Below are 114,373 nucleotides of genomic sequence, written 5' to 3'. Positions count from 1 at the left end.
AGGATCTCATTGTTCGACATCGCCCCCGCGATGCTGGTCGGAATGGTGTGTGACAGGAACGCTTTCAGCGTCATGCCGCCCACGGCCAGGCCGGTATCCACCGCTTCTGTCGGAACCGTCAGGTTCAGACCGCTTCCCGGATGCTCCAGCGTGACGATGAACAGGCCAACCAGGATAGAGAGCACGGATGAGCTGATAAACCACACCATCGCTTTGCCGCCAACGCGGCCAATGGTGGAGGTTTCCCCCAGCTTCATAATGCCGACGGTGAGCGTGCTGAAGACCAAGGGTGCAATGACCATTTTGATCAGACGGAGGAAAATATCGGTCAGAAGGGTAATATTATCCGACCAGGCTTTGATGGCATCCGCAGATGCGTACTCATGAATTGCTGCCCCTGAAAGAATACCCGCCAGCATGAATATCACGATGAAGAGTGTGAGTTTGTTTGCACTTGCCACGAAAAAAGACCCTCTATGCGCTTCAGATGTAGCCCGCGTCGATACATATAAATTTTTTATTACGATGCGGGAAATTATTCGGCACATAAATTGACGCAAAGTGTAGGGGGATACAACTCCTTTTTAATTTTTATTAATTTTGTTGCTAATGCGCTGACGATATATTGTGATCGTCGTCACACTTTAATGGATATATTCTCCCCGAATAGAATAAAATCGCTGCCTGAATTAATTTAACTTTCTGTTATTTATAAGAAAATTGAGTCAATAAGACATATGCCTTATGCGTTAACGGGCTGGTGGTCGAAGCGATATCCATAAACTAGATTCTCAATAACCCCCTCAGAGGAACGTTAAGCGGGGCTAACATCTTGAACGACAAAAATAAAATGTGGCAAGGGAACGGAGACGTCTTCTGGAGGGTGGTAAATGAAAAGAAAACTTCTTTTGATCTGCGCAGGCACCTTACTGGCTGCGACAACGGCCCATCAGGCGCTGGCCGTCACCAGCAGCGGCACCATCGGTGCAACGCTGACGCTGACAAACGGGTGTCTGATAAACGGCTCGCCCGCGCAGAGTGGTATTAACTTCGGTACGCTCGATTTCGGTACCCATCCGGCAACCTTTTCCACGCTTACGACGCAGCTGAGCGGCGCCAGCGGCGGAAACACCTTCACCATTCAATGTACGACCGCCAGCTATACGGTCGCGATCACCGGTAATACCCACTCCACCGCGCCCGGCTCGGTTGTCGGTTCGCCGGGCACGCCTGAACGCTATCTGGTGAATACGGCCAACGCGGCACAGGGCGTGGCTTACAGCCTGTACAGCGACAGCGGGTTTAACACCGTGATTGCCAATAACGCCGCGCTGCCGATCGCGTCTACGGCCGGAGGGGTGGACAGTTACACCCTCTACGGACGGATTACCGGCGGCGGTAACAGCGTGACGGTCGTTCCGGGAACCTACACCGACACGATTAACGTCAGCGTCACCTACTAGTCCCGAACCGCCATGAAGGCATCTCTCACAGGTCTGCGCAAACGCGCAGAGGGACGCGTGCAGCCTTTTTTCGCGCTGATCGTCGGATTGCTCACGATGCCCACGGCGGATGCGGTGACATCCCAGTCGTTTAAGGTCAGCGCGACGATTGTCCCGGGATGCGCGGTGGCCACCGGTAGCGGAGGGCTTCTCGGTACGCTGGATTTTGGCAGCCATAACGGCGTCGAGAGCGCGCCGGTGAGCACCAGCTTTGTGCCAAACGGGGCGTTGTCTATTGCCTGTACGCCAGGCGTGGCGCTGAGCATGAGCATTAATGGCGGTCAAAATTATTCATCCGTTCGCCGCATGAAGCGCGCGAACGGCGTCGATATGGTGCCATACCGGCTCTACAGCAGCAGCTCGCTGGCCGCAAACAGCGAAATTGGCGTCAACCAGGCGATAGCGGTGACCTATACCAACAGCAATAACATCGCGCTGCCGCTTTTTGGCGTGGCGCTACTGACCGGGTTTAGCCCGGCGGGAACCTATTCCGATCAGCTCACCGTGACCTTGTCATGGTAATAAAGGGAGAGTGTTGATGAAGCCATTTTTCAGACCGGTTTGTCTGGCGGGCGCGTTGGGAATGGCGGTTGCTGGCCAGGCGCAGGCGGCGGCCACCATCCTGCTCTGGCCTATCGATCCCTGGCTTGCTGCGGACGCCAACGCCACGGAACTGTGGATCCAGAACCAGGGAAACAGCGCCACGACGATGCAGGTTCGCATCGTGCGCTGGAAGCAGGAGGACGGACACGAGCGCTATACCGCGCAGCAGGACGTGGTCGCCAGCCCGCCCATCGTCACGATTGGCACAGGCAACAAGCAGCTTATTCGCCTTATCAAACAGGCTTCGGTTCCCGCTGGGGTCGAACAGGCCTATCGCATTATCGTCGATGAAATTCCCCAGCCAGATGCCAAAGCCGAACCCGCCATCGGCCTGAAATTGCAGATGCGTTACTCCATCCCTCTGTTCGTATATGGACTGGGGATCCCGACCATCAAAGAGGGCGCGCATCACGCGCTGGCGGAGACCCAAAACCTGAGCTGGCGGGTGACGCAGGCGGAGGGGAAGCCTGCGCTGGAGGTCAAAAATCGGGGTGATGTTCACGTCAGGCTGAGCCAGGTGGCGCTGGAGCAGGGCGGTCAGAAACGCACGGTGGCGGAGGGATTGCTGGGTTACGTCCTGCCGGGCAGCACCCGCAGCTGGCCTATACCCGCTGGCGTTCGTCAGCCAGAGCGGATGAGCGCGCAGATTAATGCCAGGGACGAACAATGGCAGTCGACGCCCGTCAACTGAAGCCGGCGATGATGATACTGCTATGCGTCAGTTCAGCGACTCTGGCCGGGCCCGGCGACGACAGTTTACCGCCGCCTCCCCGGGCACAGGCGATAAATGATGAAGCGGTTTTCCAGCTGGCCATCGTGGTCAATCACTACGATACCGGCCTGGTCGTGCCCGTGACGCAGCGTAAAGGCGCTTTCTTTATCTCCAGCGCCGATTTGCTGCGCGCGGGTCTGCCCCCGGCGCATGTTCCCACCGGCGAGGTAAATCTCTCCTCGCTTGCTCAGGTTCGGGTGGAGTACGACAGCGCCGCGCAGCGCCTGCTGCTGACAGTTCCCCGCGACTGGGTGACGGCCCGCTTGACGCCTTTCAGCGCGCAAGCGGCGCAGGCCAAACCGCACTACGGGCGCGGGGCGCTGCTGAATTACGATCTCTACACCAACCACACGGAACATATCGGCGGACAGGCGTCGATCTGGCATGAGTTCCGCTACTTCAACGAAAACGGCTCGTTTTCCTCGACCGGTTACGCGCGGGAAAATTTCACCGGTAACGACGGCCAGCAGGAAGGGTATGTCCGCTATGACACGACCCTGCTGTTCACCAACGAAGATGACGCGATGAGCTGGAGCGCCGGGGACGTGATCAGCGATGCCCTGAGCTGGAGCTCCAGCGTGCGGATGGGGGGGATAAGCGTCGGGCGGGATTTCTCCCTGCGTCCTGACCTGGTGACATGGCCGCTGCCCGAGTTCGCGGGGGAAGCCGCGGTACCCACTTCGGTCGATCTTTTTATCAACGGCTATCGCTCCGGCTCAACCCAGCTTCAGCCGGGCCCCTTCACCCTGACTAATCTGCCCTATATCAACGGCGCCGGGGATGCGGTGCTGGTCACAACGGATGCGCTGGGGCGCCAGGTAAGCACCACGCTACCGTTTTACGTCACCAGCGACCTGCTCAAACAAGGGCTGAGCGACGGCGCCGTGACGCTCGGCAGCCTGCGGCGTAATTACGGTATCAAGAATTTTGACTACGGTCCGGCAGCCGGCAGCGGCTCGTATCGCTACGGAATGACGGACTGGCTAACCCTCGAGGGCCACGCGGAAGGGGCGCAGGAGCTGGCGCTGGGCGGTGCGGGGACGGTGATAAAACTCGGCCAGTTTGGCGTGGTGAATACCTCTTACTCGCAAAGCCGCATGCGCGGTGATGCGGGCGGGCAAATCAACTGGGGTTACCAGTACAGTACCAGCGAGTTTAGCGTCGCCACCCAGCACACGCGTCGCGACCGAGGCTTTGGCAATTTGGCCCTTTACGATCAGCCGACGGTGTATGACGAAAACGATAAGCCCATCGCCAGCTTTAGCCGTAATACGGACCAGTATTCGCTGACCTTCAATCTGGGACGGTACGGCAATATCGGTGCGGCCTGGATAGGCGTGGAGAGTTTTGACAGCCAAAAAACCGAGCTGCTCAATCTCTCCTGGAGCCGAAACCTGTGGGGAGCGAGCAGTATTTACCTGGCCGGCAGCCGGGATCGGCAGCGGGGAGACTGGACGGTCGCGCTGTCGCTGCAGGTGCCGCTGGGGGCGCGCGACAGCGCTGCCGTCACCGTTGAAAACACCCCGGATGCAGGCAGTACCCAGCGCATTAACTACAACCACTCCATGCCTTCTGACGGTGGGTTCAGCTGGAACATGGCCTGGGCCAACCAGTCAAGATCCAGTGATTATCAACAGGGTACGCTGGGCTGGCGCAATAACAACATCGAGCTGCAGGGCGGCGGCTATGGCGAAAGGGATACCATGACCTGGTGGGGCGAGGCGATGGGCGCCGTTGTGCTGATGGACGGCGAGCTGTTCGCGGCGAATAAGATCAACGATGCGTTTGTGGTCATCAGTACCGATGGCCACCCGGACGTGCCCGTCAGCTATGAGAACCAGCCCGTCGGTAAAACCAATAACAACGGCTACCTGCTGGTCAGCGGGGTGTCGGCGTATTACCCGGCAAGCTACCGGATTGATACTTTGAATCTGCCGGCGGATACCCGTCTGAAAGAGACCGAGCGGCGGATCGCGATTCGGCGCCACAGCGGCTATCTGGTCGATTTCCCGATGGAGCAGGAACGGGTGGCCAGCGTTATTCTGCATGACGCGCGCGGGAAGGCGTTGCCGGTGGGAAGCCAGGTTCGACGCGCCTCGCGCAGCAATGCGGTGGTGGGGTATGACGGCATCGCCTGGCTGGAAAATCTCAGCGATGTGAACCCGCTGGAGGTGATCGCACCTGACGGGAGGCGCTGTAAGACTACCCTGACCGTGGGGGCCAATCCGGAGCACAAGCTGAAAACCTACGGGCCGCTGGTTTGCCGGGAGGAGCCATGACGCGCCTGCTGCTATTCATCCTGCTGCTGTTCTCCGGCGGCGGCTGGGCGGCGTGTACCGTCAGTACGGTTAATGCGTCGTTTGGCAGCGTCACCTCGTTCGCGCTTAGCGGAACCGGAGAAGTTCAAACCACCGGCACGCTGGTAGTGGCCTGCGATGCCGTACTGAATCTGCTGACCAGCGACTCGGTAACGCTGACCTACACCGCGGCATCGGTTTCGGGCAGCAGCCGGGCCACGATGAAACGCACGGATAATGCGGCCATCACCGACGTGATCCCCACCCGGCTGTGCGGGTTATCGGGATGCGCGAGCAGCAGCGAGGTACAGATAAGTAAATCATATACCTGGAGCGGGAGTACCCTGCTGGGGTTGCTGGGGTCAAAGCAGTACAACATTCCGCTCTATTTCCGCACCGTCGCCGGGCAAAACGTCACTGCCGGGCCATATCAGGTGCAGTTAACCTTCAGCATTAACTACAGCGTCTGCTCCGTGGGCGCGCTTGGCATTTGCACAATCAATCAGACGGGAACCGCGACAACCACCATCCTGCTGGATATGACCGTTACCAACGACTGCAGCGCCATGACCACGCCAGATGTGAACTTCAACAGCGCGCCGCTGGTGCAAAGTTTCCCCACCGTCTCGCAGGCGATTGCCGTCACCTGTACCAAAGGAAGTTCGTATACCATCGGCATTAATAACGGTGCCAACGCGCTGAACAACGTGCGGCGGATGGTGAGCGGCAGCAACGCCATGAGCTACGACATCTATAAGGAAGCCACCGGTAACCGCTGGGGCGGCAGCGGCAGCGAGCGCTGGTCCAGCGCGGTATCGTCCCAGGTCAGTACCGACGGTTTACTGCGCACCTACAACTACACCGCGAAAGTCCTGACCAATCAGGCCACGCCGCCCGCCGGAACCTACACCGACACGCTGATTGTCGACGTGGCGTTTTAACCCCGCGCTTTTCCCTTTCGCAAATGTAAAGTTCCTGTGGGCTGTGCCGATAACACCGTTAATAAATCTATGAGAAGGTGTTGTATGTTGAACCGTATCCGCGTTGTCACAATGCTCATGATGGTGCTGGTCATTTTCGCACTTCTTCAGCTCATCTCCGGCGGGCTTTTTTTCTCGTCATTAAAACAGAACCAGGACAGCTTCGCGGCCTCGAACGATCTCCGCCTGCAGCAGAGTGAACTCACCTCAACGTGGGATCTGATGCTGCAAACGCGTATCAACCTGAGCCGCTCGTCCGCGCGCATGATGATGGACCCCAACAATCAGCAGAGCAGCGCGAAAACCGATCTGTTGAAAAATGCCCGTGCCACCCTCGCTGACGCCGCGAAACACTACGACGCCTTCAAAAAGATCGCCCCGCAGCCTGCTATGGAGCAGGTGAGCCAGAATATTGATGAAAAATACAATGCCTACCATACCGGCCTGACAGAGCTGATTCAGTTCCTGGAGAGCGGCAATATGGACGCCTATTTCGCGCAGCCAACGCAGGGGATGCAAAACGCACTCGGCGCGGCGCTGGGGGAATACGCGAAGGTCAGTGGCGATCTCTATCACTCGGCCTTTACGGCAAGCCAGAATGACTACCGCTTTGCAAAATGGCAGATGGCCGTGATGGCGCTGGCGCTGGTCATTGTGCTGGTCGCGGTCTGGTACGGCATTCGCCATATCCTGCTGAACCCTCTCGGCCGCGTCATTGCCCACATTCGTGAAATTGCCGGCGGTGACCTGACCAAAACGCTGACCGTTTCCGGGCGCAATGAGATCACCGAGCTGGCAAACAGCGTTGACCATATGCAGCGTTCGTTAATCGAAACCGTTGCCAACGTACGTAACGGGTCGGAGGCTATCTACACCGGCACCAGCGAAATTGCGATGGGGAATAACGACCTCTCTTCTCGTACCGAGCAGCAGGCGTCCGCCCTGGAAGAGACGGCCGCCAGCATGGAGCAGCTCACCGCGACCGTGAAGCAGAACGCCGATAACGCCCGCCAGGCGTCTCAGCTGGCGGAAAGCGCCTCCGAGACGGCACAGCGCGGCGGCCGCGTGGTGGATGGCGTGGTGAAAACCATGCACGAAATCGCCGACAGCTCGAAGAAAATCGCCGACATCATCAGCGTTATCGACGGCATTGCCTTCCAGACCAACATTCTGGCGCTGAACGCCGCCGTGGAAGCGGCGCGCGCGGGTGAACAGGGGCGCGGGTTTGCCGTGGTGGCCGGGGAAGTACGCAACCTGGCCAGCCGCAGCGCCAACGCGGCCAAAGAGATCAAGTCTCTGATTGAAGATTCCGTCTCCCGCGTGGATACCGGCTCCGTGCTGGTGGAAAGCGCCGGGGAGACCATGAATGACATCGTGAATGCCGTCACCCGCGTGACGGACATCATGGGTGAAATCGCCTCTGCGTCCGATGAGCAGAGTCGTGGTATCGACCAGGTTGCCCTGGCGGTATCGGAAATGGATCGCGTGACACAGCAAAACGCCGCGCTGGTGCAGGAGTCCGCTGCGGCGGCCGCTGCTCTGGAAGACCAGGCGAGCCGTCTGAAGATGGCCGTCTCGGCGTTTCGTCTCGCTTCACTCGCTGGAAACACGGTCACCCCGCAGGCGACGTATCGCGCGCCAGCCGTTGAATCGGCTGTAAACCGTACGCGCACCGCGACGACCGGACAAGATGAAAACTGGGAAACATTTTGACTGACAATTAAACCGCGGCTGCTTGCCGCTTGATGGGAGCGTGGATGTTAAATCGTATTCGTATCTCGACCACACTGTTTTTGATTCTGATCCTTTGCGGTGTGTTGCAGGTTGGCAGTAACGGGTTGTCTTTTTGGGCGTTTCGCGATGGCTATCAGAATTTGCAGGAAGTTGAGGCGAGTAATCAGCAGCGCTCCGCACTGGCACAAACGCGTGCCGTGCTGTTGCAGGCAAGCACTGCGCTGAACAAGGCGGGAACCTTAACCGCGCTGAGTTATCCGCCGGATGACATTAAAGCGCTGATGGCGACCGCGCGCGACAGCCTGAAGCAGGCTGACGCACAGTTTAAAGCCTTTACGGCGCAGGCCGCCGACAGTGAGAAAGAGAAAGCGCTGAAGGCCGCCATGAAGACGAACTTTGAGCAGTGGTACAGCGATCTGGACCACCAGGCGACGTGGCTTGAGAACAACCAGCTTTCGGACTTTATGACTGCACCGGTTCAGGCGTCTCAGGCGGCGTTTGACGGCAGCTTTAACGCGTGGCAGCAGGATATTAACCAGTCTGTTCAGCGTGCCGGTGACCAGAGCCGTCAAAGCTATCACATGTCGGGCGTCATCTTTGCCGTGGTGGTGATCCTGGCAGGGCTGCTGACCGGCGGGGCGCTGCTCTGGTCGCGCAGAATGATCGTGCAGCCGCTGGCGATTATCAGCAGCCACTTCGACAGTATTGCGAGAGGGGACCTGGCGCGTCCGGTGGCGGTGTTCGGCAAGAACGAAATTTCGGCGATCTTTGCCAGCCTGAAGGCGATGCAGGGATCCCTGCGGGAAACGGTGAGCGATGTGCGGCAGGGCAGCTATGCCATGCACACCGGGATCTCTGAGATTGCGGCGGGGAACAACGATCTCTCGTCCCGCACCGAGCAGCAGGCGGCCTCGCTGGCGCAGACGGCGGCCAGCATGGAGCAGTTAACCGCGACGGTAGGCCAGAACGCCGATAACGCGCGTCAGGCGTCTGACCTGTCAAAACAGGCGGCGATGACGGCGAAGAAAGGCGGCGACCAGGCGTCCCATGTCGCCAGCACCATGCAGGAGATTGCCACCAGCTCGCAGAAAATTGGTGACATCATCAGCGTGATTGACGGTATCGCGTTCCAGACCAACATTCTGGCGCTGAATGCCGCCGTGGAAGCGGCGCGCGCCGGTGAGCAAGGGCGCGGGTTTGCGGTGGTGGCGGGGGAAGTACGTAACCTGGCGAGCCGCAGCGCCAACGCGGCGAAAGAGATTAAGGTGCTGATCGAAGAGTCGGTTTCGCGTGTTCAGCAGGGCTCAACGCTGGTGGATACGGCGGCGAAAACCATGCACGAGATCGTCACCTCCGTGACGAGGGTGAACGACATCATGGGCGAGATTGCCTCTGCGTCGGATGAACAGCGTCGCGGGATTGAGCAGGTTGCCCAGGCCGTCAGCCAGATGGATCAGGTGACGCAACAGAACGCCTCGTTAGTTGAGGAAGCGGCAGCGGCAACCGATCAGCTGGCCAGCCAGGCGGATCGTCTGACCGGACTGGTCGCGGTATTTAATGTGAAAGAGCACGTTGAAGCAGTAACAGAAGTCGGGCGGTCGCAGGCCGTGCCAGTTGTATCCTGAATGTAATTAAGAAGGCGCTATGACATCACCAATGCCCCCTGGGCAAACGTCATTATTGTTGCAGATGACACAGCGCCTCGCGCTGTCCGACGCGCATTTTCGTCGGATATGTCAGTTAATCTACCAGCGTGCGGGGATCGTGCTTGCGGATCATAAGCGGGACATGGTCTACAACCGTCTGGTGCGGCGCTTGCGTACGCTGGGGCTGGATGATTTTGGCCGCTATCTGAGCATGCTCGAGGCGAACCAGAACAGCGCAGAGTGGCAGGCTTTTATTAACTCGTTAACCACCAACCTGACGGCGTTTTTCCGTGAAGCTCACCACTTCCCGGTCCTGGCCGAGCACGCCCGCCGTCGCACCGGGGAGTATCGCGTATGGAGCGCGGCCGCCTCGACGGGTGAAGAGCCGTACTCGCTGGCGATCACCCTTGCTGACACCCTGGGCATGACGCCCGGACGCTGGAAAGTCTACGCCAGCGATATCGATACCGAGGTGCTGGAGAAGGCGCGTAACGGCGTGTATCGCCAGGATGAACTGAAAACGCTGTCGCCGCAGCAGCTGCAGCGTTATTTCATGCGCGGCACGGGCCCGCATGAAGGCCTAGTGCGCGTACGCCAGGAGCTGGCGAACTGCGTCGAATTCGCGCCCGTTAACCTGCTGGATAAGCAGTACAACGTGCCGGGGCCGTTCGACGCCATTTTTTGCCGTAACGTCATGATCTATTTTGATAAAACGACGCAACAGGACATTTTGCGTCGGTTTGTTCCGTTGCTCAAGCCTGACGGTTTACTGTTTGCCGGGCACTCGGAAAACTTCAGCAACCTCGCGCGTGAGTTTAGCCTGCGTGGGCAAACGGTATATGCGCTGAGTAAGGAAAAAGCATGAGTAAAATCAGGGTGTTGTCTGTCGATGATTCAGCGCTGATGCGTCAGATCATGACTGAAATTATCAATAGCCACAGCGACATGGAGATGGTGGCGACTGCGCCCGATCCTCTGGTAGCGCGGGATTTAATTAAAAAATATAACCCCGACGTGCTAACGCTGGATGTCGAGATGCCGCGCATGGATGGCATAGATTTCCTCGAAAAATTGATGCGGCTTCGGCCCATGCCGGTGGTGATGGTCTCCTCCCTGACCGGAAAAGGATCGGAAATCACCCTGCGCGCGCTGGAGCTGGGGGCGGTGGATTTTGTCACCAAACCGCAGCTCGGCATTCGCGAAGGGATGCTGGCCTACAGCGAAATGATCGCGGAGAAGATCCGCACCGCGTCGCGAGCGAAGCTTGCTGCCCATACGCCATTGGCCGCGCCTGCGACCCTGAAGGCCGGTCCCTTACTCAGCTCGGAAAAACTGCTGGTTATTGGGGCGTCAACCGGAGGAACAGAGGCAATTCGTCATGTACTCCAGCCATTGCCGCTTTCAAGTCCGGGTATTCTGATCACTCAGCATATGCCGCCAGGCTTTACCCGTTCATTCGCCGAACGCCTGAACAAGCTGTGCCAGATCAGCGTGAAGGAGGCGGAAGACGGCGAGCGCGTGCTCCCGGGACATGCCTATATCGCCCCGGGCGACAAGCATATGGAGCTGTCGCGCAGCGGCGCTAACTATCAAATCAAAATTCATGACGGACCGCCGGTCAACCGGCACCGCCCGTCGGTGGATGTGCTGTTTCATTCGGTGGCGAAACATGCGGGGCGCAACGCCGTTGGGGTGATCCTGACGGGGATGGGCAACGATGGTGCCGCCGGAATGCTTGCAATGCACCAGGCTGGCGCCTGGACGATTGCGCAGAATGAAGCAAGTTGTGTGGTGTTCGGCATGCCGCGCGAGGCCATCAATATGGGTGGCGTGAGCGAAGTGGTCGATCTTAGCCAGGTAAGCCAGCAGATGCTGGCGAAAATCAGTGCCGGACAGGCAATACGTATTTGACTCAGGAGTATTATTTTATGGCGGATAAAGAGCTTAAGTTTTTGGTTGTGGATGACTTTTCCACCATGCGTCGCATCGTGCGCAACCTGCTGAAAGAGCTGGGCTTCAACAACGTTGAAGAAGCAGAAGACGGCGTTGATGCGCTGAACAAACTGCAGGCTGGCGGGTTTGGTTTTGTTATCTCCGACTGGAACATGCCTAACATGGACGGTCTGGAACTGCTGAAAACCATTCGTGCCGATGCCGGAATGGCGTCTATGCCGGTTCTGATGGTCACTGCAGAAGCGAAAAAAGAGAACATCATTGCCGCTGCACAGGCGGGCGCAAGCGGCTATGTGGTGAAGCCATTCACCGCGGCAACCCTGGAAGAGAAGCTCGGTAAGATCTTCGAGAAACTCGGCATGTGAGGTGATGGAAATGTTGCAACCTGCTATGAAACCCGTTGAAGAACACTCGCCGAGCGATATTATCGTCCGCATCGGCAGCCTGACGCGCATGCTGCGTGACAGCCTGCGTGAGCTGGGTCTGGATCAGGCGATTGCCGAAGCGGCGGAAGCCATTCCTGATGCCCGCGATCGTCTGGACTATGTTGTACAGATGACCGCTCAGGCCGCGGAACGTGCGCTGAACAGCGTTGAAGCGTCACAGCCGCACCAGGATGCGATGGAAAAGGGGGCGAAAGCGCTGAGCAAACGCTGGGACGAGTGGTTTGAGAACCCTATCGAGCTGGCGGATGCCCGTGAGCTGGTGACGGATACCCGTCAGTACCTGGGTGATGTGCCGGGGCACACCAGCTTCACCAACGCCCAGCTGCTGGACATCATGATGGCGCAGGATTTCCAGGACCTGACCGGTCAGGTGATCAAGCGCATGATGGATGTTATCCAGGAGATTGAGCGTCAGCTGCTGATGGTTCTGCTGGAGAACATCCCGGAACCGGCGGCCCGTCCAAAACGCGAGAACGAAAGCCTGCTCAATGGTCCACAGCTCGACGCCAGCAAGGCGGGCGTTGTGGCAAGCCAGGATCAGGTAGACGATCTGCTCGACAGCCTCGGCTTCTGATTGTTCTGATTACCCTCAGGCTGCGGCGTCAGCCTGAGGGTAGTTCGGTTAGCGAAGATCCATCTTCACCGTCACGTTACCTTCAAAGCGGCCGGGGGCCGGGGAGGCATTCGTCGTGCTGACCGGTACAGCCTGAATTTTGACCACACCGTTTCCTTGCGCGTCCATCGTCACCGGAAACTCATAGGTCCCGTCCAGCGCGACGTTCTGACTGTTTTCATCATATACACGCACCCCGAGATCGTCCCTGTCCAGAAGTTTTGCAATGTACGGCGTACTGTTGTCTGCCACGCCCTGATCTGCGGTCAGCGTGAGCTTTATCCGGTCCGTGTTTCCCACTGCGTTATCATCGCAGTGGTAGGCAATATCAACGTTTTTGATGGCATAACGTTTTGGCGGTTGCCCCTTGATGACGAATTGCTTGCTGACGATGCTGCCGAACTCAACCTCAATGGTGCTGCCTTCGTTGATAACGCAGCTTAGCGGCGCAGATAGGGTGCCGCCAAACCAGATATCAGAGACCTGATCTGCCTGTCCAGGATCGCAGCTTCCCCCCGAGCCGAAATAAAGACAGGCATAGTTTTGCGCGACGATCGTCGAAGGGATCACCTCTTGACCCAGGATGGGTTTTTTAACGTGAAGCAGGATCGCAACGACGTTCCAGCGGAAATTACGCTTTACTGTAGCGGCGTTGCTCGGCTGGGTGCCACTACTGCAAACGTTGGCATCTCCCTCCGTTTTGGCGAGTGCATTCTCAGTAGTGTTACGCATATTACTTCTGGACGTCGGGTATTCATTGACAGCTATCGGGGTCAAAGAAGTGCCGTCCGGAGAGTTAATTGCATCAGCGTAGGCGGTGATATCGGCATCGATCTTTTCTGTCAAATAGCCGTATCCGCTTGTTCCAGGTTTCAGCGGGCTTCCGGCGAAGGTTTTTTCATAAACCATGCTCGAAGAAAATATATTTCCGGGACAGCTGCAGTTGGCCACTATCACCGGGCCATTGCCGACCAGATGATTTGGCACATCATAATCATGATTGGCGATATTTTCGCTGGACGAAAATTCATGATCGAACGTCGTGGTGTAGGCTTGCGGCGCACCGAAGCAGTCATGAAGCAAAGTCGCGGCTCCCCTGCACGGGCTGGTTGCGGTCAGGCTCAATACCGTGGCCAATGAAGCCCTGGCGACCTGTTTCTTGAGTATAGTTATCATGTGCTTATTCCTGCTGACAAAGCTCGCTAACCGAGCGAATACCGTTAGGGCTTTCGGTTTGGTTGGCTGACAGTTGCGTAATGCTGGCGCGGCACTGTTGGCCCGTGCCGTTACCCCATTTCACGGTGATCTGCGCGGTCTCTCCAATGCCTGCCAGATAGACGGTGCCGGTTTCATCGACAATGCCGCTCATCACCGGGTCGCTACTGGTCGCGATGGCGCCGAACGGAACGGGGAGACCGTTTGGACGCTTCAGGGTGACCAGCATCCGGTAGCCTGTGTGGGCGTCAAATCTGGCCAGAACTGCCGCGTTGCGCGATGGAATGACGGTGATGGCGGTATCGCTGCTGTCGATATTTTCCGGCAGGCTCGAGGTATCAATACGAATATTGTTCTCCTGGTAGGGAGTGAGCGATGGAATGACTGCGTTACCCTGCCAGTCGGTCCGAATACCCCGCTGGTTCAGGAAACGGATGCCGGAAGCGTCGTTGGCGTTCACGATAGCAAACTGGCTTCCTAAAGGTTGAGCAAGCGTGATGCCCTGAGGATGGGCAACAATAGCGCCGCCAATGCCGTAGTTAAGCTGCTGAGAGTGATCGGTGGAAGCGTAATATCCGGCGGTCAGATTGGCGTACTGCGAGCGGTAGCTGCCATAGACGCTGCTGATATCTTCCCCGTCGTGGTTGGAGTGGCTCTGCTGCAACGAGTAGCTCAGACGCTCATCCTCCAGAAGCGTGCCGCTGAGGCCCACGTTTTGCCGCGTATAGCCATTTTTAGTGTTGCTGATGTTGTAGCTACTCCAGGCGCGTGGCAGCCATCTGGCGAGAGGAATGCTAAATCCCAAAGAGACCATCCTGTCAGACTCGTCGCCGTTGGTTTTGCTGTACGTATAGGCAATGTGATAGCTCGTGCCGGCAACAACGGTATTGAATCCCAGAGACAGGCTGCGCTCTTTTTTAGAGGTGCCCCAGTAATCCTGCTGATAACCGTTAAGATACAAACTCACCCCAGCAACGGTTTGGCTAACGCTGGCCTGAATGCGGTTGCGTTTATTGTAACGAAACTGCAGATCGTCTTCGTGAGCGTCAAGTTTTTGGTTGGCGTCGGCAAAGCTGTAATACCCGCGGCTGGAGTATCGGTAGCTGCCGAGGCTGAAGTTGGTATCGGTCGAATCCAGTTTACCGGTATAAAGCAAACGCCATGACTGGCCGGTATGCTGGCTGTTATCGTCTAGCCGGGTATCGGCCATGGTAACGTCAGCGGACAGCGAGCCCAGCGGACCGAGCGCCAGACCGGCACCGGTATTGGCTGCGTTATAGTTTTTCGAGAGCGTCAGCCCTCCAAACCAGGTGAGAAGGTTATTTAAACCGTAAATCATGCTTCCCTGGAAAAAGTCGGGTTCCTTTTGGTCGCTCCCGCTTTCAGCACGATAATGGCCTGCTGTCATTTCGTACTTCATATGCCCAGGCCGCAGCATAACCGCGATACTGGAGTAGGGCTGCGTAAAGTGATGCTCGGTGCCGTCAGCCTCTTTCACCGTAACGTCCAGATCGCCGCTGTTGGTCGTGGAGTAGAGATCGTCGATTTCGAACGCGCCCGGCGCGACATTTTGCTGATAGATGAGGTAGCCATTCTGGCGCACCGAGACTTCCGCATTTGAACTGGCGATGCCGCGTATGACAGGGGCATAGCCGCGTTGGCTGTAGGGAAGCATCTCTTCATCCGACGCAAGGTTAACGCCCCGGTACTGTAAGCTATCAAATACCTCGCCCCGCGTGTTGCTTTCTCCGGCCGTGAACTGTGCCTTGATGGCGTCAACGTCATGCTGGAGGAAGGTATTGATGTTTTCCCACAGGTTTTCATTCTCTGAATTGCTCCACGTCGAATAATTGCGCACTCGCCAGCCACCCAGGTTGGCGCCGGTGCGCAAATTCAGATACTGACTGGTGGTGCTGTTGTCGCCGCTCTCCTGATTTTTTGATCCTGAGAAAGCGTAGTCACTGAACAACACGGGAACACCGTCGTCCCACCGCGAAGGATCGATGTAATCGCGACCGGTACCCCTTAACGCGGCCTGAGGAATACTCAACGCTAATGTCATGTTTGAAAAATTAAGCCGCGCGGAGGCCTGGGGGATATAGTTGCTGATATCTTTAGGCAAAGCCTTATTGGCGGGTAACGCAAGCAAGGCGGGATACTGGTCGATAGCAACCCCCCATGCCCGCAGCATATCCGGTGTGAGCTGCGGTATCAGTGACCCTTCCGGGGAGCTGACGTAAGCGATACTGGTGGTGCTCAGGCGGTGTTCGTTCACCTGCACTCGTGAAGAATAGGTGCCGGGTAGCTGAGCATTCGACTTTGAAAAGAGTGAAAGGTCGATATCCTGCTGGGCCAGCATGTCCCCTTCAAGCGATGAGGGAGAGAAACGATACTCACGGGCCAGCGTCGAGAAGCTCGCGATGAGCAAGACACCGCCAAGGCAGCGAAGAAGCGGATTCGGTCTAAAGAGCCGCTCGTATGATATATCATTACGTCCTGTCATCATCGCGGTCTTTTAATCCTGCGCTAGGGTGGCGGTGTATTTTTCGGAAGCATTGCCGTAATCGGTTATGCAGCGCCAGGTGACGCTCGTACCCTGAGCATTGGCAGGGAGAGGAATGTCAGCGCGGGATTTAGGGGCAACCATGTCGGCTTTCTCCACTTTGTGCGCTCCCAGCGCAAGTGAATCAAAGACGCTGTAGAACGCCCCCTCGTTGATTACAGTGAGCTGCTGACCATGACGAGCGAAGCGCAGGTTTTTGCAAGATTCAGAGGGCGTACCGCTCAGTCCAACAGGGCGCCAGAACAGTTTCAGACGCGTTTTATAGATTAACCGCAGGACGTTTTTGTCTCCCTCATCCGTAGCCGTGGCAGGAACGGTTCGTACGTTCATATAGAACAGAGACTCTTTATCGCCTGCTAAGGTTGTCCCGTTCCAGGTAATACGCAGGCTTTGCTCTTTTTGCGGATCGAGCCGAAAGAGAGGCGGTGTCACGATAAACGGTCCGTGTGTTTTACCATCGCCTGTATCCGTCCATGACTGTATTAACCATGGAAGCTCTTTATCATTATTTTGTAAGGGCAGGGCAACTTCCTTTTTCGCAGCATCGTAGATTATGCGTGTGCGACCGATCTGAATACCTGCTGCGTGACAAAAGGTGCTCGCAATAACAGGAGTCCATAATAAGACCTGGAGTAAAATGCGCATGGTGAAACCTTTAATAAAGGAGGTTAAGGGGAAATGATAATAGTCCGAGTCCGGACTATTATCAGATCATGACTCCTTAAGCGTCATGACGCCTAAATATATATATTATGAATATCAGTAATACGTTTATTAACGGTAAAGAATATTTACCGTCATATCAGCATCTGCCGGACCGGCGGTAACCGCATCTGCAAATGATTTATAGCGGGCATTAAAATCAGCTTTAATCGTATCTTCGGATTTTGTCGCCAGTTCGATATAGATCTGCCCTTCAGCGCCATCCATCGTGATGAGCTTATCATCTTTACCCGCCGGGCTGACGGCAATGCCGATACCGGTGGCCGCGGTTTCGCCCGTGGTGGTAATTTTACTGACGTCCAGCAGCGTCTTGGTCTTGGTCAGGGTCGTTGGGCCGTTAAAGGTCAGCTGAACAGCCGGAAGCCCAGCGCTTGTTAACGGGCAGTTCGCCAGCGTAATGGAGAACTCCGTAAGTGCGGTCTCCTTCCCAACGGTATTAAACAATGATGTAGGATAGGTACCCAATGGGATAGTACTGTCTGTACCGTCGTCACCCTGAATGGTGCAGCTTGATTCGATAATTTCACCCGTGAAGTGAATAGTGCCGGCATTCATTTCTGCGGCGAAACCATTCATCGACAGTGTTGCAAGGGCTACGCCCGCAATAATATTCTTTTTGAAATCCATGTTAAATGTCCCTTTAAGTAAAAAGAAATATCTGGCATACATTTTGCTTTCTTTTGAAAGTAAATTATGTCGGTTGAATTATAACATTTAATTTTCTTCAGGTAAGGGAGTCTCAGGATTAATGTTATAAAGATTAATCCATTTTTGGATTTTGTGTGGTAATGGTTTATATGGTTTCAATTGCTCTGAATTATTGAATTTACATAATTACATCATTCCTGCAATACCAGGTAGTTAAAATCGACGGTTATGTTAATTTTCTTTCAGAATATTTTTAGAGTAGATGTTCTTTAAAACTGCGCTTAATTCATTTTGTAATATGAAACACATCACAAAAGCTGGAGAATGTTCGTTCGAACATTCCTTGCCCTTTTTTCCCTAACCCGAATTGCGGAGGGGGGCTTAAACAGGATAAAAAGACCCGGTTATAGGGTTTTTTCTGCCCATTGATGAAAGGCGGTGCTGGCATGATACCCGTGACGTAATGGGCTGAGCATGCACTGTGGCAGAAGAGAACGACGACAAAACGGAAGCCCCCACACCCCACCGACTAGAAAAAGCGCGTGAGGAAGGGCAGATCCCCCGATCCCGAGAATTGACCTCCCTGCTGATCCTTATCGTAGGGGTGTGCATTATCTGGTGGGGCGGGGAGTCGCTCGCCCGCAAGCTGGCGGGAATGTTGTCCACCGGCTTACGTTTTGACCACAGCATGGTCAACGATCCGAATCTGATCCTCAGCCAGATTATTCAGCTTATTAAAGGGGCCATGGTCGCGCTGCTGCCCCTGATAACCGGGGTCGTGCTGGTCGCGCTGGTCTCTCCGGTGATGCTCGGCGGCCTGGTTTTTAGTGCCAAATCGCTGCAACCGAAATTTTCCAAACTGAACCCGCTGCCGGGTATCGCGAAAATGTTCTCTGCGCAGACCGGGGCTGAGCTGCTCAAAGCCGTTCTCAAATCGGTGCTGATGGGCAGTTCCGCGGGATTTTACCTCTGGTACCACTGGCCGGAAATGATGCGTCTTATCAGCGAATCGCCGCTCACCGCGATGAGCAACGCGCTGAATCTGGTCGGGCTCTGCGCGCTGCTGGTGGTGCTCAGCATTATCCCGATGGTGGGTTTTGACGTGATCTTCCAGCTTTATACCCACTTCAAAAAGCTGCGCATGTCGCGTCAGGATATCCGTGACGAATATAAGCAGATGGAAGGTGACCCGCACGTGAAAGGGCGCATCCGCCAGATGCAGCGTGCCGCCGCCCGTCGCCGGATGATGGACGATGTGCCGAAGGCCGACGTCATCGTCACCAACCCGACACACTATTCCGTTGCGCTGCGCTATGACGAAAACAAAATGAGCGCGCCGAAAGTCGTTGCGAAAGGGGCGGGGCTGATCGCACTGCGTATCCGGGAAATTGGCACGGAAAACCGCGTGCCGATCCTGGAAGCCCCTCCGCTGGCGCGTGCCCTGTACCGCCATGCGGATATCGGACAACAGATCCCGGGACAACTCTACGCCGCCGTGGCGGAAGTGCTGGCCTGGGTGTGGCAGTTGAAGCGCTGGCGTCTGGCTGGCGGTCAGCGGCCTGTGAAACCTGAAAACCTTCCGGTGCCTGCCGCGCTGGATTTTATGAACGAGAAGGACACTGATGGCTAATCTGGTGGCAATGTTGCGCCTGCCCGGCAACCTGAAATCGACCCAATGGCAAATCCTTGCCGGGCCGATTCTGATCCTGCTAATTCTGTCGATGATGGTACTGCCGCTCCCGGCATTCATCCTCGATCTGCTTTTCACTTTCAATATTGCGCTGTCCATTATGGTGCTGCTGGTGGCGATGTTCACCCAGCGTACCCTGGAGTTTGCCGCGTTCCCGACCATTCTGCTGTTTACCACCTTGCTCCGACTGGCGCTGAACGTGGCGTCCACGCGTATCATCCTGATGGAAGGTCATACCGGTGCGGCAGCGGCAGGTAAAGTGGTTGAAGCGTTCGGCCACTTCCTGGTAGGCGGCAATTTCGCTATCGGTATCGTGGTGTTCGTTATCCTCGTTATCATCAACTTTATGGTTATCACCAAAGGTGCAGGGCGTATCGCGGAAGTGGGCGCGCGTTTTGTGCTGGACGGGATGCCGGGCAAACAGATGGCGATCGACGCCGACCTGAACGCCGGCCTTATTGCCGAAGATGAAGCCAAAAAACGCCGTTCGGAAGTGACGCAGGAGGCGGACTTCTACGGCTCCATGGACGGTGCGAGCAAGTTTGTGCGCGGTGACGCCATCGCGGGCATTCTGATCATGGTGATTAACGTGGTCGGCGGCCTGCTGGTGGGCGTATTGCAGCACGGGATGGACATGGGCCACGCGGCGGAAAGCTATACGCTGCTGACCATTGGTGACGGTCTGGTCGCGCAGATCCCGGCGCTGGTTATCTCCACGGCGGCGGGCGTGATTGTGACCCGCGTGAGTACCGATCAGGACGTTGGCGAGCAGATGGTGGGCCAGCTCTTCAGCAACCCGCGCGTTATGCTGCTGGCCGCTGCCGTTCTGGGTTTGCTCGGCCTGGTGCCGGGGATGCCAAACCTCGTCTTCCTGCTGTTTACTGCGGGTCTGCTGGGGCTTGCCTGGTGGATGCGTGGCCGTGAAATCAAACCGGCAGCGGAACCGGTTCAGGTAAAAATGCCGGAGAATACCCAGGCCGTCGAAGCGACCTGGAACGATGTTCAGCTGGAAGATTCCCTGGGAATGGAAGTGGGCTATCGCCTGATTCCGATGGTCGATTTCCAGCAGGATGGCGAGCTGCTTGGCCGTATCCGCAGTATCCGTAAAAAATTCGCCCAGGATATGGGCTTCCTGCCGCCGGTTGTACACATCCGCGACAATATGGACCTGCCGCCCGCGCGCTACCGCATTCTGATGAAAGGGGTCGAAATTGGCAGCGGTGATGCCTATCCGGGCCGCTGGCTGGCGATTAACCCGGGCACCGCCGCAGGCACGCTGCCGGGCGAGCAAACCATCGATCCGGCCTTTGGCTTGGCCGCTATCTGGATTGAAAGTGCCCTTAAAGAGCAGGCGCAAATCCAGGGATATACGGTTGTTGAAGCCAGTACCGTGGTGGCGACCCATCTTAATCACCTGATCGGGCAATTCTCGGCAGAGCTGTTTGGCCGTCAGGAAGCGCAGCAGCTGCTTGACCGCGTCACGCAGGAGATGCCGAAGCTGACGGAAGATCTGGTCCCGGGCGTGGTGACTTTAACCACGCTGCACAAGGTGCTGCAAAACCTGCTCGAAGAGAAAGTGCCGATCCGCGATATGCGCACCATTCTCGAAACCCTTGCCGAGCATGCGCCGATACAAAGCGATCCGCACGAGCTGACGGCGGTGGTACGCGTGGCGCTGGGTCGTGCGATCACCCAGCAGTGGTTCCCGGGAACCGGAGAAGTGCAGGTCATTGGCCTCGATACGCCGCTTGAACGCCTGCTGCTGCAGGCCCTGCAGGGCGGGGGCGGCCTGGAGCCGGGCCTGGCGGACCGTCTGCTGGCGCAAACGCAGGAGGCGCTGGCGCGCCAGGAGATGCTGGGCGCGCCGCCGGTGCTGCTGGTGAACCATGCGCTGCGTCCGCTGCTGTCGCGCTTCCTGCGTCGTAGCCTGAACCAGCTGGTCGTGCTGTCGAATATGGAGCTGTCGGATAACCGTCACATCCGCATGACCGCGACGATCGGAGGAAAATAATGCGTAAATGGCTCTGGATTTTGTTCTTCCCGCTGGCGGCGCACGCTGCCGGGGAAGGCACCTGGCAGGCAAGCAGCATGGGAGTGACCCTCAGCAACCGGGGCGTTGCTATGTCATCTAACCCGCTGTCGCCTTCTGAAGGCGTGTCCGGTCAGATGGGCCTTGTGGTCTGGAATTACCGGCTGATTGGCCCAACGCCCGCAGGGCTGCGGGTGCGCCTCTGTTCTCAGACGCGCTGCACGGAAATCGATGGCGAAAATGGCACGACACAGGCGTTCAACGGCGTACCGGCCATTGAACCTTTGCGTTTCATCTGGGAAGTGCCGGGCGGGGGACGTTTAATCCCGGCGTTGAAAGTACAGAGTAATTCTGTCATCGTGAACTACCGCTAACACCCTGCCTTTCACCAGCCATCAGCAATTTTGATGGCTGGCTCTCAAAACTGACCTCACCTTTTGATCAAATAGAAACGCTGTTTTATAAATCAGTGACGCGCGTGACGGTACTCTTTGCATTATTGCCATTGACCCTCTTAGGGATGGCAGAAACAGAAAGGTATCAACCGGTCGATGCATTTACTGTAGCCGTCTAAAAGCTCCCGGAAGATGCTTGCTTGCAGGGAGTCTCCCAAAACTGATTAGGGGTGACGGCAATGAGAACACGTAAAATTGGGCTCGCAAATTATCTCGCTTACGGGTCAGGCGATTTCCTCGGGGCGGGTACCACCGCCCTGACGGCGGCCTGGCTTTTATATTTTTATACCACCTTCTGCGGGCTCTCACCGATCGAAGCAACGTTTATCTTTGCCGCTGCAAGGGTGCTGGATGCCGTCGTTAGCCCGTTAATGGGCTTTTTAACCGATAACTTTGGGACAACCCGGCTCGGTAAGCGCTTCGGCCGTCGTAAGTTTTTTATCCTGCTGGGGATTCCGTGCGTGTTCAGCTACTCGCTGATGTGGGTTGGGGACATGAGCTTCTGGTACTACCTGCTGACCTATCTGGTATTTGATATTGTCTACACCATGATTCTGGTGCCGTACGAAACGCTGGTACCGGAAATGACCGATGACTTTAAACAGAAAACCAAGTTCTCCGGGGCGCGTATCTCAATGGCGCAGATGTCCGCCATTCTGGCCTCCTTCCTGCCGGGGATCCTGTTAACCCACTTCGGGAAAGAAAACGCCATCTCCTTCTTCTACGCAAGCCTGGTCTTCTCCTTGCTCTGCGCCCTGATGCTAACCTTCGTCTGGTTCTTTACCTGGGAACGCCCGCGCGAAGAGTGGTCAGAAGCGGCGCTGCGTGCTGAAGAAGAGAAGAAGAAGCTGACGCTGGGGCAGAGCCTCAACCGCCTGATCGTTGAGTTAAGCTCCACGCTGCGCATCAAGATTTTCCGTCAGCATCTGGGCATGTACCTTGGCGGCTATATCGCGCAGGACGTGTTTAATGCGGTATTCACCTACTACGTGGTGTTCGTGCTGATGCAGGAAGCGTCAATGGCGTCCAATCTGCTGGGCACGATGGCTATTTTCCAGTTCTTTGCGGTTATCGCCATGATCCCGCTGTGCATCCGTTTCGGGCCTGCACCGTCCTACCGCATGGTCGTGGTGCTGTTTGGTCTGGCGTCTCTCTCTTACGCCATGCTCTATTACGCGGGCCTGAGCGACGTCTACGCTCTGCTGTTGCTGATCTCAGCGGTTGCCGGTCTCGGTCGCGGCGGTATCAACTACGTGCCGTGGAACACCTATACCTACATTGCTGACGTGGATGAAGCGATCACCGGCCAGCGCCGCGAAGGGATCTTCGCGGGCATCATGACCCTGACCCGTAAGGCGTCACAGGCCGGTGCGGTGATGCTGGTGGGCATCGTGATGCAGATGTCCGGCTTTGTCAGCGGCCAGAAAGTGCAGCCTGCGGAAGTGAGCCACACCATTTTGACGATCCTGAGCGTGGGCACGATCCTGGTGCTGTTCTGCGGCTTCCTCGTTTCCCTGCGCTTCAGGCTCAATTTGCAGACCCACAGCACGCTGCGCGAGGAGACCGCGAAAATGCGTGAGTGTGGTCATGCGATGCCTGAGTCAGCGACGCCACTCGCCCGCGCCACCGTCGAGATGCTGGCCGGTATGCCTTATGAGTCACTCTGGGGCAATAACAACATTGGTTATCTGAATCGCAATAAGCCAGCGGCACCCTCGCTGAAGGATCGCGCGGTACTGAATTCGACATACAACAGAGGTTAAGATGATGAAAGTTTGGCCTGTCAAACATAGCCCGTTATTACGTCAGCCCGAGCGCTTTATCGCCCGGGACGAACTGAAATCGCTGATTCAAAAGGTGACGCATAGCCTGGTCAATATCCACGACAAAACGGGTGAGTTTTTGCTGCGGCTGGACGACGGGCGCGTGATCGACACTAAAGGCTGGGCCGGATGGGAGTGGACGCACGGCGTTGGCCTGTACGGTATCTGGCAATATTACTGCCAGACCGGCGACGAAGGTATGCGAGACATCATCGACAGCTGGTTTGCCGACCGCTTTGCGCAAGGCGCGACCACCAAAAACGTGAATACCATGTCGCCGTTCATGACGCTGGCTTATCGCTACGAAGAGACCAAAAATCTGGCCTGGCGGCCGTGGCTGGAAAGCTGGGCGGAATGGGCGATGGCCGAGATGCCGCGCACGGAACACGGCGGAATGCAGCACATCACCCTGGCGGAAGAAAACCATCAACAGATGTGGGATGACACGCTGATGATGACGGTGCTGCCGCTGGCGAAAATCGGCAAGCTGCTCAACAAACCGGAATACGTGGAAGAGGCGGTGTATCAGTTCCTCCTGCACGTGCAGAACCTGATGGACCGGGAGACCGGGCTGTGGTTCCACGGCTGGAGCTACGATGGCAACCATAACTTTGCCCGTGCCCGCTGGGCGCGCGGCAACAGCTGGCTCACCATCGCGATCCCGGACTTCCTTGAGCTTGTGGATCTGCCGGAAAACAGCGCCGTGCGCCGCTACCTTGTGCAGGTACTGAATGCGCAGATTGCCGCGCTGGCGAAATATCAGGACGACAGCGGGCTATGGCATACGCTGCTCGACGATCCACATTCTTATCTTGAGGCGTCCGCCACGGCAGGGTTTGCCTACGGCATTCTGAAAGCCGTGCGCAAGCGCTACGTTGGCACGGAGTATGCCGAAGTGGCAGAAAAAGCGATTCGCGGTATCGTCAAAAATATTTCGCCGGAAGGCGAGCTGTTGCAAACGTCGTTCGGCACGGGCATGGGCAGCGATCTTGAGTTTTATCGCCAGATCCCGCTGACGTCGATGCCGTACGGACAGGCGATGGCGATTCTCTGTTTAACGGAATATTTGCGGAAGTATTTCTGATAAGAAAAAACCCGGCGCTTGCCGGGTTTTTTGTATTACATGCGTTCTACGGTTTCGATACCCAGGGTATCCAGACCCAGCTTCAGGGTCTTCGCCGTGAGCTGCGCCAGCTTCAGGCGGCTGTTGCGGACCGATTCGTTTTCCGCAGACAGAATAGGGCAGTGTTCGTAGAAGCCGGAGAACAGACCCGCCAGATCGTACAGGTAAGCACACATCACGTGCGGCGTGCCGTCACGCGCGACAACCGTCAGCGTCTCTTCAAACTGCAGCAGGCGCGCTGCCAGCTGCGCTTCACGATCTTCCGTGATGGTCACTGTCGCATTCGCCAGTACGTTTTCATCAATGTTCGCCTTACGGAACACCGAGAGCACGCGGGTGTAGGCATACTGCATGTAAGGCGCCGTGTTGCCTTCAAACGCCAGCATGTTATCCCAGTCGAAGATATAGTCGGTGGTACGGTTCTTGGAGAGATCCGCGTATTTCACCGCACCGATACCCACGGCGTTGGCCAGTTTTTCCAGCTCATCGGCAGACATGTCCGGGTTCTTTTCGGCCACCAGACGGCGAGCGCGTTCCAGCGCTTCGTCCAGCAGGTCGGACAGCTTCACGGTACCGCCCGCACGGGTTTTGAACGGCTTGCCGTCTTTACCCAGCATCATGCCGAACATGTGGTGTTCCAGCGGCACGCAATCCGGCACGTAACCGGCTTTACGCACGATGGTCCACGCCTGCATCAGGTGCTGGTGCTGACGGGAGTCGATGTAGTACAGCACGCGGTCAGCATGCAGCGTCTCGTAACGGTATTTCGCGCAGGCGATGTCTGTGGTGGTGTAGAGGTAGCCGCCATCCTTTTTCTGGATGATCACGCCCATCGGTTCACCTTCCTTGTTTTTATACTCATCAAGGAACACCACCGTTGCGCCTTCGCTCTCTACCGCCAGGTTTTTGGCTTTCAGGTCAGCCACAATGCCGGGCAGCATTGGGTTATAGAGGCTTTCACCCATCACGTCGTCACGGGTCAGGGTGACGTTCAGACGGTTATAGGTCAGCTGGTTCTGCGACATGGTGATGTCGACAAGCTTGCGCCACATCTCGAGGAAGTATTGGTCGCCACCCTGCAGTTTAACCACGTAGCTGCGCGCGCGCTCGGCAAAGGCTTCGTCTTCGTCGTAGTGTTTTTTGGCTTCGCGGTAGAACCCTTCCAGGTCCGCCAACGCCATTTCACCCGCGTTTTCCTGCTGCTGTTTTTCCAGGTAAGCAATCAGCATGCCGAACTGGGTACCCCAGTCGCCCACGTGGTTCGCGCGGATCACCTTGTGACCGAGGAACTCGAGCGTGCGCACCGCGGCGTCACCGATGATAGTGGAGCGCAGGTGGCCAACGTGCATCTCTTTCGCCACGTTCGGCGCAGAGTAGTCGATCACGACGGTCTGCGCCTCCGGCTGGGAAACGCCCAGACGGTCAGATTTCAGGGCCGCGTCAACGTGGCTTGCCAGGAATGCAGGCTCAAGGAAGATGTTGATAAAGCCCGGACCGGCGATTTCGGTTTTGCTGGCAATGCCGGAAAGATCCAGATGCGTCAGTACCTGCTCAGCGAGCTGTCGCGGCGGCATACCCAGTTTTTTAGCCACTGCCATCACGCCATTAGCCTGATAGTCGCCAAACTGTACTTTTGCTGACTGACGAACCTGCGGTTCGCAATCCGCAGGCGCGCCTGCGGCAATCAGTGCCTGACTGACTTTTTCGGAGAGAAGAGCCTGAATATTCACCTGGATACCTTACGTTTTTGATGCGGGCTTACAACCGCCCGCGCCAGTTAAAGAATTTAGGGCGGGAGTATACTGCAAATGCCTTCTGGCGTCAGCATTGCGGGGCCTGAAGATTGCTCAGAATCCAGGCGGTGAAGGTATGCATAATCATGCAGTCATAAAAAGCCGGATTCTGCGGTTGGTCAAAACAGGGCAACAGAGTAAATTAGCGGCTTTGCGACACGAAAAGAGAGTGAATTATGGCGAACTGGCAATCCATTGACGAACTGCATGATATTTCCGCAGATTTACCGCGCTTCACCCAGGCGTTCACAGAACTTGCCACCCGTCTTGGTCTGGATATCGCGCCGCTTGAGGCCGATCACATCTCTTTGCGCTGTCATCAGAACGCCACCGCCGAGCGCTGGCGTCGCGGGTTCGAACGTTGCGGCGAGTTGCTCTCCGAGAACATCATCAATGGTCGCCCCATTTGCCTGTTCAAACTGTATGAACCGGTGAACGTGGCGCACTGGCAGTTCACCGTGGTTGAACTGCCGTGGCCGGGAGAGAAGCGCTATCCGCACGAAGGCTGGGAACATATCGAAATTGTCCTGCCGGGCGAGCCGGAAACGTTGAACGCGCGCGCGCTGTCCCTCCTTTCTGACGAAGGCTTAAGCAAGCCGGGAATTTTTGTGAAGACAAGTTCACCCAAAGGCGAGCGCGAGCGGTTACCTAACCCGACGCTGGCCGTCACTGACGGACAGGTCACGGTGAAGTTTCATCCGTGGACCATTGAGCAGATCGTTGCCAGCGAAGCGTAAGAGATGTGAGTTCACGCCGGGACTGAAAACGGACGGCGTGGCATGATGTTTCGTTTAGTGGAATTTCAGGAGGATTAAATGGCGCTGCTGGAGATTTGTTGTTACAGCGTGGAGTGTGCCGTGACCGCGCAAAAGCACGGGGCTGACCGCATTGAACTGTGTGCGGCACCCAAAGAGGGCGGGCTGACGCCGTCTTACGGCGTGTTGAAGTCTGCCCGTCAGGCCGTCACCATTCCCGTTCACCCGATTATTCGTCCGCGCGGCGGTGATTTTTGTTACACGACGGGTGAGTTCAGTGCCATGCTTGATGATATCGCACTCGTTCGGGACCTCGGGTTTCCGGGGCTGGTAACCGGCCTGCTGAATGAAGACGGCAATATCGATATACCGCGCATGCGTCAGATTATGAGCGCCGCGCAGGGGCTGGCCGTCACTTTTCATCGCGCATTTGATATGTGTAAAAATCCGCTTCAGGCCTTTGAAACGCTTGGAGAACTTGGCGTGGCGCGCATCCTGACATCGGGTCAGCAGGCGTCAGCTGAAAAAGGACTGCAATTAATTACGGAACTAAAAGCACATTCCGGTGTTCCAATAATAATGGCGGGTGCGGGAGTCCGCGCCAGCAATCTGGAACGGTTTTTAAACGCCGGGGTAGAAGAGCTGCACAGCTCCGCGGGTAAATGGATACCTTCGCCCATGCGTTATCGCAATACAGGATTGTCAATGTCGACGGATGCTGAAGCGGATGAGTATTCACGCTATGGCGTAGAGGGAGAGTCGGTTGCGGAAATGAAGTCGCTGATTGAGCGCCATCACGTGTAGCAACGTACCGATTTTTACCGCGCATCATGTCGCCCAATATGATGCTTGCTTGTACCAGGCCCCTGCAATTTCAACAGGGGCCTTTTTTTATCCCCTCACCCTAACCCTCTCCCCATAGGGGAGAGGGGACTGCTCGGTGCGGTTTTTCTCCCTCGCCCCTATGGGGAGAGGGCCGGGTGAGGGGAAAACTACGGCTTGGTCGCAATCAACACCGCACGCATCGGGGCTGGATAGCCTTCGATGGTTTTGCTGTGGTCGGCCGGGTCGAGGAACTGCTCCAGCGATTCGGTGATCATCCAGTCGGTGCGGCGCTGTTCCTCAATTGAGGTCACGCTGACGTCGGCAATCCGCACATCCACAAACCCGCACTTCTCCAGCCAGTTCTTCAGCGCCAGCGCGGAAGGGATGAAGTAAACGTTGCGCATCTGCGCGTAGCGATCGCCCGGCACCAGAACGGCATGTTCATCGCCTTCAATCACCAGCGTTTCCAGCACCAGCTCGCCGCCGCTGACCAGCTGATCCTTCAGCTGCCACAGGTGTTCAAGCGGGGAACGACGGTGGTACAGCACGCCCATGGAGAAGACGGTATCAAAGGCTTTCAGGGCAGGGAGTTGTTCAATGCCCAGCGGCAGCAGGTGCGCGCGCTGGTCGTTACCCAGCAGCTTACGCACCGCTTCAAACTGGCACAGGAACAGCTGCATCGGGTCAATACCTACCGCCAGATGCGCCCCCGCACCAATCATGCGCCACATGTGGTAACCGCTGCCGCAGCCTACGTCCAGAATGGTACGTCCGGTCAGGTCGGAAAGGTGGGGCAGCACGCGATCCCATTTCCAGTCCGAGCGCCATTCGGTATTGATGTTCACGCCGTAAAGTGAAAACGGCCCTTTGCGCCACGGCATCAGGTTACGCATCAGCGTTTCGATGCGGTTGATCTGCCCGGCCGGGAGCGGCTCTTCGCTCTCGGCGGTTACGCTGTGCAGAAGGTCCAGACGATGCGGGGTCAGTTCGGGCAGATACTCCACCGCGTTTGACCACTGCTTTAACAGGCCGTGCTGCTGATCGCGCTGCCAGGCGGCAATCTGCGCGGGCAAGGTTTCCAGCCAGTGGGAAAGCTGGTTTTTGGCAATCAGCTGATAGAAGTTGCTGAATTCGATCATGCGGATTCTCCCGCTTTCAGCGCCACCAGAGAGCCAAAGTTAAAGCACTGGAACCACAGTTCGCTGTGCTCAAACCCGGCTTTGCTCAGACGCGCTTTGTGGGTTTCTACGGAATCCGTCAGCATCACGTTTTCGAGCATGCTGCGCTTCTGGCTGATCTCCAGCTCGCTGTAGCCGTTCGCCCGTTTGAAATCGTGGTGCATATTGAACAGCAGTTCGCCAACCTCGGCATCTTCGAAGCTGAATTTCTCCGAGAGCACCAGCGCGCCGCCGGGATTCAGCCCCTGATAAATTTTGTCCAGCAGCAGCTGACGGTCTTCAGGCACCAGGAACTGCAGGGTGAAATTCAGCACCACCATCGACGCGTTATGGATCTCAATCTCGCGGATATCGCCTTCCACCACGTCGACCGGAACAGGGGCTTTATACGCGTCAATGTGGCGACGGCAGCGCTCAACCATGGCCGGGGAGTTATCGACGGCAATGATTCGGCAGCCTTCGTGGTGAACGTTACGACGAACCGACAGCGTTGCCGCGCCGAGCGAGCAGCCCAGGTCATAGACCTGCGTGCCGGGTTGAACGAAGCGCTCAGCCAGCATGCCGATCATAGAGATAATATTGGAATAACCGGGAACAGAGCGCTGGATCATATCCGGGAAGACTTCGGCTACCCGTTCATCGAAGGTCCAGTCGCCCAGGCTGGCGATAGGCGCGGAAAAAAGCGTGTCGCGATCTGACATAACGTAAAAATCCGGGAAAAATAAAGTGGCGTATTGTGCGCTAATGGAGGGAGAAAACCAACTCCCACGGCATATACCACAGGTTAGCCAGCACCATCAGCAAAAGCGAACACCAGGTCGCGCTCATGCCGGAACGACGCCAGCGGATTAAGCGGTGGTGAAAACCGTAATAGTGCATCAGGCGGCCAGCAATAAGAAGCAGGCCACAGATGTGCACCATCCAGGTTTCTGCGCCATTCATCTCCATAAAAAGCAGCAGGATTAAGGCTGCGGGGATGTATTCGACCGCATTGCCGTGAATGCGGATAGCGCTTTGTAGCTCGGAAAACCCGCCGTCACCGTAAGAGACGCGGTACAGCGTTCTGAGGCGCATAACATCAAATGAAAACTTAATCAGCAGTAATGCACCTAACACCGCATACAGCGCGCTGACCATACAAACTCCCTGTTTTTGGCAGATGGCACTTCACTATGATAGGGGGTGATATCAGAAAAGAGAAGATTGTTGTGGGATGGAAGGGGCGCTGCCCACGGACGGCACCGCAGCCTGCAAGGCCTGCCACAGAGCATCGACCAGTTCGGGCGCCTGGGCGATATCCGGCGTGTGCAAAAAGAGATACGGCGTGGTGGTGTGTTCCCACTTCGCTAACGTTTGCAGCCAGACGGCGAACATCGCCTGATTTTGCTGCATGTTATCGCTGCCGATATACCTGACCATTGGGTTATGCGCGGTCACGATGGCATGGACCGGCACTTTCGGTTTTTTACGCTGAGCTTCAACGATGGCTTCGCTATGGGGGACAGCGCTGTGCACCGGCCGGCTATCGAGGATCACCCGGTTAACGGAACGCTCAAGCAGGCCGCGATTGAGCGCTTTTTCTGCTTCGCCCTTAGCAAAAAATTCAGGATGCCTGACTTCAACGCCGTAGGCGAATTCACGGGGCAGGGCATCCAGGAACTGCCAGAGCGCAGGTAAATCGCGCGGGCCAAACGTGGCGGGCAGCTGGATCCAGTACTGACCGATGCGGTTCGCCAGCGGCGACATGCGCGTAAAAAACTCTTCGGTCAAATCCCCGCAGTTGCGCAGCGCGGCCTGGTGGGAAATGGTGGCCGGAAACTTAAAGCAGAAGCGGAAGTCGTCGGTCGTTTGTTCCCGCCAGCGCGCAACAATCTCGGCTTTAGGGAGCGCATACAGGGTGGTGTTACCCTCGACACAGTTGAAGTGCCGGGCATACTCCTCAAGGCTGGTGATGCCAAGGCGCACCCATTTCGGGTGCGACCACTGGGGCAGGCCCACGTACATCATAGCGCGCTGACAATCTCATCCGTGCTGCGCACGCGGCCGATGCGCGGGAAGATATGGGTCATGCTGCCCTGGTGCTGTTCCGCGGAGGCCGCGCTGCAGGCATCTTCGGCGATCACCAGGTTAAAGCCCAGCTCCCACGCGTTGCGGGCGGTAGACTCCACGCCGATGTTGGTGGAAATGCCGCACAGGATGATGGTGTCGATGCCGCGACGGCGGAGCTGCAGCTCGAGATCGGTACCGTAAAATGCCCCCCACTGGCGTTTGGTCACTTCGATGTCGCTGTCGCGTTTGCCGAGTGCGGCCGGGTACGTCCACCAGTTTTCAGGCAGGGCGCGTGCTGGAACCTGGGCATCAACGGGCTGTTTTAATGCTTCAGCGTAATCAGCGGACCAGCCGACGCGCACCATGACAACAGGCGCACCGCTGGCACGACATGTTTCCGCCAGGCGAGCTGCGCGGCTGACCACATCATCCGCGGTATGCGGGCCGCCGGCGAAGGGCAGAATGCCTTCCTGTAAATCAATCACGACAAGTGCGGTTTTACTGGCATCAAGTGTTAACATCGTTACTCCCGTTAAATGAATCACTTCCAGACACCATACGATGTGATGGCCTGTTCCTGGGCGGATAATTTTGTTAATTTTTGTGAGAATGCGCAATAAGAGTGCAGCAAACGACCGCCAGGCCGTGGTTCGCTCTTATCGTCCGGCGGAATTTCCAGTATAATAGCCGCCTTTTTTCATCCAGTTGTGACATACAGAAAGCTGCGACATAGTAGCCTGCATACCAGGCGACATTTAGCCTGCGGCTAATTAAGGGATATCTCATGCGTACAGAATATTGCGGGCAGCTGCGTCAGTCCCACGTCGGACAGCAGGTAACCCTGTGTGGTTGGGTCAATCGTCGTCGTGATCTTGGTAGCCTTATCTTCATCGATATGCGCGACCGCGAAGGTATCGTCCAGGTGTTCTTCGACCCTGATCGCGCAGATGCGTTGAAGCTGGCCTCTGAGCTGCGTAATGAGTTCTGCATTCAGGTCACCGGCACCGTGCGTGCGCGTGACGAGAAAAACGTCAACGCCGACATGGCGACGGGCGCCATCGAAGTGCTGGCGTCCGATCTGGTGATTATCAACCGTGCAGAAGCGCTGCCGCTGGACTCCAACCACGTCAACACTGAAGAAGCGCGTCTGAAATACCGCTACCTGGATCTGCGTCGTCCGGAAATGGCTCAGCGCCTGAAAACCCGTGCGAAAATCACCAGCCTGGTGCGTCGCTTTATGGATGACCACGGTTTCCTCGACATCGAAACCCCGATGCTGACCAAAGCCACGCCGGAAGGCGCGCGCGATTACCTGGTCCCATCCCGCGTTCATAAAGGCAAATTCTACGCGCTGCCGCAGTCTCCGCAGCTGTTCAAACAGCTGCTGATGATGTCCGGCTTCGATCGCTACTATCAGATCGTGAAATGCTTCCGCGACGAAGACCTGCGCGCTGACCGCCAGCCAGAATTTACCCAGATCGACGTGGAAACCTCCTTCATGACTGCCGAGCAGGTGCGTGAAGTGATGGAAGCTCTGGTGCGTAGCCTGTGGAACGACGTGAAAGGCGTTGAGCTGGGCGATTTCCCTATTATGACCTTCGCTGAAGCCGAGCGTCGTTACGGCTCCGACAAACCCGACCTGCGTAACCCTATGGAGCTGGTGGACGTAGCAGACCTGGTGAAAGGCGTTGAGTTTGCCGTCTTCGCTGGCCCGGCTAACGATCCTAAAGGCCGCGTAGCAGCGCTGCGTGTACCGGGCGGTGCGGCACTGAGCCGCAAGCAGATCGACGACTACGGCAACTTCATCAAGATCTACGGCGCAAAAGGTCTGGCCTATATTAAAGTGACCGAGCGTGCGAAAGGTCTGGAAGGCATCACCAGCCCGGTAGCGAAATTCCTGAACGCGGACATCGTGGAAGCGATCCTTGAGCGCACCGGCGCGCAGGACGGCGACATGATCTTCTTCGGCGCAGACAACAAGAAAGTCGTGGCGGATGCGATGGGCGCGTTGCGTCTGAAGCTTGGCAAAGACCTGAGCCTGACCGACGAAAACAAATGGGCGCCGCTGTGGGTTATCGACTTCCCAATGTTTGAAGACGACGGTGAAGGCGGCCTGACCGCAATGCACCACCCGTTCACCTCGCCAAAAGACATGACGGCGGCAGAGCTGAAAGCGGCACCGGAAGATGCGGTCGCCAACGCTTATGACATGGTCATCAACGGCTACGAAGTGGGCGGCGGTTCCGTGCGTATTCACAGCGGTGAAATGCAGCAGACCGTGTTCGGCATTCTGGGCATCAACGAGCAGGAGCAGCGCGAGAAGTTTGGCTTCCTGCTGGACGCCCTGAAATACGGTACGCCGCCGCACGCGGGCCTGGCCTTCGGTCTTGACCGACTGACCATGCTGCTGACCGGCACCGATAACATTCGTGATGTTATTGCCTTCCCGAAAACCACTGCCGCAGCGTGTCTGATGACCGAAGCGCCAAGCTTTGCCAACCCGGCCTCTCTGGCCGAACTGGGCATTGAAGTGGTGAAGAAGGAAGAGAAAAACTGATATGGCATATAAGCTTCCCGTTTCGGTCCTGGTGGTCATTTATGCAGAAGACACGAAGCGGGTGCTGATGTTGCAGCGGCGCGATGACCCTGATTTCTGGCAGTCGGTTACCGGCAGTCTGGAAGAGGGGGAAACCGCGTCGCAGGCCGCCGCGCGCGAAGTAAAGGAAGAGGTCACCATTGACGTTGCCCGCGAGCAACTGACCCTGAAGGACTGCCAGCGCACGGTGGAGTTTGAAATTTTTAGCCATTTACGTCATCGCTACGCGCCGGGTACCGAGCGCAATACGGAGTCGTGGTTCTGTCTCGCGCTCCCCCATGAACGGGAGATCGTGTTTACCGAACACCTGACCTACCGCTGGGTGAATGCGGCGGATGCCGCCGCACTGACCAAGTCGTGGAGCAACCGGCAGGCGATTGAAGAATTTGTAATTAACGCAGCCTGAGAAGGCGCGATTTTTGGAGAACTTTTTATGGCAGGTCATAGTAAGTGGGCCAACACCAAACACCGCAAAGCGGCACAGGATGCCAAGCGCGGTAAGATCTTTACCAAAATCATTCGCGAGCTGGTGACAGCAGCGCGTCTGGGCGGCGGCGACCCGGCATCTAACCCGCGTCTGCGCGCGGCGGTAGATAAAGCGCTGTCTAACAACATGACGCGCGACACCCTGAACCGTGCAATCGCACGTGGCGTGGGCGGTGATGAAGACGCGAACATGGAAACCATCATTTATGAAGGTTACGGCCCTGGCGGTACTGCGGTGATGGTTGAGTGTCTGTCCGACAACCGTAACCGTACCGTTGCGGAAGTGCGCCACGCGTTCACCAAAACCGGTGGCAACCTGGGCACTGACGGTTCCGTTGCTTACCTGTTCAGCAAAAAAGGCGTCATCTCCTTCGAGAAAGGCGACGAAGATGCGATCATGGAAGCGGCGCTGGAAGCCGGTGCGGAAGACGTGGTGACCTTCGATGACGGTGCTATCGACGTTTATACCGCGTGGGAAGAGATGGGTGCCGTGCGCGACGCGCTGGAAGCGGCTGGCCTGAAAGCGGACAACGCTGAAGTGTCCATGATCCCGTCCACCAAAGCGGACATGGATGCGGAAACGGCACCGAAACTGCTGCGTCTGATCGACATGCTCGAAGACTGCGACGACGTGCAGGAAGTGTACCACAACGGTGAAATCTCTGATGAGGTTGCAGCGACTCTCTGATGAGAGCCTGTAAACCGTTTACGGGAGACGCGTGATGTCGATTATTCTCGGGATTGACCCAGGCTCACGCGTCACCGGTTATGGCGTTATTCGTCAGGTGGGACGCCAGTTAACCTACCTGGGCAGCGGCTGTATTCGCACCAAAGTGGACGATCTTCCTTCGCGCCTGAAGCTCATTTATGCGGGCGTGTCGGAGATCATCACCCAGTTTCAGCCGGACTATTTCGCCATCGAGCAGGTCTTTATGGCGAAAAACGCCGATTCGGCGCTAAAGCTCGGTCAGGCGCGCGGTGTTGCCATCGTCGCTGCCGTGAACCAGGATTTGCCGGTATTCGAATATGCGGCGCGTCAGGTCAAGCAGACGGTGGTGGGCATTGGGAGCGCGGAGAAAAGCCAGGTGCAGCATATGGTGCGTACCCTGCTGAAGCTTCCCGCGAACCCGCAGGCCGACGCCGCGGATGCGCTGGCGATTGCGATTACCCACTGTCACGTCAGCCAGAACGCGATGCAAATGAGCGAGTCGCGGCTCAATCTGGCGCGAGGCAGGTTACGATAATCAGAAATCAGGCTGGATAAACATCCAGCCTTTTTTTATTATGTCGGCAGTTAATTTCTCCCAGAACGCAGGAGCGTCACGTGATAGGCAGACTCAGAGGCATCATCATTGAAAAACAACCCCCGTTAGTGCTGCTGGAAGTAGGTGGCGTGGGCTATGAAGTCCATATGCCTATGACCTGCTTCTACGAGCTGCCGGACGCGGGCAAAGAGGCGATTGTCTTTACCCAGTTTGTGGTGCGTGAAGATGCCCAACTGCTGTACGGATTCAATAACAAGCAGGAACGCACCCTGTTCCGCGAGCTGATTAAAACCAACGGCGTCGGTCCGAAGCTGGCGCTGGCGATTTTGTCCGGCATGTCGGCACCACAGTTCGTGAATGCCGTTGAGCGCGAAGATCCTGCGGCGCTGATTAAGCTTCCGGGCATTGGTAAGAAAACCGCCGAGCGCCTGATTGTCGAGATGAAAGACCGCTTTAAAGGTCTGCATGGCGATCTGTTCACTCCGGCTGCCGATTTGGTACTGACCTCTCCTGGCGGCCCTGCAACGGATGATGATGCCGAGCAGGAAGCGGTTGCCGCGCTGGTGGCGCTGGGCTATAAACCTCAGGAGGCCAGCCGAATGGTGAGCAAAATTGCCAAACCGGACGCCAGCAGTGAAACCCTGATTCGTGAAGCGCTGCGCGCTGCATTGTGAGGTAAAGGATGATTGAAGCAGACCGCCTGGTGTCGGCAGGCACTATTCAGGCAGATGACGTGGTGGATCGCGCGATCCGCCCAAAACTGCTTGATGAGTATATCGGCCAGCCGCAGGTTCGTTCCCAGATGGAGATTTTCATCCAGGCGGCAAAGCTGCGCGGCGATGCGCTCGATCACCTGCTGATTTTTGGCCCTCCGGGTTTAGGCAAAACCACGCTGGCGAATATCGTCGCCAATGAAATGGGCGTCAACCTGCGCACCACCTCCGGCCCTGTGCTGGAGAAGGCGGGCGATCTCGCGGCGATGCTAACCAACCTCGAACCGCATGACGTGCTGTTTATCGATGAGATCCACCGCCTGTCGCCGGTGGTGGAGGAAGTGCTCTATCCGGCGATGGAAGATTACCAGCTGGATATCATGATCGGTGAAGGCCCGGCCGCGCGCTCCATCAAAATCGATCTGCCGCCGTTTACCCTGATTGGCGCCACCACCCGCGCCGGGTCGTTGACCTCTCCGCTGCGCGATCGTTTCGGCATCGTGCAGCGTCTCGAGTTTTACCAGGTGGCGGATCTCCAGCACATCGTTGGCCGTAGCGCCCGCTATATGGGGCTCGAAATGAGCGAAGAGGGCGCGTTTGAAGTGGCGAAACGTTCCCGCGGTACGCCGCGTATCGCCAACCGCCTGCTACGCCGGGTGCGTGACTTTGCCGAGGTGAAGCACGATGGCTCGATTTCCGCGGAGATCGCTGCCCAGGCGCTGGATATGCTGAACGTCGATGCCGAAGGCTTTGACTATATGGACCGTAAACTGCTGCTGGCGGTGCTGGACAAGTTCTTTGGCGGCCCTGTCGGGCTGGATAACCTGGCGGCGGCAATCGGTGAAGAGCGTGAGACAATTGAAGATGTGCTGGAGCCGTATCTGATCCAGCAGGGCTTCCTGCAACGCACCCCGCGTGGACGTATGGCAACGGTGCGGGCGTGGAATCATTTCGGCATTACGCCACCGGCAATGCCGTAATGTTTTGTTCCCTCTCCCCGAGGGAGAGGGCCAGGTGAGGGCTTCAGCGCCCTCCATGTTAATTCGCGGTCTTTTTCATCATACTGAAGATAAACATCACCGCCGCACTTAGCACCACTGACGGCCCCGCAGGCGTGTCATAGAACGCCGAGAACGTTAACCCACCCGTTACCGCAATCATTCCGATAATCACGGCTACGCCGGCCATCTGCTCCGGCGTACGGGCAAAACGACGCGCCGTGGCGGCCGGGATGATCAGCAGCGACGTAATAATCAGCGCGCCGACAAACTTCATTGCGACACCAATCGTTAACGCTGTCACCAGCATCAGCAGCAGCTTCACGCGCTGCAGCTTCACGCCGTCGACAAATGCCAGATCCGGACTGACGGTCATGGCCAGTAAATTCCGCCACTGCCAGAGCAGAATAGCGAGCACCACCACCACGCCAACGGCGATAGCGATGAGATCTTCCGGCGTCACGGCCAGCAGGTCGCCGAAGAGGTAGGCCATCAGATCCACGCGGATGTTCGACATCAGGCTGACAACCACCAGGCCCAGAGACAGGGCACTGTGCGCCATAATGCCAAGCAGCGTATCAATGGCGAGGTGAGGGCGTTTTTCCAGCCAGACCAGACCGGCGGCCAGCAGCAGCGTGACCACAATCACCGCGTAGAAGGGGTTCACATCCAGCAGCAGACCAAAGGCAACGCCCAGCAGAGACGCATGCGCCAGGGTATCGCCAAAATAGGACATTCTGCGCCAGACAACAAACGAGCCGAGCGGGCCCGCGGCGCAGGCAAGCATAATCCCGGCCAGCCAGCCGGGCAGTAACAGTTCAATCATGAGTGTCCATTTCCCCGACGCAGTACGATTCGTCCCTGTAAATCATGGCGATGATTATGATGATGACGGTAAATACCCAGCTGTTCAGCGCCGCGTGGGCCGAACATGGAGATAAACTCCGGGTGCATTGACACCACTTCAGGCGTACCGGAGCAGCAGATATGGTGGTTGAGGCACAGCACTTCGTCGGTTTTTGCCATCACCAGATGCAGGTCGTGAGACACCATCAGCACGGCGCAATCAAGCTCCCGACGGAGCTGGTCGATCAAATCATAAAGCGCAACCTGACCATTCACATCCACACCCTGAGTTGGTTCATCCAGTACCAGCAGCTGCGGGCTGCTCAGCAGCGCGCGGGCAAGTAAAACACGCTGAGTTTCACCGCCGGACAGTTTTTGCAGCGGCGCATCGACAAGATGGCCCGCCTGCACGCGTTTTAGCGCCGGGAGAATATCGGCTTTACGAGTGCCGGGGCGCAGGCGCAGGAAACGGCTGACCGTTAGCGGCAGCGTGGCGTCGAGATGAAGTTTTTGCGGCACATAGCCAATACGCAATTTTTCCTCGCGCTTAATCACGCCTTCATCGGGTGCGACCAGACCCAGCACCACGCGCACCAGGGTGGATTTGCCTGCGCCATTGGGGCCGAGCAGCGTCAGAATTTTGCCGGGCTTCAGATCGAGCGACACGTCAGAGAGGACGCGGCGCTGCCCGAATGAGACCGAAATATTTTCAAGAGAAACCAATGTCGTCATGTCATTTTAAGCTTGAAGAAGTCAACGAATGTTATAATATCACATTCCACGCATTCACTACGATGATTAGTCGCATTATGTTACATAAAAATACGCTTCTTTTCGCAGCATTATCCGCTGCCCTTTGGGGTACAACCGCACAAGATGTTAACGCTGCGGTTGTCGCTTCGCTTAAACCACTCGGATTCATCGCGTCGGCCATTGCCGATGGGGTAACGGAAACCCAGGTTCTGCTCCCTGATGGTGCATCTGAGCATGACTATTCCCTGCGCCCGTCAGATGTAAAACGCTTACAAAACGCGGACTTAGTAGTCTGGATTGGTCCTGAAATGGAAGCGTTTATGCAAAAGTCAGCAAAACAGGTTGCTGGCGAAAAACAGGTCGCGATTGCCGAACTCTCCGGCGTGAAACCGTTGCTCATGAAAGGGGCGGATGACGACGGCGACGAACATGACCATCATGCCGCAGACGGCGAAAAAGGTGATGGAGATCACCATCACGGCGAGTACAACATGCATCTTTGGTTATCCCCAGAGATAGCGCGGCTTTCAGCGGTTGCAATCCACGACAAATTAGTGGAACTTATGCCGCAAAGTCGAGCCAAACTAGACGCCAACCTGAAGGATTTTGAGGCACAATTAGCCGCAACCGATAAGCAGGTTGGTAATGAGCTCGCACCGTTGAAAGGTAAAGGGTATTTCGTTTTTCATGACGCCTACGGCTATTACGAAAAACACTACGGTTTGACCCCACTGGGCCACTTCACCGTCAACCCTGAAATTCAGCCTGGTGCGCAGCGTTTACATGAAATCAGAACACAGTTGGTTGAGCAAAAAGCGACATGCGTTTTTGCTGAGCCACAGTTCAGGCCAGCGGTCGTAGAAGCCGTGGCCAGGGGAACATCCGTGCGCATGGGAACCCTTGACCCGCTAGGTACGAATATCCAGTTGAGCAAAGCGAGCTATTCGCAGTTCCTCAGCCAACTGGCGAACCAGTATGCGAGCTGCCTGAAAGGAGATTAACGAGGAAGTGAATACGTGCAACAGATAGCCCGCTCTGTCGCCCTGGCATTTAACAATCTGCCACGACCCCATCGCGTTATGCTGGGGTCGCTTACAGTACTCACCTTAGCGGTCGCCGTCTGGCGGCCCTATGTTTACCACCCGAGTTCTGCCCCTATCATTAAAACCATTGAGCTTGAAAAGAGCGAAATCCGTTCTTTGCTGCCTGAAGCCAGTGAGCCTATCGACCAGGCGGCTCAGGAAGATGAAGCCATCCCGCAGGATGAGCTGGACGATAAAACCGAGAACGAGGCGGGTATCCACGAATATGTTGTCTCTACCGGGGATACGCTGAGCAGCGTGCTGAACCAGTACGGCATCGACATGGGCAATATCAGCCAGCTGGCGGCTGCGGATAAAGATCTTCGTAACCTGAAAATCGGACAACAGCTCTCCTGGACTTTAACTGCGGATGGCGATCTCCAGCGTCTGACCTGGGAAATGTCCCGCCGCGAAACCCGCACCTACGATCGCACTGCAAACGGTTTCAAAATGACCAGCGAAATGCAGAAGGGCGACTGGGTTAACAGCGTTCTGAAAGGCACCGTGGGCGCGAGCTTTGTCTCCAGCGCGCGCGATGCAGGCCTGACCAGCGCTGAAATCAGTTCGGTGATTAAAGCCATGCAGTGGCAGATGGATTTCCGCAAGCTGAAGAAGGGCGATGAGTTCTCCGTCCTGATGTCCCGCGAAATGCTGGACGGCAAGCGCGAGCAAAGCCAACTGCTGGGCGTACGTCTGCGCTCCGAAGGCAAAGATTACTACGCGATTCGTGCCGAAGACGGTAAGTTCTATGACCGCAGCGGTACGGGCCTTGCGAAAGGTTTCCTGCGTTTCCCGACGGCAAAACAGTTCCGCGTCTCCTCTAACTTTAACCCGCGTCGTCTGAACCCTGTAACCGGGCGCGTCGCGCCGCACCGTGGCGTTGACTTTGCCATGCCGCAGGGCACGCCGGTACTGGCGGTTGGCGATGGTGAAGTGGTGGTGGCCAAGCGTAGCGGTGCCGCCGGATATTATGTCGCGGTACGTCATGGTCGTACTTATACGACCCGCTATATGCACCTGCGTAAGCTGCTGGTGAAGCCGGGCCAGAAGGTGAAGCGTGGTGACCGTATCGCGATCTCCGGCAATACCGGACGCTCTACCGGCCCGCACCTGCACTATGAAGTGTGGATCAACCAGCAGGCCGTGAACCCGCTGACGGCGAAACTGCCGCGCACCGAAGGCCTGACAGGTAAAGATCGTACTGATTATCTGGCGCAGGTGAAAGAGGTGATGCCGCAGCTGAGCTTAAACTAAGCCCTCTGTTTTTGTTAAAAAAGCCGGCGCACACTGACGCCGGCTTTTTCTTTTGTGCGTGGACGACTGCCTCGCTACACTATCTGAATAAAATTTTGCGTCATCAGACCCTGGATCCAGCATGGAAACCAAAAAAAACAATATTGAATACATTCCTGAGTTTGAAAAATCCTTCCGCCATCCGCGCAACTGGGGCGCCTGGCTTGGTGTCTACGCCTTTGCGGGGATGGCGATGCTGCCTGCCTCTGTTCGCGATCCTGTTCTGGGTAAAATTGGCCGTCTGGCCGGGCGTTTAGGCAAGAGCGCCCGCCGCCGCGCGCAGATCAACCTCTATTACTGTTTTCCTGAGAAAAGCGACGCCGAGCGCGAGGCAATCATTGATGAGATGTATACCACCGCGCCGCAGGCAATGGCGATGATGGCGGAACTGGCGCTGAAAGGGCCGGATAAAATCGTCGATCGCGTTGACTGGAAAGGGCTGGACATCATCGAGGAGATGCGCCGCAATGACGAGAAAGTCATTTTCCTTGTTCCCCACGGCTGGGGCGTTGATATTCCGGCGATGCTGATGGCGTCTCAGGGCCAGAAAATGGCGGCGATGTTCCATAACCAGGGAAATAAAATCTACGATTTTGTCTGGAATACGGTGCGTCGTCGTTTTGGCGGACGTTTGCATGCGCGTAACGATGGCATTAAGCCCTTCATTCAGTCGGTGCGTCAGGGGTACTGGGGCTACTATCTGCCGGATCAGGACCACGGCCCAGAGCACAGCGAGTTTGTCGATTTCTTTGCGACCTATAAAGCGACGCTCCCCGCGATTGGTCGCCTGATGAAAGTCTGTCGTGCCCGCGTGATCCCGCTGTTCCCGGTCTATGACGGCAAAACGCATCGCCTGAGTATTGAGGTCCGTCCGCCGATGGATGATCTGCTGACCGCGGACGACCACACCATTGCGCGTCGAATGAACGAAGAGGTGGAAATCCTGGTGGGGCCGCATGCCGAACAGTACACGTGGATCCTGAAGCTGCTTAAAACGCGTAAGCCGGGTGAAACTGAGCCCTATAAACGCAAAGAGCTTTATCCGCGGAAATAAAAAAAGCCCTCTCCATCTGGAGAGGGCTTTTTAACACAGACATTATTACTCGACGGTCATAACGCGCGTGGTGTTGGTTGAGCCGATGGTGCTCATCACGTCGCCCTGGGTCACAATGACGATATCACCGGACACCAGATAGCCTTTGTCGCGCAGCAGGTTTACGGCATCGTGCGCCGCAGCTACGCCGTCACTGGTGCTGTCGAAGTGAACTGGCGTCACGCCGCGGTACAGCGCCGTCAGGTTCAGGGTACGTTCGTGACGGGACATGGCGAAGATCGGCAGACCAGAGCTGATACGAGAGGTCATCAGCGCGGTGCGGCCAGATTCGGTCATGGTGATGATCGCGGTAACGCCCTTCAGATGGTTTGCCGCGTACATCGCAGACATCGCAATCGCTTCTTCCACGTTGTCGAACTGCACGTCCAGACGGTGTTTAGAAACGTTGATGCTTGGGATCTTTTCAGCGCCCAGGCAGACGCGCGCCATAGCGGCCACGGTTTCTGCCGGATACTGGCCCGCAGCGGTTTCCGCAGAGAGCATCACCGCATCGGTACCGTCCAGCACGGCGTTCGCCACGTCCATGACTTCTGCACGGGTTGGCATTGGGTTGGTGATCATCGATTCCATCATCTGAGTGGCGGTGATCACCGCGCGGTTCAGCTGACGTGCGCGACGAATCAGCGCTTTCTGGATCCCTACCAGCTCAGGGTCGCCAATTTCCACGCCCAGGTCACCACGCGCAACCATTACCACGTCGGACGCGAGGATCACATCGTCCATGGCATCCTGATCGCAAACGGCTTCCGCGCGTTCAACTTTCGCGACGATTTTAGCATCGCAGCCTGCATCACGCGCCAGACGACGCGCATAGTTTAGATCTTCGCCGCAGCGTGGGAAGGAGACCGCCAGGTAGTCAACGCCGATCAGCGCAGCCGTCACGATGTCCGCTTTGTCTTTATCGGTAAGCGCTTCTGCAGAGAGGCCGCCGCCCAGTTTGTTGATGCCTTTATTGTTGGAGAGCGGGCCGCCGACGGTGACTTCGGTGAACACTTTCATGCCCTGAACTTCCAGCACCTTCAGCTGTACGCGACCGTCGTCGAGCAGCAGGATATCGCCTGGCACCACGTCAGCCGGCAGGCCTTTATAGTCGATACCGACTTTCTCTTTATCGCCTTCGCCTTTGCCCAGGTTGGCATCAAGCAGGAATTTGTCGCCGATATTGAGGAAAACCTTACCCTCTTTAAAGGTCGATACACGAATTTTTGGACCCTGCAAATCGCCGAGGATAGCAACGTGGCGGCCCAGTTTGGCTGCGATTTCACGCACTTTATCGGCACGTAATTTATGGTCTTCTGGCGTACCGTGAGAGAAGTTCATACGCACCACGTTGGCGCCGGCGGCGATAATTTTCTCAAGATTATTATCGCGATCGGTGGCCGGGCCTAAGGTGGTTACGATCTTGGTTCTGCGAAGCCTTCTGGACATGTAATACTCCGTTGACTGAAACAACTTTGGTGTTGCGTGAACATTGAATCGGCCTTCATCTGCTGCAAGGCAGCGGAGAGTGGACCGAATGCCGTAAATCGTTACATCGTAATTATTGGTTACGTCTTCGTTATCAACTATCAGGGAACATCGCTCTTTATAAGCAATTCTTTATCAAAACGCGATTCCTTCAGCGCTTCCTTGACCCGCTTCAAGTTATCCCGGAATTTTGCGCCCCGACGTAAGGTAAAACCGGTTGCCAGCACGTCAATCACGGTGAGCTGCGCCAGTCGGGAAACCATCGGCATATAAATGTCGGTGTCTTCCGGCACGTCGAGGGTGATCGCCAGCGTCGCTTCACGCGCCAGCGGCGTGCCTGCCGTGGTGAGGGCAATCACCATGGCATCGTTTTCACGGGCCAGCTGCGCCAGCTCTACCTGACTCTTGGTGCGGCCGGTGTGCGAAATCAGTACCACGACGTCATCTTCACTGCAATTCATACAGCTCATGCGTTGCAGCACAATGTCATCGGAATAAATAACCGGGACGTTAAAGCGGAAAAATTTATTCATGGCGTCATGCGCCACGGCTGCCGATGACCCGAGACCAAAGAACGCAATCCGCTTGGCCTGGGTGAGTAAATCCACCGCGCGATTCACGGAACTCATGTCCAGAGACTGGCGCACGTGGTCAAGCGAAGCCATGGCCGATTCAAAAATTTTCGCGGTATAGGCATCAACGCTGTCGTCTTCATCCACATTACGATTAACATATGGGGTGCCGTTAGCCAGACTTTGTGCCAGATGCAGTTTAAAATCAGGAAAGCCGCGCGTTTCGAGGCTGCGGCAAAAGCGATTGACCGTCGGTTCGCTAACACCCGCTTCCTGTGCCAGAGCGGCGATGCTTGAATGAATCGCCTGAGCGGGGGAGGCGAGAATGACCTCGGCCACTTTTCGCTCGGATTTGCTAAGGTGTTCCAGTTGAAACTGGATTTTTTCCAGCATGTTCATGTTAACAGGACGCTCATGGGTGTAAACGATTTCATAAATTGATGAAATCGTGATTCGATTTAACCGATATTACCCTTGTGGCTTCCATTAAGGGTAACAATCGACAAGATAATGTTGTTGTTTTTTTTCATTACTTGATCGGTGTCGGGTTTTGCTGTGACCCCGTTGCGCAAAGAAACGACGGTTGTTGCGTCATTGCGCCGTCGTAATCCTCCAAAGGAGGAAAAATCGCGTTATCGCACGCGACGATAAGCGCTAATGGTTTCGGGAATGACGTAAAAGCAGTACAGTGCATTGTAATAAAATTACAACGATACCTGGCAGAAGTACCAGGTGATCCAACTGAGGAGAATGACATGGCGGTAACGCAAACAGCCCAGGCATGTGACCTGGTCATTTTCGGCGCGAAAGGCGATCTTGCACGCCGAAAATTGCTGCCTTCCCTGTATCAACTGGAGAAAGCGGGCCAAATTCATCCGGATACCCGTATCCTGGGTGTCGGGCGCGCCGACTGGGATAAGGACGCTTATACCAAAGTCGTCCGCGAGGCGCTCGAAACTTTCATGAAAGAAAAAATTGATGAAAGTTTGTGGGATACCCTGAGTGGACGCCTCGATTTCTGCAACCTGGACGTTAATGACGTCAGCGCGTTTACCCGCTTAGGCGCGATGCTGGATCAGAAAAACCGTGTCACCATTAACTATTTCGCCATGCCGCCAAGCACCTTCGGCGCCATCTGCAAAGGTCTGGGCGAAGCCAAACTGAACGCCAAACCGGCTCGCGTCGTGATGGAAAAGCCGCTGGGGACGTCGCTGGCAACCTCGCGTGAAATCAACGACCAGGTGGGCGAGTTCTTTGAAGAGTGCCAGGTCTACCGTATCGACCACTATCTCGGTAAAGAGACGGTACTGAACCTGCTGGCGCTGCGTTTCGCTAACTCCCTGTTTGTGAATAACTGGGACAACCGCACTATCGACCACGTTGAAATCACCGTGGCGGAAGAGGTGGGGATTGAAGGTCGCTGGGGCTACTTTGACCAGGCCGGTCAGATGCGCGACATGATCCAGAACCACCTGCTGCAAATTCTGTGCATGATTGCCATGTCTCCACCGTCTGACCTGACGGCTGACAGCATCCGTGATGCAAAAGTGAAAGTGCTGAAGTCACTGCGCCGCATCGATCGCTCCAACGTGCGTGAGAAGACCGTCCGCGGCCAGTACACCGCCGGGTTTGCGCAAGGCAAAAAAGTGCCGGGCTACCTGGAAGAAGAGGGCGCGAACAAGTCCAGCAACACCGAGACGTTCGTGGCGATCCGCGTGGATATCGACGACTGGCGTTGGGCGGGCGTTCCGTTCTACCTGCGCACCGGTAAACGTCTGCCAGCCAAATGTTCCGAAGTGGTGGTTTACTTCAAAAACCCGGAACTGAACCTGTTCAAAGAGTCCTGGCAGGAACTGCCGCAGAACAAGCTGACTATTCGTCTGCAGCCGGACGAGGGCGTGGATATCCAGATCCTGAACAAAGTGCCGGGGCTGGATCATAAACACAACCTGCAGACCACCAAGCTGGATCTGAGCTACTCCGAAACCTTCAACCAGACGCACCTGGCCGATGCTTACGAGCGTCTGCTGCTGGAAACCATGCGCGGTATCCAGGCGCTGTTCGTGCGCCGCGATGAAGTGGAAGAGGCGTGGAAATGGGTCGACTCCATCACCGAAGCCTGGGCGGCCGATCAGGATGCGCCAAAACCGTATCAGGCGGGTACATGGGGACCTGTCGCGTCGGTGGCGATGATCACCCGCGATGGCCGCTCCTGGAACGAGTTTGAGTAAGATAATCCTCTAGCTCGAAAGTGTTATTTTACCGGTAACATGATCTAACACAGCTAGTGGCACAATTTTCAACTTTTAAGCTCCGCGTGGATTCACCCGCGGAGCTTTTTTTATTACACTGCCGGAAGTGATTTTGCCCCTGAGCTCCGGACAGCAAGCGTTTCAGCGTTGTTAACAACTGCCAGCGACTTTGTAAACTCCCGAGCCGGACAGATAATTTAGAGGAGCTTTTATGAATCCGACATTGTTACGCGTAACACAACGCATTATCGAGCGCTCGAAAGAGACCCGTTCGGCCTACCTCGCCCGGATTGAACAGGCAAAGAGCAGCACCGTCCACCGATCTCAGCTGGCCTGCGGGAACCTGGCGCACGGCTTCGCCGCCTGCCAGCCTGATGATAAAGCGTCGCTGAAAAGCATGTTGCGTAACAATATCGCCATCATTACCTCCTATAACGATATGCTTTCCGCGCACCAGCCGTATGAGGTCTATCCCACTATCATCCGCAACGCGCTGCACAGCGTAAATGCGGTGGGCCAGGTGGCGGGCGGTGTACCTGCCATGTGCGACGGCGTGACGCAGGGGCAGGACGGCATGGAGTTGTCCCTGCTGAGCCGCGAAGTGATTGCGATGTCTGCCGCGGTGGGCCTGTCACACAACATGTTTGATGGCGCGCTGTACCTCGGCGTGTGCGACAAGATTGTCCCGGGCCTGGTGATGGCGGCGCTGTCGTTTGGGCATCTGCCTGCGATCTTCGTCCCGTCCGGCCCAATGGCGAGCGGTCTGCCGAACAAAGAAAAAGTGCGTATCCGCCAGCTGTACGCGGAAGGGAAAGCAGACCGTCAGGCGCTGCTGGAGGCGGAAGCCGCGTCCTATCATGCGCCGGGGACCTGTACGTTCTACGGTACGGCTAACACTAACCAGATGGTCGTGGAATTTATGGGGATGCAGCTTCCGGGCTCGTCCTTTATCCAGCCGGATGCGCCGCTGCGCAAGGCGCTGACCGAGGCCGCGGCCCGTCAGGTCACGCGTCTGACCGGCAACGGCAACGAATGGATGCCGATGGGCAAAATGGTTGACGAAAAAGTCATCGTCAACGGGATTGTCGCGCTGCTGGCAACCGGGGGCTCAACCAACCACACCATGCACCTGGTGGCCATGGCGCGTGCGGCGGGCATTCTGATTAACTGGGATGACTTCTCCGAGATCTCTTCCGTGGTGCCGCTGATGGCACGGCTGTACCCGAACGGTCCGGCGGATATTAACCACTTCCAGGCCGCAGGCGGCGTACCGCTGCTGATGCGCGAGCTGCTGAAAGGCGGACTGCTGCATGAAGACGTGAATACCGTGGCGGGCTTTGGCCTTCAGCGCTACACCCAGGAGCCGTGGCTGAACAACGGCGAGCTGGACTGGCGTGAAGGGGCGAGCGCGTCTCTTGATGCGCAGGTGATTGCCACTATCGACAAACCGTTCTCTCCTCACGGCGGCACCAAAGTGCTGAGCGGCAACCTCGGCCGCGCGGTAATGAAGACCTCTGCCGTACCGGAAGAGAACCAGGTGATCGAAGCGCCGGCGGTGGTATTTGAAAGCCAGCACGACGTGTTACCGGCCTTTGACGCCGGTCTTCTTGATAAAGACTGCGTGGTCGTGGTGCGTCACCAGGGGCCTAAAGCCAACGGGATGCCAGAATTACATAAACTTATGCCACCACTTGGTGTATTATTGGACCGCCGTTTCAAAATTGCGCTAGTCACCGATGGACGCCTCTCCGGGGCATCCGGTAAAGTGCCTTCAGCCATCCACGTGACGCCGGAAGCCTACGACGGCGGTCTGCTGGCGAAAGTGCGCGACGGTGACATGATCCGCGTGAACGGCCAGACGGGCGAGTTAACCCTGCTGGTGGATGAAGCCGAGCTGGCGGCACGTCAGCCCCATATTCCTGACCTGAGCGCATCGCGCGTGGGGACCGGACGCGAAATGTTCAGCGCGCTGCGTGAGAAACTCTCCGGTGCGGAGCAGGGCGCAACCTGTATTACGTTTTAAGACGACTTGATTTTAACGATCTGGCGAGAGAAAACTCTGATGAAAAACTGGAAAACAAGTGCAGAAGCAATCCTGACCACTGGCCCTGTCGTGCCGGTTATCGTGGTAAACAAGCTGGAGCACGCTGTACCGATGGCGAAAGCGCTGGTTGCGGGTGGCGTTCGTGTTCTGGAAGTGACCCTGCGCACCGCCTGCGCGATGGATGCTATCCGCGCTATCGCGAAAGAAGTGCCGGACGCCATCATCGGTGCGGGCACCGTTCTCAACGCGCAGCAGCTGGCAGAAGTGACCGAAGCGGGCGCGCAGTTCGCCATCAGCCCTGGCCTGACCGAGCCGCTGCTGAAAGCCGCCACGGAAGGTACTATTCCGCTGATCCCTGGCATCAGCACCGTCTCTGAACTGATGCTGGGCATGGACTACGGTCTGAAAGAGTTCAAATTCTTCCCGGCTGAAGCGAACGGCGGCACCAAAGCGCTGCAGGCGATTGCGGGTCCATTCTCTCAGGTACGCTTCTGCCCGACGGGCGGCATCTCTCCTGCCAACTACCGTGACTACCTGGCGCTGAAAAGCGTACTGTGTATCGGCGGTTCATGGCTGGTTCCGGCGGATGCGCTGGAAGCGGGCGACTGGGATCGCATCACCAAACTGGCTCGTGAAGCGGTTGAAGGCGCGAAGCAGTAAGCCACTCGCCGCATGAAAAACGGGCCTTCTGGCCCGTTTTTTTATCCTGCAACCTTGACGCTCGCAGCAGCCGCTTTCGCTCTCGCCACGGCGTCGTCAACGTTATCTCCGGTGGCTAATGCCACGCCAAGACGGCGAGTTCCGTCGATCTCCGGCTTGCCGAACAGGCGTACCTGCAATCCTGCGCCCACCGCCCCGTCGACGTTATCAAACGTGACGTTCTGGCTGGTTAACTGCGGCAGGATAACCGCCGAGGCGGCAGGGCCATACTGACGAACACCGCCGACGGGCAGGCCGAGGAAGGCGCGCACGTGCAGGGCGAACTCGGAGAGATCCTGCGAAATCAGCGTGACCATGCCGGTGTCATGCGGGCGAGGGGAGACTTCGCTGAAAATCACCTCATCACCGCATACAAACAGCTCCACGCCGAACAGGCCATACCCGCCCAGCGCCAGGACGGTTTTACGGGCGATCTCCTGAGCACGCTCCAGCGCCAGGGCGCTCATCTGCTGCGGCTGCCAGGATTCGCGGTAATCGCCATCTTCCTGACGGTGACCAATCGGGTCGCAGAAATGGACGCCGTCAACGGCGCTGACGGTCAGCAGGGTGATTTCGAAATCAAACTTCACGACGCCTTCGACGATTACGCGACCGGCTCCGGCACGACCGCCCTGCTGGGCATAATCCCACGCGTTATCCAGGGTACCGCTGTCGCGAATAAAGCTCTGTCCTTTTCCGGAGGAGCTCATCACCGGCTTAACGATGCACGGGTAGCCAATTTCCTCGACGGCCTGCAGAAACGCGGCCTTATCGCCAGCAAAACGGTAGCTCGAGGTGGGCAATCCCAGCTCTTCCGCCGCCAGGCGACGAATGCCTTCGCGGTTCATGGTCAGCTTTGCGGCTTTCGCACAGGGCACCACGCGCTGGCCTTCCTGCTCCAGGGCGATCAGCGTATCGGTGGCGATGGCCTCAATTTCCGGCACGACAAAATCGGGTTTTTCGCGCGTAATCAGTTCGCGAAGGGCATTGCCATCCAGCATGTTAATCACATAAGAACGATGGGCGACGTGCATGGCGGGTGCGTCGGCGTAACGGTCTACGGCAATGACTTCCACACCTAAACGCTGGCACTCAATGGCGACCTCTTTCCCCAGCTCGCCCGATCCCAACAGCATCACTCGTGTCGCCGCAGGCCGCAGCGCAGTTCCTAAACGAATCATAACAATCCCCCTGAAAAAGTTGCGCGCAGTATAAACGAAAACGTTTGCGTCTGTCTCGTGCACGGCTAAGCAAGGGGACAGAAATTTGCGCTTCTTTAGCCCGACCAGACATTTCCTGACGCCTGCTCGCTTACGCTGTGAAACATGTTCACCGTTAAGTGAGGGAAACCATGTCTGGCTGGTTAAATCAATTGCAATCCCTGTTAGGGCAGAAAACATCGTCTGGCGAACGGGACCTCAGCAAACTGCTGGTACCCGGGGCGCTCGGCGGGCTGGCAGGCCTACTGGTCGCGAATAAATCCTCACGCAAGCTGCTGGCAAAGTATGGTACAGGCGCGCTGCTGGCCGGCGGCGGCGCCATCGCGGGCACCGTGCTGTGGAATAAATACAAGGACAGGGTACGGACCGCGCACAGCGATGAACCGCATTACGGCGAGCACACCTCGCCGCTGGATCTGCGTACCGAACGGCTCATTCTTGCGCTGGTTTTTGCCGCGAAAAGCGACGGGCATATTGACGATAAGGAACGAGCGGCGATCGAGCAGCAGCTGCGCGAAGCCGGCGTTGAAGAGAAGGGAAGAGTGCTGGTGGCGCAGGCGATAGAACAGCCGCTCGAGCCGCAGCGTCTTGCGCAAAGTGTGAAAAATGAGGAAGAGGCGCTGGAGCTCTATTTCCTCAGCTGCGCAGCCATCGATATCGATCATTTTATGGAGCGGAGCTACCTTAACGCCCTGGGCGATGCGTTAAAGATCCCTCAGGACGTGCGCGAGGGCATTGAGCGGGATATCCGGGAGCAAAAACAGGCGTTACAGGGATAGTCGTCGCCGTCGCGACGCTGTTTCGCTTGCATCATGCGTGGGTTTTGCCAACCTTATAGGGTGTAAAACTTAAAAGAATGATGACATGCCACCGAAAGCCCGACGTACTCCTTATGCGATCACCACGCATGGCGATACGCGTATAGACAACTATTACTGGCTGCGGGACGATTCTCGCTCCCGGCCAGAGGTACTCGACTACCTGCACGAGGAAAACGACTATGGCCGCAAGGTCATGTCCAGCCAGCAGACGCTTCAGGACCAGTTGCTGAATGAAATGGTGCAGCGTATTCCCCAGCGCGATATCTCCGCGCCCTGGACCAAAAATGGCTATCGCTATCGCCATATTTACGAGCCCGGCAATGAGTATCCCATCTACCAGCGTCAGTCGGTGTTAAGCGCCGAATGGGATGAGTGGGATATTCTGCTGAATGCCAACCAGCGCGCCGCCCACAGCGAGTTTTATACCCTGGGCGGCATGTCCATTTCCCCTGACAACGCGGTGATGGCGCTGGCGGAGGATTATCTCTCCCGCCGCCAGTACGGCCTGCGGTTTCGCAATCTGGAGACCGGCAACTGGTATCCGGAAATGCTGGAAAACGTCTCCCCGGATTTTGTCTGGGCGAATGATTCCGAGACGGTTTACTACGTTAAAAAGCACGTGTCGACGCTGCTGCCTTACCAGGTGTGGCGACATACCGTGGGAACAGACTCCGCTGACGACGAGCTGGTTTATGAAGAGAAAGACGAAACGTTTTATGTCAGCCTGCATAAAACCTCCTCACGCCACTATGTGATTATCTTCCTTGCCAGCGCGACGACGTCGGAAGTCCTGCTGCTGGATGCCGAACTGCCGGACGCCCAGCCGCTCTGCTTCCTGCCGCGCCGCAAGGATCACGAGTACAGTCTGGATCACTTCCAGCACAGCTTTTATTTGCGCTCCAATCGCGAGGGCAAAAACTTTGGTCTCTATAAAACCAAAGTGCGCGATGAGCGCAAGTGGGAGGTGCTTATCCCCGCGCGGGATCAGGTGATGCTGGAAGGGTTCACCCTCTTTACCGACTGGCTGGTGGTGGAAGAGCGTCAACGCGGGCTGACCAGTATCCGGCAAATCAACCGTAAAACCCGGGAAGTGGTGGGGATTGCGTTTGATGACCCGGCCTACGTGACGTGGATTGGATTCAACCCTGAACCCGAATCGTCGCGGTTGCGCTACGGCTACTCCTCCATGACCACGCCGGACACCCTGTTTGAGCTGGATATGGATACCGGGCAGCGCCAGGTGATTAAACAGACCGAGGTAAAAGGGTTTGAGTCCGAAAACTACCGCAGCGAGCACCTGTGGGTCACCGCCCGTGATGGCGTGGAGGTGCCGGTCTCTCTCGTTTACCATCGGGCTCATTTCCAGAAAGGCAAAAACCCGATTCTGGTGTACGGCTACGGCTCGTATGGTTCAAGCATGGACGCCGATTTCAGCAGCAGCCGGCTAAGCCTGCTCGATCGCGGTTTTGTTTTCGCCATCGCCCATATTCGCGGCGGCGGTGAGCTGGGCCAGCACTGGTATGAAGACGGGAAATTCCTGAAAAAGAAAAACACCTTCAATGACTACCTCGACGTCTGCGATGCGCTGATTGAGCAGGGATACGGCGATCCGCAGCTCTGCTTTGGGATGGGGGGCAGCGCGGGCGGCATGCTGATGGGGGCGGCGATCAACCAGCGTCCCGACCGCTTTAAGGGGATTGTCGCGCAGGTTCCGTTTGTCGATGTGGTCACGACCATGCTCGATGAATCCATTCCCCTTACTACCGGGGAATTTGAGGAGTGGGGGAATCCGCAGGATGAGATGTACTACCGCTATATGAAAGAGTACAGCCCGTACGATAACGTGGAGGCGAAAGCCTACCCGCATATGCTGGTCACCACCGGTTTGCATGATTCTCAGGTGCAATACTGGGAGCCGGCAAAATGGGTGGCAAAGCTGCGGGAGCTGAAAACCGATGACAATCTGCTGCTGCTGTGTACCGATATGGATTCCGGACACGGAGGGAAATCGGGGCGATTTAAATCGTACGAAGGGGTTGCTCTGGAATATGCCTTCTTGATAGGCCTGGCGCAGGACACGCTGCCAGGCCGTGCAGAGCGTTAAGCGTCGCCCAGATAATGTTTCAGCGTTAAGCGCAGCTCCGGGCTCATTCTGTCGAGGTTGTTATACAGCCAGCGCAAATAGCCCGGGTCTTTATCCGCCACCTCGGACACCGGTTTCCCGCGATATTTACCAAAGGTAAACGTGGTCAGCAGCGCGGGACGTCCTGTGATCGTCGCCATGTCATCCGGCGTCCAGCCAGAGATATTCATAATATCAATCAGCAGCGCGGCGGTGATATAGCAGTCATACAGGGCGCGGTGATGGTGAAGCCCCTCAGGGGTACGAACGCTCAGCTTGCGGGACTTGTACAGCGCCATGTTGCTGTATTTAATCCCCGGCCAGAGACGACGCGCCAGCTTCATGGTGCAAATCCATTCCCCCGGCATTTCAGGCAACACCCGGCGGTCAAAGCTGGCGTTATGCGCGACGTACCACGGGCTACCGTAGTAGTGCGGAATAATCTCTTCGATCCACGGCTTATCCGCCACCATCGATTCGGTAATGCGATGGATAGCCATCGCCTGTGGGCTGATGGGGCGATCGGGACGCACCAGATGGCTCATGGGGTTGACGATTTTACCATCAACCACGTCGACAGAGGCCACTTCCACTATTCCGCCCTGAAGATCGCAAGTTTCGGTATCGATGACGCGCAGCATTGAAAACTCCTGAGCTTAAAACGCCTAGCCTAAAGGAATGATATCGCCTTGCCAACCCTCTCCGCCGAGCGTGCCGGTCACCAGAAGCTCGCCCTTATCCGCGCGCACGATCAGCTGGCCTTTTTCATCCCACAGCGCGCTGCCGCCGCAGGCGTTCGCCATCAGCACCGCAATGGCATATTTATGCGCGAAGCGCTGCAGGTTACTGATGGACTGCCGCCAGCGATTATCCCCCACCGACTGGCAGCTGGTAACAAGCGTTGCCCGGGGATCGAGATTGGGCGAATCGGGATGTGCATCAAGGATGGTAAGGTGTTTATCCCCCGGCACGAGGCTGGCACCGCGCCCTTGCGGATAGCGCAAAATGCGATGGCGAGCGGGCGATAACAGCACAAGGCCTTTCTGGCGCTGGCCATTCTGCTCCAGGGGGAGCCCGGCAATAACGGTAATCTGATGTAGATGTGCCGCGTTGAGCAGCGGCTCCAGCTGCGCGTCATCGGGCGGGGGAGGTAACGTCGGCGAGCCAGAGCCCGTTAATGAGAGTTCAGGGAAAACCAGCAGATCGCACCGCTGCCGTGCTGCTTCGGCGATGAAGCGCAGGTGGTGCGTAACATGGTCATCTACAGTTTGATGCAGCCCGCCATACTGGGCTGCCGCTATATTCCAATGTGACATCGTGACTTCCTTATACACTGAGTCGCAGAGATTTAAGAATACACCTAAAATAATCAGGGTTTTCTTATCCTGCCAGATTCCGCGTAAGGAAATGTAACGACTCGTTAAGCTTATTTAACTTTAGGCTCGTACGGTAAACGGGAGAGGTTGACCGAGGCGAGGCGGTGGGCGATGAGTCTTTCGCGAAACCAGTCGCGCAGATGGGCGGGCTGTTCCCGTTCCACGACTTCAGCCACGACGGGCATGTTGTAACGCTCTTTGAACGCGACGCCAGCGGCAGCGAGATCGACATTCACTTTATCCATCTCGTCCTGCGGAAGGGCGGCCAGATTGATCTTCATTACCTTCTCCTTTTTATGCGGCGGCAACGTTACCGCGATTGCACGACGATGACAAGCGGAGGCAGGATGATCCTCGACTCGTTTATTATACAGCGTTATTCTTTAGCATACAGACATAACAAAAAGGAATGATAGGATGGGTTTCTCCGCTTCCCGCGCGGTCTGCGCACTGGTTTTTGTGGCCTCGACAATGATGACGCCTTCCGTGCTGGCACATGCACATCTTAAACAGCAGATCCCGGCAGCAGACAGCGTGGTGACCGCACCGCAGGCACTTACGCTGAATTTTTCAGAAGGTATCGAAGCTGGATTTAGCGGTGTAGTGGTAACGGATGCGCAAAAGCAGATCGTCAAAACGGGAACCGCTACGCGCGACGAAAAGAACAAAGCTCAGCTTACCGTGCCGCTGGAACAAACGCTGGCATCAGGGACTTACCAGGTGGACTGGCATGTGGTCTCCGTGGACGGCCATAAAACCAAAGGCAGCTATCACTTTAGCGTGAAATAGCATGCTGGCGCTGTGTTATATCGGGCTACGCTTTATCCATTTCGGGGCGCTGATGCTGGTGTTTGGCAATGCGCTTTACAGCGTCTGGTTTGCGCCTTCCTCTCTCCACCGTCTGATGTCCCGGCGATTCCAGTCGCAGCAGAAAGTGGCGGCCTTAGTGAGCCTTGCGGCAGCGGTCCTGATGTTTATGCTGCAGGGCGGATTGATGGGCAGCGGCTGGGGAGATGTGTTTGCGCCACAGATCTGGTTCAGCGTGATGGGAACCCGGTTTGGCGGTGTCTGGCTGTGGCAAATAATCCTCGCTGCGCTGACGGTCGGTGCGGCATGGCTTGCGCCGCTGAAAGGTTCGCGGCTGCTGCTGCTCGCAATGGGCCAGCTTATCCTGCTGGCTGGGGTAGGGCATGCGGCGATGAACGACGGTCCGACGGGGGCGCTGCAGCGTCTTAATTATGCTTTTCACCTGATATGTGCCGCCACCTGGCTTGGCGGATTACTGCCCCTGCTGTTCTGTATGCGTCTGGCGAAAGGGCACTGGCAGAATGCCGCCATCTTTACCATGATGCGCTTCTCGCGCGTGGGGCATTACGCCGTTGCGGGCGTCCTGCTCTCCGGGGTGATAAATGCGCTCATGATACTGGGCCTCGATATTCCCTGGCAGGCTGGCTACGTGCGGTTTTTGTTGTTCAAATGTGCGCTGGTGGCGTTGATGGTGGTAATTGCGCTGGCAAATCGGTATTTTCTGGTGCCACGGTTTCGTCCGGAGAGCGGGCGAGCACAACAGATTTTTATCAGGATGACACAGGCAGAAGTGGTGCTGGGAGCGCTGGTGCTGGCAACGGTCAGTCTGTTCGCCACCTGGGAACCCTTCTGACAAGGTTAAATATCATATGAAAAAGACAGTACTTTCTCTCTTATTGCTGGCCTGTACGGGGAGCGCGCTTGCCGCACCGCAGGTTATCACCGTGAGTCGTTTTGAAGTGGGTAAGGACAAATGGGCGTTCAATCGCGAAGAGGTGATGCTGACCTGCCGTCCAGGCCATGCGCTGTATGCGATCAACCCGAGTACGCTGGTGCAATACCCGCTGAATGATACCGCAGAGCAGCAGGTAGCCAGCGGCAAGAGCAGCGGCCAGCCGATTAGCATTATTCAGATCGATGACCCGGCGCATCCGGGACAAAAAATGAGTCTGGCGCCGTTTATCGAGCGCGCCGACAAGCTCTGCTAACGTTCGGGTTTCCAATAAAAAACCGCAGATGCTTGCGAAAGCACTGCGGTTTTTCACTTTTAATGATGCTCTGGCGCTTTTTTTCCGACCGCTTTTGCTGTGGACTGGAAAACCTGGCGTCGTCATCTATTCTTAAAAGGCAAGGCGACTTAGCCTGCATTAATGCCAACTTTTAGCGCACGGCTCTCTCCCAAGAGCCATTTCCCTGGACCGAATACAGGAATCGTATTCGGTCTCTTTTTATCTGTATGTTTTTCAAAGCATTGTTCGGTGTTGACTCTAAATCACCCGAAACTTTCTCGAACATTCCATATCCTGTCTAAACCATAACATACTCAGGACCGCGTGCGTCCAGGGTTTTTTGGGATCTTTGTTAAAATTTTGTGGCCGAGCGACCGCTGAGCAAACGCCTTCTGGCGAGCAAAAGGGCAGCCCTAAGCTAAATAATGAACGCGCTGAATTTGTCTTTGTGGCGGACAATGTACTCCGGGAAGTTTTCAACCGTTAGCTCTTGCTTGATTAATGTCCTGTCCCGACCCCAGATATCTTCCGCATTTTTAATGACCTTCATGATGTGTTCCGGGTTGTTAAACTCAGGAAGATCGTATTCAGTATGGGATATGGTCGACATTTTTTCTGAGATGCGCTCGGGGGTCATTACCCACGAGAAGTGCCAGCCACCATTGTCAATAATGCTGTTGTTAATCTTGAACCAGTTCCACTTTAGCCAGGACCAGTTTTTAACGCTTCGGGTGCGTTTAAGATTCCTGAATGATTCAGGTTCGCCGCCAAAGAAACTAACGAGATTTTTATATTGTGTGGCTCGCGGTAATTTACATTTTCTTGGCGTGTTGTCAGTATTAAAAACCTGCAGGTTGAACTGATAATTATAGAAATTCTGATAAATAGTGGTGCAGAGCTTTTTGGGATTTATCGATGCTACCACCTGTGGTGAAAATATCTCATCGACATCGGAAACTAAAATCAAATCATCATCGTTGGCATGCGTCAAACCCTGCATGATGGCATTCCTCTGCGCGGCTTCATTTGCCCACGCATCCACCACCATTCCCTCTGGCAGACCCGGAATCACCTCCCGAGCAGGGTGTGATTCTTCAGCGGCTTTCGTAAGCGGTTCTTTATCATGAACAACGTAGATAATTTTATCTTTAAACTGGCTGTATTTATTAATGTCAAAATGCAGCGGCCTCTTTTTACCGGTAAAGGTATGCGTTGACTCAACGATAACGAAGCGATCGACAACGTCCGCGAGCGTGTTTAGCCTGATTTCGAGAAGCATATCTTCATCGTAATATAAGAAGCAGTCATAGATCATTACCGAAGTCCCTCATTTTTGCGCCCACATTGCGCTCTTCCCAACGCATTCGCCGGTTTCATTTCGCGCAATGCTAACTGAGCGCCCTCGCCCTGTGCAATAGTGGGCTGCTTTATCATTCTTTTTTAAACGGAATGCATCCGCTATGCAGTGAGCGAAGACGCTGGCCAGGCTTAAAAGTGGGACTTAACGGATGCCTCTATTTCATCGAGCAGCTCAAAGCGACGGCGGTATTCGGCGCGTTTTTTACTGGCAATTTCTTCAAGGGATTTACGCTCCATCTGCAGCGGCAGTTGCCAGCAGAAGCTTGAAAGTTTTTTACCGTCCAGAGACGCCCAAAATTCATCGTAGCTGGCGTGGAAATGGCGGCCTTTGCTCAGGCGATATCGCAACGCGCGGAAAACGTGCCCTTCATCGCTGACGGCAAAAATCGCCCGGACAGATGACTGTGCAGCCAGCTGAAAAAGAACTTCCATTAACACGCGCTTAGGGAACAGGCCGTGACAGGCGCGGGTGGCCTGCTTAATGACGTCTCGCGATACGCTGCGGCGGGGCCCCTGAAGCCCGCCGATGACCATGACTTGCTGGCCGTTACTGCGCGCGACGCTAAAGGTCAGGCTGGCCAGCAGCGTATCCTCGTTGTCGCGTAGCCACAGCGTGCTTTCGCCTTCGCGCTCGGCTTTCCCCGCAGAGGAGGCATTGACCGTATAGGTTACACCGTCTTTGGCGTGGAACTGCACAACGGTTTGCTCCTGCGGGCTGCTCAGGGCCTGAGCGAGACCGCTCTCTCTCAGGCTATCAATCCAGTAGTAATGGTTGACGATAGCGTCGGCGCGATCGTTAGCCGTCAGGCCGCGCATCAGATACTGTCGGTGGGTCTTGCTGGGCAACGTAATTTGAGAGGCCAGCAGCCTGTCGAAATCGTCGCGACCCGAAAGGGCTTCCAGCATGCGATGGGTAGAAGACCAGAACAGAAGCGAGCGTAAAAGGAACTTCAGGCGATATTCGCGTTTACGCCAGATTGGACCCGGCACGCGTTTGCCGTTCACCAGCTCGGAAATAATGTTTGTGCGATGCGGATAGAAAACATCGTTATGCAGGTGCGTATTAGACACGTGAAGACCCCTCTTTTTTTATACCCTTATTCTAAAGAGCCAATAAAAAGGGATTAATAGCGCGAGGATCTTTATTTCTGTTTGGTTTACCGTTTGTTTCACTTCGTGACGACCGCGCCGGTCTGCCGCCTTTTCTGCGGCGGCTATACTGTTTAAAGGAGGTTCTATGTATCAGCGAATTGAAGGTGGGATGTGGCGTCACGTCTGGGTTGTCAGCGATATACACGGTTGTTACCAGTGGCTTATGGATGAGCTTAAACGCCGTCACTTTAACCCGTATGAGGATTTACTTATTTCGGTCGGGGATGTGATCGATCGTGGCCCTGATAGCGTTAAATGCCTGCAGTTAATTCATGAAAAATGGTTTCGTGCCGTGCGGGGAAACCATGAGCAAATGGCTCTCGACAGTCTGGATAATAACGATTTTTCACTCTGGACGATGAATGGCGGAATATGGTTTTCGCATCTTGAACGCGACCAGCAACAGCTGGCCCTGTCGTTGCTCGACGCCTGTCGCGATTTACCGCATATCATCGAGATAACCTGTGCGAACGGTCTGAATGTGATTGCCCATGCGGATTATCCAGCCGCGGAATACCGGTGGCAAAAACCGGTTAGCGCCCAGCGCGTCTTATGGAACCGCGACAGGCTGATGGGATTTATGGTGGGCAAAGGAGAGGGCATCAGCGGCGCGGATCATTTCTGGTTTGGGCATACGCCTCTCGACAGAAGATACGATTTTAATAATCTTCACTACATTGATACGGGGGCTGTTTTCGACGGTTACTTCACGCTGGCGCAGCTGCAGTAATAAATAACCCGCCTTCGGGCGGGTTCTCTTTAGGTCAGGCAAGACGCATGACCCAGGCATCGGTTTTACTATCGTAATGCTCGCGGTAAAGGACAGAATGTTCGCCATCAAGTATTGCCGGGACGCTGGTGTCTGCATCCCATGCATCAAGCTGCATGCACAAATCCGGGTCGGATTTGCAGGGAATACTTAACGTTCGATCGCCTTGTGCTTCGCCGCGCAGCTCTGCGTCGTCGATCTCAAAAGCGCCAATACGCACGCTGGTTTTCGTCATAGTGCTCTCCGGGTCGGTTGTCAAAATCTGGTATGACCAGTGCGATCACCCATTTTTGATCGTAGACAAGGAGAGCAAAATCGCCAGTAAAAAAATGCGCTTTTTTTCAGGCTGTGCGATCGTTACCGGTAAACAGACGGCCGTCCCGAACCAGCTCGCGCGGATAGCTGTTTTTCAGCCTTGAGCCGACCTTTTTTGCCACCCCCAGCGGATATCCCTGATACGTCACTATCACTTCATCGCCTGATGGCGTGCTGTCCGGATAGACATCGCGGCCACGGTACCACTCTTCGGCTTCCTGATGCGTCAGGGCAAAGGTATTCTCGCGTCCGGCAAGGGCGATAACGGCCTCATGCTGCCAGCGATACCCTTTATTATGCACTTCCGCCAGGCGTATCCCGATTCGCGAAAAACGGACCTTTCCGATAAGCGGCTCGATCTGTGCCGGGAACAGCCATATCTCTTTATCACGCATCCAGGGGTGCAGGCTCTCATCCCAGACCAGCCCAACCTTTTTGGCGGCGGCTTCAAGCTGTGCTGCATCGCGACCTTTAAGAGGGGAAAACGGGAAGTTGCCGACCTTGAATTTAGGTGCGGGCAGGGGAGCAACCGCCTGCGTTTTACGCAAACGAGCCACAAAAAAACCTTCGCAGTCGTAAATCTGCGGGAACACGTGAAGGAAACCCTCCGGCGTGACCGCCTCCTGTGCCGAGGCGAACAGGCCGTTAAGCGGCAGGAACTCAACTGCCTCCGGGTAGTTCGCTTTCAGCCACAGGCAGACGTCTTCGTTTTCATCGCGGTTTAAGGTGCACGTTGAATAGACCAGCGTGCCGCCAGGGCGCAACGCGTGAAATGCGCTGTCGATCAGCTCGCGCTGCGTGGCGGCGATCTCCAGGTTGCTCTCAACTGACCAGTTTTTTAACGCGTCGGGATCTTTACGCACCACCCCTTCGCCGGAGCAGGGCGCGTCCAGCAGAATGGCATCGAAGGCTTCCGGTAAAGCGGCGCCAAACACGCGTCCGTCGAAGTGCGTCAGGGCAACATTATGAATACCGCAGCGGCTGATGTTGGCATGCAGCACCTTCACGCGGCTGGCGGAAAACTCGTTGGCGAGGATCGCCCCGTGGTTACCCATTCGGGCGGCAATTTGCGTGGTTTTTGAGCCAGGAGCGGCGGCAACATCCATCACGCGTTCAGGCGCATTGCCATCGGCGAACAGGGCGGCCACCGGCAGCATCGAGCTGGCTTCCTGAATATAGAACAGGCCGCTCAGATGTTCAGCGGTACTGCCCAGCGGCAGCGAGGCTTCGTCATCGCGTTCGATCCAGAACCCCTCGGCGCACCACGGGACCGGCGTAAGCTGCCAGCCGTACGGCGAGACCAGCGCCAGAAAATCCTCGACGCTGATTTTCAGCGTGTTGACGCGAATACTTCGGCGTAACGGACGCTGGCAGGCGGCGATAAAATCATCTAACGACAGGTGAGAAGGAAGCGCCTCGCGCATCTGCGCCAGGAATTGTTCAGGAAGAAATACGGAGTTTTGAGCCACGGGCACACCACAGGGAAAAGTTCAGGTGCGCAGTGTAACATAAAGGCTCCGGTGCGTTGACACCGGAGCCTTTCAGATTAACGCGGCAGGGCGGTTCCCCATTCGCGCCACTCTTTCGGTTCGCTTTCGAGCAGCAGGAAGTGTTTACCCGGCTGCGCTTTCGGCGCCAGCGGCGTGCCCGGCGGCGTGGCAAACGCGATACCGCCGCGAATGAACTGGTTGAAGGTGCCGGTTTTCACCACGCCTCCCGTCAGGCCAAAGTCCAGCGAATAGCCTGATGCCAGCCAGAATACCGAGTTATTACGGACCAGGTGCTGGTAGCGTTCGCTGATGCGTAACGCCACCATTACGCGGTCGGAGAGCGTACCGAGCGTCAGGCCCGTGACCGTACCCACTTCAATGCCGCGGAACAGAACCGGGGTGCCGATGCTCAGCGAGCCCGCTTCCGGCACTTCCACCACGATGCTCAGGCCGCCAAGGTAGCGCGAGTCGGTGATTGTGGCTTCCTGAAGCTCGAAATCACGACGGGCATTGCCCTGGCCCGGCTCAACGTTGATGTACGGCTGCAAAATGGTGTCGAGATGCTCAACGCCCGCGGCCGAGATCTGCGGCGTCACCACCGAGAAGCGCGAACCCGTGCGGGCGAAGGTCTGCACATATTCCGGGTACAGCACGGCGGTGGCCTGCACCTCGTTGCGCGAGGTAATCAGCGTCAGCTTCTGGATTTGTCCAATATCAATGCCCAGATAGCGGATTGGCATGCCTTCCGCCAGCTTGCCGGCATCAAACGCGTGCAGGGTAATCTGTCCACCCACGGCGCGCGCGGCGGTTTCGGACGGGAAGAGAATACGCTTATCGCCTTTACGCAGATTCGCGCCCGCGCCGCTAAGATTATCGAAGCTAATCGCCCCGCGCAGCGCGCGTGAAAGCGGGGAGGCCTGCACGGTCAGCCCGTTGCCGTTAAGCTGGACTTTCGCGCCGCCTTCGGCCCAGAAGACGCTGTTTGGCGTCAGCAGCTTGCGGTACTCCGGCTTGATATGCAGTTCGATATCAAACGCGTCCGCACGCGGGCGAACGGCGATGACTTCCCCAACTTCAAACTTGCGATACAGCACCACGGATCCTGCCTGTACGTCCGGCAGCGTCTCGGCGCTTAATGTCAGCGTGGTGGTAGGGAGATCGCTCAGGCTGTTTTCAACCGCTTTCTCCAGGTTGGCATACAGCGGATAGCTGTCGCGAACGGGGCCTTTATCACCGGGCAGAATGCGGATGCCGCCGTTAACCCATTCGCTGGCGCTGGCGCCGAGGAATTCCACGCCGTCCAGTCCCACCTTCACATCGACGCGACTGTTCACCACGAATTTGCTGTCACCGTGCACCAGGTCGCTGTACTGCGGATCGATGGCGACCGAGAAGGTCACGCCATTGGCGGAGAGCTTACGCTCCAGCACCTGGCCGACCTGCACGCCGTGTAAAATTAACGGCTGGCCGGCTTCGATTCCGTAACTTTCTGGCGCATTCAGCGTGACGGTCACTACGCCCGGCTTTTGCAGCAGGGATTTATCCGCCGGGGCAATCACGAAGCTATTGCTGGGCTCACCTTCGCCGGGGATGAGTTCAAACGTATTGCCGGTCAACAGCGTGCTGAGGCTGGCATCGTTCAGGGAGAGCTTTGGACTGCGCATTTCGATACGCGTTTTCTCGCGCAGGAGGTCGACCACGCTCGGGTCGACAGTCATTTCTCCTGTGACCGAGCCGCCCGGGTTGAGCGTCATTTTGGTGAGCTGACCAACCTGCAACCCCTGATACATCAGCGGCGTTGAGCCCGCTTTTAGCCCCTTAGCATCGGGCAGGGCGAGTTTGACGATCACGCCGCGCTGGCTGTGCGCCAGGTCAGCGTACAATCCAAATGAGTCATCCGCGGTGGCAGGGCTTGAGTTTTCCGGGGAGTCAAAGGCAATGGCACCATTCACCAGCGCGGCCAGACTCTCCAGCTTCACTTTCGCACCGCTCAGGCTGACGTCCGCATCCACGCCGGAGACGTTCCAGAAGCGGCTGCCTTTTTTCACCAGATTGGTGAAGCGACGCTCGATCAGCACGTCGATGGTGACGCCCTGTTTATTCGGGTTGATCGCGTAATCGTACACGCGGCCAACCGGGATTTTGCGGAAATAGACCAGCGAACCGCTGTTCAGAGAACCGAGATCCGGCGCCTGCAGATGAATCATTAAATCGCCGTTGTTGAGGCGGTACTTGGGCTGTGTATCCAGGGCAACAAAGTGATCCTGCGGCTCTCCTTTACCCGGCATCATGCCGATATAGTTACCGCCCACGAGCGCATCCAGCCCTGACACGCCCGCCAGAGACGCTTTTGGCGTGACCAGCCAGAACTGCGTTTCGCTGCGCAGGGCATCCTGCATGTCAGATTTAATACTGACCCGCACCTGAATCTTGTTCAGCCCTTTTCCAAGGGAGATGTCCTGAACCGTACCCACTTCAACCCCCTGGAAGCGAACGGGCGTTCGCCCGGCGACGATGCCGTCGGCGGTCTGGAAATCAATGGTGACGGTACTCCCGCGATCTTCATAGCTCGTCCAGATCAGCCAGCCTGCAATCATCAGGGCGATGACGGGCAGCAACCAGAATGGCGAAATGCGGCGTTTTGTTTTAATTCTCGCTTCAGTCGGCGAAGCGGGGGTTTCCTGACTCATGTGCATCCCAAAGTAAGCGGCTATCCAGCCATTCCACAGCAAGAATAGTCAATATCACCGCAGAGCCGAAATAAAAAGCCGCGGGTCCCATTGTAAAAGCAAGTAGCTGGTCGCGATTGATGAGCGACATCATCAGCGAAATCACGAACAGATCTAACATTGACCAGCGGCCAATCCAGGTGACGAACCGCAGCAGCAGAATGCGGGTCCGTAAGCCTTGTTCACATTTAAAGTGAATGCTGATGAGCAGGGTAAACATCACCACCACTTTGGTAAAGGGAACCAGGATACTGGCAATAAAAACGATCGCCGCCACCCCGACGTTGCTGTGCGCAAGGGAGATAATCCCGGAGAGGATAGTATCCTCCTGACGCCCGCCATTCACGTAAATGATGGAAATCGGCAGCATATTGGCTGGGATCAGAAACACCAGGGAGGCGATCAGCGCGGCCCAGCATTTTTGCAGGCTGTTGTTGCGCCGCAGTCTCAACGGAATGTGACAACGCGGGCAGCGCCCACGCGCGTCGGGCAAGCCGGTATAGTGGCATCCCAGACAGACGCGCAGATTTTCATCAGGACGCGTGGCGGGGCGCTGAGGGTAAAATCGCTCCCAGAGCTGTTCAACGTTCAGGTGGATCAGCGTCAGGATGCTCAGCAATACCAGGCTGATGAAAGCAAAAAGTCCGATGCCGGGCTGCAAAAAGGCGTAGTCCTGCACCTTTATTGACGCAACGCCCACGCCCACCAGATAAATATCCAGCATCACCCACTCTTTGAGCTTATCCAGCATCAGCAGAACCGGGCGAAGGTTCATGCCGAGAATATTACCAAACCACAGATAGGCAATGGCGGCGACCAGCACCAGCGGCGCACCAACGGTGCAGAAAAGCACCATGGCAGCGGTGATGGGATCGCCCTGACGGGTCATCTGCCAGATACCCTGCAGCACGTTGGCGTCAATGCGTACGCCAAGCAGGTAGAGTTTCAGCAGCGGTTCGCTCCAGGCGAAGGGCATCAGCAGCAGCATGGTGACGGCCATGGCGGCGAGGCGGGTGAGCGACCAGTCGCGGCCGTCGCGAATTTTGGCGTCGCAGCGGGGACAAAAGGCACTTTGGTGCGATTTCATCTTCGGCAACATAAAAAGCGTATCGCACTGGGGGCAACGCTGATAATGTGCACGTGGCAAAGCTTCGCTCACCGTATGGACAGTTATCTTTCTTGTCGGCGTAATTTTGGTTGTTTTTAAGGCCATCAGCTGCGCACAAATAAGTATTGTTGAAAGTTATAATAACTCATGAACGGATTCATCTTGAGCATGAGCGCATTTAATGCTTATTTTAATAGGCTATGCGGTAAATTTGTAAGACAACTAAGTGATTGAATAATGAACAAAACAGAATTCTACGCGGATCTGAACCGCGATTTTAAGGCATTGATGGCGGGTGAGACCAGCTTCTTAGCCACTCTGGCAAATACTAGCGCATTGCTGTTTGAACGTCTCTCTGACGTGAACTGGGCCGGCTTTTACCTCCTGGAAGGTGAAACGCTGGTGCTCGGCCCGTTCCAGGGCAAACTGGCCTGCGTGCGTATTCCGGTAGGGCGTGGCGTATGCGGCACGGCGGTGGCCGAAAATCAGGTCCAGCGTGTGGAAGACGTTCATGCGTTTGACGGGCACATTGCCTGTGATGCCGCCAGTAATTCTGAAATCGTTCTGCCGCTGGTGGTCAAAAATCAGATTATTGGCGTTCTGGATATCGACAGTACGGTCTTCAGTCGCTTTACAACCGAGGACGAACAGGGGCTGCGCGAGCTGGTGGCGAATCTGGAAAACGTACTCGCTGCAACCGATTATCAAAAATTCTTTGCGAGCGTCGCAGGATAATCAACGGATAACGTAGCATTTACTGATAGCGTCATTATAATGACGCCTGTTCATGCCTGCGCTTGTTGGCAACGTCCGTTGTAATCAGGAAATTTCATGGAAAATCAACCTAAGTTGAATAGCAGTAAAGAAGTTATCGCATTTCTGGCCGAGCGTTTCCCGCAGTGCTTCAGCGCGGAAGGTGAAGCTCGTCCCCTGAAAGTCGGTATTTTTCAGGATCTGGTGGCGCGTGTTGAAGGGGAAATGAACCTCAGCAAAACTCAGCTGCGTTCCGCCTTACGTCTTTATACTTCGAGCTGGCGCTACCTGTACGGTATCAAACCTGGCGCGACCCGCGTGGATCTCGACGGCAACCCGTGTGGTGAGCTGGACGAGCAGCACGTTGAGCACGCGCGCAAGCAGCTGGAAGAAGCCAAAGCACGCGTTCAGGCGCAACGTGCAGAACAGCAGGCGAAAAAACGCGAAGCCGCAGCGGCAAACGGCCAGGAAGAAGCGCCTCGTCGTGAGCGTAAACCACGCCCTGCGCCGCGCCGTCAGGATAATAATGATCGCAAACCGCGTGCAGACAAACCAGCAGCAAAAGCCCCGCGTGCCCCTCGTGAAGAGCCGCGCCATACGCCGGTTTCTGACATTAACGCCCTGAGCGTAGGTCAGGCACTGAAGGTAAAAGCGGGTAACAATGCTATGGACGCCACCGTACTGGAAATCACCAAAGATGGCGTTCGTGTACAGCTGACTTCTGGTATGTCAATGATTGTACGCGCAGAACACTTGTTGTTCTGAAACGGAGGCCAAGCCTGGCATGAACACTTTTTTTAAGCTCACCGCGCTGGCGGGCCTGTTTGCCATAACAGGTCACGCTTTTGCAGTGGACGATATTACGCGTGTTGATCAAATTCCGGTTCTCAAGGAAGAGACGCAGCACGCGACGGTGAGCGAGCGCGTGACCTCACGTTTTACCCGCTCGCACTATCGTCAGTTCGATCTCGATCAGGCCTTTTCGGCCAAAATCTTTGACCGCTATCTGAACTTGCTGGATTACAGCCATAACGTTTTGCTCGCCAGCGATGTCGAGCAGTTCGCTAAGCGCAAATCCGAGGTGGGTGACGAGTTGCGTTCTGGCAAGCTGGATCTGTTCTACGATCTCTACAACCTGTCGCAAAAGCGCCGCTTTGAACGCTATCAGTACGCGCTGAAAGTGCTGGAACGTCCGATGGACTTCACCGGTACTGACACCTTTAATCTGGATCGCAGTAAAGCACCCTGGCCGAAAGATGAAGCCGAGTTGAATGCGCTGTGGGACGGTAAAGTTAAATACGACGAACTGAGTCTTAAGCTGACCGGCAAAGACGAAAAAGAGATCCGTGACACGCTGACGCGTCGTTACAAATTTGCCATTCGTCGTCTGGCGCAGACCAACAGTGAGGATGTTTTCTCACTCGCGATGACCGCCTTTGCGCACGAAATCGATCCGCACACCAACTATCTCTCTCCACGCAACACCGAACAGTTCAATACCGAGATGAGCCTGTCTCTGGAAGGTATCGGCGCGGTGCTGCAGATGGATGATGATTACACGGTGATCAATTCCATGGTCGCGGGTGGCCCGGCATCCAAAAGCAAAGCGATTAGCGTAGGCGATCGCATTGTGGGTGTAGGACAAACAGGCCAGAACATGGTCGACGTCATCGGCTGGCGTCTCGATGACGTGGTTGCGCTGATCAAAGGTCCGAAAGGCAGCAAGGTTCGTCTGGAAATTCTGCCTGCCGGTAAAGGCACCAAAACCCGTATCGTTACCCTGACCCGCGAGCGTATCCGTCTGGAAGACCGCGCGGTGAAAATGTCGGTGAAAACCGTGGGTAAAGAGAAGGTGGGTGTTCTGGATATTCCTGGCTTCTACGTGGGCCTGACTGACGATGTGAAGGTTCAGCTGCAGAAGCTTGAAAAGCAGAACGTCAGCAGCATTATCATCGACCTGCGCAGTAACGGCGGCGGGGCGCTGACGGAAGCGGTTTCACTCTCCGGTCTGTTCATTCCATCTGGTCCGGTGGTTCAGGTGCGCGATAACAACGGTAAAGTGCGTGAAGATGCCGACAACGACGGTGTGGTCTACTACAAAGGCCCGCTGGTGGTCCTGGTTGACCGCTTCAGTGCTTCCGCGTCTGAAATCTTTGCCGCTGCAATGCAGGACTATGGCCGCGCGCTGATCGTCGGTGAGCCAACCTTCGGGAAAGGCACCGTTCAGCAGTATCGCTCTCTGAATCGTATTTACGATCAGATGCTGCGTCCGGAATGGCCTGCGCTGGGCTCGGTTCAGTACACCATTCAGAAATTCTACCGCGTGAACGGCGGCAGTACGCAGCGTAAGGGCGTAACGCCGGACATCATGATGCCGACAGGCACGGAAGAGACCGAAACCGGCGAGAAGTTTGAAGATAACGCCTTGCCGTGGGACAGCATCAATGCCGCGACCTACGTGAAAGCGGGTGATATGACGCAATTTGGCCCTGAACTGCTGAAAGCGCATAACGACCGCATCGCGAAAGATCCGGAGTTCCAGTACATCATGAAGGACATTGCACGATTCAATGCCCTGAAAGATAAGCGTAATATCGTTTCTCTGAACTACGCACAGCGTGAGAAAGAGAACAACGAAGACGATGCAACCCGCCTGGCGCGTATCAACGATCGCTTCAAGCGCGAAGGCAAGCCTCTGCTCAAGAAACTGGACGATCTGCCAAAAGATTACCAGGAGCCGGATCCGTATCTGGACGAGACGGTGCATATCGCTCTCGACCTGGCGAATCAGGAAAAAGAGAAACCTGCCGTACAGCCCGCTCCGGCAAAATAATCACCCAACAGGCACAAGAAATTGTGCCTGTTTCTTTTTGTTCTTCATCCTTCCGTCAGCCAGATTTCCAATTGTGTAAAGTTGTGTCTTTCTGGTGACTTACGCCCGCCGGATGCTTGAAAATAGCCGCAATACCCATACGATGTGGGTAATCGCATAGTGCGTTTTGTTAAACTGAGGTAAAAAGAAAATTATGATGCGAATCGCGCTCTTCCTGCTCACCAACCTGGCGGTCATGGTGGTTTTCGGGCTCGTGCTAAGCCTGACAGGAATTCAGTCGAGCAGCGTTCAGGGTCTGTTGATTATGGCGCTGCTGTTTGGTTTTGGTGGCTCGTTCATCTCCCTGCTGATGTCGAAGTGGATGGCACTGAAATCGGTGGGTGGTGAGGTTATTGAACAGCCGCGTAACGATATGGAACAGTGGCTGATGAATACGGTGGCTCAGCAATCCCGTCAGGCCGGGATCGCCATGCCGCAGGTGGCGATTTACCATGCCCCGGACATCAACGCTTTCGCGACGGGCGCCCGTCGCGATGCGTCCCTGGTTGCCGTCAGCACCGGATTGCTGCAGAACATGAGCCGTGACGAAGCCGAAGCGGTTATTGCCCACGAAATCAGCCATATCGCCAACGGTGACATGGTGACCATGACCCTGATTCAGGGCGTGGTGAACACCTTCGTGATCTTCATCTCCCGTATTCTGGCGCAGATCGCGGCAGGCTTTATGGGCGGCAACCGTGACGAAGGTGAAGAGAGCAACGGCAACCCGCTGATCTACTTCGCCGTTTCGATGGTTCTGGAACTGGTATTCGGTATTCTGGCCAGCATCATCACCATGTGGTTCTCCCGCCACCGTGAATTCCACGCGGATGCCGGCTCGGCGAAGCTGGTTGGTCGTGAGAAGATGATTGCCGCGCTGCAGCGCCTGAAAACCAGCTACGAGCCGCAGGAAGCGAACAGCATGATGGCCTTCTGCATTAACGGTAAATCCAAATCGCTGAGCGAGCTGTTTATGTCTCACCCGCCGCTGGATAAACGTATCGAAGCGCTGCGCAGTGGGGAATACCTGAAGTAACGCTAAGAACCCTAATAAGCCGGGCAGGAGAACACTCCGCCCGGCTTTTTTTATGCCTGAACTTTGGGCTGGGTCACCCGCAGGCCGCTGACGACCGCCGCGAGGGAAGCAAGGGCTCCCGCGGTGAGAAGCGCAACGTGGTTGCCGTTTTGTCCGACGAGGTTAAACATCAGGGCGACCAGCGCTGCGCCGCTGCTTTGTCCCAGAAGGCGCGCGGTCCCCAGCATGCCGCTGGCACCACCGCTGCGATGGCGCGGCGCGGAGGTGATAATGGTGTGATTGTTAGGGGACTGGAACAGGCCAAACCCTGCGCCGCACAGGATCATGCGCCAGATGATGTCCAGATCGGTTGGCGAGGACGGTAGCAGAGCCAGCGCGAAAAGGCCTGTCGCCATCACCGCCAGCCCCAATGCTCCCAGTAAACCGGCATGGACGCGTTCAATTAAGTAACCTGCCAGCGGAGCCATCACCATGGTCGCCAGCGGCCAGGGGGTTAACAGCAGGCCGGTCTCCACTTCTGAACGGCCGACCACGCTCTGCAGAAAGAAGGGCAGAGAAACCAGGGCCAGCATTTGGGCGCAGAACGAGCAGACTGACGTGCAAATAGAGAGGGAAAAGAGGGGAATACGCAGCAGATCGACCGGCAGCAAAGGCACGGGGAGAGTGAGCTGGCGGCGAACAAAGAAGAAGCCGATCGCCAGCAGGGCGATGAGCTCCGCGCCGGTAAGCATCAGGGACTGTCCCTGCGCAAAGCCGCTCAGCGCCGTAATCAGCAGGCCAAAGGTCAGGGCATTCATCACCGCACTCGCCACATCGAAGCGCGGCATGGTGCTTTTGGGACCGTTAGCGGGAAGAAAGCGCAGGGCAAAGAAGATGGCGACAATGCCCAGCGGCACGTTAATAGCAAACAGCCATTGCCATGACGCAACGGAAAGGATCGCCGCCGCTATGGTTGGCCCGGCGGCTGAAGAGACGGCCACGATGAACGAGTTAATCCCCATGCCGCGCCCCAGATGACGCTGCGGATAAATTAAGCGGATCAACGCCGTGTTTACGCTCATCAGCGCCGCGCCGCCAAAACCCTGCGCGATGCGGGCAAGCGTCAGGGTATGCAGTGAATCTGAAAGGGCGCATAACAACGACGTGAAGGTGAAGACCACCAGACCGCACTGATACACCCGACGGTAACCGAACATATCGCCCAGGAAAGAGAACGAGAGCAGAGAAACCACAATCGCAATCTGATAGGCATTAACGATCCATATCGAACTGGCGGGAGAGGCGTGCAGGTCGCTGGCGATGGTTGGCAGGGCAACGTTCGCGATTGCGCCGTCGAGGACGGCCATTGAGATACCAATAATGATGGTCGCTATAGCGCCATACCGCTGGGGTAAAGGCAGGCCATCGTAAAGGGTCTTTTCCATTAGGATTAAAAAAGCTCAGCGTGAAATTATTCTCAGGGTAACTATTTTAGCATTGTTACAGCCGCGATATGTCGCAGATTTGTAACGAAGTAAACGCGGATTGATTGCAGGTGACATGACGGGAACTTATAATAAAAACCGGTTCTGATTTTTATAAAACACTCTCTATGAGGTGGTAAATGGCTATTGCGGATTTGGATAAACAGCCAGATTCTGTTTCTTCCGTGCTGAAGGTTTTTGGCATCTTACAGGCGCTGGGGGAAGAGCGTGAAATAGGTATTACAGAGTTGTCGCAGCGCGTGATGATGTCTAAAAGCACCGTATATCGCTTTTTGCAAACCATGAAGTCGCTGGGCTATGTAGCCCAGGAAGGTGAATCTGAAAAATACTCTCTGACGCTGAAGCTGTTTGAGCTGGGCGCCCGTGCGCTACAAAATGTTGACCTGATCCGCAGCGCTGATATCCAGATGCGTGAGATCTCTCGCCTGACCAAAGAGACCATCCATCTCGGCGCGCTGGATGAAGACAGCATTGTTTACATCCATAAAATCGACTCCATGTACAATCTGCGCATGTATTCGCGCATTGGTCGTCGCAACCCGCTCTACAGTACCGCGATTGGTAAGGTTCTGCTGGCGTGGCGCGATCGTGAAGAAGTGAAGCAGATCCTCGAAGGCGTGGAATACAAGCAAAGTACTTCCCGAACCATTACCAGCACGGACGCGCTGTTAACGGTGCTCGATCGCGTACGCGAACAGGGCTATGGCGAAGATAACGAAGAGCAGGAAGAGGGGCTTCGCTGCATCGGCGTTCCGGTATTTGACCGCTTTGGGGTTGTGATCGCGGGCTTGAGTATCTCCTTCCCGACCTTACGCTTCTCCGAAGAGCGCCTGCATGAATATGTGGCTATTCTGCACACTGCCGCACGTAAGATTTCTGAACAGATGGGTTACCACGACTACCCGTTTTAACCTCTGCTCGTATAAAAAAAACGCCGCTCTGTTGCGGCGTTTTTTTTGCCAGTCATTTCACCGGCCGATTAGCCATTATCAATCACGACGGATGTCTTACGCAGGACCGGACAGTGGGTCAAGCCAACGATCCCGCTGTCCGTATGAAGATACTGCGCAGTGCTCACGCCCTGTGCTGTTAAATATTTACATTGAATCCCTAACCCGGCTGCGTTCTCGGTGCTTCCCACGAGCACACCGTAACCTGTGAGCAGAAGGCCAATCCAGACGATGGCCAGCGCAATAATTGTTCGAATGATGAAGCGCATCATTAACCTCTTTTGTCGTTGTTATCATAAAGCTAGCGTAAACGGTTTACACGATGAAACAAGTGCAGGATTCTGAAAAAAAGCGCGATGGCGGTACAGTTAGTCCTTGTTTAAGATAAGCGTGATAACCTCGTTACATCAGGTTTTTAGACGGAGTGTGGAGTGAAAAAAATACGCTGGGTAATTCTGATTATCGTGCTGATAGCGTGCGTGGTGTTATGGACGCAGACGATCAATGTGATGTGCGATCAGGATGTACAGTTTTTTAGCGGCGTTTGCGCAATCAATAAGTTTATTCCGTGGTAATACGCATTTTTTCTCAAGGTGATTTCCTTCCTTCGCGCCAGTGGTAAAATAGACGTTTTTATTGAGGTGGTGAAATGGGTGAGTTACTGAATTCAGGGCTGCTGAATATGGCATCCCTGATGATTTCTTTGGTTGTTCTGCTTGTGGGCCTGGTCATCTGGTTTTTCGTGAACCGCGCCAGTTCCCGTACTAACGAGCAGATTGAACTGCTGGAAGCGCTTCTCGATCAGCAAAAACGTCAGAATGCGCTACTGCGCCGTCTGTGTGAGGCTAACGAACCGGAAGAGAAAGACGCGCCGAAAGACGTGGTCGCTGAAGATAACAAAGACGAAGACGACTTTATCCGCCTGGTGGCTGAGCGTTAATCTTTTGTCCGGGAGGTGGCTGTGGTCTGGAAAAATCCCTGGTATGACCCCTCCCTGAAACATCACACTCCGAACGGTTTTCGTAATACCGATCCTGTCGGACATCAACCCGGCGACCTTGACCGTTGGCGCAAAGCGCGTAAAGAGGCCGGTTTACCGAAGCCACCCGCGCTGGGTTATGAAGACTTTATCCAACAGTGGTGGCAACCGGTTGAGCTTACGCAACCTCATGAAGATGGGGTATGGTGGCTGGGACACGCCAGCGTGATGCTGCAGCTGGACGGCAATATCATCCTTACCGATCCTGTTTTTTCACGGCGCGCTTCTCCACTCCCTTTCCTGGGACCACAGCGCAAAACGCCTCCCGCTCTGTCAGTCGATCAACTCCATCAGCTTGATGCGGTCGTCATCTCCCATAATCATTACGATCATCTTGATGACGCGACCATTCGCCGTATTCTCAAACGCTTCCCCGAGGTCAGTTTTTTTGTTCCGCTGGGCCTGGCCGGCTGGTTTCGCCGCCGGGGGGGAAAACGCGTGGTTGAGCTCGACTGGTGGCAGAGCTTCACCTGGCAGGGGATGACGCTGACCGCCGTACCGGCACAGCACTGGAGTATGCGCACGCCATGGAACCGCAATCGCTCATTATGGTGCGGCTGGGTTATGGAAGGTCGACATCATCGTTTCTGGTTCAGCGGAGATACGGGGTATTCGCCCGAGCTGCTGTTGATACCTGAGCGTCTGGGCCATATCGATGCTGCCGCGTTACCAATAGGTGCCTATGCTCCACGATGGTTCATGGCTGTCCATCATATGGATCCGCAATCTGCGGTGGCATTGTGGCAGCAGCTGGGCTGCCCTCTGGCGTTTCCCATTCACTGGGGCGTGTTTGAACTGGCAGATGAATCCCTGGATGAACCTGTGCGGGAGTTAACTGACGCGCTAGATAATTTAGCACCAGTTAATCATTCTTTCAGGATACTGAAAGTTGGTGAATATTTATCCTTAAAAACGAAGCGATAACGTAGTGCATATATTCTGTCTGTAAACGCGTTCAGGAATGTTTTATTTTTATCGAAACGTTTTGCTTGCCTTCTTTTGATGCAGAGTCATAAAAATTTCATTATTTTGGTGCATAACACTGTTTATTAGTTGGTGCATTTTAATACAGGTCGGCGCGGGTTATTAACAGTGTTTTTTCTCTGAAACAATTTGGTCGCGTTACAATGATTTAAGCATAAGTTTTCACAAATTGTTCTAACTCAATCAGGACGTAAGATTTCTTTTCCCGTTTGCTGGACGCTTCGTAATCATTGAGCTATGTTAAAAAAGTCTTAGATTACAGCGCTTGTGAAAGCAACGCTGGGTCTTTGTTACGCAGCAGAGCTGTCTGTAAGTGATGCGCATAATTGTGCAAAACCTGACAGGCACTGTTCGAATTTGTGCGGCGGATCGAGACATGTTTAAAAATGGCTTGCCATATTAAACATAGTGTGTGATAACACGTTTTGGGTCAAACGAGGTACAGTTCTGTTTATGTGTGGCATTTTCAGTAAAGAAGTCCTGAGTAAACACGTTGTCGTTGAATACCGCTTCTCTGCCGAACCTTATATTAGTGCCTCATGCAGTAATGTCTCAGTTTTATCTCAGTTAATGCCTGCGGGCTAAGAAAACACTCTAAGGAATTTTGCAAAATGGCAAAGATTAAAGGTCAAGTTAAGTGGTTCAACGAGTCTAAAGGTTTTGGTTTCATTACTCCTGCTGACGGCAGCAAAGACGTGTTCGTACACTTCTCTGCAATCCAGGGTAACGGCTTCAAAACTCTGGCTGAAGGCCAGAACGTTGAGTTCGAAATTCAGGATGGCCAGAAAGGCCCAGCTGCAGTTAACGTAACTGCTATCTGATCGAACCGCTGCTGACTGAAGCGCTTAGCACTTCAATCTCAGACATAAAGCCTCGCATAACGCGGGGCTTTTTTATGTCCTTTATCTTTCAAAATATTACCATTTGCGGTCTTGTTAGTAACTTGTTGCAAAGCTGCGAGGTTAGTAGCACTGTTTTGCCACCTTAACCCCATCTTTTCCCGTTAAATCAGGGCGTTGTTTAACAGTCCTGGGGTTCAGGTGAAGAAGAAATTGATAACGACCGCTGGCAATTTCACGCCGGCGCGTTTTGTGCTGCTCTGTTTAGCTATTTTTTGTAGTCTGGCTTTTTTGCTGGGCCGCGTTGCCTGGCTGCAAATCATCAAGCCTGACAATCTGGTGAAGCAGGAAGATATGCGTTCCCTCCGCCAGCTGGCGATTGATGCGCCGCGGGGCATGATAATGGATCGCGAAGGTCGCCCCCTGGCGGTGAGCGTGCCCGTCCGGGCCGTCTGGGCCGACCCTAAAACGGTGCTGGCAAAAGGGGGCGTTGGCGTTGATGAACGCTGGCAGGCGTTGGCAAATGCGCTGCATCTCTCCCTGGGCACACTTTCGGCGCGAATCAACGCCAACCCGCAGGGGCGTTTTATTTATCTTGCCCGTCAGGTCGATCCCGCACAGGCGAAGTGGATCGATAAGCTGAATCTGCCCGGCATCAATTTACGCGACGAGTCCCGCCGTTTTTATCCTGCCGGCCATGTGGCAGCGAACCTGATTGGCTTCACCAATATTGACGGGCAGGGCATTGAAGGCGTGGAAAAAAGCTTTAACGCTCAGCTGACCGGCAAGCCGGGTGTGCGGCAGGTAAGGGAAGACCGCTACGGTCGCGTGGTTGAAAACCTGACGGAAGTGGCGCCTGCACCGGCGCATAACATCCAGTTAAGTATTGACGAGCGGCTGCAAACCATCACCGAAGATGCGCTCGATAATGCCGTGGCCTGGAACAAGGCCGAGTCTGGGGCATCGGTGCTAATTAATATTCCAACCGGGGAAATACTCGCCATGGCGAGCTATCCGGATTTCAACCCCAATAATCGGGAAGGCGCGACGATAAACGATTTCCGCAATCGCGCCATCAGCGATACGTTCGAGCCCGGTTCGACGGTCAAGCCGCTGGTGCTGATGACGGCCCTGCAGCAGGGTCTGGTCCAGCCGGACAGCGTGATTGACACGCACCCGTATACCCTTGACGGGCATCGTATCCGCGACGTGGGCTATTATCCTGAACTGACGATGACCGGGATCCTGCAAAAATCGAGCGACACCGGCGTGTCACGACTGTCCCTGGCAATGCCTGTCCAGCATCTTATTGATACCTATCGCAACTTTGGATTTGGCACGAATACGGGGCTTGGCTTAACGGGCGAGAGCGCGGGGCTGTTGCCAAATCGTAAATACTGGAGCCAGCTCGATCGTGCGACCTTTGCCTTCGGCTACGGGCTGATGGTGACGCCGCTCCAGCTGGCGCACGTCTACGCCACGATCGGCGGCTTCGGGCTTGAGCGACCTCTCTCGATTACGCGTATCGATCCACCCGTTATCGGGCACCGCGTCATGCCGGAAGAGATCGCGCACGAAGTGGAGCACATGATGGAGAGCGTTGCGCTGCCCGGCGGCGGGGGGGTTAAGGCCGCCGTTCGTGATTACCGGGTGGCGGTGAAAACCGGTACGGCGAAGAAAATTGACGACAGCGGAAAGTACGTCGATAAATACGTTGCCTATACGGCCGGCGTTGCGCCCGCCAGCGATCCGCGCTTTGCCCTGGTGGTGGTGATTAACGATCCGCAAAATGGTGCCTATTACGGCGGTGCCGTTTCCGCACCTGTCTTCAGCGAGATTATGGGCAACGTGCTGCGTCTGGAGAATGTGAAACCTGACGGGTTACCGGCGGGTTCCGATCACCTTATCGTTATGCGTTAACCGGGCGTTTATAACCAGGGCGAATAGCGGTACACTTCGCCCTTTGATTATGCTCCGGAGTCACCATGTCCTTCAGCTGTCCTCTTTGCCACGCCCCCCTGACGCATTCAGATAAAAGCTATACCTGTCCGCAGGGGCATCAGTTTGATATGGCAAAAGAAGGCTACGTGAATCTTCTGCCCGTGCAGCATAAGCGCTCCCGCGATCCAGGCGACAGTGCTGAGATGATGCAGGCGCGTCGTGCGTTTCTGGATGCCGGGCACTATCTGCCGCTGCGGGAGACTGTCGCGCAGATGCTGAATGACATCCTGCCGGGTTCAGCCACCGCCATGCTCGATATCGGCTGCGGGGAAGGGTACTACACCGCACGGTTTGCCGAGATCGCCCGTGAGAAGGGCGCGTTGACATTCGGTCTGGACGTGTCGAAAGTGGCCATTCGCGCGGCGGCAAAGCGTTACGCTGACGTAACGTTCTGCGTGGCATCCAGCCACCGGCTGCCGTTTGACGATGCCAGCATGGATGCGGTTATCCGCATTTACGCGCCCTGCAAGGCGGAAGAGCTGTCTCGCGTGGTGAAACCGGGCGGATGGGTAGTCACCGTAACGCCGGGCCCGCGTCATCTGATGGAGCTGAAAGGGCTGATCTACGACGAAGTGCGTCTGCATGCACCTCATTCTGAACAGCTGTCCGGTTTTACCCTTAAGCAGGAGCAAACCGTGGCGTATGAAATGACGCTGAAAGGCGAAGAGGCCACCGCGCTGCTGCAGATGACGCCGTTCGCATGGCGGGCAAAACCGGAAGTATGGGAAGCGCTAGCTACACACTCTACATTTGACTGCCAGACGGATTTCAGTATCCACGTCTGGCAGCGCGAAGATTAACCGGCGAAGTGTGCCCAGAGGATCTGGGCACCAATGCCAATCAGCACAATTCCACCCAGGATCTCGGCGCGTTTACCCAGCAGCGGGCCGATAAACCGTCCAACCATCATGCCCAGCGTGGACATAATCAGCGTTGCGCAGCCGATGGCCAGCGCGGTGGCGATAATATTGACCTGCAGGAATGCCAGACCGACACCGACGGCCATCGCATCAAGGCTGGTGGCAATCGCCGTGGTGACCAGCAGCCAGAACCCGTGACGGTGCTGCGGCTCTTCGTCTTCATCATCACCGCCGCGAAAACCTTCAATCACCATTCGGCCACCGAGAAACACCAGCAGTACGAAGGCAATCCAGTGGTTCCACTCCAGCACGAACTGGCTGGCGAGCATGCCAAGACCCCAGCCGATAAGCGGCGTCAGCGTTTCGATAGCGCCAAAAATGAGGCCGGTACGCAGGGCTTCTGAGAACTTAGGTTTGTGGAGCGTGGCGCCTTTTCCGATGGAAGCCGCAAAAGCGTCCATGGACATGCCAAAAGCGAGGAGGATCGTAGCGGAGATATTCATAACAGCGTCCAGACCGGGGATATCCATATGACACATCACTGCCCCCAGTGAACAGCAGTTGATGTATCTATGGTCTCGCCTGATCGCACCGCACATAAGATGTGCTGTCAGCGATCCGTACGCGCCACGTTTTTCAACGAGTATGTTGACACGTACATTTCCTGCGAGCAGGAAATCGGCTACTCCCCAACGACGGGCGCAACCTTAACATATTTTGAGAATATAAAACAACAATGGAGAAGCATTATTTAAAATGCTTGTTGATAACGATTTTCATTTGTCTTTAAGCGTGAAATTATCGTTAAAAAATAGAGAGAAAATTAACGAAAAGGATATAGCTTAGGCTATATTTCTTGCGCAAGATAAACACAGAATATAGCCATTGCTATATATGCAAATCATTGAGTTTTAAGAAGTAAGTTGTATATTTTTTCCAGGTCGTCAATATTCTTCACCCGAATAAGCAGGCGGCGTTGTTCTAATTGCATCACCAGCACACCGTCTTCGGATAAATTCATCTCTTTAATACGGTTATATTCTATCCACACATTGGCGAAGATAAATCCGCGGGATTTAAAAATGATTTTCGGCGTGCGGATCCAGAACAGATAAACCGCCATTAATGCCAGCGCACATAATAACCATGTGGTTAATATTGCACCATGGCTAGTGACGTTATTGTAAATAAGAATAATGATGAGACCCGCGAAGATAAACGCATCCACGCGCCCGCGTCGCAGAAGGGGAAGGGAGAGCAGCGTCTCGCCGTGGCGGCGTGGCATGATGAACTCGTCATAGATCGCGTAAGCCAGAAGGGCAGCAATAAATAAAACCAGTACGATGTCCGTGACAGTCATTCATCCTCCAGATAAAAAAACCGGGGGCAAGCCCCCGGCCTATAGCATTGAAACTTACAGACCCAGCAGGCCGACAGCGTAGCCCGCGATACCGATGACGAAGAAGCCAACGATAATCCACAGCGGGTTCACTTTCTTACGCAGCAGCCACATGCAGGCGAAGGTCAACAGCAGCGGTACCAGGCCCGGCATCAGCTGGTCCAGAATCGTCTGCACGGTGGTGACGCGCGTCTGACCATCCTGACCGGTGATGGTCGATACCACCAGCGGGATGTTCACGTGCGTCCACTTGTTAACCAGCGCCCCCATGACAAACAGGCCGAGGATTGACGCCCCCTCAGTCAGTTTCTGCAGGAAGCCGCCGCCCATGTCCTTAACGATGTCCACCCCTTTACGGTAGCCGTAGGCCACACCGTAGTAACGGGTCAGCAGGCGCACGGCGTTGAACAGGATGAAGAACAGCAGCGGGCCAAGCAGGCTGCCGCTCATCGCGATACCGGCACCCAGCGCCGCGAAGACCGGACGCACGGTACCCCAGAAGATTGGGTCACCGACACCGGCCAGCGGACCCATCAGGCCGACTTTGATACCGTTGATGGCACCGTCGTCAATCTCTGCGCCGTTCGCACGCTGTTCTTCCATCGCCAGCGTTACGCCCAGAACCGGAGCCGCTACGTAAGGATGGGTGTTAAAGAATTCCAGGTGACGCTTGATCGCCTGACGGCGTGCTTCGTTGTTTTCCGGGTACAGGCGCTTGATCGCCGGCACCATGGAGAAGCAGAAGCCCAGCGCCTGCATACGTTCGAAGTTCCATGAACCCTGAAACAGGTTAGAACGGATGAACACGCCACGAATATCACCCGGAGTGAGTTTTTTCTCGGTGGTAGTTTTTGTCATATCAACCATTTCGCTCACCTGCTAGTCCAGTTCGTTATCGAGATCGTTGTTACCAGCAGCCTGCGCTGGGGCACCCGCGACGCGGTTATATTTCGGGCTGAGCTGGATGTAGAGAATCGCCATTACCGCACCAATCACACCCAGTGCAACCAGGTTGAAGTTGGTGAAGGCAGCGGTCACGAAGCCGAGGTAGAAGAACGGCATCAGATAGCCTGCGCGCATCATGTTGATGACCATCGCATAACCGACGACCACGATCATGCCGCCCGCGATGTTCAGACCGCCGGTGACCACTTCTGGAATGGCGTTCAGCATGCTCTGCACTTCACTGGTACCAACAGAGATCGCCACGATAACCGCCGGGATCGCGATACGCATCGCCTGCAGGAACAGGGACGAAACGTGGATCCACGACAGTGCCGTGAGGTTGCCGTTTTCGGCCGCCTTATCCGCCGCGTGCTGGAAGGCAACGGTGATAGTACGAACGATGATGGTCAGAACCTGGCCTGCTGCAGCCAGCGGTATCGCCAGGGCGATACCGGCACCAATACTCTGGTGACCAGCAATAACCAGAACGGTCGAAATGATAGAGGCCAGCGCCGCATCGGGCGCAACCGCCGCGCCGATGTTCATCCAGCCCAGGGCGATCATTTCCAGGGTACCACCGATGATGATACCGGTTTTCATGTCACCCAGAACGGCCCCAATCAGCGTACAGGCCACCAGAGGGCGGTGGAACTGAAATTCATCAAGTACGGATTCCATACCCGCAATACATGCGACGACGAACACCAGCACAATCTGAAGAGTGGTAATCTCCATTGCACTTCTCCTATTACATAAGCTTTATATGAGAACCGGCGCGGGCTTATTTCCCAACTTTGCCGATCAAATCCATCATTTTCAGTTTTTGATCCGTAGAAACCTTACGGGCTTCCAGTTCAATACCGCGCGCATTCAGCTTGTTGAATGCCTCGATATCTTTCGCATCGACTGAAATGGCGTTGTTGACCTGCGTTTTGCCCTGACGGAATGCCATACCACCAATGTTCACGGAGGTGATTTTCACGCCGCCTTCAACAATGCGCTCAACGTCTGTCGGGTTAGTGAACAGGAGCATCACGCGTTCACCCGCGTATTTCGGGTTGTTGTAAACGCGGATCATCTTGGCGACATCCACGACGTGCGCGGTAACGCCAGGAGGAGCAACCTGAGTCAGAAGGGTTTTACGAACGGTATCGGCGGCAACTTCGTCGCTGACCACGATAATGCGTCGAACGTTGGTCTCTTTGGTCCAGCGCGTGGCCACCTGGCCGTGGATTAAGCGGTCATCAATACGCGCAAGGCCAATGACCATGTAATCGTTCGGACCCATCGGTTTTGCCGGTGCTGCCGCTTTTGGTGCCGCTGCAGGTGCAGGGGCAGGTTTTTCAACCGGCTGCGCCTTCAGAGCTTTTACCCCTTCGCGACCGGTTTCAACGGCCAGCGCCACCAGCTCATCGAACGCCGGATTGTCGTCGCGAGCCATGAAGGTTTCCACCAGCATGGGAATATTCACCCCGGCGACAACTTCATAGTGCTCTTTATCGACGACAATGCGGCTGGCGGCATTGAACGGGCTGCCGCCCCATGTATCAACGAGAAACAGCACGCCTTTGCTGGTATCCAGCTTCGCGAGTTGAGCGTTGTACTTCTCTATCAGCGTCTCGGCGTTTTCACCGGGAACGAAATCGATCCAGCCGACGTTTTCCTGCTCGCCCAACAGCATCTCTGCCGTTTTGAGTAGCTGCTCAGCAGCCCAACCATGTGTGCCTATGACAATAGCAATGGTCACTTGCTACCTCCTTTTATTATCATTAATACGCCTGCCAGGCAGCCGTACTGAGAATCGTATTGGCGAACCGAATCGATTCAGATAAGGGTTAGAGTTCAAAAAAACTAAGACTTCCGCGAATTATTTTAGATAGTGAAAAAATAATTTATGTGATGAAGATCCGTAATTTAGCCACGCGTTACAGATTTATCTGTAGCGTAAAGCTGCTGTGTTACAGAACTTTGCAAAGGAACGTAAATCTTTGCTAAAAACACAGTGTCTCTGATATGTTTAGCCTCCGTTTAATCGTTCAGGAGTATAGGGTTACAGCCCACTATATGGACCGTCACCGACGTCAGTCATCAACCAGGCCATTTCGCGCCTTATTCACCGGCGATCCTCGCCACGTATCGACTCTGTTTACCTCTGTTTTGCCCACGTTGAGTGGGGCACCGTTTCGTCATTCCTTTAGCAGGAGCTTGTCATGGAATTCTTAATGGACCCGTCAATCTGGGTGGGATTGCTCACGCTGGTGGTGCTGGAGATTGTTCTCGGCATTGATAACCTGGTGTTTATCGCCATCCTTGCGGACAAACTGCCGCCAAAACAGCGTGATAAAGCGCGTCTGATTGGTCTCTCGCTGGCGCTGGTTATGCGACTGGGGCTGCTCTCCGTCATCTCCTGGATGGTCACGCTGACCAAACCGCTGTTCTCCGTCATGGATTACACCTTCTCCGGGCGTGATTTAATCATGCTGATCGGGGGGATATTCCTGCTTTTCAAAGCGACGACGGAGCTACACGAGCGGCTGGAAAACCGTCAACACGATGATGGGCACGGTAAAGGCTATGCCAGCTTCTGGGTGGTGGTGCTGCAGATTGTGGTGCTTGATGCGGTCTTCTCGCTGGATGCGGTGATCACGGCGGTCGGCATGGTGAATCATCTGCCGGTAATGATGGCGGCTGTCGTTATTGCGATGGCGGTCATGCTGCTGGCCTCGAAGCCGCTGACGCGCTTCGTCAACCAGCATCCGACGGTGGTCGTGCTGTGTCTGAGCTTCCTGCTGATGATTGGTCTGAGCCTGGTGGCGGAAGGTTTTGGCTTCCATATTCCGAAAGGCTACCTGTACGCCGCGATTGGCTTCTCGATTCTGATCGAGCTGTTCAACCAGATTGCGCGCCGTAACTTTATTAAGCAGCAGTCGAATCAGCCGCTGCGCGCCCGTACCGCAGACGCGATTCTGCGCCTGATGGGCGGTCGTCGTCAGGTGAACGTCCAGTCTGATTCCGAAAACCATAACCCTGTTCCGGTCCCGGAAGGGGCGTTTGTGGAACAAGAGCGCTACATGATTAACGGCGTGCTCTCCCTGGCCTCCCGTTCGCTGCGCGGCATCATGACGCCGCGCGGGGAGATCAGCTGGGTTGATGCTAACCTGAGCGTCGATGAAATTCGCCAGCAGCTGCTCTCTTCTCCGCACAGCCTGTTCCCGGTGTGTCGCGGAGAGCTGGATGAGATCATCGGCGTCGTGCGGGCAAAAGAGATGCTGGTGGCCCTGGAAGAGGGCGTGAACGTGGAAGCCGTTGCTGCCGCGTCGCCTGCGATTGTCGTGCCGGAAACGCTGGATCCTATCAACCTGCTCGGGGTGCTGCGCCGCGCTCGCGGTAGCTTTGTTATCGTCAGCAACGAGTTTGGCGTGGTGCAGGGGCTGGTCACGCCGCTGGACGTGCTTGAAGCGATTGCCGGTGAATTCCCGGATGCCGACGAAACGCCTGAGATCGTTGCCGACGGTGAAGGCTGGCTGGTTAAAGGTACCACCGACCTGCACGCGCTCTCGCACACGCTGGGGCTGGAAAACGTGATCAACGATGAAGAAGACATCGCGACCGTTGCCGGTCTGGTGATCGCCGTTAACGGGCAAATCCCGCGCGTCGGCGATGTGATCGAGCTGGCGCCGCTGCACATTACGATCGTTGAAGCCAACGACTATCGCGTTGATATGGTTCGCATTGTTAAAGAACAATCAGCCCACGACGAAGATGAGTAAGCCGGCTTAGCGCAGCGGCATTAAGGGCACGATGTGCCCGTTATGATGCGCTGGCGGGGATGAACTTCCCGCCAGCCACTTCGGAAAATCCCGTAGCGGCATGGGCCGCGCATAGAAAAACCCCTGCAGGACAGGCACGCCATGGCGGCGCAAGTAGCGCGCCTGCTCCTCCGTCTCGACCCCTTCAGCAACCAGTTCGATATTCAGCCGCTGACCCAGCGCAATAATCATATCCGTCACCGTCGAGTTCACGGCGTCGGTACCGATGGCGGTGGTAAACGACTGGTCGATTTTCAGCACGTCCGGGTGAAGCTTTTCAAGCCAGGAGAGGGAGCTGTTCCCGGTACCAAAATCGTCGATGGCGAGCTTCACCCCTTTGCGATGCAGTTCGCGCACGATGCGATAATCCGCATCCAGCAGCGCATCCCGTTCCGTGAGTTCAATCACCAGCTGCTGGCGCGGACCGGCGCTGAACCAGAGGCGGTTCAGGTCCTGTATCAATGCCGCGTGACGAAAATGGCTGGCGGCGACGTTAATACCAATGTGAAAACCGGCGCTGGAAGGGAAGTAGCCTATCTGGCGCACCGTTTCGGCGATGACATAGCGGGTCAGGGGGACAATCTGGTTATGTTCTTCTGCCAGAGGGATAAACACCTCCGGGGTGATCCAACCCTGACGTGGGTTATTCCAGCGCAGCAGGATCTCCACGCCGGTGCACGCCTGGGTACGGGCATTCACCAGCGGCTGGCAGAAAAGCTCAAATTCCCGCGCCGCAATGCCCATATCGATCTCCCACGTAAAGCTCATCCGGTTTGCCGTTGCCAGCCAGGCGAGATAGCCCAGCAGCAGGCTGAGCATGAGTCCAAGCGGCAGCTGGGCTGGCAGGCTTTTTAAGGCTAACTCTCCAGGGCCTGGCCCGCTGACCGTAATGGTAAAAGGATTTCGGGTTGACGATTGCTGGAAAAGAGAGCCCTCTTCATCAAACGTCAGGCTGTCGCTGACGCGTTGTCCATAGCGCAGAAAGCGATCGCCTACGGTCAGCGCCACGTCATTGATGAGCGGGCGCTGGGGCTCGAGGATCATTTTGGCGATCAGATCGATATTGATGATTTCGATAACGCCAGCTTCACCATCCTGTGAGACGGGATACCACTGGATCAATATCGGGCTACCCTTAAGCAGCCACTGGTCGCTCGATAAAATCAGCTTCGCCGTGCTGGCTGGGAGTTCTTTCAGGAAGTCGCGAACGGGCACGTTGCGGCTCCCGAAAATACTTGAGCAATACAGGATACCCTCGTTAATCAGGGCGATGGAGCGTACCGTCTGCAAAATGGCGGCCTGCTTTCGCAGCGCCAGGTGCGCCTGCGGGCAGGGCTGCCCTACCAGGGGCTGCAGCACGCTGCGGCGGTTCTCTAAAGAAAGCAGGACGTTATCAAGGGCGCGTACGGTGTGGCTGGTAAAATCGAGGATCCGCTGTTGGTTAACATTGCGCTGTGAAATGAAGCGAATGCCTAACGTCAGGATGAGCGTGAGGAGCGCAACCGTGACACAGACGATAACGCGTTTTCGGCGATAGTTTTTAATGATCGTTTGTGCAGTTTGCATGAACGGTCGCCTGATAAGCCACCAGCCACAAAAGCCGGACGCAACAGTAAAAGTGTAGTGGGGAAAGCAGAAGGAGACGAGAAAGAAGAGGGAAATTCGCCCATCCGTTGCAGATGGGCGAAAGGCAGTATTAGTCGCACTGCACCTTAATGGCCAGGCCACCGCGGGACGTCTCGCGGTATTTCGCGTTCATGTCCTTGCCGGTTTCGTACATGGTTTCAATCACCTTATCCAGCGATACGCGAGGTTCGCTGGTACGGCGCATCGCCATACGTGAGGCGTTGATGGCTTTCACCGAGGCAATCGCGTTACGCTCGATGCACGGCACCTGCACCTGGCCCGCGACCGGGTCACAGGTCAGACCGAGGTTATGTTCCATACCGATTTCCGCCGCCACGCAAACCTGCTCAGGGCTTGCGCCCAGCAGCTCTGCCAGACCTGCCGCCGCCATGGAGCAGGCAACGCCCACTTCACCCTGACAGCCCACTTCCGCACCGGAGATGGAGGCGTTCATTTTGTACAGCGCACCGATGGCACCTGCCGCCAGGAAATAGCGGATGTAGATGTCCGGCGTCACGGGCTCAATAAAGTGATCGTAATACGCCAGCACTGCCGGAACGATACCGCAGGCGCCGTTGGTTGGCGCCGTCACGACGCGTCCACCTGCGGCGTTCTCTTCGTTAACCGCCAGGGCAAACATGTTTACCCAGTCGACCACGTTCATCGGGTCATTGGAGAACTTGTCCGTGGTCACCAGCATACGGCGCAGGGCAGAGGCACGACGCGGTACGCGCAGTGGACCCGGCAGAACGCCTTCGGTATTCATCCCGCGGTCGATACAGGCGCGCATGGTTTGCCAGACGTTCGCAAAATAGTCTTCAATCTCTTTTTTGCTGTGCAGGGCCAGTTCGTTCTGCATCACCATGCCGGACAGTGAAAGACCGGTCTCTTTGCAGTAGCCCAGCATTTCTGTAGCCGATTTGAACGGGTACGGTACGCTGACGTCGCCGACGCTATCTTTGCCAAAATGCTCTTCATCCACGATGAAGCCACCGCCGATGGAGTAGTACGTTTTGCTGTAAATCTCTTTTTCACCGCTGTAAGCGTGAATGGTCATGCCGTTTTCATGCAGCGGCAGGTTGTCGCTACGAAAACGCATGCCGTCATCCTGCGGGAAATCGACTTCCTGCTGGCCGTTTGCCAGCAGCAGGCGGCCGCGTGTTTCCACGTCGCGGATGAATGCCGGGATGGCATCAATATCTACGGTATCCGGCATATTGCCTGCCAGACCCATAATAATGGCGATATCGGTGTGGTGGCCTTTACCCGTTAATGACAGCGAGCCGTAAACATCCACGGCGACACGGGTAACGCTTTCCAGTAATCCTTTTTCGACCAGATCATCGACGAACTGTTTACCGGCCTTCATCGGGCCAACAGTATGGGAAGACGAAGGGCCAATTCCCACTTTGAACATGTCGAATATACTAATCACTTTCACACTCCTGACAGGGTTACCGGGGTTCCAGTAACGATGTTATAACTGCGCATAGTGTAAGAGGGAACACCGACCTCGGCTTAACTATTCACATGAATTAAACTAATGGTTAACGATGGGTTTTGCTAATAGCGCGACGCGGATCGCAAACCTGCGAAAAAGGGTGGAATGTAAAGTATAGTCAAGGTTTCAGGCCGATTTGCAGCGCCAGTTCGCGAATGATGCCCGCCGTCATGCCCCAGACAAAATAATGCTGATACCAGGACAACCAGACCCGATGGTCATGCCCCCGTCGATGGATATCGAGCGGATGATAGCGGCTGAGCCGGAGCGCCTCTTCGAGCGGCATTTCAAATACCGCTGAAACTTCATCGACGCTGGCGTGATACTGCAGGCCGGGCGGGATAATGCCGACCACCGGCGTGACCTGAAAACCGGTGACGCTGTCGACGGGCGGCAGCACGCCGATGACCTCCACCGCCTCCGGCGGAATGGCCACCTCTTCCTGCGCTTCCCGCAGCGCGGCGGCAATCAGCGAGGCGTCGGAGCTGTCTACTGCGCCACCCGGAAAGGCGACCTGACCCGCGTGCTTGCGTAAATGGGGAGAACGCTGGGTGAGCAGCAGGCCCGGCTGCGCGCGACGCACGACCGGGATCAGCACGGCCGCCTGACGCTGGTTCAGCGCTTCGCGGTTGACCTGCGGTCGTAATAGCTGAAAGCGAGATAAAAAATCGTCCAGCGTCAGGTTCTCTTTTTCCACCCGTGATTACTCCAGTTGTTTCAGGATACGGTTAACTTTATCAAAGGTTTCCTGATATTCCGCATCGACCTGGCTATCGGCAACAATGCCGCCCCCGGCCGAACAGTAAAGGTTTCCGTCGCAGGCCGTCAGCGTGCGAATGGTAATGCTGGTATCCATGGTCCCGCACAGGCTGATATAGCCGATGCTGCCGCACCAGGCGTTGCGGCGGTGCGGTTCCAGTTCGTCGATAATTTCCATGGCGCGAATTTTAGGCGCGCCGGTGATGGAGCCGCCCGGAAACGCGGCGCGGAGCAGATCGCAGGCGGTGCGAGAGGCAGGGAGACGCGCGGTAATGGTACTGACCAGATGATGCACCGCCGGGAAAGGCTCGACGATAAACAGTTCCGGCACGCGCACGCTGCCCGGTTCAGCGACGCGGCCAATGTCGTTACGCATCAGATCGACAATCATCAGGTTCTCGGCGCGGTCTTTCGGCGAGGCGGCGAGTTTTTCCGCCTGCTGGCGATCGGCGTCGGGAGCGGCAAGACGCGGCAGAGTGCCTTTAATCGGACGGGTTTGAATCATGCCCTCAGCCAGATGAATAAAGCGCTCGGGTGACAGGCTGAGTATGGCCCCCCGTTCCAGACGGACAAACGCGCTGAACGGGGCCTTATTGCTGGCATTAAGACGGGTAAACGCCTGCCACTCGTCTCCACGGTATGTCGCCTGGAAGCGCTGGGCGAGGTTAACCTGGTAGCAGTCACCGCTTTGCAGATACGCCTGAACGCGCGCGAATTTTTCGGCGTACTCCGCCGCGCTCATATTTGAGCGCCAGCCGGAGGTCAACGTAAACGTCTGTGCCGGTGCAGGCTGTTGCGCCTCAAGCCACGCCAGACGCGCCTGCACGTCATGATGGCTCAGCAGGGAAACCGTTTTTTTCTGGTGATCGACTATTAACGCCCAGTCATACAGCCCCACGGCCATGTCTGGCAGGGAAATATCAGCCTGCGCATGCTCCGGCAGCGTTTCGAAACGGCGACCCAGATCGTAACCAAACAGGCCCAGCGCGCCGCCCTGGAAAGGGAGGTCCGGGTTCGGCGCGGCAGATAAGCCCAGCGCGTTAATGGCTTGCTGCAGCTGCTTCAGGGGATCGTCCGTTAACGACAGGTCATCGGTTGTTAGCGTCTTTAGCGGATCGGCCACCAGAATATCGAAGCGGCTATAGGGATGGTCCGCATGGCCGGAATGCAGCAGCATCGCAAACGGAAGATGGCTCAGGCGGGCAAACCAGAATTCAGCGGCGTCTGCACGCCAGGGCAAGGTAATAACAGTGGGGAAGCGCATGTTCATGTGTGGCATACTACCGGGCAGCGTGAAATAATTAGCGCGAATAATTTAGCAGGAGTTGACGATGTTTGCAGGTTTACCTTCTCTGAGCCATGAACAGCAGCAGAAAGCGGTTGAGCGAATTCAGGAACTGATGTCCCAGGGGATGAGCAGCGGACAGGCGATTACGGTTGTCGCTCAGGAGATTCGCGCCAGTCATTCCGGCGAGCGGATCGTGGCGCGATTCGAAGATGAAGATGAAGAATCAGAAGAGTAATCGGGCTTAAACCGCCGCGATAATCTTGATCTCAACCTTATACTCCGGTTTCATCAGCGTGGCCTGTACGGTGCAGCGTACAGGCGCGTGACCCGCCACTACCCATGCATCCCAGGCTTTGTTCATCGCCGCGAAATCCTCTTTGTTTGCCAGGAAAATCGTCGCATCCAGAATGCGGGATTTGTCGCTGCCCTGTTTTTCCAGCACCGCGTCAATCTGCGCCAGGGTGTTAGCCGTCTGCTCGAACGCATCCGCGTCCAGGTTAGCCGGTACGCCGGTGTAGTAGAGCGTCTGGTTATGGATCACCACATCAGACCAGCGGGCTTCGGCATCAATGCGCACAATTGTCATAAACGTTTCCTCGTTATTTTTCGTCGTCAGGCGGCAAGACTGCCATATTGTTCTCGTGTCGTCACTATTTGGGGTGGCACAGGAGAGGATGGGCTGACATAATCCCTGTGCAAAAATACAGTGAGAGAGCACCGTGGCAGACGATTTTTCCCCTGAAGGTCAATTAGCGCAGGCTATTCCCGGCTTCAAGCCCCGTGAGCCTCAGCGTCAGATGGCGCACGCCGTTGCACGCGCCATCGATAAGGCTCAGCCGCTGGTGGTCGAAGCCGGAACCGGCACGGGTAAAACGTATGCTTACCTTGCTCCGGCGCTGCGCGCGAAGAAGAAGGTGATTATTTCCACCGGATCGAAAGCGCTGCAGGATCAGCTCTACAGTCGCGATTTGCCCACGGTAGCGAAAGCGCTGAAATACAAAGGTCGTCTGGCCTTGCTGAAGGGGCGCTCCAACTATCTCTGCCTGGAACGTCTTGAGCAGCAGGCGCTGGCGGGCGGCGACCTGCCGGTGCAAACCCTCAGCGACGTTATTATCCTTCGCGCCTGGGCGAACCAGACCGAAGAGGGTGATATCAGCACCTGCGCGAGCGTGCCGGAAGACTCTCCTGCCTGGCCGCTGGTGACCAGCACCAACGACAACTGCCTCGGCAGCGACTGCCCGCTGTATAAAGACTGCTTTGTGGTGAAAGCGCGCAAAACGGCGATGGACGCGGATGTGGTGGTGGTGAACCACCATCTGTTCCTCGCGGATATGGTCGTCAAGGACAGCGGTTTCGGCGAGCTGATCCCGGAGGCGGACGTGATGATCTTCGACGAAGCCCATCAGCTTCCGGACATCGCCAGCCAGTACTTCGGCCAGTCGCTTTCCAGCCGCCAGCTGCAGGATCTGGCGAAAGATTTTACCATCGCTTACCGGACCGAACTCAAAGATACCCAGCAGCTGCAGAAGTGCGCCGACCGTCTGGCCCAAAGCGCGCAGGATTTCCGCTTACAGCTCGGCGAGCCGGGCTATCGCGGTAACCTGCGCGAGCTGCTGGCGGACAAAAACATCCAGCGCGCGCTGCTGCTGCTCGATGATGCCCTCGAACTCTGCTACGACGTGGCAAAGCTCTCGCTTGGCCGTTCCGCGCTGCTGGACGCGGCCTTCGAACGCGCCACGCTCTATCGCGGGCGACTCAAACGGCTGAAAGAGATTAACCAGCCGGGGTTCAGCTACTGGTATGAGTGCACCTCGCGGCATTTCACCCTGGCGCTCACGCCGCTGACGGTAGCGGATAAGTTTAAAGAGGTGATGGCGCAAAAACCGGGAAGCTGGATCTTCACCTCGGCAACCCTGTCGGTGAATGACGATCTGCATCACTTCACGGAACGTCTTGGCATTGAGGATGCGGAATCGCTGCTCCTGCCCAGCCCGTTCGATTACGAAAAACAGGCGCTGCTCTGCGTGCCTCGTAATCTGCCGCTGCCGAACCAGCCGGGGGCGGCGCGCCACCTGGCCGCGATGTTAAAACCGATGATCGAGGCCAACAACGGCCGCTGCTTTATGCTCTGTACCTCTCACGCCATGATGCGTGATCTTGCCGAGCAGTTCCGCGCCACCATGACGCTGCCGGTGCTGCTGCAAGGTGAAACCAGTAAAGGCCAGCTGTTACAGCAGTTTGTCAGCGCCGGAAATGCCCTGCTGGTAGCAACCAGCAGCTTCTGGGAAGGGGTCGACGTGCGGGGCGATACGCTCTCGCTGGTGATCATTGATAAGCTGCCGTTTACCTCCCCGGACGACCCGCTGCTGAAGGCGCGCATGGAAGACTGCCGTCTGCGCGGGGGCGATCCGTTTGACGAGGTACAGCTGCCGGATGCGGTGATTACCCTCAAGCAGGGGGTAGGGCGATTAATCCGCGACGTCACCGATCGCGGGGTGCTGGTCATTTGCGATAACCGGCTGGTGATGCGCCCTTACGGGGCGACCTTCCTTGCAAGCCTGCCGCCCGCGCCGCGGACGCGGGACATAAAACGCGCGGTGCGTTTCCTGGCAAACCCAACGGCGGAGTAATTTACCCCGGAGTGTGCTAAGATGCGCGCCATTTTGTGACTGACCCTTGCGAGAGCGCGACGACTGATGCGAATTCTGGCTATTGATACCGCGACAGAGGCTTGCTCTGTCGCTCTGTTGAACGACGGTGCTGTTTCTGCTCATTTCGAAGAGTGCCCACGGGAACACACCCAACGCATTCTGCCCCTGGTAAAAGCCATTTTAACCCAGGGCAACACCTCCTTAACCGACCTCGACGCGCTGGCCTTTGGCCGTGGCCCCGGCAGCTTTACGGGCGTACGTATCGGGATTGGTATTGCGCAGGGGCTGGCGCTGGGCGCCGAACTGCCGATGATCGGCGTCTCTACGCTTGCTACCATGGCGCAGGGCGCATGGCGCATGACTGGGGCAACGCGCGTGCTGGCCGCGATTGATGCCCGCATGGGCGAAGTTTACTGGGCCGAATACACCCGCGACGAGCAGGGCGTGTGGCACGGCGAAGAGACGGAAGCCGTGCTCAAGCCGGAAGCGGTCACTGAGCGGCTGCAACAGCTCTCCGGCGAGTGGGCAACCGTCGGCACCGGCTGGCCGGCGTGGCCTGACATGGCAAACGACACCGGGGTGACGCTGGTGGACGGCAACATGCTGCTGCCGGCTGCGGAAGACATGCTTCCGATTGCCTGCCAGCTGCTCGCGGCAGGAAAAACCGTTGCCGTTGAACACGCGGAGCCGGTTTATTTGCGAAACACCGTTGCGTGGAAGAAACTTCCGGGCCGCGAGTGAATCTCAGTAACAGGAACTGAGAAAAAGGAGTCGCATCATGGCGGTTCAGACTAAAGTAGTACGCCTTATTATGGCAGGCGCGGTTGCCATAGCACTGAGCGGATGCGTTTCCGTTCCTGATGCGATTAAGGGCAGCAGCCCGACGCCACAGCAGGATCTGGTTCGGGTGATGAATGCGCCTGAGCTGTACATCGGCCAGGAAGCGCGCTTTGGCGGTAAGGTCATCGACGTACAAAACCAGCAGGGGAAAACCCGTCTGGAGATCGCGACCGTTCCGCTGGACAGCGGCGCGCGACCGGTACTGGGTGAGGCCTCTCGCGGACGTATCTATGCGGACGTCAGCGGTTTCCTCGATCCGGTCGATTTTCGTGGGCAGCTGGTGACCGTCGTCGGGCCGATTACCGGCGCCGTGCAGGGCAAAATCGGCAGCACGCCGTATAAATTTATGACCATGCAGGTCAACGGGTATAAACGCTGGCGGCTGGCACAGCAGGTGATCATGCCGCCTCAGCCGATGGATCCGTGGATGTGGGGTCCACATCCTTATCGTTACGGCTACCCGGGCTGGGGCTGGTATAACCCGGGTCCTGCACAGGTTCAGACGATCGTTACTGAGTAACTTACTGTTATTGTTAGAAAAGAGACAGCGGCTCAGCCGCTGTCTCTGTTTTTTTACGGATAAAACGAAAAAAAAGAGTGACGCGCTTCGCAACCTTAAATCTGAACAATTAATAAACTGGTACGCTGAGTTAATATAATGTTAACAAACTGTTTATTATCGGGGTTGTGATGACGACGAACACTCATTTCAGAGGTGATGCATTGAAGAAGGTTTGGCTTAACCGTTATCCCGCAGATGTTCCTGCTGAGATCAATCCTGACCGTTATCAATCCCTGGTGGAATTATTTGAACACTCGGTAAGGCGCTACGCGGACCAGCCCGCATTCGTGAATATGGGCGAGGTCATGACGTTCCGTAAGCTTGAGGAGCGTAGCCGCGCGTTTGCGGCGTATCTGCAGGAAGGGCTGGGGCTGCAAAAAGGGGACCGCGTCGCGCTGATGATGCCGAACCTGCTGCAATACCCGGTGGCGTTGTTCGGTATCTTGCGAGCCGGGATGATTGTCGTCAACGTTAACCCCTTGTATACCCCGCGCGAGCTGGAGCATCAGCTGAACGACAGCGGCGCGGCCGCGATTGTCATTGTGTCCAACTTCGCCCATACCCTGGAAAAAGTGGTCGACAAAACCCAGGTTAAACACGTCATCCTGACGCGCATGGGGGATCAACTCTCGACCGCCAAAGGCACGCTGGTTAACTTTGTCGTTAAATACGTCAAGCGCCTGGTGCCAAAATACCACCTGCCGGACGCCATCTCCTTCCGCCGCGCGCTGCATGCGGGCTACCGTATGCAGTATGTGAAACCCGAAGTGGTGGCGGAAGATCTTGCGTTTCTGCAATACACGGGCGGGACCACCGGCGTCGCCAAAGGGGCCATGCTTACCCACCGCAATATGCTGGCAAACCTTGAACAGGTGAACGCCACCTACGGGCCGCTGCTGCATCCGGGCAAAGAGGTGGTGATCACCGCGCTTCCGCTGTATCACATCTTTGCGCTGACCATGAACTGCCTGCTGTTTATTGAACTGGGTGGCCAGAACATCCTCATCACCAACCCGCGCGATATCCCGGGCCTGGTGAAAGAGCTGGCGAAATATCCGTTCACCGCCATGACCGGGGTGAACACCCTGTTTAACGCGCTGCTTAATAACAAAGAGTTCCAGCAGCTGGATTTCTCCACGCTGCATCTCTCTGCGGGCGGCGGCATGCCGGTTCAGCAGGCGGTCGCCGAGCGCTGGGTGAAGCTCACCGGTCAGTATTTGCTGGAAGGCTATGGGCTGACGGAATGTGCTCCGCTGGTCAGCGTGAACCCACACGATATCGATTATCACAGTGGAAGCATTGGTCTGCCGGTTCCTTCGACAGAGGCCAAACTGGTCGATGATAACGATAACGAAGTCGCGCCGGGCGAGCCGGGTGAGCTTTGCGTCAGAGGTCCGCAGGTGATGCTGGGTTACTGGCAGCGTCCCGATGCGACCGACGAAATCATCAAAGACGGCTGGCTGCATACCGGTGATATTGCGGTAATGGATGACGAGGGCTTCCTGCGCATCGTCGATCGCAAGAAAGACATGATCCTGGTCTCCGGCTTCAACGTCTATCCGAATGAGATCGAAGACGTGGTTATGCAGCACAGCGGCGTACTCGAGGTGGCGGCGGTCGGCGTCCCTTCCGGCAGCAGCGGTGAAGCGGTTAAAATATTTGTGGTCAAGAAAGATCCTTCCCTGACGGAGGAGGCGCTGGTAACGTTTTGCCGTCGTCAGCTGACGGGCTACAAGGTGCCGAAGCTGGTTGAATTCCGCGATGAGCTGCCGAAATCCAACGTCGGAAAGATATTACGACGAGAATTACGTGACGAAGCCCGTGGCAAAGTAGACAATAAGGCCTGAGCTTCACGCTAATCGCCCAGACGCCGGTTAAGCCGGCGTTTTTTATGGGCGCAAACAAAAGAGAACCCGTTTTGAATTACCAGATGATCACGACCAACGACGAGCTGGCTTCGCTGTGCGAAGTGACGCGCGACTTTCCTGCCATTGCCCTGGATACCGAGTTTGTCCGTACCCGAACCTATTATCCGCAGCTGGGTTTGATTCAGATGTATGACGGTAAACACGTGTCGCTGATTGACCCTCTCGGCATTACCGACTGGACGCCGATGCGTGACCTGCTGCTCGATACCGCCGTGACGAAATACCTGCACGCAGGCAGTGAGGATCTGGAAGTCTTTCTGAACACCTTTGGCATCATGCCCCAGCCGCTGATTGACACGCAGATCCTCGCGGCATTCAGCAATCGTCCGCTCTCATGGGGCTTTGCTGCCATGGTGGAGGAGTATACGGGCCTGACGCTGGATAAAAGCGAATCCCGTACCGACTGGCTGGCGCGTCCGCTAACCGAGCGTCAGCTGGAGTATGCGGCGGCAGACGTGTTTTACCTGCTGCCGATTGCGGGACAGCTGATGAAAGAGGCGGAAGCCTCCGGCTGGCTCGCTGCTGCGCTGGACGAATGCCGTATGACCCAGCAGCGTCGTCAGGAAGTGGTTGACCCGAAAGAGGCCTGGCGCGATATCAGCAACGCCTGGCAGCTGCGCACGCGTCAGCTGGCATGCCTGCAGCTGCTGGCAGACTGGCGCTTGCGTAAAGCGCGGGAGCGCGATCTGGCCGTTAACTTTGTTGTTCGCGAAGAGCATCTCTGGGCAGTCGCGCGCTATATGCCTGGCAGCCTGGGCGAGCTGGACAGCATTGGGCTTTCGGGCAGCGAGATCCGCTTCCACGGTAAAACCCTGCTGGCGCTGGTCGCCAAAGCGCAGGAGCTGCCGGAAGATGCGCTGCCGGAACCGCTGCTGAACCTGATGGACATGCCGGGCTATCGCAAAGCGTTTAAGGATATCAAAGCGCTGGTGCAGGCAGTTGCAACGGAAAGCAAGCTGAGCGCGGAACTGCTCGCCTCACGTCGTCAGATTAACCAGCTGCTGAACTGGCACTGGAAGCTGAAGCCGCAAAATGGCGTGCCGGAGATGATGGCGGGATGGCGCGGGGAATTGATGGCCGATCGCCTGAATACGCTGCTGGACGGTTACCCGCGATAAAAAAATATGCCGGGCGATATACCCGGCATATTTCCCCGGTGGCGCTGCGCTTACCGGGGCGACGAAAACACAAACCTACGGACGCGACTCTTCCGCTTCCGGGAGCGTAACGTTCAGCTCCAGAATCGAAATATCCCCGTCTTTTTGTTCCAGCTGCACCGTGACCATCTCCGGGTCAATCTGCACATACTTACAGATCACTTCCAGGATGTCCTTGCGCAGCTGCGGCAGGTAGTGAGGCTCGGCGTCGCTACGACGACGCTCCGCAACGATAATTTGCAGACGTTCTTTTGCGATGTTGGCGGTGTTCTTTTTCCGCGAGAGAAAAAAGTCCAGTAATGCCATAACTTATCCTCCGAACAGGCGTTTGAGGAAACCTTTCTTCTCTTCTTCAATGAAGCGGAAAGGACGTTCTTCTCCCAGCAGACGGTCAACGGTATCGGCGTAAGCTTTACCTGCATCTGCCAATGTATCAAGGATCACTGGCTCGCCCTGGTTAGAGGCGCGTAACACGGACTGATCTTCCGGGATAACGCCCACCAGCTTAATGCGCAGGATCTCCAGCACGTCTTCCATGCTCAGCATGTCACCTTTGTTCACGCGGCCCGGATTGTAGCGGGTGAGCAGCAGGTGTTCTTTAATCGGGTCTTCGCCATTTTCCGCACGACGGGATTTAGAAGCGAGGATGCCCAGAATGCGGTCTGAGTCACGCACGGATGAAACTTCAGGGTTGGTGGTGATGATCGCTTCATCAGCGAAGTAGAGCGCCATCAGGGCACCGGTTTCGATGCCCGCAGGGGAGTCGCAGACAATGAAGTCGAAATCCATTTTTTTCAGATCGTCGAGCACCTTTTCCACGCCTTCACGGGTCAGGGCGTCTTTGTCACGCGTCTGAGAAGCCGGGAGAATGTAGAGGTTCTCGGTGCGCTTGTCTTTGATCATCGCCTGGTTAAGTGTGGCATCGCCCTGAATGACGTTTACGAAGTCATACACGACGCGACGCTCACATCCCATGATGAGGTCGAGGTTACGCAGACCGATATCGAAGTCGATAACGATGGTTTTCTTTCCCTTCTGGGCCAAACCAGTAGCGATGGCCGCGCTGGAGGTGGTCTTGCCAACGCCTCCTTTACCCGAAGTAACAACAATAATGCGTGCCATAGAAATTCCTTGTTAAAAAGGGATCAATTCAACGGTTGAACGGTCAACGCGTCGTCTGCCAGAAGCAGGCGAGCCGCTTTGCCATAAAATTCGGCTGGGATCTTGTCGCTCAGCCAATATTCACCTGCGATGGACACCAGTTCCGCCGTCAGGTGAGTACAAAATATTTGCGCATCTCGATCGCCACTTGCACCTGCGAGCGCACGTCCACGCATCATACCGTATACGTGAATATTGCCATCTGCAATCAGCTCAGCGCCAGCACTGACGTGGCTTGTAACAATCAGATCACAGTTTGGTGCATAAATGCGCTGACCGGAACGAACCGGCACATCAATCATTCGCGTTTTTGTGACGGTAGTAACGTTTTGCACCGCAGGAGGGGGCGTTTGCACGGCAACGGGTGCCGCACGCGAGGCTTTTTCTTTGCCCTCATTCAGAAGAGGCAGCCCCGCACGCTCAATTTCCGCTTTCAGCTCAGTATCTTTGCAGCCGCTGATGCCCACGATACGCAGTCCGGTCGAGGAGACGGCCTGCTGGAGAAGTTTCCAGTTAACCGGAGCCTCAAGACCGCTGACGTTGATAACAACAGGGGCGTGCTTCAGAAAGGCGGGAGCCTGGGCGATTTTGTCTTCTAACGCCTGACGAATAACCTCGGGTTTTGCATCATGCAAATGTACCACTGATAAGGTGAAGCTACTGCCTTTAAGCTCGATGGGCGTGTTTGACATCCTGGCCTTACTCAATTTGCTATTAACCGCAACCACTCGCTGCGATATTCCGAAGAGTATCAGGCATGTTATAGTCAGGAGTATATTGAGGCAAGCAACCACCCATTAATTCAGAGTAAAAACATGTTTTGTGTGATCTACAGAAGTACAAGCCGTGACCAGACCTATCTTTATGTCGAAAAGAAAGACGATTTTTCACGCGTGCCTGAAGAATTAATGAAGAACTTTGGCCGACCACAGCTGGCGATGCTGCTACCGCTTGATGGTCGTAAGAAACTGATTAATGCCGATCTGGATAAAGTGAAAACGGCCTTAGCCGAGCAAGGCTATTATTTACAGCTTCCACCGCCACCCGAGAATTTATTAAAACAGCATCTTGAGGCGAACGGTAAAAAATAGTCTCAACTGTTTTTGGGTACAACACATCAACCGTTTAGGGGTCGACCATGTATCAACATCATAACTGGCAAGGTGCATTACTGGATTATCCCGTCAGCAAAGTGGTTTGCGTGGGCAGCAACTACGCAAAACATATTCAGGAGATGGGCAGCGCGACGCCAGAAGAGCCGGTCCTGTTTATTAAGCCTGAAACGGCGCTGTGCGATATCCGACAGCCGCTGGCGCTGCCGCAGGGGCTGGGCTCGGTGCATCACGAAGTTGAACTTGCCGTGCTGATCGGCGCGACGCTGCGCCAGGCCTCAGAAGAACATGTTAAAAAAGCGATTGCCGGATACGGCGTGGCGCTGGATCTGACCCTGCGTGACGTTCAAGGCAAAATGAAGAAAGCAGGGCAGCCGTGGGAAAAAGCCAAAGGGTTTGATAATTCCTGCCCGATTTCGGCGTTTGTGCCGGTGAGCGAATTTACCGGCGATCCGCAAGACACGCCGCTCAGCCTGAAGGTTAACGGCGAGGTCCGCCAGCAGGGCACCACGGCAGACATGATCCATAAGATTGTGCCGCTGATCGCCTACATGAGCCGCTTCTTTACCCTGAAGCCGGGCGATGTGATCCTGACCGGAACCCCAGAAGGCGTTGGCCCGCTACTCAGCGGTGACGAGCTTGAGGTCGGTTTCAACGGCCTGTCGCTGAAAACCCGCGTGCTGTAACCCCATCTTGCCGCCTGAAGAGGGCGGCAAAACTTGCAACAACGTGCCAGACTCGTTATAAGGTGCGCTTTCTTTTGACGTGTGGACATCCTGATGAACGACATCCCTTTCTGGCAAAGCAAAACTCTCGACGACATGACTGACGCGGAATGGGAATCATTGTGCGACGGCTGCGGGCAGTGCTGCCTGCACAAGCTGATGGATGAAGATACGGACGAAATCTACTTCACCAACGTTGCCTGCAAGCAGTTAAACATTAAAACCTGCCAGTGCCGCAACTATGAGCGCCGGTTTGAATTTGAGCCTGACTGCATCAAGTTAACCCGGGATAATCTGCCGACGTTTGAATGGCTGCCGCATACCTGCGCGTATCGCCTGCTGGCGGAAGGGAAAGGTCTGCCTGACTGGCATCCGCTGTTAACCGGTTCAAAAGCGGCGATGCACGGTGAACGTATCTCTGTGCGCCACATTGCGGTGAAAGAGTCCGAGGTGCAGGACTGGGAAGATCACATCATGAACCACCCGACCCGTTGAGATTAAAAAACCCGCCGAGGCGGGTTTTTTTGTGCTTGTGCGGCCTGATGCCCTCACCCCAACCCTCGTCCACGGGAGAGGGCGCAAACGCTAAAAACGGCAACCTTGGTTGCCGTTTTGCGTTTACCTTCCGAACAAATCGCGTTTCTTCGGTTTGAAAGGCTGGGCAATCAGCACCAGCAGCGCCACGACGAAGTAGGCGGCAAAAATACCCACCAGCCACTGCGGCATCTCCAGCGTCAGGAATTCCCACTGGCGAACGGAGCAGTCACCGGATGCGACAAACACCTGCGGCAGCCATTTGTCCAGCGGCAGCCAGCTCGGGAAGCGGGCGGCAAAATCACAGGTCATAAACGGTGACGGATGCAATTGCATCATGGTGTGCTGCCAGGAGAGTTCAATTCCTTTCCAGGCGCTGTAGATCCAGATGGCAATACCGGCATAGCGAAGCGGCGATTTTGGGGCAATCGCACCCACCAGGCCCGCACCCATAATGCCGAACAGCGCGCTGCGTTCGTAAATACACAGTACGCAAGGTTTCAGTCCCATTACATGCTGGAACCACAGCGCGACCATTTCCAGCGCAAAGGCGGTCAGGGCCATTAACAACCACGCTCCGCGACCGCGGGAGCACTGGTTTAAAAATCTCAACATAATCATTTCCCTGGAACATGCTTAGAAAGCGCAGTGTAAACGAATTCGTTTTTCGCGCCACCTGTACCTGGCGAAATAAAACGTAATTGGATGTTTATCGTGCGAAAAGGCAAACGGGCAGCGAACTGCCCGAGATGCATAGTTTACTGCGCCGCAAGTATACCCGCTTGTACCAGCCATTGCGTACAGGGAATGAGGGTAATTTTGACGCAAAGCAATCCGACGATCGTGAGCACCAGCGTATAGGGCAGCGCCATCCAAACCATCCGGCCATAAGAAAGACGTATGAGCGGCGCGAGGGCGGAGGTCAGCAGGAACAGGAAGGCGGCCTGGCCATTTGGCGTCGCCACCGACGGCAGGTTGGTTCCGGTATTGATCGCCACGGCCAGCAGCTCAAACTGTCCGGCGCTGATAACGCCTTGCTCCATAGCGGCTTTGGCCTCGTTTATGTAGACCGTCCCGACGAAGACGTTATCTGAGATCGACGAGAGCAGGCCATTAAACAGGTAAAACAGCGAGAGCTGAGCATCCGGTGATGCCTGTAATACAAAGGCAATAATCGGCGCGAACAGGTGTTGGTCGATAATCACCGCCACGACGGCAAAGAACACCGCCAGCAGGGCGGTAAACGGCAGGGCTTCGGTAAACGCCTTGCCGATGGCATGTTCGTCCGTCACGCCGGTAAAGGTGGTGGCGAGAATAATGACTGACAGGCCAATCAGCCCCACTTCGGCAAGATGGAACGCCAGCGCCGCGATAAGCCAGACGCCGATGATCCCCTGAGCAATCAGTCGTAGCGTCTCCTGGCGCGTCCGCTGGCTTCGGCTCTGCACATCGAATTTATGCAGCTCCTGACGAACCGGCTCCGGGAGCTGCGCCCCGTACCCAAAGAGGCGAAACTTCTCCACCAGCAGACAGGTCGCCAGCCCGCAGATCAGCACCGGTACGCTCACCGGGGCCATTCTCAGGAAGAAATCACCGAAGTGCCAGCCCGCCGCTTTGGCAATGATCAGGTTTTGCGGCTCGCCGACCATGGTCATCACGCCGCCCAGCGCGGTACCCACGCCGGCATGCATCATCAGGCTGCGCAGAAACGCGCGGAATTGTTCCAGCACGTCACGGTTATGCGCCTCAACGTGGCTGTCATCCTGCAGGTCCTCATTTGGGCGAGAGGAGGCCACGCGGTGATAAATTCCGTAAAACCCAACCGCGACGCTGATCACTACCGCAACGACCGTCAGCGCATCCAGGAACGCCGACAGGAAGGCGGCGGCAACGCAAAACGCCAGCGAGAGGAACATTTTCGACGGAATGCTGAGCAGCAGGCGCGTGAAGATGAACAGCAGCAGCTGTTTCATAAAGTAGATGCCGGCCACCATAAAGATCAGCAGCAGAAGCACTTCGAGATTAGACGCCAGCTCTGCTTTGACATGCTCGGCGCTGGTCATACCGACGACGACGGCTTCAAACGCCAGCAATCCGCCCGGCAGAAGGGGATAACATTTCAGCGCCATGGCCAGGGTGAAGATAAACTCCGCCACCAGCAGCCAGCCGGCAATAAAGGGATTCACGCTAAAAATGATGGGATTAACGACCAGGAAAACCAGCAGTATCAGTTTATACCAGTCAGGAGACTGACCTAAAAAATTGCGCCATAGCGCGCGCCCAAAAGAAATTTCCACAACAGACGTCCTTCCCGTCAAGTAAGACAAAACATCAGTATACGCAAAAATCACGGCCTGGAGGCGGATAAGGCTGCATTGTAAATTTCACCAAAATGAAACGGCGATCCCTCTTTTCTCTCTTTGCCGCGCTACCTGCCACTGCGTGCCTCTGGTATGATGAGTCCAATTTGCTAAAGCTGTGTAATGGAAATCTCACTATGGTCATTAAGGCGCAGAGCCCGGCGGGTTTCGCGGAAGAGTACATCATTGAAAGCATCTGGAATAATCGTTTCCCTGCGGGGTCCATTCTTCCGGCTGAACGCGAACTCTCTGAACTGATTGGCGTCACTCGCACCACGCTGCGTGAAGTGCTTCAGCGGCTGGCGCGCGATGGCTGGTTGACGATCCAGCACGGTAAGCCTACGAAAGTGAACAACTTCTGGGAAACGTCCGGGCTGAACATTCTTGAAACGCTGGCGCGTCTTGACCATGAAAGCGTGCCGCAGCTCATTGATAATCTGCTCTCCGTTCGCACCAACATCGCGACGATCTTTATTCGTACCGCTTTCCGTCAGCATCCGGAAGACGCCCTTGCGGTGCTGGCCAGCGCGAACGAGGTGGAAGATCATGCCGATGCTTTTGCCACTCTCGATTACAACGTGTTCCGCGGCCTGGCGTTTGCCTCCGGCAACCCGGTGTATGGGCTGATCCTCAACGGTATGAAAGGGCTTTACACCCGCATTGGCCGCCACTACTTTGCCAATCCGGAAGCGCGTAGCCTGGCGCTGGGCTTCTACCACAAGCTGAGCAAGCTCTGTACCGAAGGTCTGCACGATCAGGTTTATGAGACGGTGCGCCGCTACGGTCACGATTCCGGTGAAATCTGGCACCGTATGCAGAAAACGCTGCCGGGTGATTTAGCGATTCAGACTCGCTAAAAGAAAAAACCTCTCGTATGAGAGGTTTTTTTTCGTCGGGTGGCGGCTACGCCTTACCCGACCTACGGGTTTTGTAGGCCCGGTAAGCGTAGCCGCCACCGGGCAAAAGCGTCACTACAGCGTATTCAACCGCGCCGGGCAACGTTCCAGCAGCTCGACGCTCCCGTCTTCATTCTGCTGCTCCAGCTGCACGTCAAAGCCCCACAGGCGATGCACGTGCTTCAGCACTTCTTTACGCCCTTTATCCAGCGGCGCGCGATTGTGCGGGATATAGCGCAGCGTCAGGGAGCGGTCACCGCGCAAATCGACGTTCCATACCTGAATATTCGGCTCAAGGTTGCTCAGGTTGTACTGGGAAGAGAGGCGAGAGCGGATCTCACGGTATCCCTCTTCGTTATGGATTGCAGAGATCTCCAGATAGTTGTTGCGGTCATCGTCCAGCACGGTGAAGAAGCGGAAATCACGCATGATCTTCGGCGACATAAACTGGCTGATGAAGCTCTCGTCCTTAAAGTCGCGCATCGCAAAGTGCAGCGTTTCCAGCCAGTCAGAACCGGCGATATCCGGGAACCAGTACTTGTCTTCTTCCGTCGGCGACTGGCAGATGCGCTTAATGTCCTGGAACATGGCGAAGCCAAGCGCATACGGGTTTATTCCGCTGTACCACGGGCTGTTGTAGGGCGGCTGGAACACCACGTTGGTATGGCTGTGGAGGAATTCCATCATGAACCGCTCGGTCACTTTTCCCTCGTCGTACAGATGGTTAAGAATGGTGTAGTGCCAGAAGGTCGCCCAGCCTTCGTTCATCACCTGCGTCTGCTTTTGCGGGTAAAAATACTGGCTCACCTTGCGCACGATGCGCAGGATCTCACGCTGCCACGGCTCCAGCAGCGGGGCGTTCTTCTCCATAAAATAGAGCAGGTTTTCCTGCGGCTCGGACGGATAGCGACGCGCTTCGGCGATCGTTTTTTCCTCCTCACGCTTCGGCAGGGTACGCCACAGCATGTTCACCTGGCTTTGCAGGTACTCTTCGCGGCTCTTCTGCCGGGCTTTCTCCTCCTGCAGGGAGATTTTCTGCGGACGTTTGTAGCGGTCCACACCGTAGTTCATCAGCGCGTGGCAGGAGTCGAGCAGTTTTTCCACTTCGTCCACGCCGTAGCGCTCTTCGCAGTCGGTAATGTATTTACGGGCGAAGATCAGGTAATCGACGATGGAGCTGGCGTCCGTCCAGCTGCGGAACAGATAGTTATTCTTGAAAAATGAGTTGTGCCCGTAGCAGGCGTGTGCCATCACCAGCGCCTGCATGGTAATGGTGTTCTCTTCCATTAAATAGGCGATGCACGGATTGGAGTTAATCACAATCTCATACGCCAGCCCCTGCTGGCCGTGCTTATACAGCCGTTCCGTTTCAATAAATTTCTTACCAAACGACCAGTGCGGATAGTTAATCGGCATCCCGACGCTGGAGTAGGCGTCCATCATCTGTTCGGACGTAATGACTTCAATCTGATGGGGATAGGTATCCAGACGATACAGCTTTGCGACCCGGTCGATTTCGGCGAGGTAAACATCCAGCAGCTCGAAGGTCCAGTCGGGTCCATCGCTCAGACGTGTGTTGTCCTTGTTCAGGGAATCAATAGTAGCCATTAGCGCGCCCTCGTTGTGGGTGCTCTCTCTGTCTGGAGAGCCTCCTTTCAAGCATAGATCAACGTGTTAAAAAGCGTGCTGGGGCAGAAATTTTTTCTTTGCGATTTCGCGTTTTTGATACGGCAAAAAAACGGTATGCCGCAGCATATTATGCTGGTTAAAAATAACGCGCAGCAGGAGATCCCAAATTAGCACTATCCCCTGATGCTGGGGGATGTGTGAGGTAAGTCACCATAAAAAAGTCGTATGTTGAATAATATTTTCAACTAGGTTATCAATCTGTAATTAGAAGATTGTTCTTTTGCACATAATGGAGTGGCTATGCGTGTTGTCATACTGGGAAGTGGTGTCGTTGGGGTAACCAGCGCCTGGTATTTAAGTCAGGCGGGACATGACGTAACCGTTATCGATCGTGAATCCGGTCCCGCGCTTGAAACCAGCGCGGCGAACGCCGGGCAAATCTCTCCGGGCTATGCGGCGCCGTGGGCTGCGCCGGGCGTTCCGCTGAAAGCGATTAAATGGATGTTCCAGCGCCATGCGCCGCTGGCCATCAGCCTTGACGGCACGCAGTTCCAGCTGAAGTGGATGTGGCAGATGCTGCGCAACTGCGACACGCGCCACTACATGGAGAACAAAGGGCGCATGGTGCGCCTGGCGGAATACAGCCGCGACTGTCTGAAAGCGCTGCGCGCGTCGACGGGGATTGAGTATGAAGGCCGCCAGGGCGGAACGCTGCAGCTGTTCCGCACCGAGCAACAGTACGAGAATGCCACCCGCGATATCGCCGTGCTGGAAGATGCCGGCGTACCGTACCAGCTGCTGGAAGCCAGCCAGCTTGGCCAGGTTGAACCGGCGCTGGCGGAAGTGGCGCATAAGCTGACCGGCGGCCTGCGCCTGCCGAATGATGAAACCGGCGACTGCCAGCTCTTTACGCAACGTCTGGCGCAAATGTGCGAGCAGGCCGGGGTGAAGTTCCGCTTTAATACCTCCGTCGACAAGCTGCTGTCGGAAGGCGAAAAAATTTACGGCGTGAAGTGCGGCGACGAGGTGATCAAAGCCGATGCCTACGTGATGGCGTTTGGTTCGTACTCCACCGCCATGCTGAAAGGCATTCTCGACATTCCGGTTTATCCGCTGAAGGGCTACTCGCTGACCATTCCGGTGAAAGAAGAGAGCGGCGCGCCGGTCTCGACCATTCTGGATGAAACCTACAAAATCGCCATTACCCGCTTCGACAACCGCATTCGCGTAGGCGGCATGGCGGAGATTGTCGGCTTCAACACCGAACTGCTGCAGCCGCGTCGTGAAACGCTGGAGATGGTGGTGGGCGATCTCTTCCCGCGCGGCGGTTTTGTTGAGCAGGCGACGTTCTGGACCGGCCTGCGTCCGATGACCCCTGACGGCACGCCGATCGTAGGGCGCACGCCGTTTAAAAACCTGTGGACCAATACCGGACACGGCACGCTCGGCTGGACGATGGCCTGCGGATCGGGCCAGCTGCTGAGCGACCTGATTTCCGGGCGCACGCCGGCAATTCCGTTTGACGATTTAAGCGCCGCGCGCTATCAATCGGGGTTTACGCCTTCGCGTCCACAGCACCTGCACGGCGCGCATAGCTAAGGAGTTGTCATGTCCCGTCCTGTTCTGGCCCAGCTGAACCTGCAGGCCCTGAAGGATAATCTGCAAATTGTTCGTCGGGCGGCTCCGGGGTCGCGCGTCTGGTCGGTGGTGAAAGCGAATGCCTACGGCCACGGTATCGATCGTATCTGGAGCGCGCTGAGCGCGACCGACGGTTTTGCGCTCCTGAATCTGGAAGAGGCCATTCTGCTGCGCGAGCGCGGCTGGAAAGGGCCGATTCTACTGCTGGAAGGGTTCTTCCATGCGGACGATCTGCCGCTGCTGGATAAGTACCGGCTGACCACCAGCGTTCACAGCAACTGGCAGATTAAGGCGATCCAGGATGCGAAGCTCCATGCTCCGCTGGATATCTATCTCAAGGTGAACAGCGGCATGAACCGCCTGGGCTTCCAGCCTGAGCGGGTGCACACGGTCTGGCAGCAGCTGCGCGCGATGAAAAACGTGGGCGAAATGACGCTGATGGCGCATTTTGCCGACGCGGAAAAACCCGACGGTATTGCCGATGCCATGGTCCGCATTGAGCAGGCGGCTGAAGGGCTGGATTGCCCGCGCTCGCTGTCGAACTCGGCGGCCACGCTGTGGCATCCCGAGGCGCACTATAACTGGGTGCGTCCGGGGATCGTTCTGTACGGTGCGTCTCCCTCTGGCGAGTGGCAGGATATCGCCAACAGCGGCCTGAAGCCGGTCATGACCCTGCGCAGTGAAATCATTGGCGTGCAGACGCTGAAGGCCGGGGACACGGTGGGCTACGGCAGCCGCTACCGGGCAAAGGGCGAGCAGCGCATTGGCATCGTGGCGGGCGGTTACGCCGACGGCTACCCGCGCATCGCGCCGACCGGCACGCCGGTCTGGGTCGATGGGGTTCGCACGGGAACGGTGGGCACCGTATCTATGGATATGCTGGCCGTTGATCTGACGCCATGCCCGCAGGCGGGCATTGGCTCACCGGTAGAGCTGTGGGGTAACGAAGTTAAGATTGATGACGTGGCTGCCGCGGCGGGCACGGTGGGGTATGAATTGATGTGCGCACTGGCACCAAGAGTGCCGGTTGTGACGGTGTAACGTATATTTATGTCGGGTGGCGGCTTCGCCTTACCCGACCTACAAAACCCTCGAACGTAGGCCGGGTAAGCGTTAGCGCCACCCGGCAAAAAAACAACTACTCGGTTTCCTCTTCCATCGGCCTGACGCCGACTTTTCTGACCGCGTTATCTTCTTTCTCCGCAACCGTCCAGATCATCCCGGCGAACTCTACCTGGTCGCCGACGACGGGGGCCGCTCCCAGCAGTTGCTGAATGATTTCCCCTAACGTTTGCTGCTTGTCGCGGTACTCCAGCCCTTCATCCAGACCGTAAATCAGCGCCACATCCGCAAATTTGGCACTGGCTTCCAGAATAAAATCGCCGAAGAAGCGCTGGTCCAGCGCCACCGGAGGCGACTGGCTGAACAGCTTGCCCAGCGCGGGCAGGTCGCGCTCGCGACCAATCACGCAGAGAATATCCCCCTCGCGCAGGCGGGTGCTGCCGGTAGGGTGCAGCAGGACATTATCGCGGAACAGGGCGGCAATGCGCGTTTCGGTCGGCATGTGCAAATCGCGCAGCGAGGCTCCCACGCACCATTTGTCGGCGCTCAGCTGATAGACAAACTGTTCCCATGGGTTCTCCGGATGAATATCGAGCCCCACGCGGGAGACCGGCCAGCCCACGGGCGGGACCACCACTTTGGCTTTTTTCGCCGCCCACCCGAGCGAGGTTCCCTGGAACAGGAGGGAAATCAGCACCACGAAGAACGCCACGTTAAAGAACAGCCGCGCGTTATCCAGACCGGCCATCATCGGGAACACCGCAAGGATAATCGGCACCGCGCCGCGCAGCCCCACCCAGCTGATAAAGACCCGCTCGCGCAGGTTGAAGCCGCGAAACGGCAGCAGGCCTGCAAATACCGACAGCGGACGGGCGAAGAAGATCATCCACGCGGACAGCAGCAGCGCCGGAACGGCGATCGGCAGCAGATCCGATGGCGTAACCAGCAGGCCGAGCACCAGGAACATGCCGATTTGCGCCAGCCACGCCAGGCCGTCAAAGTTCTGCAAGATGGCATGGCGGTTGCGAATAGGGCGGTTGCCCATCAGGAACCCGCAGAGATAGACCGCGAGAATACCGCTGCCGTCGACTGCCGTGGTGACGGCAAAAATGAGAATGCCGCCGCTCAGCGCCAGCAGGGGGTAAAGCCCCGCGGGCAGCGAGATGCGGTTGATCGTCTGCTGTAGCAGATAGCCCCCCGCCAGGCCGATGACAATCCCCAGGCCGAACTGCTGCAGGATATGTAACGCAAACATCCAGCTCAGCCCGCTTTCATGCTGCTGAATCATCTCGATAAGCGTAATGGTGAGAAACACCGCCATCGGATCGTTACTGCCGGATTCAATCTCAAGCGTGGAGCCAACGCGTTCGTTAAGCCCTTTTCCGCCGAGCAGGGAAAATACCGCTGCCGCATCAGTTGAGCCCACGATGGCGCCAATCAGCAAACCTTCCATGATATTGAGATGGAAAAGCCACGCGGCCATCATCCCGGTGAGGCCAGAGGTAATCAACACGCCGACCGTGGCGAGCGACAGCGCAGGCCCTAAGGCCACGCGGAAGGAGCTCGCCTGGGTGCGCATCCCGCCGTCCAGCAGGATCACCGCCAGCGCGAGGTTACTCACCATATAGGCGAAGGGGTAGTTATCGAATGGGATACCGCCAATGCCATCAATGCCGGCCAGCATGCCGATGGCGAGGAAAATGACAAGAATAGGTATGCCGAGACGCGATGAAAATGAACTTAATAAAATACTGCTGGTTACAAGGACGGAACCCAAAATGAAAAGGCTGATTATCGCTGCGGCATCCAATGTTCTCTTACTCCCACCTCAATGTTAACGCTGTTACTAAAACCCTAACATATTAACAACGGCAACAGCGTTTTATTAAGGGGGTATAACGGCTTTTTTATGCCTTTATGACAGGATGGCCGCTGATGGTCAGCCGAGTGCCGGAATCGTTGTGGATCAGGGTGGCGTGCGCCCCCAGCGCCAGGGTCACGGTTTGCTGCTCGTGGCCGAAATCGAGACCGGTGATGACCGGAATATCCAGCCGCGAGCGAACGAAGTCGACCATGGTCTCCAGGGAGTAACCCGCGTCATAGTCATTCGGAGCAGAGCCGCTGAAGCTGCCCAGCACAACCGCGGACTGGCGTTCAAGAATACCGGCATGATAAAGCTGCAAGAGCATGCGTTCGACGCGGAACGGATGTTCGTTGATATCTTCCAGCACCAGAATGCCGTCCTCGATTTGCGGCATCCACGGCGTGCCGATGAGCGAGACCAGCATCGCCAGGTTGCCGCCCCAGAGCTGACCTTCACATTCCCAGTGCGGCCCATTGCCTTGCCACTCCACGCTGTAGGTGGAATTGCGCAGCGCGCGCCAGAAATGTTCCACGGTAAACGCATCCAGCTCCGGTGCGCCGAAGTTACCGGCCAGCATCGGACCGCTGAAGGTGATGACGTTATGCAGGGCCAGCAGCCCAAGCTGGATGACGGTGAAATCGCTGTGGCCGCAGATCAGCAGCGGATCCTGCTGCTGGCGCAGCGCCAGCCCCTGCCAGTCAATGCTCTCCAGCAGCCGGCTCGCGCCATATCCGCCGCGCACCGCAAGCACAACCCGGTTTTCGCCCGTCAGGTTCACCAGACTATTGATATCATTCAGCCTCTGCGTTTCGGTACCGGCAAAACGCTGCTGGCGGCGGGGGATAATCGTCTGATTTTCTACCTGATGGCCAGATTCCAGCAAACGCTGAACGCCCCGCTGCGCCGCGTCCTGGTTAATGCAGTAGCCCGACGGCGCGATGAGATGAAACTGAGACATGGCAATTCCTTGCTGAATGAGAAACTAATTGTCTATATCATGCCGCTTATACGCTGCCTGCTTCAAGAGGCGGCGCACCGCGATGACCGGCTATAAGGATAGATGACGTGAAATTGAGATGGTTTGCTTTTTTGATTGTGTTGCTTGCTGGCTGTAGTTCAAAACATGATTATCAAAATCCGCCCTGGAACCCGGAAGTTCCGGTGAAACGGGCCATGCAGTGGATGCCGATCAGTGAGCAAGCCGGGAAGGCCTGGGGCGTCAGCCCGCGTCTCATCACGGCGATCATTGCGGTGGAGTCCGGCGGTAATCCCACGCTTGTCAGCAAATCTAACGCGGTGGGGCTGATGCAGCTTAAAGCGTCAACGGCGGGGAGAGAGGTTTACCGCTACATGGGGTGGAACGGCCAGCCGTCGACCAGCGAGCTGAAAAACCCGGAACGTAACATTTCAATGGGCACGGCCTACCTGAGCATCATGGAGCATGGCGTGCTGAAGGGGATTAAGGATCCAGAGGTGATGCAGTACGCGCTGGTGGTGTCTTACGTTAACGGTGCCGGCGCGTTGCTCAGAACCTTCTCCTCTGACCGCAAAGAGGCGATAGAAGAGATTAACGACATGGACAAAGACGAGTTCTTTGAACATGTGGCGAAAAATCACCCGGCACCACAGGCGCCTCGTTATATCTGGAAAGTACAGAAAGCGATGGATGCCATGTAATGCCGCAGACGGGCGGCGGTCACGCTGCCCGATTTCTTCACAGGACCTTATTTGCGCGTTCCCGCGCCTCTCGCTCCAGGGAATAGATAATACGCTGAAGCTCACGCTCCGCGCCGGGCCCGACGTTGAGGAAACGGAAGCTCAGACGCGGCGTGGTAATGGTTTCATTTTTGCTGTCCACGACGGTGCGGTCGCTGATGGCAATCAGCTGTGCATCGAAATAAAAGCGACCCCAGCCCCCCATATCCAGTTCGATTTGCGTAAACCGCATGCCCTCTACCAGCCCGTCCGGTTTCGGCGTGTCCATCAGCGCGCCCATGCCGCCCAGCGACAGATCGAAGAGGCGGAAGCGGATCTCTTTTTTGTCCGGCATTTTGGCCTTACAAAAATAGGCGGGATGGAGCGGGGCGCTGATGCGGAAATATTCACGACGCTGAACAAACCAGAGATTGGTCGGAAGCGGGGTAACAAAAGCCGGTAGTCCCTGGTATTCGCTCAGTTCCAGCCGCGACAGGACAAACTCCACTTTGGCGCCCTGCGTTTCGGCCATCACCGCGATATTCTCCGCTTTCAGCGCCGCGCGGTTTTCATACTCCTGACTGCCTAAATCAATCACCAGCCGATCCTTCGAGGCGTCAAGGATCTTGCTGATGAACTGATTATTCGACCAGCTGATGCGCAGCGGCACTTCACCTTTTTGCAGGTCGCGTAATACCCCTAATACAGCCAGCGGATTTTGCTTGAGGAACTGCTCACTGTAATGACTCACGCCGGATGGCTCCTTGATTGATGACAGACTGTCTTAGCGTTATCGGCAATCTGCAATGAAACTTAATACAAACCGGTGAGTTTTTTTTGCCTGTTTAACCAAAGATAAGTCGGTGAGATGAAAATGATTTTCCGGCGATGACCTATACTTAAGTTAGCTGTGCAGAAGGTTTTCTGCGCACGCGTTAAACCTGCAAGAGGGCATCGCTATGGGTATCATCGCCTGGATTATCTTTGGTCTTATTGCTGGCGCTATCGCTAAACTGATCATGCCGGGAAACGATGGCGGCGGCTTTATTCTGACCTGTGTACTCGGGGTCGTTGGTGCGGTTGTGGGCGGCTGGCTGGCGACGATGTTTGGCTTTGGAGGCAACATAAGTGGTTTCGACCTGCACAGTTTTCTGGTCGCTGTCGTGGGTGCCATTGTGGTGCTGGGCATATTCAGGTTACTGCGACGAGCATAAATTGACGTAAACGGCTCTCTGCGGAGGGCCGTTTTTTTTGCCTGAGTATTGATTTGTTAATCTAAATGATAATAATTGTCGTTCCGTATTGCATCTAACAACAAGACGACATTATGAATACCTCACGTTTTACGCTTTGCGCCCTGGCAGGGGCCGCCACGCTGGCATTGCAGGTCCCGGCGTTCGCCGAAGAATCCACCATCGTCGTCACAGGTTCAGAGCAGGGCAGCGCGCTGCCGGCCTGGACGAACAGCGCCACCAAATCGGCCGTTGCCGAGAGTAAAACGCCGCAGGTCATCACGACCCTCACTGCGCCGGAAATTGAAAAGCGTCACGCGAATTCGGTGAATGAAATCCTGCGCTATGCCCCGGGCGTCTCAACCGAGGTGCGGGGGAATACCTCCTACATGAGCGAATATAAAATTCGTGGCTTTACCGTTGACCAGGAGTTTTATAACGGGCTGCAGCTGCCCTATAACGTCACCGGCAATACCAAAGCGCGCATCGATCCGCTGCTGATCGACAGCGTTGATATCCTGAAAGGCCCCTCATCGGTCCTTTACGGCGGCGGTTCGCCGGGCGGGCTGGTGAATATTCAAAGTAAAAAACCGCAGCGGGAAGCTCGAACCGAAATCGGCGTTAACACCGGAAACCGTAATCTGAAAGAGGGATACCTCGATTCCACCGGGCAGATTGCCGACAGCGACTGGAACTACCGTCTGCTGGGCAAAGCGACGGAAAACGACGATCAGCCGCACACCACCCGGTATGAAAACTACCTGGTTGCTCCGTCCGTCACCTGGCAGCCCGACAGCAAAACCCGCCTTACCCTGGACGCGCTGGCGCAAAACACCCCGAGCCTGACGCCGTCTAACCCGCTGCCGCTCGCCTACCTGCACTCGAAATATGCGGGCAAGCGCGATTATGCCGGAGACGAATGGAGCGGGTTTAAGCAGCGTCAGTGGATGCTGGGCTACAGCTTTGAACATGAGTTTGACAGCGGCTGGGGCTTTAATCAGAAAGCGCGCTATTTCGACGTCGATACCCACCAGCGCAGCGTCTACGCGACAGGCACGGGAAGCGAGGCGTATCAGCTCAACCGCTTTGC

110 protein-coding genes, 1 pseudogene and 1 riboswitch (2 of these 112 only partly in view) are annotated in these 114,373 nt (G+C 56.0%); of the genes and pseudogenes, 65 read left to right on the top strand and 46 right to left on the bottom strand.

Annotated elements, in window-relative coordinates; translation table 11 throughout:
* On the bottom strand, nt 1–461 hold the 5' portion of the coding sequence (locus SPH27_RS04635) for a dicarboxylate/amino acid:cation symporter (RefSeq protein ID WP_033145875.1). The gene continues 805 nt to the left of window position 1, outside the view; the window shows 461 of its 1,266 coding nt (coding positions 1–461); the start codon lies at nt 459–461; the stop codon falls past the left edge of the window.
* A 429-nt stretch (nt 462–890) separates the two neighbouring features.
* Here SPH27_RS04635 and SPH27_RS04630 point away from each other — a divergent pair, with 429 nt between their 5' ends.
* The 11 genes from SPH27_RS04630 (at nt 891) to cheZ (ending at nt 12,507) form a co-directional block, all read left to right on the top strand.
* Nucleotides 891–1,463, top strand: coding sequence for a spore coat U domain-containing protein (locus SPH27_RS04630; protein WP_023312260.1), 573 nt, complete (start codon nt 891–893; stop codon nt 1,461–1,463).
* A 12-nt stretch (nt 1,464–1,475) separates the two neighbouring features.
* Nucleotides 1,476–2,024: a spore coat U domain-containing protein gene (locus SPH27_RS04625; protein ID WP_039263671.1), complete on the top strand. Its 549-nt coding sequence runs from the start codon at nt 1,476–1,478 to the stop codon at nt 2,022–2,024.
* Between the two features lie 16 nt (nt 2,025–2,040).
* The gene (locus SPH27_RS04620) at nt 2,041–2,796 is read left to right on the top strand and encodes a molecular chaperone (RefSeq protein WP_182072158.1); all 756 of its coding nucleotides are present in this window, start codon (nt 2,041–2,043) and stop codon (nt 2,794–2,796) included.
* Nucleotides 2,772–5,156 (top strand): fimbria/pilus outer membrane usher protein, encoded by a 2,385-nt coding sequence (locus tag SPH27_RS04615; RefSeq protein ID WP_182072160.1) that lies wholly within the window; start codon nt 2,772–2,774, stop codon nt 5,154–5,156. The genes SPH27_RS04620 and SPH27_RS04615 overlap by 25 nt, the downstream gene beginning before the upstream one ends.
* Nucleotides 5,153–6,115 (top strand): spore coat U domain-containing protein, encoded by a 963-nt coding sequence (locus SPH27_RS04610; protein ID WP_033145871.1) that lies wholly within the window; start codon nt 5,153–5,155, stop codon nt 6,113–6,115. The genes SPH27_RS04615 and SPH27_RS04610 overlap by 4 nt, the downstream gene beginning before the upstream one ends.
* Before the next feature lie 84 nt (nt 6,116–6,199).
* Nucleotides 6,200–7,867, top strand: a complete 1,668-nt coding sequence (tar, locus tag SPH27_RS04605; protein WP_048977656.1) for a methyl-accepting chemotaxis protein II — start codon at nt 6,200–6,202, stop codon at nt 7,865–7,867.
* Between the two features lie 44 nt (nt 7,868–7,911).
* Nucleotides 7,912–9,513, top strand: a complete 1,602-nt coding sequence (gene tap, locus SPH27_RS04600) for a methyl-accepting chemotaxis protein IV (RefSeq protein WP_182072162.1) — start codon at nt 7,912–7,914, stop codon at nt 9,511–9,513.
* 19 nt (nt 9,514–9,532) lie between these two features.
* A complete protein-coding gene (cheR, locus tag SPH27_RS04595; protein WP_023312253.1) occupies nt 9,533–10,399 on the top strand; it encodes a protein-glutamate O-methyltransferase CheR in 867 nt (288 codons plus the stop codon).
* On the top strand, nt 10,396–11,445 hold the full coding sequence (locus SPH27_RS04590) for a protein-glutamate methylesterase/protein-glutamine glutaminase (protein WP_029741783.1): 1,050 nt from the start codon (nt 10,396–10,398) through the stop codon (nt 11,443–11,445). Before cheR ends, SPH27_RS04590 begins: the two co-directional genes overlap by 4 nt.
* Before the next feature lie 17 nt (nt 11,446–11,462).
* Entirely contained in the window at nt 11,463–11,852 is a 390-nt protein-coding gene (cheY, locus tag SPH27_RS04585; RefSeq protein WP_008500431.1) for a chemotaxis response regulator CheY, read from the top strand.
* A 10-nt stretch (nt 11,853–11,862) separates the two neighbouring features.
* Nucleotides 11,863–12,507: a protein phosphatase CheZ gene (gene cheZ / locus SPH27_RS04580; RefSeq protein WP_023312251.1), complete on the top strand. Its 645-nt coding sequence runs from the start codon at nt 11,863–11,865 to the stop codon at nt 12,505–12,507.
* Between the two features lie 48 nt (nt 12,508–12,555).
* Here cheZ and SPH27_RS04575 read toward each other — a convergent pair whose 3' ends face one another.
* From SPH27_RS04575 to SPH27_RS04560, 4 genes are all read right to left on the bottom strand, one after another.
* On the bottom strand, nt 12,556–13,722 hold the full coding sequence (locus SPH27_RS04575; RefSeq protein WP_096150284.1) for a fimbrial protein: 1,167 nt from the start codon (nt 13,720–13,722) through the stop codon (nt 12,556–12,558).
* 4 nt (nt 13,723–13,726) lie between these two features.
* Entirely contained in the window at nt 13,727–16,189 is a 2,463-nt protein-coding gene (locus tag SPH27_RS04570) for a fimbria/pilus outer membrane usher protein (RefSeq protein WP_233476950.1), read from the bottom strand.
* Between the two features lie 87 nt (nt 16,190–16,276).
* Complete coding sequence (locus SPH27_RS04565; RefSeq protein WP_182073030.1) at nt 16,277–16,969, bottom strand: molecular chaperone; 693 nt, start codon at nt 16,967–16,969, stop codon at nt 16,277–16,279.
* A gap of 129 nt (nt 16,970–17,098) precedes the next feature.
* On the bottom strand, nt 17,099–17,674 hold the full coding sequence (locus tag SPH27_RS04560; RefSeq protein WP_182073031.1) for a fimbrial protein: 576 nt from the start codon (nt 17,672–17,674) through the stop codon (nt 17,099–17,101).
* Nucleotides 17,675–18,176: 502 nt separating this feature from the next.
* On the opposite strand from SPH27_RS04560, the gene flhB reads away from it, so the two are divergent.
* The 5 genes from flhB (at nt 18,177) to SPH27_RS04535 (ending at nt 24,776) form a co-directional block, all read left to right on the top strand.
* A complete protein-coding gene (gene flhB / locus SPH27_RS04555) occupies nt 18,177–19,325 on the top strand; it encodes a flagellar biosynthesis protein FlhB (protein WP_033145863.1) in 1,149 nt (382 codons plus the stop codon).
* Nucleotides 19,318–21,396, top strand: coding sequence for a flagellar biosynthesis protein FlhA (gene flhA, locus SPH27_RS04550; protein WP_033145862.1), 2,079 nt, complete (start codon nt 19,318–19,320; stop codon nt 21,394–21,396). The genes flhB and flhA overlap by 8 nt, the downstream gene beginning before the upstream one ends.
* Complete coding sequence (flhE, locus tag SPH27_RS04545) at nt 21,396–21,788, top strand: flagellar protein FlhE (RefSeq protein WP_033145861.1); 393 nt, start codon at nt 21,396–21,398, stop codon at nt 21,786–21,788. The genes flhA and flhE overlap by 1 nt, the downstream gene beginning before the upstream one ends.
* A 260-nt stretch (nt 21,789–22,048) precedes the next feature.
* Entirely contained in the window at nt 22,049–23,632 is a 1,584-nt protein-coding gene (locus tag SPH27_RS04540) for an MFS transporter (RefSeq protein ID WP_182073032.1), read from the top strand.
* Nucleotides 23,633–23,636: 4 nt separating this feature from the next.
* Complete coding sequence (locus SPH27_RS04535) at nt 23,637–24,776, top strand: glycoside hydrolase family 88/105 protein (RefSeq protein ID WP_182073035.1); 1,140 nt, start codon at nt 23,637–23,639, stop codon at nt 24,774–24,776.
* Nucleotides 24,777–24,811: 35 nt separating this feature from the next.
* Here the strand turns inward: SPH27_RS04535 and argS are convergent, their stop codons facing one another.
* Complete coding sequence (argS, locus tag SPH27_RS04530; RefSeq protein ID WP_033145858.1) at nt 24,812–26,545, bottom strand: arginine--tRNA ligase; 1,734 nt, start codon at nt 26,543–26,545, stop codon at nt 24,812–24,814.
* Nucleotides 26,546–26,784: 239 nt separating this feature from the next.
* On the opposite strand from argS, the gene SPH27_RS04525 reads away from it, so the two are divergent.
* Both SPH27_RS04525 and cutC read left to right on the top strand, forming a co-directional pair.
* The gene (locus SPH27_RS04525) at nt 26,785–27,345 is read left to right on the top strand and encodes a VOC family protein (protein ID WP_182073033.1); all 561 of its coding nucleotides are present in this window, start codon (nt 26,785–26,787) and stop codon (nt 27,343–27,345) included.
* Between the two features lie 78 nt (nt 27,346–27,423).
* Nucleotides 27,424–28,167: a copper homeostasis protein CutC gene (cutC, locus tag SPH27_RS04520; RefSeq protein WP_182073034.1), complete on the top strand. Its 744-nt coding sequence runs from the start codon at nt 27,424–27,426 to the stop codon at nt 28,165–28,167.
* A gap of 188 nt (nt 28,168–28,355) precedes the next feature.
* Here cutC and cmoB read toward each other — a convergent pair whose 3' ends face one another.
* Genes cmoB through SPH27_RS04495 form a run of 5 tightly spaced genes read right to left on the bottom strand, consistent with a single transcriptional unit; the run spans nt 28,356 to nt 31,936 of the window.
* A complete protein-coding gene (cmoB, locus tag SPH27_RS04515; protein ID WP_039263658.1) occupies nt 28,356–29,327 on the bottom strand; it encodes a tRNA 5-methoxyuridine(34)/uridine 5-oxyacetic acid(34) synthase CmoB in 972 nt (323 codons plus the stop codon).
* The gene (gene cmoA, locus SPH27_RS04510; protein WP_182072476.1) at nt 29,324–30,067 is read right to left on the bottom strand and encodes a carboxy-S-adenosyl-L-methionine synthase CmoA; all 744 of its coding nucleotides are present in this window, start codon (nt 30,065–30,067) and stop codon (nt 29,324–29,326) included. The genes cmoB and cmoA overlap by 4 nt, the downstream gene beginning before the upstream one ends.
* 40 nt (nt 30,068–30,107) lie before the next feature.
* Nucleotides 30,108–30,503: an MAPEG family protein gene (locus SPH27_RS04505; protein ID WP_182072474.1), complete on the bottom strand. Its 396-nt coding sequence runs from the start codon at nt 30,501–30,503 to the stop codon at nt 30,108–30,110.
* A gap of 51 nt (nt 30,504–30,554) precedes the next feature.
* On the bottom strand, nt 30,555–31,373 hold the full coding sequence (locus tag SPH27_RS04500) for a DUF72 domain-containing protein (protein WP_182072472.1): 819 nt from the start codon (nt 31,371–31,373) through the stop codon (nt 30,555–30,557).
* Nucleotides 31,370–31,936 (bottom strand): hydrolase, encoded by a 567-nt coding sequence (locus tag SPH27_RS04495; protein WP_045887971.1) that lies wholly within the window; start codon nt 31,934–31,936, stop codon nt 31,370–31,372. Before SPH27_RS04495 ends, SPH27_RS04500 begins: the two co-directional genes overlap by 4 nt.
* A gap of 263 nt (nt 31,937–32,199) precedes the next feature.
* On the opposite strand from SPH27_RS04495, the gene aspS reads away from it, so the two are divergent.
* The 6 genes from aspS (at nt 32,200) to ruvB (ending at nt 37,455) form a co-directional block, all read left to right on the top strand.
* Complete coding sequence (gene aspS, locus SPH27_RS04490; protein WP_023312238.1) at nt 32,200–33,972, top strand: aspartate--tRNA ligase; 1,773 nt, start codon at nt 32,200–32,202, stop codon at nt 33,970–33,972.
* A gap of 1 nt (nt 33,973) precedes the next feature.
* Nucleotides 33,974–34,417, top strand: coding sequence for a dihydroneopterin triphosphate diphosphatase (gene nudB / locus SPH27_RS04485; RefSeq protein ID WP_033145850.1), 444 nt, complete (start codon nt 33,974–33,976; stop codon nt 34,415–34,417).
* Nucleotides 34,418–34,444: 27 nt separating this feature from the next.
* Nucleotides 34,445–35,185: a YebC/PmpR family DNA-binding transcriptional regulator gene (locus tag SPH27_RS04480; RefSeq protein ID WP_008500447.1), complete on the top strand. Its 741-nt coding sequence runs from the start codon at nt 34,445–34,447 to the stop codon at nt 35,183–35,185.
* Between the two features lie 34 nt (nt 35,186–35,219).
* On the top strand, nt 35,220–35,741 hold the full coding sequence (gene ruvC / locus SPH27_RS04475) for a crossover junction endodeoxyribonuclease RuvC (RefSeq protein WP_003859749.1): 522 nt from the start codon (nt 35,220–35,222) through the stop codon (nt 35,739–35,741).
* A gap of 80 nt (nt 35,742–35,821) precedes the next feature.
* Nucleotides 35,822–36,436, top strand: coding sequence for a Holliday junction branch migration protein RuvA (gene ruvA / locus SPH27_RS04470; protein WP_023312236.1), 615 nt, complete (start codon nt 35,822–35,824; stop codon nt 36,434–36,436).
* Between the two features lie 8 nt (nt 36,437–36,444).
* Nucleotides 36,445–37,455, top strand: coding sequence for a Holliday junction branch migration DNA helicase RuvB (ruvB, locus tag SPH27_RS04465; protein WP_023312235.1), 1,011 nt, complete (start codon nt 36,445–36,447; stop codon nt 37,453–37,455).
* Nucleotides 37,456–37,513: 58 nt separating this feature from the next.
* Here the strand turns inward: ruvB and znuB are convergent, their stop codons facing one another.
* Together znuB and znuC are read right to left on the bottom strand one after the other, a co-directional pair.
* Nucleotides 37,514–38,299, bottom strand: a complete 786-nt coding sequence (gene znuB / locus SPH27_RS04460) for a zinc ABC transporter permease subunit ZnuB (RefSeq protein ID WP_048979928.1) — start codon at nt 38,297–38,299, stop codon at nt 37,514–37,516.
* Nucleotides 38,296–39,051 carry a zinc ABC transporter ATP-binding protein ZnuC gene (znuC, locus tag SPH27_RS04455; protein ID WP_023312233.1) on the bottom strand — a complete coding sequence of 252 codons (756 nt, stop codon included), beginning with the start codon at nt 39,049–39,051 and terminating at the stop codon, nt 38,296–38,298. The genes znuB and znuC overlap by 4 nt, the downstream gene beginning before the upstream one ends.
* A gap of 77 nt (nt 39,052–39,128) precedes the next feature.
* Between znuC and znuA the strand changes: the two genes are divergently transcribed.
* From znuA to lpxM, 3 genes are all read left to right on the top strand, one after another.
* Nucleotides 39,129–40,073 carry a zinc ABC transporter substrate-binding protein ZnuA gene (gene znuA, locus SPH27_RS04450; protein ID WP_045404493.1) on the top strand — a complete coding sequence of 315 codons (945 nt, stop codon included), beginning with the start codon at nt 39,129–39,131 and terminating at the stop codon, nt 40,071–40,073.
* A gap of 15 nt (nt 40,074–40,088) precedes the next feature.
* Complete coding sequence (gene mepM / locus SPH27_RS04445) at nt 40,089–41,408, top strand: murein DD-endopeptidase MepM (RefSeq protein WP_024909694.1); 1,320 nt, start codon at nt 40,089–40,091, stop codon at nt 41,406–41,408.
* A gap of 121 nt (nt 41,409–41,529) precedes the next feature.
* Nucleotides 41,530–42,501, top strand: coding sequence for a lauroyl-Kdo(2)-lipid IV(A) myristoyltransferase (gene lpxM / locus SPH27_RS04440; protein WP_023312230.1), 972 nt, complete (start codon nt 41,530–41,532; stop codon nt 42,499–42,501).
* Between the two features lie 45 nt (nt 42,502–42,546).
* Here the strand turns inward: lpxM and pyk are convergent, their stop codons facing one another.
* Both pyk and SPH27_RS04430 read right to left on the bottom strand, forming a co-directional pair.
* Nucleotides 42,547–43,989 (bottom strand): pyruvate kinase, encoded by a 1,443-nt coding sequence (gene pyk, locus SPH27_RS04435; RefSeq protein WP_039263653.1) that lies wholly within the window; start codon nt 43,987–43,989, stop codon nt 42,547–42,549.
* A gap of 140 nt (nt 43,990–44,129) precedes the next feature.
* A complete protein-coding gene (locus SPH27_RS04430) occupies nt 44,130–44,999 on the bottom strand; it encodes a MurR/RpiR family transcriptional regulator (RefSeq protein ID WP_023312229.1) in 870 nt (289 codons plus the stop codon).
* Nucleotides 45,000–45,355: 356 nt separating this feature from the next.
* On the opposite strand from SPH27_RS04430, the gene zwf reads away from it, so the two are divergent.
* From zwf to kdgA, 3 genes are all read left to right on the top strand, one after another.
* Complete coding sequence (gene zwf, locus SPH27_RS04425; RefSeq protein ID WP_023312228.1) at nt 45,356–46,831, top strand: glucose-6-phosphate dehydrogenase; 1,476 nt, start codon at nt 45,356–45,358, stop codon at nt 46,829–46,831.
* Nucleotides 46,832–47,063: 232 nt separating this feature from the next.
* Entirely contained in the window at nt 47,064–48,875 is a 1,812-nt protein-coding gene (gene edd / locus SPH27_RS04420; RefSeq protein WP_047061092.1) for a phosphogluconate dehydratase, read from the top strand.
* A 39-nt stretch (nt 48,876–48,914) separates the two neighbouring features.
* The gene (gene kdgA / locus SPH27_RS04415) at nt 48,915–49,556 is read left to right on the top strand and encodes a bifunctional 4-hydroxy-2-oxoglutarate aldolase/2-dehydro-3-deoxy-phosphogluconate aldolase (RefSeq protein ID WP_014884307.1); all 642 of its coding nucleotides are present in this window, start codon (nt 48,915–48,917) and stop codon (nt 49,554–49,556) included.
* 41 nt (nt 49,557–49,597) lie between these two features.
* Here kdgA and purT read toward each other — a convergent pair whose 3' ends face one another.
* Nucleotides 49,598–50,776, bottom strand: coding sequence for a formate-dependent phosphoribosylglycinamide formyltransferase (gene purT, locus SPH27_RS04410; protein ID WP_182072470.1), 1,179 nt, complete (start codon nt 50,774–50,776; stop codon nt 49,598–49,600).
* Between the two features lie 170 nt (nt 50,777–50,946).
* On the opposite strand from purT, the gene SPH27_RS04405 reads away from it, so the two are divergent.
* Nucleotides 50,947–51,594 carry a tellurite resistance TerB family protein gene (locus SPH27_RS04405; RefSeq protein WP_047061091.1) on the top strand — a complete coding sequence of 216 codons (648 nt, stop codon included), beginning with the start codon at nt 50,947–50,949 and terminating at the stop codon, nt 51,592–51,594.
* Between the two features lie 85 nt (nt 51,595–51,679).
* Complete coding sequence (gene ptrB / locus SPH27_RS04400; RefSeq protein ID WP_182072468.1) at nt 51,680–53,740, top strand: oligopeptidase B; 2,061 nt, start codon at nt 51,680–51,682, stop codon at nt 53,738–53,740.
* Here ptrB and exoX read toward each other — a convergent pair.
* From exoX to SPH27_RS04385, 3 genes are all read right to left on the bottom strand, one after another.
* Complete coding sequence (gene exoX / locus SPH27_RS04395) at nt 53,737–54,399, bottom strand: exodeoxyribonuclease X (protein WP_010432611.1); 663 nt, start codon at nt 54,397–54,399, stop codon at nt 53,737–53,739. The two genes, ptrB and exoX, sit on opposite strands and share 4 nt — an antisense overlap.
* Before the next feature lie 24 nt (nt 54,400–54,423).
* Nucleotides 54,424–55,074: a carbon-nitrogen hydrolase family protein gene (locus tag SPH27_RS04390; RefSeq protein WP_047061090.1), complete on the bottom strand. Its 651-nt coding sequence runs from the start codon at nt 55,072–55,074 to the stop codon at nt 54,424–54,426.
* 110 nt (nt 55,075–55,184) lie between these two features.
* Entirely contained in the window at nt 55,185–55,415 is a 231-nt protein-coding gene (locus SPH27_RS04385; protein WP_008500465.1) for a DNA polymerase III subunit theta, read from the bottom strand.
* Nucleotides 55,416–55,551: 136 nt separating this feature from the next.
* Here SPH27_RS04385 and yobA point away from each other — a divergent pair, with 136 nt between their 5' ends.
* From yobA to SPH27_RS04370, 3 genes are read left to right on the top strand one after another with little or no spacing between them, the layout of a single operon-like run.
* Complete coding sequence (gene yobA / locus SPH27_RS04380) at nt 55,552–55,923, top strand: CopC domain-containing protein YobA (RefSeq protein ID WP_182072466.1); 372 nt, start codon at nt 55,552–55,554, stop codon at nt 55,921–55,923.
* 1 nt (nt 55,924) lies between these two features.
* Nucleotides 55,925–56,794, top strand: coding sequence for a copper homeostasis membrane protein CopD (gene copD / locus SPH27_RS04375; protein ID WP_048979917.1), 870 nt, complete (start codon nt 55,925–55,927; stop codon nt 56,792–56,794).
* Nucleotides 56,795–56,810: 16 nt separating this feature from the next.
* Nucleotides 56,811–57,149 (top strand): YebY family protein, encoded by a 339-nt coding sequence (locus tag SPH27_RS04370; protein WP_033145840.1) that lies wholly within the window; start codon nt 56,811–56,813, stop codon nt 57,147–57,149.
* Nucleotides 57,150–57,588: 439 nt separating this feature from the next.
* Here the strand turns inward: SPH27_RS04370 and SPH27_RS04365 are convergent, their stop codons facing one another.
* Nucleotides 57,589–58,485 carry a benzoate transporter gene (locus tag SPH27_RS04365; protein WP_182072464.1) on the bottom strand — a complete coding sequence of 299 codons (897 nt, stop codon included), beginning with the start codon at nt 58,483–58,485 and terminating at the stop codon, nt 57,589–57,591.
* Between the two features lie 173 nt (nt 58,486–58,658).
* Complete coding sequence (locus tag SPH27_RS04360; protein ID WP_033145838.1) at nt 58,659–59,600, bottom strand: VirK/YbjX family protein; 942 nt, start codon at nt 59,598–59,600, stop codon at nt 58,659–58,661.
* Nucleotides 59,601–59,766: 166 nt separating this feature from the next.
* Between SPH27_RS04360 and pphA the strand changes: the two genes are divergently transcribed.
* Nucleotides 59,767–60,411, top strand: a complete 645-nt coding sequence (pphA, locus tag SPH27_RS04355) for a protein-serine/threonine phosphatase (protein WP_033145837.1) — start codon at nt 59,767–59,769, stop codon at nt 60,409–60,411.
* A gap of 34 nt (nt 60,412–60,445) precedes the next feature.
* Here pphA and SPH27_RS04350 read toward each other — a convergent pair whose 3' ends face one another.
* The 4 genes from SPH27_RS04350 to yebS form a co-directional block, all read right to left on the bottom strand.
* On the bottom strand, nt 60,446–60,685 hold the full coding sequence (locus SPH27_RS04350; RefSeq protein WP_008500472.1) for a YebV family protein: 240 nt from the start codon (nt 60,683–60,685) through the stop codon (nt 60,446–60,448).
* Between the two features lie 106 nt (nt 60,686–60,791).
* Entirely contained in the window at nt 60,792–62,234 is a 1,443-nt protein-coding gene (rsmF, locus tag SPH27_RS04345) for a 16S rRNA (cytosine(1407)-C(5))-methyltransferase RsmF (RefSeq protein ID WP_182072462.1), read from the bottom strand.
* A 77-nt stretch (nt 62,235–62,311) separates the two neighbouring features.
* On the bottom strand, nt 62,312–64,945 hold the full coding sequence (locus SPH27_RS04340) for a PqiB family protein (protein WP_033145835.1): 2,634 nt from the start codon (nt 64,943–64,945) through the stop codon (nt 62,312–62,314).
* Entirely contained in the window at nt 64,914–66,197 is a 1,284-nt protein-coding gene (gene yebS / locus SPH27_RS04335; RefSeq protein WP_023312213.1) for a membrane integrity lipid transport subunit YebS, read from the bottom strand. The genes SPH27_RS04340 and yebS overlap by 32 nt, the downstream gene beginning before the upstream one ends.
* A gap of 132 nt (nt 66,198–66,329) precedes the next feature.
* Here yebS and SPH27_RS04330 point away from each other — a divergent pair, with 132 nt between their 5' ends.
* From SPH27_RS04330 to htpX, 4 genes are all read left to right on the top strand, one after another.
* Entirely contained in the window at nt 66,330–66,827 is a 498-nt protein-coding gene (locus SPH27_RS04330) for a GAF domain-containing protein (protein WP_008500476.1), read from the top strand.
* Between the two features lie 96 nt (nt 66,828–66,923).
* Nucleotides 66,924–67,610 (top strand): RNA chaperone ProQ, encoded by a 687-nt coding sequence (gene proQ, locus SPH27_RS04325; protein WP_182072460.1) that lies wholly within the window; start codon nt 66,924–66,926, stop codon nt 67,608–67,610.
* Between the two features lie 19 nt (nt 67,611–67,629).
* Nucleotides 67,630–69,678, top strand: a complete 2,049-nt coding sequence (gene prc / locus SPH27_RS04320) for a carboxy terminal-processing peptidase (protein ID WP_029741991.1) — start codon at nt 67,630–67,632, stop codon at nt 69,676–69,678.
* A 193-nt stretch (nt 69,679–69,871) separates the two neighbouring features.
* Nucleotides 69,872–70,753, top strand: a complete 882-nt coding sequence (gene htpX / locus SPH27_RS04315) for a protease HtpX (protein ID WP_014884290.1) — start codon at nt 69,872–69,874, stop codon at nt 70,751–70,753.
* Between the two features lie 50 nt (nt 70,754–70,803).
* Here the strand turns inward: htpX and SPH27_RS04310 are convergent, their stop codons facing one another.
* A complete protein-coding gene (locus tag SPH27_RS04310) occupies nt 70,804–72,177 on the bottom strand; it encodes an MFS transporter (protein WP_182072458.1) in 1,374 nt (457 codons plus the stop codon).
* A 179-nt stretch (nt 72,178–72,356) separates the two neighbouring features.
* Here SPH27_RS04310 and kdgR point away from each other — a divergent pair, with 179 nt between their 5' ends.
* Complete coding sequence (gene kdgR, locus SPH27_RS04305; protein ID WP_023312208.1) at nt 72,357–73,148, top strand: DNA-binding transcriptional regulator KdgR; 792 nt, start codon at nt 72,357–72,359, stop codon at nt 73,146–73,148.
* Between the two features lie 68 nt (nt 73,149–73,216).
* Here the strand turns inward: kdgR and SPH27_RS04300 are convergent, their stop codons facing one another.
* Entirely contained in the window at nt 73,217–73,456 is a 240-nt protein-coding gene (locus SPH27_RS04300; RefSeq protein ID WP_033145832.1) for a YobH family protein, read from the bottom strand.
* A gap of 162 nt (nt 73,457–73,618) precedes the next feature.
* Between SPH27_RS04300 and mgrB the strand changes: the two genes are divergently transcribed.
* The 7 genes and pseudogenes from mgrB to rlmA all read left to right on the top strand — a co-directional run bounded on the left by mgrB (nt 73,619) and on the right by rlmA (nt 78,850).
* On the top strand, nt 73,619–73,762 hold the full coding sequence (gene mgrB / locus SPH27_RS04295) for a PhoP/PhoQ regulator MgrB (RefSeq protein WP_006175995.1): 144 nt from the start codon (nt 73,619–73,621) through the stop codon (nt 73,760–73,762).
* A gap of 74 nt (nt 73,763–73,836) precedes the next feature.
* Nucleotides 73,837–74,127, top strand: a complete 291-nt coding sequence (locus SPH27_RS04290; protein WP_039263640.1) for a YebO family protein — start codon at nt 73,837–73,839, stop codon at nt 74,125–74,127.
* Between the two features lie 21 nt (nt 74,128–74,148).
* Nucleotides 74,149–75,150: an MBL fold metallo-hydrolase gene (locus tag SPH27_RS04285; RefSeq protein WP_182072456.1), complete on the top strand. Its 1,002-nt coding sequence runs from the start codon at nt 74,149–74,151 to the stop codon at nt 75,148–75,150.
* Nucleotides 75,151–75,663: 513 nt separating this feature from the next.
* A pseudogene (locus SPH27_RS04280) lies at nt 75,664–75,808 on the top strand (DUF2627 domain-containing protein).
* Nucleotides 75,809–75,821: 13 nt separating this feature from the next.
* Nucleotides 75,822–76,031, top strand: a complete 210-nt coding sequence (cspE, locus tag SPH27_RS04275; protein ID WP_001062678.1) for a transcription antiterminator/RNA stability regulator CspE — start codon at nt 75,822–75,824, stop codon at nt 76,029–76,031.
* A 219-nt stretch (nt 76,032–76,250) separates the two neighbouring features.
* Entirely contained in the window at nt 76,251–77,969 is a 1,719-nt protein-coding gene (gene ftsI, locus SPH27_RS04270; protein WP_033145830.1) for a peptidoglycan glycosyltransferase FtsI, read from the top strand.
* A 65-nt stretch (nt 77,970–78,034) separates the two neighbouring features.
* Nucleotides 78,035–78,850 carry a 23S rRNA (guanine(745)-N(1))-methyltransferase gene (rlmA, locus tag SPH27_RS04265; protein WP_182072454.1) on the top strand — a complete coding sequence of 272 codons (816 nt, stop codon included), beginning with the start codon at nt 78,035–78,037 and terminating at the stop codon, nt 78,848–78,850.
* On the opposite strand, the gene mntP is transcribed toward rlmA, so the two are convergent.
* The 5 genes from mntP to manX all read right to left on the bottom strand — a co-directional run bounded on the left by mntP (nt 78,847) and on the right by manX (nt 83,001).
* A complete protein-coding gene (gene mntP, locus SPH27_RS04260; protein ID WP_029741998.1) occupies nt 78,847–79,413 on the bottom strand; it encodes a manganese efflux pump MntP in 567 nt (188 codons plus the stop codon). The genes rlmA and mntP overlap by 4 nt on opposite strands.
* A gap of 10 nt (nt 79,414–79,423) precedes the next feature.
* A riboswitch (yybP-ykoY riboswitch) is annotated at nt 79,424–79,613 on the bottom strand.
* A gap of 198 nt (nt 79,614–79,811) precedes the next feature.
* The gene (locus SPH27_RS04255; protein WP_096150310.1) at nt 79,812–80,270 is read right to left on the bottom strand and encodes a DUF986 family protein; all 459 of its coding nucleotides are present in this window, start codon (nt 80,268–80,270) and stop codon (nt 79,812–79,814) included.
* A 54-nt stretch (nt 80,271–80,324) separates the two neighbouring features.
* Nucleotides 80,325–81,176, bottom strand: coding sequence for a PTS mannose transporter subunit IID (locus SPH27_RS04250; RefSeq protein ID WP_006810994.1), 852 nt, complete (start codon nt 81,174–81,176; stop codon nt 80,325–80,327).
* A 12-nt stretch (nt 81,177–81,188) separates the two neighbouring features.
* On the bottom strand, nt 81,189–81,989 hold the full coding sequence (gene manY, locus SPH27_RS04245) for a PTS mannose transporter subunit IIC (protein ID WP_008500490.1): 801 nt from the start codon (nt 81,987–81,989) through the stop codon (nt 81,189–81,191).
* A gap of 46 nt (nt 81,990–82,035) precedes the next feature.
* Nucleotides 82,036–83,001: a PTS mannose transporter subunit IIAB gene (manX, locus tag SPH27_RS04240; protein WP_032658500.1), complete on the bottom strand. Its 966-nt coding sequence runs from the start codon at nt 82,999–83,001 to the stop codon at nt 82,036–82,038.
* Between the two features lie 266 nt (nt 83,002–83,267).
* Between manX and SPH27_RS23095 the strand changes: the two genes are divergently transcribed.
* Together SPH27_RS23095 and yoaE are read left to right on the top strand one after the other, a co-directional pair.
* Entirely contained in the window at nt 83,268–83,477 is a 210-nt protein-coding gene (locus SPH27_RS23095; RefSeq protein WP_372584218.1) for a protein YoaL, read from the top strand.
* Nucleotides 83,465–85,024: a CNNM family cation transport protein YoaE gene (gene yoaE, locus SPH27_RS04235; RefSeq protein WP_182072452.1), complete on the top strand. Its 1,560-nt coding sequence runs from the start codon at nt 83,465–83,467 to the stop codon at nt 85,022–85,024. Before SPH27_RS23095 ends, yoaE begins: the two co-directional genes overlap by 13 nt.
* 6 nt (nt 85,025–85,030) lie before the next feature.
* Here the strand turns inward: yoaE and SPH27_RS04230 are convergent, their stop codons facing one another.
* The 4 genes from SPH27_RS04230 to pabB form a co-directional block, all read right to left on the bottom strand.
* On the bottom strand, nt 85,031–86,629 hold the full coding sequence (locus SPH27_RS04230; RefSeq protein WP_048979890.1) for a cyclic diguanylate phosphodiesterase: 1,599 nt from the start codon (nt 86,627–86,629) through the stop codon (nt 85,031–85,033).
* Nucleotides 86,630–86,759: 130 nt separating this feature from the next.
* Nucleotides 86,760–88,124 (bottom strand): L-serine ammonia-lyase, encoded by a 1,365-nt coding sequence (sdaA, locus tag SPH27_RS04225; RefSeq protein WP_023312197.1) that lies wholly within the window; start codon nt 88,122–88,124, stop codon nt 86,760–86,762.
* A 184-nt stretch (nt 88,125–88,308) separates the two neighbouring features.
* Complete coding sequence (locus SPH27_RS04220; RefSeq protein ID WP_023312196.1) at nt 88,309–88,887, bottom strand: CoA pyrophosphatase; 579 nt, start codon at nt 88,885–88,887, stop codon at nt 88,309–88,311.
* 6 nt (nt 88,888–88,893) lie between these two features.
* Entirely contained in the window at nt 88,894–90,219 is a 1,326-nt protein-coding gene (pabB, locus tag SPH27_RS04215) for an aminodeoxychorismate synthase component 1 (RefSeq protein WP_182072450.1), read from the bottom strand.
* A 61-nt stretch (nt 90,220–90,280) separates the two neighbouring features.
* On the opposite strand from pabB, the gene SPH27_RS04210 reads away from it, so the two are divergent.
* Nucleotides 90,281–90,472 carry a YoaH family protein gene (locus SPH27_RS04210; RefSeq protein ID WP_182072448.1) on the top strand — a complete coding sequence of 64 codons (192 nt, stop codon included), beginning with the start codon at nt 90,281–90,283 and terminating at the stop codon, nt 90,470–90,472.
* A gap of 6 nt (nt 90,473–90,478) precedes the next feature.
* Here the strand turns inward: SPH27_RS04210 and SPH27_RS04205 are convergent, their stop codons facing one another.
* Entirely contained in the window at nt 90,479–90,823 is a 345-nt protein-coding gene (locus SPH27_RS04205; RefSeq protein ID WP_023312193.1) for a RidA family protein, read from the bottom strand.
* A gap of 133 nt (nt 90,824–90,956) precedes the next feature.
* Here SPH27_RS04205 and SPH27_RS04200 point away from each other — a divergent pair, with 133 nt between their 5' ends.
* The 5 genes from SPH27_RS04200 to rnd all read left to right on the top strand — a co-directional run bounded on the left by SPH27_RS04200 (nt 90,957) and on the right by rnd (nt 97,336).
* Complete coding sequence (locus SPH27_RS04200) at nt 90,957–92,867, top strand: ATP-dependent DNA helicase (protein WP_039263631.1); 1,911 nt, start codon at nt 90,957–90,959, stop codon at nt 92,865–92,867.
* 66 nt (nt 92,868–92,933) lie between these two features.
* Nucleotides 92,934–93,629: a tRNA (adenosine(37)-N6)-threonylcarbamoyltransferase complex dimerization subunit type 1 TsaB gene (tsaB, locus tag SPH27_RS04195; protein ID WP_038417432.1), complete on the top strand. Its 696-nt coding sequence runs from the start codon at nt 92,934–92,936 to the stop codon at nt 93,627–93,629.
* Nucleotides 93,630–93,666: 37 nt separating this feature from the next.
* Nucleotides 93,667–94,248 carry a Slp family lipoprotein gene (locus tag SPH27_RS04190; RefSeq protein ID WP_182072446.1) on the top strand — a complete coding sequence of 194 codons (582 nt, stop codon included), beginning with the start codon at nt 93,667–93,669 and terminating at the stop codon, nt 94,246–94,248.
* 203 nt (nt 94,249–94,451) lie between these two features.
* Nucleotides 94,452–96,137, top strand: coding sequence for a long-chain-fatty-acid--CoA ligase FadD (gene fadD, locus SPH27_RS04185; protein WP_023312189.1), 1,686 nt, complete (start codon nt 94,452–94,454; stop codon nt 96,135–96,137).
* Between the two features lie 71 nt (nt 96,138–96,208).
* Nucleotides 96,209–97,336 carry a ribonuclease D gene (gene rnd, locus SPH27_RS04180; RefSeq protein ID WP_115504063.1) on the top strand — a complete coding sequence of 376 codons (1,128 nt, stop codon included), beginning with the start codon at nt 96,209–96,211 and terminating at the stop codon, nt 97,334–97,336.
* Nucleotides 97,337–97,411: 75 nt separating this feature from the next.
* Here the strand turns inward: rnd and minE are convergent, their stop codons facing one another.
* The 3 genes from minE to minC are packed head-to-tail and all read right to left on the bottom strand — an operon-like array spanning nt 97,412 to nt 99,228.
* On the bottom strand, nt 97,412–97,681 hold the full coding sequence (gene minE, locus SPH27_RS04175; RefSeq protein WP_008500504.1) for a cell division topological specificity factor MinE: 270 nt from the start codon (nt 97,679–97,681) through the stop codon (nt 97,412–97,414).
* A 3-nt stretch (nt 97,682–97,684) separates the two neighbouring features.
* Nucleotides 97,685–98,497 (bottom strand): septum site-determining protein MinD, encoded by an 813-nt coding sequence (gene minD / locus SPH27_RS04170; RefSeq protein ID WP_029742160.1) that lies wholly within the window; start codon nt 98,495–98,497, stop codon nt 97,685–97,687.
* Between the two features lie 23 nt (nt 98,498–98,520).
* Nucleotides 98,521–99,228 carry a septum site-determining protein MinC gene (minC, locus tag SPH27_RS04165; RefSeq protein ID WP_023312186.1) on the bottom strand — a complete coding sequence of 236 codons (708 nt, stop codon included), beginning with the start codon at nt 99,226–99,228 and terminating at the stop codon, nt 98,521–98,523.
* A gap of 123 nt (nt 99,229–99,351) precedes the next feature.
* On the opposite strand from minC, the gene SPH27_RS04160 reads away from it, so the two are divergent.
* The 3 genes from SPH27_RS04160 to SPH27_RS04150 all read left to right on the top strand — a co-directional run bounded on the left by SPH27_RS04160 (nt 99,352) and on the right by SPH27_RS04150 (nt 100,868).
* A complete protein-coding gene (locus tag SPH27_RS04160) occupies nt 99,352–99,627 on the top strand; it encodes a YcgL domain-containing protein (protein ID WP_029742143.1) in 276 nt (91 codons plus the stop codon).
* A gap of 47 nt (nt 99,628–99,674) precedes the next feature.
* Nucleotides 99,675–100,334: a fumarylacetoacetate hydrolase family protein gene (locus SPH27_RS04155; protein ID WP_039263627.1), complete on the top strand. Its 660-nt coding sequence runs from the start codon at nt 99,675–99,677 to the stop codon at nt 100,332–100,334.
* Between the two features lie 93 nt (nt 100,335–100,427).
* Nucleotides 100,428–100,868 (top strand): YcgN family cysteine cluster protein, encoded by a 441-nt coding sequence (locus tag SPH27_RS04150; RefSeq protein ID WP_033145818.1) that lies wholly within the window; start codon nt 100,428–100,430, stop codon nt 100,866–100,868.
* Between the two features lie 123 nt (nt 100,869–100,991).
* Here SPH27_RS04150 and dsbB read toward each other — a convergent pair whose 3' ends face one another.
* Complete coding sequence (gene dsbB / locus SPH27_RS04145; protein ID WP_023312182.1) at nt 100,992–101,522, bottom strand: disulfide bond formation protein DsbB; 531 nt, start codon at nt 101,520–101,522, stop codon at nt 100,992–100,994.
* Nucleotides 101,523–101,665: 143 nt separating this feature from the next.
* Nucleotides 101,666–103,204: a Na(+)/H(+) antiporter NhaB gene (gene nhaB / locus SPH27_RS04140; RefSeq protein WP_182072444.1), complete on the bottom strand. Its 1,539-nt coding sequence runs from the start codon at nt 103,202–103,204 to the stop codon at nt 101,666–101,668.
* Nucleotides 103,205–103,404: 200 nt separating this feature from the next.
* On the opposite strand from nhaB, the gene fadR reads away from it, so the two are divergent.
* Nucleotides 103,405–104,124 carry a fatty acid metabolism transcriptional regulator FadR gene (gene fadR / locus SPH27_RS04135; RefSeq protein ID WP_023336056.1) on the top strand — a complete coding sequence of 240 codons (720 nt, stop codon included), beginning with the start codon at nt 103,405–103,407 and terminating at the stop codon, nt 104,122–104,124.
* 114 nt (nt 104,125–104,238) lie between these two features.
* Here fadR and SPH27_RS04130 read toward each other — a convergent pair whose 3' ends face one another.
* On the bottom strand, nt 104,239–105,771 hold the full coding sequence (locus SPH27_RS04130; protein ID WP_023293929.1) for a SpoVR family protein: 1,533 nt from the start codon (nt 105,769–105,771) through the stop codon (nt 104,239–104,241).
* A gap of 321 nt (nt 105,772–106,092) precedes the next feature.
* Here SPH27_RS04130 and SPH27_RS04125 point away from each other — a divergent pair, with 321 nt between their 5' ends.
* Nucleotides 106,093–107,391, top strand: coding sequence for a D-amino acid dehydrogenase (locus tag SPH27_RS04125; RefSeq protein ID WP_032658462.1), 1,299 nt, complete (start codon nt 106,093–106,095; stop codon nt 107,389–107,391).
* Between the two features lie 9 nt (nt 107,392–107,400).
* Nucleotides 107,401–108,471: a catabolic alanine racemase DadX gene (gene dadX / locus SPH27_RS04120; protein WP_033145815.1), complete on the top strand. Its 1,071-nt coding sequence runs from the start codon at nt 107,401–107,403 to the stop codon at nt 108,469–108,471.
* Nucleotides 108,472–108,568: 97 nt separating this feature from the next.
* On the opposite strand, the gene SPH27_RS04115 is transcribed toward dadX, so the two are convergent.
* On the bottom strand, nt 108,569–110,302 hold the full coding sequence (locus tag SPH27_RS04115; protein WP_045887993.1) for a potassium/proton antiporter: 1,734 nt from the start codon (nt 110,300–110,302) through the stop codon (nt 108,569–108,571).
* Nucleotides 110,303–110,399: 97 nt separating this feature from the next.
* Nucleotides 110,400–111,314: a muramoyltetrapeptide carboxypeptidase gene (ldcA, locus tag SPH27_RS04110; protein ID WP_182072442.1), complete on the bottom strand. Its 915-nt coding sequence runs from the start codon at nt 111,312–111,314 to the stop codon at nt 110,400–110,402.
* A 107-nt stretch (nt 111,315–111,421) separates the two neighbouring features.
* On the opposite strand from ldcA, the gene emtA reads away from it, so the two are divergent.
* A complete protein-coding gene (gene emtA, locus SPH27_RS04105; protein WP_064672703.1) occupies nt 111,422–112,033 on the top strand; it encodes a membrane-bound lytic murein transglycosylase EmtA in 612 nt (203 codons plus the stop codon).
* Between the two features lie 37 nt (nt 112,034–112,070).
* Here the strand turns inward: emtA and ycgR are convergent, their stop codons facing one another.
* Complete coding sequence (gene ycgR / locus SPH27_RS04100; protein WP_182072440.1) at nt 112,071–112,802, bottom strand: flagellar brake protein YcgR; 732 nt, start codon at nt 112,800–112,802, stop codon at nt 112,071–112,073.
* Nucleotides 112,803–113,010: 208 nt separating this feature from the next.
* Between ycgR and SPH27_RS04095 the strand changes: the two genes are divergently transcribed.
* Entirely contained in the window at nt 113,011–113,265 is a 255-nt protein-coding gene (locus SPH27_RS04095; protein WP_008502662.1) for a GlsB/YeaQ/YmgE family stress response membrane protein, read from the top strand.
* A 113-nt stretch (nt 113,266–113,378) separates the two neighbouring features.
* Nucleotides 113,379–114,373 carry the start of a TonB-dependent siderophore receptor gene (locus SPH27_RS04090; RefSeq protein WP_182072438.1) on the top strand. Its footprint extends 1,108 nt past the window's final position, so the window shows 995 of its 2,103 coding nt (coding positions 1–995); its start codon is at nt 113,379–113,381; its stop codon lies off the right edge, out of view.

The organism is Enterobacter sp. A103, assembly GCF_034427535.1.
Lineage (GTDB): Bacteria > Pseudomonadota > Gammaproteobacteria > Enterobacterales > Enterobacteriaceae > Enterobacter > Enterobacter asburiae_B.
The sequence above is the reverse complement of the archived record's forward strand: the minus strand, read 5'-3'. Positions and strand labels throughout refer to the sequence as shown.

What these genes read in the sequence shown, in the direction of transcription:
- SPH27_RS23095 (WP_372584218.1), top strand. Translation starts at nt 83,268, where the DNA reads ATGTTTAGCCTCCGTTTAATCGTTCAGGAGTATAGGGTTACAGCCCAC.
- rlmA (WP_182072454.1), top strand. Translation starts at nt 78,035, where the DNA reads ATGTCCTTCAGCTGTCCTCTTTGCCACGCCCCCCTGACGCATTCAGAT.
- mntP (WP_029741998.1), bottom strand. Translation starts at nt 79,413, where the DNA reads ATGAATATCTCCGCTACGATCCTCCTCGCTTTTGGCATGTCCATGGAC.
- SPH27_RS04560 (WP_182073031.1), bottom strand. Translation starts at nt 17,674, where the DNA reads ATGGATTTCAAAAAGAATATTATTGCGGGCGTAGCCCTTGCAACACTG.
- znuB (WP_048979928.1), bottom strand. Translation starts at nt 38,299, where the DNA reads ATGATTGAACTGTTACTGCCCGGCTGGCTGGCCGGGATTATGCTTGCC.
- ruvC (WP_003859749.1), top strand. Translation starts at nt 35,220, where the DNA reads ATGTCGATTATTCTCGGGATTGACCCAGGCTCACGCGTCACCGGTTAT.
- copD (WP_048979917.1), top strand. Translation starts at nt 55,925, where the DNA reads ATGCTGGCGCTGTGTTATATCGGGCTACGCTTTATCCATTTCGGGGCG.
- cheY (WP_008500431.1), top strand. Translation starts at nt 11,463, where the DNA reads ATGGCGGATAAAGAGCTTAAGTTTTTGGTTGTGGATGACTTTTCCACC.
- cheR (WP_023312253.1), top strand. Translation starts at nt 9,533, where the DNA reads ATGACATCACCAATGCCCCCTGGGCAAACGTCATTATTGTTGCAGATG.
- SPH27_RS04130 (WP_023293929.1), bottom strand. Translation starts at nt 105,771, where the DNA reads ATGGCTACTATTGATTCCCTGAACAAGGACAACACACGTCTGAGCGAT.
- SPH27_RS04255 (WP_096150310.1), bottom strand. Translation starts at nt 80,270, where the DNA reads ATGACTGTCACGGACATCGTACTGGTTTTATTTATTGCTGCCCTTCTG.
- fadR (WP_023336056.1), top strand. Translation starts at nt 103,405, where the DNA reads ATGGTCATTAAGGCGCAGAGCCCGGCGGGTTTCGCGGAAGAGTACATC.
- minD (WP_029742160.1), bottom strand. Translation starts at nt 98,497, where the DNA reads ATGGCACGCATTATTGTTGTTACTTCGGGTAAAGGAGGCGTTGGCAAG.
- SPH27_RS04540 (WP_182073032.1), top strand. Translation starts at nt 22,049, where the DNA reads ATGAGAACACGTAAAATTGGGCTCGCAAATTATCTCGCTTACGGGTCA.
- yebS (WP_023312213.1), bottom strand. Translation starts at nt 66,197, where the DNA reads ATGGCCTTAAAAACAACCAAAATTACGCCGACAAGAAAGATAACTGTC.
- SPH27_RS04405 (WP_047061091.1), top strand. Translation starts at nt 50,947, where the DNA reads ATGTCTGGCTGGTTAAATCAATTGCAATCCCTGTTAGGGCAGAAAACA.
- SPH27_RS04480 (WP_008500447.1), top strand. Translation starts at nt 34,445, where the DNA reads ATGGCAGGTCATAGTAAGTGGGCCAACACCAAACACCGCAAAGCGGCA.
- SPH27_RS04590 (WP_029741783.1), top strand. Translation starts at nt 10,396, where the DNA reads ATGAGTAAAATCAGGGTGTTGTCTGTCGATGATTCAGCGCTGATGCGT.
- SPH27_RS04430 (WP_023312229.1), bottom strand. Translation starts at nt 44,999, where the DNA reads ATGAACATGCTGGAAAAAATCCAGTTTCAACTGGAACACCTTAGCAAA.
- SPH27_RS04535 (WP_182073035.1), top strand. Translation starts at nt 23,637, where the DNA reads ATGAAAGTTTGGCCTGTCAAACATAGCCCGTTATTACGTCAGCCCGAG.
- SPH27_RS04365 (WP_182072464.1), bottom strand. Translation starts at nt 58,485, where the DNA reads ATGATCTATGACTGCTTCTTATATTACGATGAAGATATGCTTCTCGAA.
- SPH27_RS04125 (WP_032658462.1), top strand. Translation starts at nt 106,093, where the DNA reads ATGCGTGTTGTCATACTGGGAAGTGGTGTCGTTGGGGTAACCAGCGCC.
- SPH27_RS04500 (WP_182072472.1), bottom strand. Translation starts at nt 31,373, where the DNA reads ATGATGTACGTGGGCCTGCCCCAGTGGTCGCACCCGAAATGGGTGCGC.
- SPH27_RS04625 (WP_039263671.1), top strand. Translation starts at nt 1,476, where the DNA reads ATGAAGGCATCTCTCACAGGTCTGCGCAAACGCGCAGAGGGACGCGTG.
- ruvB (WP_023312235.1), top strand. Translation starts at nt 36,445, where the DNA reads ATGATTGAAGCAGACCGCCTGGTGTCGGCAGGCACTATTCAGGCAGAT.
- SPH27_RS04300 (WP_033145832.1), bottom strand. Translation starts at nt 73,456, where the DNA reads ATGCGCTTCATCATTCGAACAATTATTGCGCTGGCCATCGTCTGGATT.
- SPH27_RS04155 (WP_039263627.1), top strand. Translation starts at nt 99,675, where the DNA reads ATGTATCAACATCATAACTGGCAAGGTGCATTACTGGATTATCCCGTC.
- SPH27_RS04190 (WP_182072446.1), top strand. Translation starts at nt 93,667, where the DNA reads ATGGCGGTTCAGACTAAAGTAGTACGCCTTATTATGGCAGGCGCGGTT.
- prc (WP_029741991.1), top strand. Translation starts at nt 67,630, where the DNA reads ATGAACACTTTTTTTAAGCTCACCGCGCTGGCGGGCCTGTTTGCCATA.
- zwf (WP_023312228.1), top strand. Translation starts at nt 45,356, where the DNA reads ATGGCGGTAACGCAAACAGCCCAGGCATGTGACCTGGTCATTTTCGGC.
- SPH27_RS04340 (WP_033145835.1), bottom strand. Translation starts at nt 64,945, where the DNA reads ATGAGTCAGGAAACCCCCGCTTCGCCGACTGAAGCGAGAATTAAAACA.
- ptrB (WP_182072468.1), top strand. Translation starts at nt 51,680, where the DNA reads ATGCCACCGAAAGCCCGACGTACTCCTTATGCGATCACCACGCATGGC.
- SPH27_RS04290 (WP_039263640.1), top strand. Translation starts at nt 73,837, where the DNA reads ATGGGTGAGTTACTGAATTCAGGGCTGCTGAATATGGCATCCCTGATG.
- dadX (WP_033145815.1), top strand. Translation starts at nt 107,401, where the DNA reads ATGTCCCGTCCTGTTCTGGCCCAGCTGAACCTGCAGGCCCTGAAGGAT.
- SPH27_RS04390 (WP_047061090.1), bottom strand. Translation starts at nt 55,074, where the DNA reads ATGTCACATTGGAATATAGCGGCAGCCCAGTATGGCGGGCTGCATCAA.
- SPH27_RS04630 (WP_023312260.1), top strand. Translation starts at nt 891, where the DNA reads ATGAAAAGAAAACTTCTTTTGATCTGCGCAGGCACCTTACTGGCTGCG.
- minE (WP_008500504.1), bottom strand. Translation starts at nt 97,681, where the DNA reads ATGGCATTACTGGACTTTTTTCTCTCGCGGAAAAAGAACACCGCCAAC.
- SPH27_RS04610 (WP_033145871.1), top strand. Translation starts at nt 5,153, where the DNA reads ATGACGCGCCTGCTGCTATTCATCCTGCTGCTGTTCTCCGGCGGCGGC.
- lpxM (WP_023312230.1), top strand. Translation starts at nt 41,530, where the DNA reads ATGGAAACCAAAAAAAACAATATTGAATACATTCCTGAGTTTGAAAAA.
- minC (WP_023312186.1), bottom strand. Translation starts at nt 99,228, where the DNA reads ATGTCAAACACGCCCATCGAGCTTAAAGGCAGTAGCTTCACCTTATCA.
- SPH27_RS04350 (WP_008500472.1), bottom strand. Translation starts at nt 60,685, where the DNA reads ATGACGAAAACCAGCGTGCGTATTGGCGCTTTTGAGATCGACGACGCA.
- htpX (WP_014884290.1), top strand. Translation starts at nt 69,872, where the DNA reads ATGATGCGAATCGCGCTCTTCCTGCTCACCAACCTGGCGGTCATGGTG.
- SPH27_RS04620 (WP_182072158.1), top strand. Translation starts at nt 2,041, where the DNA reads ATGAAGCCATTTTTCAGACCGGTTTGTCTGGCGGGCGCGTTGGGAATG.
- SPH27_RS04525 (WP_182073033.1), top strand. Translation starts at nt 26,785, where the DNA reads ATGGCGAACTGGCAATCCATTGACGAACTGCATGATATTTCCGCAGAT.
- SPH27_RS04330 (WP_008500476.1), top strand. Translation starts at nt 66,330, where the DNA reads ATGAACAAAACAGAATTCTACGCGGATCTGAACCGCGATTTTAAGGCA.
- znuA (WP_045404493.1), top strand. Translation starts at nt 39,129, where the DNA reads ATGTTACATAAAAATACGCTTCTTTTCGCAGCATTATCCGCTGCCCTT.
- exoX (WP_010432611.1), bottom strand. Translation starts at nt 54,399, where the DNA reads ATGCTGCGCGTCATCGATACCGAAACTTGCGATCTTCAGGGCGGAATA.
- edd (WP_047061092.1), top strand. Translation starts at nt 47,064, where the DNA reads ATGAATCCGACATTGTTACGCGTAACACAACGCATTATCGAGCGCTCG.
- pphA (WP_033145837.1), top strand. Translation starts at nt 59,767, where the DNA reads ATGTATCAGCGAATTGAAGGTGGGATGTGGCGTCACGTCTGGGTTGTC.
- SPH27_RS04615 (WP_182072160.1), top strand. Translation starts at nt 2,772, where the DNA reads ATGGCAGTCGACGCCCGTCAACTGAAGCCGGCGATGATGATACTGCTA.
- SPH27_RS04095 (WP_008502662.1), top strand. Translation starts at nt 113,011, where the DNA reads ATGGGTATCATCGCCTGGATTATCTTTGGTCTTATTGCTGGCGCTATC.
- SPH27_RS04310 (WP_182072458.1), bottom strand. Translation starts at nt 72,177, where the DNA reads ATGGAAAAGACCCTTTACGATGGCCTGCCTTTACCCCAGCGGTATGGC.
- SPH27_RS04575 (WP_096150284.1), bottom strand. Translation starts at nt 13,722, where the DNA reads ATGATAACTATACTCAAGAAACAGGTCGCCAGGGCTTCATTGGCCACG.
- SPH27_RS04250 (WP_006810994.1), bottom strand. Translation starts at nt 81,176, where the DNA reads ATGGTTGATATGACAAAAACTACCACCGAGAAAAAACTCACTCCGGGT.
- SPH27_RS04495 (WP_045887971.1), bottom strand. Translation starts at nt 31,936, where the DNA reads ATGTTAACACTTGATGCCAGTAAAACCGCACTTGTCGTGATTGATTTA.
- SPH27_RS04505 (WP_182072474.1), bottom strand. Translation starts at nt 30,503, where the DNA reads ATGGTCAGCGCGCTGTATGCGGTGTTAGGTGCATTACTGCTGATTAAG.
- SPH27_RS04210 (WP_182072448.1), top strand. Translation starts at nt 90,281, where the DNA reads ATGTTTGCAGGTTTACCTTCTCTGAGCCATGAACAGCAGCAGAAAGCG.
- SPH27_RS04385 (WP_008500465.1), bottom strand. Translation starts at nt 55,415, where the DNA reads ATGAAGATCAATCTGGCCGCCCTTCCGCAGGACGAGATGGATAAAGTG.
- purT (WP_182072470.1), bottom strand. Translation starts at nt 50,776, where the DNA reads ATGATTCGTTTAGGAACTGCGCTGCGGCCTGCGGCGACACGAGTGATG.
- tsaB (WP_038417432.1), top strand. Translation starts at nt 92,934, where the DNA reads ATGCGAATTCTGGCTATTGATACCGCGACAGAGGCTTGCTCTGTCGCT.
- pyk (WP_039263653.1), bottom strand. Translation starts at nt 43,989, where the DNA reads ATGTCCAGAAGGCTTCGCAGAACCAAGATCGTAACCACCTTAGGCCCG.
- flhE (WP_033145861.1), top strand. Translation starts at nt 21,396, where the DNA reads ATGCGTAAATGGCTCTGGATTTTGTTCTTCCCGCTGGCGGCGCACGCT.
- dsbB (WP_023312182.1), bottom strand. Translation starts at nt 101,522, where the DNA reads ATGTTGAGATTTTTAAACCAGTGCTCCCGCGGTCGCGGAGCGTGGTTG.
- ldcA (WP_182072442.1), bottom strand. Translation starts at nt 111,314, where the DNA reads ATGTCTCAGTTTCATCTCATCGCGCCGTCGGGCTACTGCATTAACCAG.
- yoaE (WP_182072452.1), top strand. Translation starts at nt 83,465, where the DNA reads ATGGAATTCTTAATGGACCCGTCAATCTGGGTGGGATTGCTCACGCTG.
- cmoA (WP_182072476.1), bottom strand. Translation starts at nt 30,067, where the DNA reads ATGTCAGATCGCGACACGCTTTTTTCCGCGCCTATCGCCAGCCTGGGC.
- flhA (WP_033145862.1), top strand. Translation starts at nt 19,318, where the DNA reads ATGGCTAATCTGGTGGCAATGTTGCGCCTGCCCGGCAACCTGAAATCG.
- aspS (WP_023312238.1), top strand. Translation starts at nt 32,200, where the DNA reads ATGCGTACAGAATATTGCGGGCAGCTGCGTCAGTCCCACGTCGGACAG.
- SPH27_RS04160 (WP_029742143.1), top strand. Translation starts at nt 99,352, where the DNA reads ATGTTTTGTGTGATCTACAGAAGTACAAGCCGTGACCAGACCTATCTT.
- cspE (WP_001062678.1), top strand. Translation starts at nt 75,822, where the DNA reads ATGGCAAAGATTAAAGGTCAAGTTAAGTGGTTCAACGAGTCTAAAGGT.
- cheZ (WP_023312251.1), top strand. Translation starts at nt 11,863, where the DNA reads ATGTTGCAACCTGCTATGAAACCCGTTGAAGAACACTCGCCGAGCGAT.
- znuC (WP_023312233.1), bottom strand. Translation starts at nt 39,051, where the DNA reads ATGACGACATTGGTTTCTCTTGAAAATATTTCGGTCTCATTCGGGCAG.
- SPH27_RS04230 (WP_048979890.1), bottom strand. Translation starts at nt 86,629, where the DNA reads ATGCAAACTGCACAAACGATCATTAAAAACTATCGCCGAAAACGCGTT.
- manY (WP_008500490.1), bottom strand. Translation starts at nt 81,989, where the DNA reads ATGGAGATTACCACTCTTCAGATTGTGCTGGTGTTCGTCGTCGCATGT.
- SPH27_RS04565 (WP_182073030.1), bottom strand. Translation starts at nt 16,969, where the DNA reads ATGCGCATTTTACTCCAGGTCTTATTATGGACTCCTGTTATTGCGAGC.
- nudB (WP_033145850.1), top strand. Translation starts at nt 33,974, where the DNA reads ATGGCATATAAGCTTCCCGTTTCGGTCCTGGTGGTCATTTATGCAGAA.
- SPH27_RS04150 (WP_033145818.1), top strand. Translation starts at nt 100,428, where the DNA reads ATGAACGACATCCCTTTCTGGCAAAGCAAAACTCTCGACGACATGACT.
- tap (WP_182072162.1), top strand. Translation starts at nt 7,912, where the DNA reads ATGTTAAATCGTATTCGTATCTCGACCACACTGTTTTTGATTCTGATC.
- tar (WP_048977656.1), top strand. Translation starts at nt 6,200, where the DNA reads ATGTTGAACCGTATCCGCGTTGTCACAATGCTCATGATGGTGCTGGTC.
- kdgR (WP_023312208.1), top strand. Translation starts at nt 72,357, where the DNA reads ATGGCTATTGCGGATTTGGATAAACAGCCAGATTCTGTTTCTTCCGTG.
- pabB (WP_182072450.1), bottom strand. Translation starts at nt 90,219, where the DNA reads ATGAACATGCGCTTCCCCACTGTTATTACCTTGCCCTGGCGTGCAGAC.
- SPH27_RS04205 (WP_023312193.1), bottom strand. Translation starts at nt 90,823, where the DNA reads ATGACAATTGTGCGCATTGATGCCGAAGCCCGCTGGTCTGATGTGGTG.
- yobA (WP_182072466.1), top strand. Translation starts at nt 55,552, where the DNA reads ATGGGTTTCTCCGCTTCCCGCGCGGTCTGCGCACTGGTTTTTGTGGCC.
- cutC (WP_182073034.1), top strand. Translation starts at nt 27,424, where the DNA reads ATGGCGCTGCTGGAGATTTGTTGTTACAGCGTGGAGTGTGCCGTGACC.
- kdgA (WP_014884307.1), top strand. Translation starts at nt 48,915, where the DNA reads ATGAAAAACTGGAAAACAAGTGCAGAAGCAATCCTGACCACTGGCCCT.
- cmoB (WP_039263658.1), bottom strand. Translation starts at nt 29,327, where the DNA reads ATGATCGAATTCAGCAACTTCTATCAGCTGATTGCCAAAAACCAGCTT.
- SPH27_RS04370 (WP_033145840.1), top strand. Translation starts at nt 56,811, where the DNA reads ATGAAAAAGACAGTACTTTCTCTCTTATTGCTGGCCTGTACGGGGAGC.
- proQ (WP_182072460.1), top strand. Translation starts at nt 66,924, where the DNA reads ATGGAAAATCAACCTAAGTTGAATAGCAGTAAAGAAGTTATCGCATTT.